Below are 93,552 nucleotides of genomic sequence, written 5' to 3'. Positions count from 1 at the left end.
GCAACGGTTTGACCTGGAGTGCGATCGGAGCCGTCAGCGGCAACGGTTTGACCTGGAGTGCGATCGGAGCCGTCAGCGGCAACGGTTTGACCTGGGGTGCGATCCGAACCGTCAGCGGCAACGGTTTGACCCGGGGTGCGATCGGAGCCGTCAGCGGCAACGGTTTGACCTGGGGTGCGATCCGAACCGTCAGCAGCAACAGTTTGACCTTGTTTGGTCTGATCGTAGCCATCTTCAGTGATCAGGCCTTTTTCTTTCAGGCGGTCATTACCACCTTCGGCCACGGTTTGGCTGAACACCGAATGGCTGTCTTTTACTTGCGGAGTAGCCTGGTCAGCGGCCGGCAGTGCGAAAGCAGTGCTGGCCAACATAGAGAGAGTAAGGCTGAGCAGTAATTGGCGTTTCATGTTCGGGTGCTCCGTAGGAGGGCAATAAATTGGGTACGAGTGCAATGCTACTCTCGATAAGTCGATATAAAAGTTCATAAACGCAATGTTAATAATCAACGGAATTGATTGTTCTCTGCAGGCCTTGTAAACCGGGCCTTTGCGCTGCACTGAGGTGGGTATTTTCGACTCACTTGTGTCGCACAAAAGTGCGGGGCGGTAACGGTAGATGAGCGAAAAGGTCAGCGCTCGACCGTTCGAGTGCGCCAAAATCGGCTTTTCGATTAAACCTGCGAGCCGTTTTCCAGTCGTAGATTCAATAGCGGGCCGGTTCCGGCCCTGCGTTTCTCATGGGTGTCGCGGTCGGGCGCTCAGTCGTATCAGGAGCCCTGTGCAATGACGCGCACTCGTAAAATTCTCGCCTGGACTGTCAGCAGCCTTGTTGTCCTGCTGGTTGTGTTGGTACTGATCATCGTGTTCTTCGATTGGAACCGGATCAAACCATCGCTTAATGCCAAGGTCTCCGAAGAGCTGCACCGTCCGTTTGCTATCAATGGCAACCTGTCGGTGGTCTGGCGGCGCGAGCTGGATGAGGGTGGTTGGCGGGCTTGGGTGCCGTGGCCGCATGTGGTGGCCGAAGACTTGAGCCTGGGCAACCCGGATTGGTCAAAGACGCCACAGATGGCCAGCCTCAAGCGTGTCGAGCTGCGCATTTCTCCCTTGGCCTTGTTGGCGCAACGCGTGGTCATCCCGCGCATCGACCTCACCGAGCCCAATGCCGGGTTGCAGCGCCTGGCCGACGGTCGTGCCAACTGGACCTTCACGTTCGACCCGAAGGATCCGAATGCCGAACCTTCACCGTGGGTGGTGGATATCGGCGCGATTGGCTTCGATAAAAGCCACGTCACCCTGGATGACCAGCACCTTAAAACGCAACTCGACGTATTGATTGATCCGTTGGGTAAACCTATTCCGTTCAGCGAGATCGTCGGCGATAAAGCCGCGAAAACTGCGCAAGAGAAGGGTGGGGCACCGCAGGACTACGCGTTTGGCTTGAAAGTCAAAGGCCAGTACCACGGCCAGAAACTGGCAGGCCAAGGCAAGATCGGTGGACTACTGGCCTTGCAGGATGCAGCCCGGCCATTTCCGCTGCAGGCTCAAGCGCAGATCGCCGACACCAGCGTCGAACTGGCCGGCACCCTGACGGATCCGATGAACCTCGGCGCCCTGGACCTGCGCCTGAAACTGGCCGGCAACAGCCTGGGCAATCTCTACCCGCTGACCGGCGTAACCCTGCCGGACACGCCGCCCTATGCCACCGACGGTCACCTGATCGCCAAGCTGCATGAGCCGGGAGGCGCGGTGTTTCACTATGAATCATTCAACGGCAAGATCGGCGCCAGCGACATCCATGGCAACTTGAGCTACGTCGCCAGCCAGCCGCGGCCGAAACTCAGCGGGTCATTGCTTTCCAATCAATTGCTGTTTGTCGACCTGGCCCCGTTGATCGGCGCTGACTCCAATGCCAAGCAAAAGGCCCGTGGCGGCGAGAGCAAGCAGCCGGCGGACAAGGTGCTGCCGGTCGAAGAGTTCAAGACCGAACGCTGGCGCGCGATGGACGCCGATGTCGAGTTCACCGGCAAACGCATCGTTCACAGCGAAAGATTGCCGTTCAACGATCTTTACACGCACCTGGTGCTCACCGATGGCGTGCTCAGCCTCGAACCGCTGCGCTTTGGCGTGGCGGGCGGCAAGCTGGATGCGCAGATTCGCCTGAACGGTCGCACAGAACCTTTGGAAGGCAACGCAAAACTGACCGCGCGGGGCTTCAAGCTTAAACAGTTGTTCCCGACCTTCGAGCCGATGAAAACCAGTTTCGGTGAACTCAATGGCGATGCCGACATCACGGGGCGCGGCAACTCGGTGGCCAGATTGCTGGGCAGCGCCAACGGCAACCTGAAAATGCTGATCAACGACGGGGCGATCAGTCGCGAATTGATGGAGCTGGCCGGGTTGAACGTCGGCAATTACGTGGTGGGCAAGATCTTTGGCGACAAGGAAGTGAAGATCAACTGCGCGGCTGCCGATTTCGGCATCAAGAGTGGTCTGGCGACCACGCGATTGTTCGTCTTCGATACCGAAAACGCGATCATCTATGTCGATGGCACGGCAAACATGGCAACCGAGCAACTGGACCTGACCATTACTCCGGAATCCAAAGGCTGGCGTTTGATTTCGCTGCGTTCGCCGCTGTACGTGCGGGGCAAGTTCATCAAGCCCGATGCCGGGGTGAAAGCTGTGCCGTTGATGTTGCGTGGGGCCGGGATGGTTGCATTGGGTGTGATTGCCGCGCCAGCGGCGGGATTGCTGGCGTTGGTGGCTCCCAGCGGCGGTGAGCCGAATCAGTGTGCGCCGTTGCTGGAGCAGATGAAGGCGGGCAAAGCGCCGAAGACGGTGAAGAACTGAAGGCCTGCGGCTGCCTCACATTGAAATTAAGGCAATGAATCGCGCCGCAGGGACATTCGCAAAGCAGAGTGCGTCAAATTCTAAGTATTGATGTGAAACAGGTGGGTTTGACATGTACTGCCGAGTTTGCTGAGAACCCTTTCTCTGATTTTGACGTATTTGTCTTCAAGTAAGCTAGCTGTCCACAAATTGGTTTTAACCTCGCCTACAATAAGCTGTTCTGAAATAACATGCTCAAGAAAGGTGATGTCTAGGGCGCGAGTTGTCTTGAGTAATACCTGCAGTGATAAAATCTTTTTATTTTCACAGACTATAGTCAGCAGAGTGTTCATGGTGAACGTGCCATCGTCATCATCGATGGGGGTATTTTGGCTCTGGAGCCTGTTTGTCAATGCCTTGCGTGCGTGAGAGTCATCGGGAAGCTGGGCGATAGCTGATAGCGATGTGCTAAGTTGCTGCAGTTGCTCTCTTTGTAAGATGTCAGTTAGTGCGGTGGAGGAAATATCTAACAGGCTTGCCGGCTTTTTTTTATGGAGACTTATCTTGATGTTGTTCAGGGCCCAATAAGTCCTACCCATTGCGTTTGTGTATGTCGAGAGCCAAGCGTCAGGCATTTCGTCTGCTAGCAATTGCCCTAGCAGGCTGGAATGCAAGATGTCCTCCTTGAACTGCGCTGAATGTGTTCCCAGGAAAAGCGTGATGTTACCGTTGAGAATGTAGAGGTCTGATATTAATGGTTTCATGGGGGCTCAATCAATTGTGAATTCTGACTTGAACCGAGATCATAGGTTTCTATAGATCTCGGTGGGTTGTTGACGGTAAGTAATTACTGGTAACCAGGGATGCTGTCGAGGAAGTCGTCAGCGGCATTGCCTAGTAATTGGAGGACTTTGTTGCGAACCAAGCCATAAACCTTTGTATTAAGATAAACCGGGGTCGCCTCCGATTTTACCGTGGTTGATCTTGTTGTCGACTTCCACCAAAGAATACCGCGAGAACTTTCCCTGATATCTACACTTGTGCAGCTAAGAATCATCATCGGACTGCCTTCCCGAGTTTGCCAGGCCGGCGAGATATCAAATGTCGCCTCATAGCCTTTTGAGGCATTACGATCGTAGATCTTGATCAGGCCGTCTTCACTCTTCACGCCTTCGACTGCTTTTCCGGTTAGCGCCGCCAATCGGGGGGCGTTTGTACCTACCAGACTTTGAAGTATGTCAAAGGCGACTGCGTCCATGGTCAGTCCGGTTTTTTGGATTATTTTGTTTTGGGAGTGGATCTGGTTAATTGTCCATCCAAGTTTGAATAAGCCATCAGTGTATTCTTTGTACCACTGATGCAGTTCCTTAACTTTATCGTATTTCTGTGATGCATAGTTTTGCATCAGCAGTTTGCAATTATCTACGTCTTCGCGGTTTTGTACGGATACGCCGGGTAAGTAAATGTTCATCATATCTGGACCGACTGTGCCACTTTCCTTGTCAGGGTCAATTGGCACTTGCGTATTTTTGGCGGTCGGCAACTCGGCGGAAAAGGCTCTTGTGGTTGGAGTCTTTAGGGGAGGCAGGCTATCCAGAAATTCCAATCGTTCTTCAATGTGCATGTCTAAGTCCTTTATTTGATTTTGCAGACGTCATGTCTGTTTTTTTAATATAAAGGAGTGGTTCTTTTTATCTAGGTCGTGTTTGTAACTGTATGCTGGTTTAGGTTTTGTTCAAGTTTTTGGTTTGGCAATCAATCCCGTTTCTTAGTTGTGTGAACTGGATTCTTGTTAATCTTTGAGGAAACTTCTTCAGTCAGCCAGGTGAAAAACGCCCGAACCGGTGGATGTCGCTCCCGTCCAGGCGCGCACAATGCGCTGTAACCCGCGCCATCCACCTGCACATCGCCCCGATAAGGCTGCAGCAAACCACTGGCGACGCTCTCGGACACCAGAATATTGCTTGCCAGCACCAGGCCTTGCCCGGCAATCGCCGCCTGCAGGGCGTAATGTTCTTCATCGTATTCGCGCACGGCTGGCTGGCCGGTCAGCCAGTTCTCGCCGGACTGTGCACACCAGGCTTCCCAGCCGTGGGCATAGAGTTTGGAGTTGTGCCAACGCACGCTGATCAGCGTCGGGGTGCGATTGGCGGCCAACGCCACTTGTTCCGGTGAGCCATAGACACCGAAGGTTTCGTCGAACAGGCACAGGCCGTACAGGTTCGGATACTCGTCGAGACTGTAGCGCACCACCAAATCGACACTGGCGTCCTGATGCAGATCGATGACCTCGCAATGGGTATCCAGACGCAGATTGATGTTCGGATGTCGGGCATAGAAGCGACCCAGGCGCGGCACCAGCCACAGGGCGGCGAAGGCAGCGGTGGTGGAGATTGTCAGGCTGGTGCCGCTGCGTTGCGGGCGCAGGGTGTCGACGCTTTGCGCCACTTCCAGAAACGCGCCGTGCAGGCTGTGGAACAGGCGTTCGCCACAGTCGGTCAGGCGCACCTGGCGTGGCAGACGCTCAAACAACGGCACGCCAAGCCAGGTTTCCAGCGAGCGGATCTGATGGGAGACCGCAGTTGGGGTGACCGACAGCTCTTCGGCGGCCGCCTTGAAGCTCAGCAGGCGCGAGGCGGATTCGAAGGCGCGCAGTGCGGTCAGGGGCAACGAGGCAAACATTGAAGACTCCATGAATGAAATGAATTCATCCGGACTGATTTTTGCTCAGTTGAATAGGGGCAGCTGCGAGCTTCAAGCTCAAAGCCACAAGCAGTTTGAGTTTAGTCCCAAGGAGATTCAGATGAGTACAATTCTTGCAGTTCATGCCAGTCCACGCGGTGAACGTTCGCACTCCCGGCGTTTGGCCGAAGTGTTTCTTTCGGCCTTTCAGGCACGTCATCCAAACACGCGCCTGACCCGCCGTGAGGTCGGACGGGCGCTGATCCCACCAGTCAACGAAGCCTTCGTGGCGGCCGCTTTCTACCCTGAACCCGATGCCCGGCCATTGTCGATGCAAGCCGATCTCGCGTTCAGCGATGAACTGGTCGGCGAGTTGCTGGGCCACGATTTGCTGGTGATCTCCACGCCGATGCACAACTTCAGCGTACCCAGCGGTTTGAAGGCCTGGATCGATCAGATCGTGCGACTCGGGCTGACGTTCAATCACACGCTGGATAACGGTGTGGCCCAATACGAGCCGCTGGTGCAGGGCAAAAAAGCGCTGATTGTCACCAGTCGCGGCGGATTTGGTTTTGGGCCGGGAGGCGAATTGGAAGCCATGAACCATGCCGATCCCTTGCTGCGAACGGCGTTGGGCTTTATCGGTATTACCGATGTCACGGTGGTCGCCGCCGAGGGTGAAGAATCCGAGGCGCGCACCTTCGCCGTCTCAGCCGCCGAGGCCGAACAGCGCTTGCTCGCGCTGGCCAGGGAGTTCTAGATGGCCTGGCTGTTTTTGCTGATCGCCGCCGGGTTCGAAGTCACCTTCGCCATGGGCATGAAGTACGCCGAGGGCTTCACCCGGCCCTGGCCCTCGCTGATCACTGTGGTGGCCGCGATGGGCGGGGTGTACTTCCTGACGCTCGCCATGCGCGAGTTGCCGGTGAGCATCGCCTACCCGATCTGGACCGCCATCGGGTCGCTGGGCACGGTATTTCTCGGGTTCGCGCTGCTGGGCGAAAGCCTGAGCGCGGTCAAGTTAGTGTCGGTGGGGCTGATCGTGGCGGGGGTGGCCGGGCTGAAATAGGCGCGCACGTGAATGGATGTCATAGACTGGTCGTCGAGTTGTCATGTTCGCTGAAGATGCTTGGCGGATGTCTTGCATTTCGCCTTGCTTCACCCCTCGATCACAAGGATGTCCGCTCATGTCGCAAGGTTCGGCCACGCGTTATCCGCTGGTGCTGGTCCCGGGAATGCTCGGGTTTGTCCGGCTGCTGCTCTATCCCTACTGGTACGGGATCATTTCGGCACTGCGCAAGGGCGGTGCGGTGGTGTTTGCGGTGCAAGTGTCACCGCTCAATTCCAACGAAGTGCGCGGTGAGCAGCTGCTGGCGCAAATCGAGGAGATTCTGCGCGAAACCGGGGCCGAGAAAGTCAACCTGATCGGTCACAGCCAGGGTTCGCTGACGGCCCGCTACGCTGCGGCCAAACGACCGGATCGGGTGGCGTCGGTGACGTCGGTGGCGGGGCCGAATCATGGCTCGGAGTTGGCGGATTACCTGCATACACATTATCCCCATGACAGCGTTCGGGGCCGACTGCTGAGCTTCCTGGTGCGTCTGACAGGCGCGTTGATGAGCTTGCTGGAAACCGGGTATCGCGGACCGAAACTGCCGGTGGACATCCACGCGTCCCACCATTCACTCACCACGGAAGGCGTGGCGCTGTTCAATCAACGTTATCCACAGGGGCTGCCTGAGACCTGGGGCGGGCAGGGGCCGGAAGAGGTGAATAGCGTGCGGTATTACTCCTGGTCCGGCACTTTGCAGCGGGGCAAGACTGACCGCGGGCGCAACCTGCTTGATGGCACCAACCGTACTTGCCGGCTGTTCGCCAAAACCTTTGTACGCGAGGCCGGGCATTGCGACGGGATGGTCGGACGCTACAGCTCGCATTTGGGGACGGTGATTGGCGATGAGTATCCGCTGGACCACTTTGACATCGTCAATCAGTCGCTGGGATTGGTGGGGAAGGGGGCGGAGCCGATTCGATTGTTTGTCGAGCATGCGGCGCGATTGACGGCGGCAGGGCTCTAAACCGAGTCATCGTTCTTCGCGAGCAGGCTCGCTCCCACATTTGAAGTGCATTCCCCTGTGGGAGCGAGCCCGCTCGCGAAGGCGTAAGGTCAGGCGACGCTGACCTTACGCCCCAACACCGTCGTCCACCGCTCTGAAACAAGCACCCCACCCAAGGTCAACATCCCGCCCACCAGGTGATACATCGCCAATTGCTCATGCAGCACCACCGCCGCAATCAGCGCCGTCATCACCGGCAGTAAATTGAAAAACAGCGTGGTCCGGCTCGGTCCCAAACGCACCACGGCCTGCATCCATGCCAATGGCGCCACCATCGAGGCCAACAGGCAGGCGTACAGCACCAGCGGAATGTTGTGCAGGGTCGGGCCGATTTTCGGGGAAGCAAGGAACAAGGGAAACAGCACCACCACCGCCACCAGCACCTGCAAATACAGCAACACCAGCGGCGGCAATTTCAGCTGCCATTTCTTCAGTAGCGTGCTGTAGACCGCGTAGGCCAGCGTGGCGACCAGCATCATCGCGTCGCCCAGGTTCACCCCGTGCTCCAGCAGCACGGCGAGGCTGCCGGACGACACTACGACCAAGACCCCGGCAAACGACAGCACCGCGCCAGCCAGCGCACCGGCGGTCAGGCGTTGGCCGAGGCTGATGATCGCCATGGCCAGGGACTTCAATGGCATCAGCGACAGGATGATGCCCATGTTGGTGGCCGAGGTCAGGGCTGCGGCGAAGTACGCCAGGCTTTGATAGACCGCCATACCGAGCACGCCGAGGATGAAAATCCTGCCCAGGTTCGGACGAATTGCCGGCCAATGGGCGATCACCGGTTTGAGCATAAAGGGGGTAAACAGCAGTCCGGCGAGCAGCCAGCGATAGAAACCGATCTCGGCGGGGAAGATCGCCCCGGCCGACATTTTTGTGATTACGGTGTTGCCGGCCCAAATAAAAATGGCCAGCAAGGGATAAGCGTATTGCATCGGGGAAAACCAGAACGTTAATGAGGGGCAATTATCCTCTGTCCGGATCAAAGCCTATACTTCGATCCAGACAACCCACCCTTGATTCCGGACAGCATGACCAGTCAACACATCGACCTGCTGGATTTCAGCGAACTGCCGGCCCCGGTGTACTTCCGCTACGCCGATTTTGACGCGCATCGCTTTGCCTCGGCGCACCGGCACCCGTGGGGCACGCTGGAGTACTCAGCCCACGGCGTGCTGCACATGGAGATTGGCGGCAGCCGCTTCATGTCACCACCGCAATACGCCGTGTGGGTACCGCCGGAAACCGAGCACAGTTTCTACAGCAACCAACCGATCAACTATCGCGCAGTCTGCCTCGCGCCGATCATATGCCGCGACTTGCCATCTCAAGCCTGCACCCTGGCCATCAGCGACATCCTCAAGGCCATCCTCAAGGATTTCGCCGCCCGTGACGTGAAAATTCCCGAGCGGGACGCGGATCAGCGTCTGGCCCAGGTATTGGTGGATCAGTTGCAACAGGCACCCGTGCATCAGCGCTATCTGCCTTACGCCAGCAGCGCCGGACTGCTAGGCATTCTTGAGGCCCTGCAAAACGACCCCGGGGATAACCGGCCGTTGGCGGATTGGGCGTCGCGCATCCATGTGAGTGAGCGCACCCTGGCACGGCAGTTTGTCCGCGAACTGGGCATGAGCTTCGGCGAGTGGCGCCAGCGCCTGCGGTTTCTCACGGCCATCGAAGCGCTGGACAGCCATCGCAGTGTTCAGGACGTCGCCTTCGACCTGGGGTACAGCACCGGCTCTGCGTTTATCGCGATGTTCCAGCGCCAGGCCGGGTGCACGCCGGAGCAGTATCGGCGTAGCCATCTGGAGAGCAGGAAGGTGTAACAGGCGTTGTCTACACTGCAAAACAAGGCCGTTCCCCTCGGTTCGGCAACAAGGAGAAAACTCCATGAAGATGTTGCGTGTCCCTTTGTTGATGATCGGTTTGCTGCTCTGCTCCCAAGGGTTCGCCGCCACTGAACAACAGAACAAGATGACCACCTGCAACGCCGACGCTACCGCCAAAAGCCTCAAGGGCGAAGAGCGCAAAGCCTTCATGAGCACTTGCCTCAAGGCGGCACCGGCCGCCAACGATGCCGGCAAAGCCTTGACCCCGCAGCAGGAAAAAATGAAAACCTGCAATGCCGACGCCGCGACCAAAGCCCTCAAGGGGGATGCGCGCAAGGCGTTCATGAGTGAGTGTCTGAAGAAAAAATAAAGACCGGAATCTGTGGTGAACGTGCTGGCCTCATCGCGGGCAAGCCCGCTCCCACAGTGGACCTGTGTTCGTAGGACAAATGTGGGAGCGAGCCTGCTCGCGAAGGGGCCGGCAAGGGCAGTGTAAAAAATGGCCTGAACCCCGACCAAGGTCGCCCCACACAATCCCTAGTGCTGGCACCGGAACGCTGGCAGACTGCCAATCCTTTTTACGCCGTTCGTTTTGAGGCTGTATGCCAACGTTTTCTCAACGTCAAGTTTTGCTGGTCATCAGCTGGGTCATCATTTTCGGTGGGCTGCTCCTGGTCATCCCGCTGCGGTTGTTGCCCAGTCTGCTGGCCGGGTTGCTGGTGTTCGAACTGGTCAACATGCTCACCCCGCAGTTGCAACGGCTGATCGAAGGTCGGCGTGCGCGCTGGCTCGCGGTGGCATTGTTAGGGACGTTGATTGTCAGCGTGCTGACGCTGATCTTTGCCGGCGCCATCAGTTTTCTGCTGCACGAAGCGGAAAATCCCGGGGCGTCCCTCGACAAGTTCATGGGGGTGGTCGACCGCGCTCGAGGTCAACTGCCGCCGTTTATCGATGCCTATCTGCCGGCCAGCGCTGCGGAGTTTCGCGTGGCGATTGGCGAGTGGATAAGCAAACACCTCAGCGACTTGCAACTGGTGGGCAAGGACGCGGCGCACATGTTCGTGACGTTGCTGATCGGCATGGTGCTCGGCGCGATCATCGCCTTGCAGCGCATACCGGACCTGACCAAGCGCAAGCCTTTGGCGGCTGCACTGTTCGATCGTCTGCACCTGCTGGTCCAGGCCTTTCGAAACATCGTCTTCGCGCAGATCAAGATTTCTCTGCTCAATACCTTCTTCACCGGGATCTTCCTGGCTGTCGTGCTGCCGATGTTCGGCATCAAGCTGCCGCTGACCAAGACCCTGATTGTGCTGACCTTCCTGCTCGGCCTGTTGCCGGTGATCGGCAACCTGATGTCGAACACCCTGATCACCATCGTCGGCCTGTCACTATCGATTTGGGTGGCCGTGGCCGCGCTGGGCTACCTGATCGTTATCCACAAGCTCGAATACTTCCTCAACGCGCGCATCGTCGGCGGGCAGATCAGTGCCAAGTCTTGGGAGTTGCTGTTGGCGATGCTGGTGTTCGAGGCCGCGTTCGGCCTGCCGGGGGTGGTGGCGGGGCCGATTTATTACGCGTATCTGAAGAGTGAGTTGAAGCAGGTGGGGATGGTTTGATCCAGCAGCTGTAGCGCCTGACAGGGCCTCTTCGCGAGCAGGCTCGCTCCCACAATTGTCCTGTATTCGCAGGTAAAATGTGGGAGCGAGCCTGCTCGCGAAAAGGACACTCGGTTTCGGATCAGTCCATCGTGCCGTAGCGCTTGGCCGCTTCAATGGCCAGGCCACTACCGATGCTGCCAAAGATATTACCTTCCACATGCCGCGCATTCGGCAGCATCGCCGAAACACTGTTGCGCAGGGCCGGGATCCCGCTGGAACCACCGGTGAAGAAGACGGTGTCCACCTCACCCACCTGCACGCCGGCATCGCTTAACAACTGGCTGACGCTGTTGCGCACACGCTCCAGCAAATTGTCGATGGCCGATTCGAACAGCGCCCGGCTCAGTTCCACGCTCAAACCGGCTTCGATGCGATCCAGCGGTACGATACGGCTATCGACGTGGGTCAGTTCGATCTTGGTTTCTTCCGTCAGCATCGCCAGCCAATGCCCGGCGCGCTGTTCGATCAGTTTGAACAGGCGATCGATGCCGCCGGTGTCCTCGATGTCGTAGCGCATGCTGCCCAGCGCCAGTTGAGACTTCTGTGAGTACACCGAGTTGATGGTGTGCCAGGTCGCCAGGTTCATGTGATGGCTGGTGGGCATGTAGGCGCCGCTCTTCATCCGGCTGCCGTAGCCGAACAGCGGCATCAGGCCTTGCAGGCTCAACTGCTTGTCGAAGTCGGTCCCGCCGATGTGCACGCCGCCGGTGGCCAGGATGTCTTCGTGACGGTTATCCACACCCCGACGCTCAGGGGACAGGCGTACCAGCGAGAAGTCCGATGTACCCCCGCCGATGTCCACAATCAGGACAAGCTCTTCTTTCTCGATGGTCGACTCGTAGTCGAACGCGGCGGCAATCGGTTCGAACTGGAACGAGACTTCCTTGAAGCCGATCTTGCGCGCGACATCCACCAGGGTGTCCTCGGCTTCTTTGTCGGCGACCGGGTCGTCGTCCACGAAAAACACCGGACGACCCAGCACCACTTCCTCGAATTCCCGACCGGCGGCGGCTTCGGCGCGGCTCTTGAGCTGGCCGATGAACAGCCCGAGCAGGTCCTTGAACGGCATCGCCGTGCCAAGGACGCTGGTGTCGTGCTTGATCAGCTTGGAACCCAGCAGGCTCTTGAGCGAGCGCATCAGGCGGCCTTCGTACCCTTCCAGGTACTCGTGCAGCGCCAGTCGACCGTACACCGGGCGGCGTTCTTCGAGGTTGAAGAAGACCACCGAGGGCAGGGTGATCTTGTCATCCTCCAGCGCAATCAGCGTTTCCATGCCGGGGCGCAGCCAACCGACGGTGGAGTTGGACGTGCCAAAGTCGATACCCACGGCACGGGCTGGAGATGCGTTTTTCATGTCTTTCGAGTTCCGGTTAAAAAACGGCCGCGCAGTGTATGCCAGTGCGGCACAGAATCGAAGGCCGGTTATCCGCTAAATCTTGCCGTTCACCGCTTGAAAGACGCGCCATCACCCCCAAACTACCCTGCATCAACCGGAGAGCCCCGGGGCGAGCACAAGTCGCCCCGCACGCTGCCGATAAACTTCTGATGCGCTGCCCGGTCACAACCTTGAGATCGGTCAACCTCTGCGCTGCAAACAGGCGCATGCTGTGGCAGGTGGCGCGAACTCGATAACGGATGGTGATTCCCGCGATGGACTTCAAAGACTATTACAAGATTCTCGGTGTGGAGCCGACAGCAGACGACAAGGCGATCAAGGCCGCCTATCGCAAGCTGGCGCGCAAATACCACCCTGACGTCAGCAAGGAAAAGGACGCCGAGGCCAAGTTCAAGGATGCCTCTGAAGCCTATGAAGCGTTGAAAAGCGCCGACAAACGCGCCGAATACGATGACCTGCGCCGCTATGGCCAGCATGGCCAACCGTTCCAGGGACCACCGGGCTGGCAGAGCCGTGGTGGTTTCGGTGGCGGTGGTCAGGACACCGGCGATTTCTCGGACTTCTTCAGTTCGATCTTCGGTAACCGTGGCCCCGGCTTTGGTGGCGGTGGCCAGTCGCGTCGCAGCACCGGACGTCGAGGGCAGGACGTGGAAATGGAACTGGGTGTTTTCCTTGAGGAAACCCTGTCCAACGAATCGAAGAAGGTCACCTTCCAGGTGCCGCAGTACAACGCGGCGGGCCAGCACGTCAGCAACACCCCTAAAAGCCTGAACGTGAAAATTCCCGCTGGCGTCAGCGACGGCGAACGCATCCGCCTCAAGGGCCAGGGTGCTCCGGGCGTGGGCGGCGGTGCCAACGGCGATCTGTACCTGACGATCCGTTTTGCGCCGCACCCGAAATTCGACGTCGAAGGCGAAAACCTGATCATCACGCTGCCGCTGGCACCTTGGGAGCTGGCGCTGGGCACCGAAGTCGCGGTACCGACCCTGACCGGCAAGATCAACCTCAAGGTCCCGGCCGGCAGCCAGAACGGCCAGCGCATGCGCGCCAAGGGCCACGGCTTGTTGAACAAGTCGGGTGAGCGCGGTTACCTGTTCGTGCAACTGAAGGCCGTCATGCCGAAAAAATCCGACGATGACATCAAGGCCTTGTGGCAGGAACTGGCGAAGAAAGCCGCGTTCGACCCCAGAGAAAACTTCTGATCCCAGACATGGAGTAGCCCGTCATGAGCAACCCCCTGATCGTTCAACTGGACCTGGCAGAATTCTGTGAGGCGACCGATTTGTCGGACGTCTACGTGATCGAAATCGTCGAGCACGGCATCCTCGAACCTCAGGGTGCCGTGCCCAAGGACTGGCGTTTTACCGATTACGAATTGGCCCTGGCCAAACGCGCCGCCAAGCTGCGCCATGACCTGGAGCTGGACTGGGAAGGCGTCGCCCTGGCGCTGGACCTGCTTGAAGAGGTCCAGCAGCTGCGGGCGGAGAACCGGATGTTGAAGCAGCGGTTGGGGCGGTTGGTGGTGGAGTAAGAACTCTTTGGATTGCTCCACCATACCTGTTACGAGCACGGCTGGTGATTCGATTGCCTGTACTCACTGCCCCCGCCTGATGAGGTCTAATAAATTGACCATTTCTCTACTGCTATGCGACCAGGTGCCATCGGGGTTCCGGCTCAAACTGTAGTGGCGTACCACGTGCTCAGATACCCTTCGTGGTGGAGGCAGAGGCGGTACGTTTGGATCTATTGAGTCGACTCGAAGGATTGTGATTTCTGCAGGTCGAGTTCTGTTTACTCTGGAGGAACCAGGATTCCGTGGCTCCACCATAAAGCCAGTGGCTGTCTGTGAAGTAGAACGCGTATGCGGTAACTGTGACACGGAAGGTGCAGGTCGATTAGGCAGAGCTGGCTCAATTCGTGTTTGCGCAGTTAGAGCCGTAACCTCGGAATATGAAGGCAGTTCCTCTAGCGTATAAGGAGGTGGCATTTGTGATTGTGAATAAGAGGGGGGAGGACGCAGTGCATCGCCAGCGGATAGCTCTCGGGCAACAGAGGGCGGTCTAGTCGGGGGCGCTACGTAAACATTAGCTCTAGCGGGTATCCTTGGAGGTGGTGGGGAAGGTGGAGGAGAAGCACGTCGTAGTAAGTTCAATGGATTTCTAAAGTGCCCCGTTGGATCCGTAAAGGTCCTCGGATCCCCCCCGCAATACCCATACGCATTAAACCCACCCTTCCCGAACGGACTCCAACTGTCCGGGCAATGAAAACGCATCAATATCGGGTTGTAGGCACGGTAGCCGTTGCCCAGTAAATACCAGCCGAAAATCCTCTCGCACAATTCACCGTTGAACCCAAAATGCGAGGCTCTTTCCTGCTGCGCGGCCTGCTGGCCATAAGGGGCATAAGCGATGGAATTACGCTGCCCCCCCGCGAGTTCGGCGTGTATCGAGTTTTTGTCGTCGGGTGCCAGCAGGATCGTGCGTGTCTGATTAGCAGAGGGCAGGTTGGGCATGGCGAAGCCTTCCTTGATAGGGGACTTGGAGCGATGCTCTCAGTCTGACTCGACCAGGAATGGCTGGGAACTAGCAGAACTGATAGTGAAAAGTTGCCCTGTTACCGGTCATGAATTTTTACATCGGCCCGCATGGCCCCTTCGCGAGCAGGCTCGCTCCCACAGGGGATTTGTGAACGACACCCATCAAATGTGGGAGCGAGCCTGCTCGCGAGGTGTCATGCCTTTCTCGGCAACACTACGGTAAACAACGTTCCGTCTGTTTCGTTCGAACTGACCTCAACCGTCCCGCCGTGCGCATCCACCACTTCCTTGACGATGAACAACCCCAAACCCAGGCTGGTGGACGGTTGGCCCAGTTCTTCATCGGCGCTGCGCACCAGCGGATCGAAGATGGTGCCGATGGACTCCTCGGCAATCGGTGCGCCGTAGTTGTGCACCGCGAGGTAAACAGTGTCGGGTTCGCCGGTGAGCGTCACCGTGACATCGCCTTCGGTCGAACCATGCTGCAAGGCGTTGCCGATAAGGTTTTGCAGCAACTGACTCAGCCGCGCGGCATCCCAGACGCCTTGCATATCCCCCACTACCTTCAGCGTTGGATCGCACTCGGGGTTTCCGGCGCAGGCCTGAGCAATCGCCTCGTGCGCCACGACAGCCAGGTCCATGGGGGCCGGGTCTATCGGCAGGCTTTTGCCCAGGCGGCTGCGCACCAGTTCCAGCAAATCATTGACCATCGTCGCCATGTGCCGCGTGCCGCGCTTGATGTTGTTGGCGCAGGTCAGTGCATCGCCTTCCAGCCGTGTTTTGCGCATCAGTAATTCGGTGGACATGCTCACCGCTTGCAAGGGCGCGCGCAGGTCATGGCCGAGAATCGCCAGGAAGATATCCCGCGAACGGTTGACCTGTTCGGCATAGGCGGCGGTGGATTCGGCGAGGGCTTCGTCGATGGCTTCGTTGAAACGGATCATGTCCTGGAAGTACGCCCTATCCGGTGACTCCAGGCTGTCGACCCACAGGCGAATCACACAGGCGCGAAGGTGACGGAATTCGCTGGTCATCTGCACCAGGTCGAATCCCACGGTATGCCGCAACTCGCCGTGGTTGGCACCGGCTTCATCGAGGCTTGGCGTTTTCTCCGGACCTTCACCCCTGGCTTTGGCCATCTGCTCGCCTTCGCTCTGGGGCTTGGCCATGTCCCGTGCGGCCGCCAGCAAAATGGCCTTGGCGTGGTCGCGAAGGGCCACTCGATCCAGGAATTCGGCGGCGGGGGTGATGGTTTTGGCGAATTGCTCCCACTCATCGACGATACGGTCCGCGTGTTGCCTGATGAAGTCGGGTAATCGCATGGGCGCAGTCCTGGAGCAGGTGGAGGCGAGGTGTGTCGAAATAGTAGCCCCTTTGGGCCGGGAGTAAACCTGCCGCAGGGCGGACGCACAATGAGCCGCTCCAGGGGTGGTACGGATGTATATCAATCCCTTTGCTTTTCGAATGTTGTGCCTGTTCATGGCGTTTGAACGGCCAACAATTCGAACTTTTTATTTGCCGGGGCATGAATAGTCTATTGGCTTCACTATTCATTCGAAGGTTTGAACCATGTCTGATTCGCAAGGAAGCAATCCGGCGACCATCCCCGCTCCGGTCAGCGTTAACCAGGGTATTCATGAGCAACGAGTGACTGAAGTCATTCCCGCCGCGATAAAAAATGCATCGCCCGCCGTGCTGGAATCGATGTTGTCGCTCAAGGCAAGGATGCCGGACTGGCACATCGCATTACCGGCGAGCCATCGACAGCGATTGAAAGCGCTGATTGACGAGCGCTGGCGCTTGCAGGGCGAACTCGATGAATTGCTGGTAGACCTGCAAAGCGATATCAATGCCTTTGCCAAACCGTTGCTGCAAACATCCTTGCAGGCGAACTACAACAGTTTTGAAGATCCCGAAACACTGTCACTGCACCTGTATGTTCCGGACAACCTCATCTTTGGCATTGATACCGGTGTCAGTCGCATACGTCGAAGTTCATTGCTCGCCGCGGCGTTGCATAATTTTGAAGAGGCGGAAACCCGACCTGGTGCGTTCCGAAGCGGGTCGGGTGTCTTTCGCGACGGTGTGCAGGGAAATCCACAACCGATTAGAGCCATGACGCCGGAAGGTTTCGCCAGCCTGTGTCGCAGGCTGGACATCGGTGGGCAGTATCAAACCCATATCAAAGCGAAGCTGGCACCCACCGACCCCACCGCACAGCACTTGTTGCAAGAGCGCTCGATTGCCAGCGAAAAAGCAGCCTTCAAATCATCGGCTTTTATAGCTCGCCTGAAAGGCGATATCAGCGTTGAGGCCTTGAACTGTCTTAACGCAGTCGCTGATGAGCAAACAGGTATCAGGTTCAATGGCTTGCCCCTGGGGTGCCATCGTTTGTCACTGATGGGCTTTCGCCTGACGTCCGTCGTGCTGTTCAGTGCCGTCAGCGAAGCTTCGGAAGTGAAAAAGGCAGTGGATGCCTTGACGCCGGAAAGCTTGAGATTCTGGGCAGACTGGTCTCGGCGAATTCCGTTTTTAACCGGCAACGCCTATGAGAACTTCAAGCTGATCCAGGCCTTCTTCGCCAATGGTCCCACGGGTATCAAGGACGAAATGTTGCGCAATGATGACCTCTATAAACAGAGTCGCCTTACTGGCCGATTGATCGCCTATGTCCCGGATGACCCCGACCATCCGCTGAAAGAATATGACTCCCTGACCGAGTTCATGAAGACCTTGATCGGCCAGCTGCGCGAGCCGGATTACCAGGCCTTTTTCAGCCGGTTCGTGGCGCAGAAAGACAAAGGCCATTTTTTCGCCAGGCTCAACGAACGCATCAAGACCATCAAGTGGCAGCAGCGACAACCGCTCGACATGGGACCGTGGTGGCGCGAGACCGCCGTCGAGAACCCCAACGCGGAGCCCATTACCAATCTGATCCTCGGTGACTTGTGGGTCGCCCTGTTTCAACAGCGGCGGGACAAGGTCATTGCCGATGCGCGCTGCATTGCCGTGCCGACCGGCGATGAAGATGCAACCAGTCGCTGGAAGCGATTGACCAGCTATCTGGACATCGGTTGGAACTTGTTCACCTTCGCGGCGATGCTGGTGCCCGGATTGAATGAGGTGGTGCTGGGCGTCATGGTTGCGCAGATGTTGGCGGAACTGGCCGAAGGTATTGAAGACTGGAGCAAGGGCGATAAAGAAGAGGCATCGGCCTACATCAACGGTTTCCTGATCAACTTTGCACAGTTTGCGTTGATGGGCGCGGGGCATGCCCTGCCCAGGGCGCCTGTCGCACTTTCGCCCTTCGTCGAAAATCTCAAACCCATCGAGATCAATGGCAAGGAACTTCTGTGGAACCCGGACCTGGCGCCCTACGAGCATCCGGTGGTCTTGCCGCAAGCCTCGCAGCCCAACGCGCTGGGCCTTTACCCGCATGGGGGCGAGGATGTGCTGCGACTCGGGGGCAAGCATTACGTGGTGGCACAGGATCCCGAAAGCGGGCTGCACACCCTCAAGCACCCTCGGCGGTCAGGCGCGTATCAACCTCTGGTAAGTCATAACGAGGCCGGCAGCTGGAAGACTGAAATCGATCGTCCCCTAGCGTGGGACAAAACCCATATGCTGAGGCGATTGGGCACCGCCACCGACACGCTGTCCGATGAGTCCCTTGAACAGATCCTCATCGTCAGTGGCGTCAGGGAAAACGCTTTGCGCAGGATGCACGTCGAGCACGAAGCACTCTCTGCGATGCTGACCGAGACCCTCGAACGCTTCAAGCTGTATGCGCAGGCCGGTGAGCTCGACAAGCAAATCCTCGCGGACAGGATTCCCGAAGCGTTGGAGGACTTGGTTCCCGCGTTCATGACCGAACTCCCGCGTTGGCCTGACACCCGGTCAATCGCGTTGTTCGACGGGCCAGGGCTGGACGGAACATTTGTCGATTTCGGCAACGTCGGGGGCGTGGCTGATCGCCAGATCAGACTGTCCCGCTTCGAGTTACGGGCAGGTCGTTTGCCGATTCGCGTGATCGAGAACTTCAGCGAAAAGGAAATCCATGAATTGCTCGGCCAGGGCATTTCCAGCGACAAACAAGTGCGCATCAACGAGTTGCAAAAACGTCTGGCCGAGCAGGCGGGCAAACAACGTAAACGTATCTTCGACGTCCTCTACAAACAAAGGAAGATCCCTGACAGTGCCGATGTGCGGTTGCTGCGGGACAACCACCCGACGTTACCCGCGACCATCGCTGAAGCGATACTGCGCGATGCCACCCCGGAGGAACGGCTGCACCTGACACAAAAACACAAAATCCCCCTGGGCCTTCGCGAAAAGGTGCGAGCCGCAGAGAGCCAGCTACGCTTGAGCCGCGCCTACGAGGGCCTGTATCTGGAAGCACTGGAAGACACGGACACCCGTCGGCTTGAACTGGCTTCGCTCGCGGCCATGCCCGGTTGGTCGGGTGGGGTACGCATCGAGGTGCGTGCCTTCTCGTACATCGGCGAATTACAGGCCAGTGTCGGGCCTGAAGATGCCTCGATTCGCAAAGTGCTGTTTGTCGATGAACAAGGCCTGTATCACACCAGGGACGAGCAGGGGCAGCAGCTGCACGGTGCCGATGACTTCTATGCCTCTGTGTTGCATGCATTGCCCGATAGCGAACGCAAGGCGCTTGGGTTCCAGATATATGAGGGGGCCAGGCTCAAGCAAGCGCTTCAGCGCACGCCGCTAAGCCATGAGCGTTTTGCCTCCGTGCTGGGACAGCATCCGATCCGTAAACCGGCCTACGATCCGCAAGTCATGCGCCTTCGAGGCGGCGGGCCAGAATATTCGCGCAAAGTGGGTGAAGAGACGATCCGTCAACGCCTTGGTTGGTTGTACCCGGGCTTCACCGAAGCGGAAATGGGTGAGTTGATCAATGGGTTCGGGAACTCGGCATCTGAGCGCCTGAAGGCATTGGAGGATGAATTCGACCAGCTGGAACAGTCGCTCAATCGCTGGATAAGGTCGCCTGCAGCCATACCGGGCAACCGTGCGGCGATGCGGGAAATCAGATCCAGGCAGGACATCGCTGCGCAGATCAAACAGTGTTGGCAACGGACCGGACCGGCGGGAATCGAGGTGCCCGGTATTGTTCGTCCCCAGGCGCTCGATCTGGATGGGCATTCAATGAGCTTGCACTTGGCGAGCATGCCGAAACTGACGGCCAATTTCGATCACGTCACCTATCTGAGCATGCGCCAGACCGGCATGCTGGCCGGTCAGGGGCACTTTCTGGAGTCGTTCCGACACCTGCGCTATCTGGATGCTACCGGCAATCGACTGAATCGTTTGCCGCCTGCCATTGGCGAAATGCCCTTTCTCGAGGACCTGCTTCTGAGCGGCAACAGCATCGAGCTGACTCCGCAAGCGGTGGCCCAATTGAGGGGGCTTACCCGTCTCAGATCCCTGGGTTTGAGAGACAACCCATTGAGGTGGGTGCCCGACATCGGCCGGATGCCGGACCTGCGCCTGCTGTTACTGGAAAATACCGGCGTCGACAGCTGGCCCACCGGGTTGTTCGCCAAGCCTCGTCCGCGCAATTTCTACCTGGACCTGCGACGCAATCCGATCAGTCAAATACCTGAAGTTGCTCCCGGTTCATTCCGTGCCGAGTTGCTGGCCCGTACCCTGTTGAGTCGAGAGACCGAATGGATCTCCCCGGAAAACCTGAACACCCTCAGGCGCTATACCGAATCGGTCGGACTCGACCCCGAGCGCCCTTATCCGCCCAGGGGAACCCTTGACAGCGTTCAATGGGCGCAGGGTATGTCTGGTCAATGGCAGACCAAGCAGGCCATTTGGGATGCGGTCGAGGATGAGTTCAACTCCGAGCACTTTTTCGACGAGATCAGGGGGCTGACCCAGTCAGCCGACTTCAAGGCCGGCGGTCTGTATCGACAAGAGCTGACGGCCAAGCTCTGGCGCATGCTCGAGGCCATGGAAAAGGACAGCGAATTGCGCGCGACGATTTTTGCCGAAGCGGTGGCGCGAACACAATGTGTGGACGGGGCAACGCAATTGTTCAACCTCATGGGCATGAAAGTGCTTGTCCACGAAGCCTATGCGTTGGCCAACCCCGCCTTGGTCGAAGCCGAGCTGGTCGAGTTGGCCAAGGGGGCATCGCGGCTGAACGAAATCGAGAGGATTGCCGAGCAGCACATCGCACAACGCATCAAGAAAGGGGAGGCGTTTCGCCGGGTGGGGGCCGACGGTGACGTGACCGGGACCATTGATGTGGTCGAGGTCCATCTGGCGTTCACCACCGCACTGGCGCAGCCCGAGTCGGAAGGTGGCCTGAACTTGCCCTGGCAGGCGCGCACCATGCAATTCAGCGGCATTGCCGGTGTCACCTTGCCGATGATTGAAAACGCCCGTCTCCGGGTCCTGGAGCTGGAAGAAGGCGATCTGCTGCGTGATTCGATCGCCGAACAGCCCTTCTGGAAATCCTATGTGGAAGAGAACAACCGATCGGGCTTCGCGCGCTTTGAACGGCGAATGAACGCGCTCTATGAGTTCCAGATGGCACTGGACGAGCGGGCCGCCGGTTCGAACCTGTCACCGGAAGACATGGATCGACTGACAGCCCGGATCCGAACGCTGGCCTTTGAACTGGGAAAACCGGAAAGCGAGTTTGCTCCGGGCAAAGTCCTGACGGCGGACGAATTTGAAGTGCAATACGGTGCGATAAAAGATGAGCAGGACGCCTATCTAAAGCAGTTGACGCAACAAGCGATGGATCGGGCGAAGCTGCAAAGGGCGGAAATACCCTTCACCGTTGAAGCGTCTGACTGAGTGCCTGATCGGGAAAGTAGCGATACCCGTGCGTGACAGGAGTGAATGAAACGAACCCGAATGCTGTTGAGCGCAACATTCGGGTTTTTTTTAGAACAAAAAGTACCGCTGCGCCATCGGCAGCGTTTCTGCCGGTTCACACCAAAGCAGTACGCCATCGGCCTTGACCTGATAGGTCTGTGGATCGACATCGATGCTCGGCAAATAGTCGTTGTGGATCAAGTCGGTTTTCTGCACCTCGCGACAACCCTTGACCACGGCAATTTTCTTCTTCAAACCCAATGCTTCCGGCAAGCCTGCCTCCTGCGCCGCCTGGCTGATAAAGGTCAGGCTGGTGGCGTGCAGCGAGCCGCCGTAACTGGCGAACATCGGGCGGTAGTGCACGGGTTGCGGCGTTGGAATCGAGGCATTGGCGTCGCCCATCAGGCTGGCGGCAATGGCGCCGCCCTTGAGAATCAGCGTCGGCTTGACCCCGAAAAACGCCGGTCGCCACAGCACCAGATCCGCCCACTTACCCACCTCCACCGAACCCACTTCATGGCTGATGCCATGGGTGATCGCCGGGTTGATGGTGTATTTGGCAATGTAGCGTTTGGCGCGGAAGTTATCGTTGCCTGTGCCATCACCGGGCAGTGGTCCGCGCTGCTTTTTCATCTTGTCGGCGGTCTGCCAGGTGCGGGTGATGACTTCGCCGACCCGCCCCATGGCCTGGCTGTCGGAACTGATCATCGAGAACGCGCCGAGGTCGTGCAGGATGTCTTCGGCGGCGATGGTTTCGCGGCGAATGCGGCTTTCGGCGAAGGCCACGTCTTCGGCAATGCTCGGGTCCAGGTGGTGGCAGACCATCAGCATGTCGAGGTGTTCGTCGATGGTGTTGCGGGTGAAGGGCCGGGTCGGGTTGGTGGAACTCGGCAGCACGTTGGCGAAGCCGCAGGCCTTGATGATGTCCGGAGCATGGCCGCCACCGGCACCTTCGGTGTGGTAGGTGTGGATGGTGCGACCCTTGAACGCGGCGAGGGTGGTTTCCACGAAGCCCGACTCGTTGAGGGTGTCAGTGTGGATCGCCACCTGTACGTCGTACTGATCGGCCACGCTCAGGCAGTTGTCGATGCTCGCCGGGGTGGTGCCCCAGTCTTCGTGCAACTTGAGGCCGATGGCACCGGCCTTGACCTGCTCGATCAATGGCTCCGGCAGGCTGGCGTTGCCCTTGCCGGTCAGGCCGATGTTCATCGGGAACGCATCGGCGGCCTGGAGCATGCGCGCCAGGTGCCACGGACCAGAGGTGCAGGTGGTCGCATTGGTGCCGGTCGCGGGGCCTGTGCCACCGCCGATCATGGTGGTGACGCCGCTCATCAGCGCTTCTTCGATCTGCTGCGGGCAGATGAAGTGGATATGGGTGTCGATGCCGCCAGCGGTGAGGATCATGCCTTCACCGGCGATGACTTCGGTGCTGGCGCCGACGGCGATGTTGACGTGGGGCTGAACGTCCGGGTTACCGGCCTTGCCGATGGCAGCGATTCGCCCGTCCTTGAGGCCGACGTCGGCCTTGACGATGCCCCAGTGATCGATGATCAACGCGTTGGTGATCAGGGTGTCGACGACGTCGGCGGCGAGTAGCTGGCTCTGGCCCTGGCCATCGCGGATCACTTTGCCGCCGCCGAATTTCACTTCTTCGCCGTAGGTGGTGAAGTCCTTCTCGACTTCGATCCACAACTCGGTATCGGCCAGGCGAACCTTGTCGCCAACGGTGGGGCCGTACATGTCGGCGTAGGCCTGACGGGAAATCTTCATTCGTTCGCCTTGGTATTCAATTGAATTTGAAATCGTTCGCTGCGCTCACTTTCGCGAGCAGGCTCGCTCCCACCGTTGATCGCATTCCCCTGTGGGAGCGAGCCTGCTCGCGAAGGCGCCGGTGAATGCACCCTGAAACCTACAGGTCACCCATGATCCTGCCGGCAAACCCGAACACCCGACGATGCCCGGCCAGATCCACCAGTTCCACCTCGCGACTCTGCCCCGGTTCGAAGCGCACGGCGGTGCCGGCGGGGATGTTCAGGCGCATACCGCGGCTGGCTCCACGGTCGAAGGTCAGGGCGTCGTTGGTTTCGAAAAAGTGGTAGTGCGAGCCGACCTGGATCGGCCGGTCGCCGCTGTTGGCCACCGTCAGACTGATCGTGCGGCGGCCGGCGTTGAGTTCGATGTCGCCGGGCTGGATCTGGTATTCACCGGGAATCATCAATGGGCTCCTTGGAGAATCTTGTAATAGAGGGCGGTCGGCTTGTAGCGGCCGCTCGGGTCGCAGGCGTAATCGGGGATTTCACCGGCGCGGGTGTAACCCAACGCCTTGTAGAAATCTTCGGCCGGGGAGCCGGCCTCGGTGTCGAGGTAGAGCATGCCGCGCCTGTGTTGCAGGGCGGCCTGTTCCAGCGCGGACATCAACTGCTGGCCCAGACCCCGTCGCCGCGCATGCTCGCGCACCAGCAGTTTCTGCACTTCGGCACGGTTCAGGCCATTGGCTTTCTGGCACAGGCCGAGTTGTACGCTGGCCTGCACCTGTTCGTCCTTGACCACCACCCACAGCAACACATGGCCCTTGTTCAGGTTCTCCTGAACCTCATCGAAATACGCACGGGCCTGGGTTGCATCAAGATTGGCCATGAAGCCGACACTGGCGCCATAACCCACGGCATCGAGCAGCAGATCAATCAGGCCCTGACGGTAGTGCGCAAAACTTTCAACATTGACGCGTCGCAGTTGGGCGGGGTTCATCGGCATCACTCCTTGCTGGCGCTCGGGGGTTGTGCGCCAGGATTCAGGGTCAATTGCATAAAGGTCAGGTCCAGCCAGCGACCGAACTTGGTGCCCACCTGGGGCATTTGCCCGGTGATCACGAAGCCGATGCGTTCATGCAAGCGAATCGAGGCGGCATTGCCGCTTTCGATGGCGGCGACCATCACGTGCTTGCCACAGTCCCTGGCACGCTCGATCAAGGCATCCATCAGTTTCGGGCCCAGGCCATTGCCGCGCTGATCGCTGCGCACGTAGACCGAGTGCTCGACGGTGTGGCGGAAACCATCGAACGGCCGCCAGTCGCCGAAGGAAGCGTAGCCCAGCACGTTGTTGTCGGCGCCGGTGATCACCAGGATCGGATAGCCCTGGGATTGCCGGGCGCTGAACCAGGCCTGGCGGTTGCCGAGGTCGACGGCCTGTTCGTTCCAGATTGCCGTGGTGTTGAGCACGGCGTCGTTGTAGATGTCGCGTATCGCCGGCAGGTCGGCGTGTACCGCATCGCGAATGGTGTAAGTCATGGGGCGGCCTCAGGCGATGGGTTGGTGGACGGTGACCAGTTTGGTGCCGTCGGGGAACGTCGCTTCGACCTGGATCTCCGGGATCATTTCCGGGATGCCTTCCATCACTTGTTCACGGCTGAGCAGGGTGGTGCCGAAGTGCATCAGTTGTGCGACGGTCTGGCCATCACGGGCGCCTTCGAGCAGCGCCGCCGAGATATAGGCCATGGCTTCCGGGTAATTGAGTTTCAAGCCGCGGGCCAGACGCCGCTCGGCCACGAGGCCGGCGGTGAAGATCAGCAGCTTGTCTTTTTCGCGTGGGGTCAGGTCCATCGTTGGAATCCATCAGGGCAGATTAAAAAGGTTTTCGGACCTGTAAACACAAATCCCTGTGGGCGCGAGCCTGCTCGCGAAGGCGGTTTCAGATTGAACATCTGTGTCGTCTGACATACCGCTTTCGCGAGCAGGCTCGCTCCCACATTTGGATTGCATTTCAGGTGCTCCATATTCTGGGTGGGACCGCTTCGCGGCCAAGCAACGCCGGCCTGAGCAATCGCCATAATTCAATCAACCAACCGCGCGCCAACAGCGCTTCGCTGGCCAGGCACCGGGCCACCAACAGCCCCGGCAACTGCGTCAAATCCCCGCGCACGTCATTGGGCAACGAGCGGCACTTCTCCAGCAGCTCGCTATCAATCTCGCCAGTCACCAACAGCGTGGCAAACACCGGTTGCCCGTCCAGGCCAATGGGCGAATCGAGCAAACCGTCATTCCCGGCAATGCGCTGCCGTTCGTGCCAGAGCAACTGGCCGTCACGGCGGATATCCAGGTGCGATTGAAAATGCCCGAGATCGAAGCGCTCGCCGCTGGCCGGACGACCCAGGGCCACCACGTCCCAGTAGAACAGCCGGGCATCGCCTTCGAGGTCGATGCAGGTGCTGAGTTCAGCCTGTGCCGCACTGAAAATGATCGTCTCCTGGGGCAACCATTCCAGTGTCGCGCCGTCCGCCACTTTCAAGTTCAGTTGCTGATAGGCGGGGCCGGCAGCGCGGTACCACTTGGCCGCGCCGGGGCTGGTGATCTGCGCCCAGGCATCGCGACCGACAGTGGCCGAGATGTCCAGGCGATCACCCCCGGCAATCCCGCCCGGGGGGTGGACGATGATGTGCTGGCAGACTTCCGGACCTTCGGCATACAAATGCTTCTGCACCCGCAGCGGACCCAGGTGTCGGCGCTGTACCGGACGCGTGCTGTCACCGAAACGGGCGTAGCCCAGTTCCAGTTCGGCGTGCCAGCTCGGGGTGAACAATGTGATGGGGGCAGGTGAATTCATGGTTTCTAATTATCGTTAGGTTGCTACAGATTAAATCGTAACCAGACCGCGCACACCCTCGGCTTCCATATTTTCGCCGCGTCCCTGCTGCACGATCTCGCCCCGGGACATCACCAGGTAGTGATCGGCCAGTTCGGCGGCGAAGTCGTAGAACTGCTCCACCAGCAGAATCGCCATATCGCCACGGGCCGCGAGCTTCTTGATCACCGCGCCGATCTCCTTGATCACCGACGGCTGGATGCCTTCAGTGGGTTCGTCGAGGATCAGCAAACGCGGACGGCTGGCCAGGGCTCGTCCGATGGCCAACTGTTGCTGCTGGCCGCCGGACAAATCACCACCACGCCGTTGCTTCATTTGCAGCAGCACCGGGAACAATTCGTAGATGAAGGCCGGAACCTCCTTCGCCTCGGCGCCTGGAAATCGCGAAAGACCCATCAGCAGGTTTTCTTCCACGGTCAGTCGCCCAAAAATCTCCCGGCCCTGGGGCACGTAAGCGATGCCGGCATGCACTCGCTGATGCGGCTTGTACGTGGTGATGGGTTTGCCTTCCCAGTTCACCGCGCCTTCCTTGGCAGGAAGCAGGCCCATCAGGCACTTGAGCAGGGTGGTCTTGCCCACCCCGTTGCGGCCGAGCAGGCAGGTGACTTCACCGACCTTCACGTCAAACGTCAGGCCACGCAGGATGTGGCTTCCGCCGTAGTACTGGTGCAGCTTGTCGACTTGCAGCATTCCAGATTCTCCCCCAGTCCCCTGTGGGAGCGAGCCTGCTCGCGAAGAGGGTGTATCAGTCACCAAATAGGTTGTCTGACCCAGCGCATTCGCGAGCAGGCTCGCTCCCACAGTTTGAAAAGTGTTTGCAGGTCTAGCGACCGAGGTACACCTCGATCACCCGCTCATTGTCCTGCACCTGCTCCAGCGACCCTTCCGCCAGCACGCTGCCCTGATGCAGCACGGTGACGTGGTCGGCAATCGAGCCGACGAAGCCCATGTCGTGCTCCACCACCATCAGCGAGTGCTTACCGGCCAGGCTCTTGAACAGCTCGGCGGTGAATTCGGTTTCGGCGTCGGTCATGCCCGCCACGGGTTCGTCGAGCAGCAGCAATTGAGGGTCCTGCATCAGCAACATGCCGATTTCCAGGAACTGCTTCTGGCCATGGGACAACAAGCCGGCCGGGCGATTGACCGAGGCAGTCAGGCGAATGGTGTGCAGCACCTCGGCAATGCGATCCTGCTGTTCACCATTGAGGCGCGCCCGCAGACTGGCCCACACCGACTTGTCGGTTTTCTGCGCCAGTTCCAGGTTCTCGAACACGCTCAGGGCTTCGAACACCGTTGGCTTCTGGAACTTGCGGCCGATGCCGGCCTGGGCGATCTGCACTTCACTCATTTGCGTCAGATCGAGGGTTTCGCCGAACCAGGCCTTGCCGTGACTCGGGCGGGTCTTGCCGGTGATCACGTCCATCAGCGTGGTCTTGCCCGCGCCGTTGGGGCCGATGATGCAGCGCAGTTCGCCGACGCCGATGTACAGGTTCAGATCGTTCAACGCCTTGAAGCCATCGAAACTGACGCTGATGTCCTCCAGGGTCAGGATGGTGCCGTGGCGGGTGTTCAGGCCCGGACTGACGCGCTGACCGAGGCCGATGGCATCACGGCTGCTGCCGGCGTCCTTGTTCGGCTCCAGTGGCGGGAAGAAGGCTGGTTCGAGCATGAATTCAGCGCTCGCAGTGACTCTCATTGTTCACCTCTCTTTTTCAGCAGACCGATCACGCCTTTGGGCAAATACAGGGTCACGACGATGAACAGCGCGCCGAGGAAGAACAGCCAATATTCGGGAAAGGCTACGGTGAACCAGCTCTTCATTCCGTTGACCACGCCGGCGCCGAGCAACGGGCCGATCAGTGTTCCACGACCGCCGAGGGCGACCCACACGGCGGCTTCGATGGAGTTGGTTGGCGACATCTCACTTGGGTTAATGATCCCGACTTGCGGCACATACAACGCTCCGGCCAGACCACACAACACCGCGCTCAACACCCAGACGAACAGCTTGAAACCCCGTGGGTCGTAGCCGCAGAACATCAAGCGATTCTCGGCATCGCGCAGGGCGGTCAACACGCGACCAAACTTGCTTTGCGCCAGTCGCCAGCCGATGAACAGGCTCGCCACCAGCAACACCACCGTGGCGAAAAACAGCACCGCACGCGTGCCCGGTTCAGTGATGCCAAAACCAAGGATGGTGCGGAAGTTGGTGAAGCCGTTGTTGCCGCCAAAACCGGTTTCGTTGCGGAAGAACAGCAGCATCCCGGCGAAGGTCAGGGCCTGGGTCATGATCGAGAAATACACGCCCTTGATCCGCGAACGGAAGGCGAAGAAGCCGAACACCAACGCCAGCAAACCCGGCGCCAGCACCACCAGGCACAGGGCCCAGAGGAAGCTGCTGGTGCCGGTCCAGTACCAGGGCAATTCGGTCCACGACAGGAAGGTCATGAATGCCGGCAAGCCATCGCCCGAAGCCTGGCGCATCAGGTACATGCCCATCGCATACCCGCCGAGGGCGAAGAACAGGCCGTGGCCCAGGGACAAGAGACCGGCGTAGCCCCAGACCAGATCCAGTGCCAGGGCGACGATGGCGTAGCAGAGGATTTTGCCCACCAGCGTCAGCGTGTAAGCCGACACATGCAACGTGCTGTCCGCTGGCAACAACGACAGCAGTGGCAACGCCAGCAGCAGTACGAGGATGACCGCACCGACGGCGATCGTGACTTTGGGGCCGGCCTTTTGGGTAGCCGTGACCATTAGTGGCTGGTTCATCAGTCGATCACCCGTCCCTTGAGTGCGAAGAGGCCTTGCGGACGTTTCTGGATGAACAGAATGATCAGCGCGAGGATGAGGATCTTGCCGAGCACGGCACCGATCTGCGGTTCGAGAATCTTGTTGGCGATGCCCAGGCCGAAGGCGGCGAACACGCTACCGGCCAGTTGCCCGACGCCGCCGAGCACCACTACCAGGAACGAGTCGATGATGTAGCTCTGGCCGAGGTCCGGACCGACGTTGCCGATCTGGCTTAGCGCCACGCCGCCGAGCCCGGCAATGCCCGAGCCGAGGCCGAAGGCGAGCATGTCGACCCGGCCGGTGGGCACGCCGCAGCAGGCGGCCATGTTGCGGTTCTGGGTGACCGCGCGAACGTTCAGGCCCAGGCGTGTCTTGTTCAGCAGCAGCCAGGTGAGGACGACCACAAAGAGCGCGAAGGCGATGATGACGATGCGGTTATACGGCAGCACCAGATTCGGCAGCACCTGAATCCCGCCCGACAACCACGCCGGGTTGGCCACTTCGACGTTCTGTGCGCCGAACACCAGGCGCACCAACTGGATCAACATCAGACTGATGCCCCAGGTGGCGAGCAGGGTTTCCAGCGGACGCCCGTAGAGGTGACGAATCACTGTGCGCTCAAGGGCCATGCCGATGGCGGCGGTGACGAAGAACGCCACCGGCAGTGCGATCAGTGGATAGAACTCGATGGCCTGCGGGGCGAAGCGCTGGAACATCAGTTGCACCACGTAGGTCGAGTAGGCGCCGAGCATCAGCATCTCGCCGTGGGCCATGTTGATCACGCCGAGCAGCCCGAAGGTGATCGCCAGGCCCAGCGCCGCCAGCAGCAGGATCGAACCGAGGGACATGCCACTGAAGGCCTGGCCGAGCAGTTCGCCCATCAGCAGTTTGCGTTTGACCTGGGTGAGGCTGGTCTCGGCGGCGGTGCGCACATTGGCGTCAGTTTCCACGCCCGGATCCAGGAGGCTTTCGAGGCGTGTGCGGGCCAGCGGGTCGCCGGTTTCGCCGAGCAGGCGCACGGCAGCGAGGCGCACGGCGGGATCGGTGTCCACCAGTTGCAGGTTCGCCAGGGCCAGGCTCAGGGCCGCGTGGACGCTTTCATCCTGTTCACCCGCCAGTTGTTGATCGAGGAATTTCAGCTGCGCGGGTTTAGCGCTTTTCTGCAATTGCTGCGCGGCGACCAGACGGATTTTGGCGTCGGCGGCGAGCAATTGGTGACTGGCCAGCGCGGTGTCGATCAGACCCCGCAGGCGGTTGTTCAGGCGCAGGGTTTTCGGCTGGCCATCGACCGTCAACTCGCCTTGTTGCAGGGCGTTGATCAGTTCGATGCGCGCCGGATCGGGCTGCGCGGCCCAGGTTTCGAGCAGCTTGGCTTGCTGCATGGGGTTGGCGGCGACGAAGTCTTCGGCGTCGCTGGCGAACGAGGCCATCGGCAGCAAAAGTGCGAGGGCAAGAATCAAGCGGTAAAGGGCAGTGGGCATAGAGAGTCGCCTTGCACGGACTAAATGTGGGAACAAGAATTTGTGGTGAGGGGATTTATCCCCGTTCGGCTGCGAAGCAGTCGTAAAACCTGCGCATGCGGTGTTCCTGAAAAACCGCATTCGCCGATTTGGGACCGCTTCGCAGTCCAACGGGGATAAATCCCCTCACCACAAAAGCTCGCTCCCACAGGGAATTGTGCCGGGCATGAGCAACCTGTTCACACCCGACATCCAGTGGCTCAGTTGCTCTTCACCGCATACTCAGGCTTCTTGTCGTTGCCCGGGATGAACGGGCTCCACGGTTGGGCGCGGATCGGGCCTTCGGTCTGCCACACGACGTTGAACTGACCATCAGCCTGGATCTCGCCGATCATCACTGGCTTGTGCAGGTGGTGATTGGTCTTGTCCATGGTCAGGGTGTAGCCGGACGGTGCGGCAAAGGTCTGGCCGCCAAGGGCTTCGCGGACTTTGTCGACGTCGGTGGACTTGGCTTTTTCAGCCGCTTGAGCCCACATGTGGATGCCGACGTAAGTGGCCTCCATCGGGTCGTTGGTCACGGCTTTGTCGGCACCCGGCAAGTTGTGTTTCTTGGCGTAGGCTTTCCAGTCGGCGACGAACTTCTTGTTGGCCGGGTTCTCGACCGACTCGAAGTAGTTCCACGCCGCGAGGTTGCCCACCAGCGGTTTGGTATCGATACCGCGCAGTTCTTCTTCGCCCACGGAGAACGCCACCACCGGAACATCGGTGGCCTTCAGGCCCTGGTTGGCCAGCTCTTTGTAGAACGGCACGTTGGAGTCGCCGTTGACCGTGGAGATGACCGCCGTCTTGCCGCCGGCCGAGAATTTTTTGATGTTGGCCACAATGGTCTGGTAATCGCTGTGGCCGAACGGGGTGTAGACCTCTTCGATGTCCTTGTCGGCCACGCCTTTGGAGTGCAGGAACGAACGCAGGATTTTGTTGGTGGTGCGCGGGTAGACGTAGTCGGTGCCGAGCAGGAAATAGCGCTTGGCGCTGCCGCCTTCTTCACTCATCAAGTACTCGACGGCGGGGATCGCTTGCTGGTTCGGCGCGGCGCCGGTGTAGAAGACGTTCGGCGACATCTCTTCGCCTTCGTACTGCACCGGATAGAACAGCAGGCCATTGAGTTCTTCGAACACCGGCAACACCGATTTACGCGACACGGAAGTCCAGCAACCGAACACCACCGCGACCTTGTCCTGGGTCAGCAACTGCCGGCCTTTTTCCGCGAACAACGGCCAGTTCGATGCCGGGTCCACCACCACCGGCTCCAGCATCTTGCCGTTCACGCCACCCTTGGCGTTGATCTCGTCGATGGTCATCAACGCCATGTCCTTGAGCGACGTTTCGGAGATCGCCATGGTGCCGGACAACGAATGCAGAATCCCGACCTTGATGGTCTCGGCGGCCTGGACAGTCCAGGTCATGCCCATCGCGGCAATGCTTGCCGAGAGTGTGAAAGCCTTGATCAAACTGCGACGCTTCATTGTGCGATCTCCATGAACGTATGAATTTTCTTGGTGGCAGATGCGGACTACTGAAGGGTCTTTAGCAAGGGCTGTGCCCAAGGCCGCGCCGCCTGTGTTTTAAAGAGAAATCGCAGCGTGGGTCGGGTGAGCGCGCACCATGGTGGCGCCGAATCTGGAGGGTGGTGCGCGTTGTGCGCCGATGTGGTGCCCGTTGTTTTTTGCTTGATGGTTTCCACGGCCGTGGATGGAGCGCTGCCGCCGGTGCATCAACACCTGTGGATACACAAACGATAACTATGTAGTGCGGGCCATCCAGACCGTACGGACAGACTCATTCGACAGCTAACTCTGTTCTTACTGAAAGGATGTCGATCATGAATGATGTGTCAGGCCGCGAGCCCCGCGCCGCGGTACCTCTCCCCAGCGCCGTTTTGCCAGGATTGAGTCCGGCGTTTGCAACCGAAGAAGACGCTGCGTGCTGGGTGCATGACAGGATCCCGGCCGCCGCGGACCGGGAATATGGCAGCGTAATTCTGCGTACGCCCAACGGAGATTTCGTCGCCACCGAGCCAAAGCCTGGCGAGATCAATCGATATGATTTCAGAACCATTCTGGCTATCGATGCCCACGGAAACTATCTCCATCCGCAAGGCTATACCTGTGTCGCGAATGTTCATTCACATCCGCCGGCACACGACAAAGTCCGCGAAGCCAATCCGGGCAAGGATGAAGCCGTTATCAGGCTGTTCATCAATTTTTTTTCCGACATGGATTTCATCGCCGATGTCTCGGAGCGCACTTTTTTTCGCAGCGCCTATCTCTCAGGCCCCGATGAAGTGCTGTTGAAATATTCACCCAGCGGTTCAAAAGAGGAGTTCAGCTATTACCTCTGGCTCAAGGCGGGTTCGCCGCCCGGTAACCCTGTAGGGGTCTTTGGCGTGGAGAACACCATCCGCAAAGTCGCTTCGGTCGGTGAGCTTAAAGTCATCGTGTCTAATGCGGACTGGGGCGGCTCCATCGGCAAAGTACCGTCGGACTGGCAGCCAGGCAAAGCTTTTGCCAAAGGGGTGATAAGCGAGTTGCCATTGATGACGAGCATTTGCGCCAATGCCGAATTGGCGGTGCTCGCGGCGTTGAAACCCAAGGGGGCGCTGACTTCGGGATTGGTTCTAAAAAAGAGAGCGGGTGATGAGTACGTCGCGACCCGGGCCCGGCCTGCAGGTAGATCCTCATGGGACCCGAGCCACTTTTTTCCACGCGGTGACGACAACCAGTTGAAGCTTCCGAGCGGCTATGTGCTGGAAGGTCTCTATTACGCTTCCCGTTCCGATCCTGCCCTGTACCCCTCAAGCCAGCCATGGCTTTACGAGAATTTCTTCACACCGGGTGAGATGGCGCTCGCCATTGCCTGTCAGGCCTTGAGCAAGCCGCTATTGGCTGCCGACAGGCCGTTATCGCTATACATGCAGGCCAAGGATTGCTCGATGCTGAAGTACAGCTTCAGCGGTTCTGAGGTTGAAACGGCCCTGAGCGTGGAAAACCCTGATGGCTCCATCAGCGACGGCGGCCTGCAAACCAGGATGCAGGCGGGAACGCTTCGCCCACGCGAATTTGTATCGGTGCTGGCACTGGCCGGTCGACTGGAAGTCTTGCGGGGAAGCCCTTTATGGGATCGACTCGGCCCGGTCGGGCTCGATTGGGTTCCCTATGCCGACTTCCAATGGCCGACGATGAGCCCGGCATTTTTGTCGGCCGATGACGCCGCCCGCTATGTCCATGCCCGGGTCGGCAGCCGACGTGACCGACAGTATGCCGGCTACATTTTCCAGCGCAGTGACAAACGCTTTACCGCGACCGAGCCACTTGAGGGCGGGATCGACTCGCTCAGCCTGGGCACGCTTTATCCCAGGGATAATGCGGGTCATCCCGTTTTGCCGGATGAGCATGTGGTGCAGGGGCGTTACGTTTCTCACCAGGCACTGTCGATGCTTGATCCCATGAAGGCGCAGCGGTTGAAATGGACTCGCCAGGAAGCGGCACTGAGCCTGCAGATGTTCAGCGTCGAAGAAGTCAGGCAGGTTTTTCTGGATGAGATGCCCTTGTACCTGTCCGGCGCGCAAAACAGTCTGATCAGGTTCGAACCCTCCACGACTGTGGCTGGGCAAGCGCTCGTGAAACGCCTGGGCACCGGAAAAAATCCGGGCCCATTGGTGGCGGAACTGGACGCCGGTGACCTGCTGCCCAGCGGCTTCATCCGGGAACAGGCGGCAGCTGGTCGTTTGACGGTGGTGATGAACAGTGAACTTTGGGGCCCGCGCGGGCGGGTCACCGCGACCTGGTCGGCTGCCTCTGGAGCCTGGGAATGGAAACGGCCCGAGCAGGTGGCGTTCGGTGCGATTTTCTCTTCGGCGGATGAGGCCGCCGAGGATCAATACAACCGTGACGTGCGCCTGCACGACCTGGAGAAAGCCTGGTTCGGGTTTATTCTCAAGCACAAGGATCGCGAAGAATATGTCGCCACCGAACTGGTTCCGAACAGCGACACAAGGAACGATGTGTTCAAGCCGCAAAACCTGTTCGGTGTGACCAAGGTGCCGCCCTATTTTCAGTATCCGGAAGGGTTTCAGCGGCATGCCTTTTTCTACTCGCGCCAGCGCTTGAAACATTCATCGGTCGAGGTGGGATCCTGGCTGACGCATTATTTCATCGTGCCGGACGATCTCTACAGTGCAGTGTATTACTCGCGACGACGCCCGGTCGTGGAGTCGCCCAACCCCATCCCGTTGTACATTTCCACCCAGGATGGCGCGCTGTTGAAATTCGACAATCGCAAGGGAAACAAGCTGTTCGACGACGATACGCCCGAGATGGGGCTGGGGGAGATCAAGGCAAACCTGTCCAGCGGAAAGTTGCAGCCTCAAGACTTTGTGCTATTGGTCGCCAATCATGGCGGACTGACAGTGATGCGAACCAGCGCGCTTTGGGACAGGCCCTGGCCGGTCGACAGGCATTGGCTTCCTTTCATGAATTTGCAACGCCAGGGGCTCAGCCCGCTGTTCCATAACCCGGACGATGCGGTCATTTATGCGCGAAGCCGTTTCCCCGCCGAGGAGGGCCGAATCTTCGGTGGGGTGATCCTGGTCCGGTCCGATGGCCTGTACCTGACCACCGACCCCATGGAAATCTCCCGAGAAGACTTCGATCTCAGCGAAGTTTTTCCGCAGGAAAATATTCAGTTTCTCCTGTCCAACGACTGCCGGGTGACGGGGCGATATCGAACCAGAGTGCCAAGAGAGCTTCCGGTTTTGCTTTCAGAGATCGAGAAGCAGACGTATCGCAACATGCTGTCGGTCGACACCCTCTACACGGCTTTCAAACGCCCCGAACAAGCGGGGCTCGATGAGTACCTGTTCGCCTCCGATGGCTCACTGATTCGCTATCGCACGGGGCTGCTGAGCCGCTTATGGGCCCTGCTTAACGCGACCTTCAATGACTACCAGAAATTGCCTGGCAACTACGACGGAAAAGTCATCAAGGAAAGAATTCATGACGGCACATTGAACCCCAGTGCGTGGGTCGATTCACTGGCCAAATCGGGCGATTTGCAGGTCGTCACCGGCGGTCGCTTTTGGGGAGGGCGCGGGACGGTGACAGGGTGGCCGCCGTCTCCTGCGGCGTTGCCTCAACTCATGGATGACACCAAGGCTGTGAACGAGCCGGCCTGCAGTCCGGTCTTTTCTCAAGAAAGCGCAGTCGCGCGCCATGTGCACGAGGCTGTGGGGGATCGGGCCGCGCAGGCATTCGGTTTCATTTTGCGCAGAACCCGCAACAGGTTTTTTTCCGCCAGCCTGCCGGTAGAGACCCGGCATTCGAGGATGGCGCTCGATCGAGTGTTTCCGCAAGGGACACTGCCTGATGGGCATGCAATGCAGGCGGTGTACATCAGTGCGCAATACCCCCGGGAAAACGACCCGGACGTCGGGCAGTTTTTTCTGCCCCCACTGGATGTTCATTACATTTGCGCGGCAGCGGACAGCCCTCAGGGATATAGGCCTGTCTACTTTTCCTGCGCCGATGGTGCGCTGTTGCGATACGAAATGAATGCCTTCGAGCCTGGCGAGTTTTATGACAAGTTCGGCGAGATTCAACTCAGGAAAAACACCTTCGCTTCCCTGGAGCAGGCAACGCGCGATGCAAGTGACGTTTCGCGAGGCAGGTTCGATCTCTCGAGCTATATCCAGCGCATGGCACGGGCGGGCAAACTCGAGGTCATCGTGACCAGCCAGTACTGGTCACGTCACGGGGTGGTCGACGAAAACTGGCAGCCGCGCAGGGCGGATGTCTCGGCTGTTGAACTCTGGGCTGCCAATCCGGAGCCGACACTGGGGCCCGTCTTCCATCATGCCGATGATGCCGCGCGCTATGTCCAGCAGCGAGCGAGTACCGGTGACGTCTTCGACAGTGGATTCGAAAGCGCGATCCTTTCTCGAACGTTATTGCTTATCGATGCCGCGCCTTGTTTCGTTCCGATTGAACCGTTGGCACGCTCTGCTTCGGGGGGTAATCCTATGGATCGAATCTTTCGCACCGCGAACGATCGTGTCGTGACGCGCCTTGATCCATTAACCATTTATCCCGCCGGTTTCAAAGTCGTGGCATCCCACCAGTTGTATCTTTCCGGCAACACGACCCTCGCTCCAGACATCGAGCAGGTCTACGCCAATTTCACCTCGCCGTTCCAGGTTCATGCGCATACCCACGCCCTCCTCAGCAAAGGATTCATGATCAAGGATTATTACTACTCAACCCCTCACGGTGTGTTGATCAGGTATACGCCTGCCAACACACTGGCCGAAAAAGGCTTGTTGTTGAAGAAGCAGGCCGTGTTCTCGGGGGGGAAGTGGGAGGCGGGCCTTTCCCCCGGTGAGTTCATCTCCCAACTGATCGATCTCGGGGATTTCAGGGTGCTGATAGCCGGGACCTACTGGAGGCAGGTCGGACGCATGGGCACCAAGTGGCGCGAGCGCCGACAACAGCCCCCCGCGACCGGCATTGTCAGGAATCGAGAGGAGTTGTAACAAACCGCCTGGCATGGGCGCAGCGACCGCAGGTGCAAGCTGACGGGATCATTTTTTGCGCATCAGCCCGATGAAGAACAATCCGCCGAGCGCCGCCGTGGCCACGCCGATCGGCAAGTCTTCGGGGGCGATCAGGGTTCGCGCAACGACGTCGACCCACACCAGGAACAGGCTGCCCAGCAACGCGCACACGGGCAACAAACGCCGGTGCTCGGCCCCGATCAGGCGCCTGGCAATATGCGGCACCATCAGCCCGACAAAGCCGATGGAGCCGCTGATCGACACCAGTATGCCGGTCATCAGCGACGCGATCACGAACACCCGCAAACGCACCACCCGGGCATTCAGGCCGAGGGTCACGGCCGTCTGCTCACCGGTCATCAACGCATTCAACGACCGCGCCATGCCCAGCAGCAAAACCAGGCCGAGCAGTACGCTGCAAGCAGGCAGCGCCAACAGCTCCCAACGCGCCAACCCGAGCCCGCCGAGCATCCAGAACATCACCGCGGAGCTGGCGCGGTGGTCGCCGAGAAACAGCAGCAGGTTAGCGATGGCCATCATCACGAACGACACCGCCACACCGCACAGCAACAGGCGATCACTGTCCAGGCGACCGTGGCGGGCAGCGATCATCAGCACTGCCAGCATGCTCAACAATGCGCCGATGAAGGCGGCGATGGGCAAGGTCAGCAGGCCGACGATTTCACCGACATGCAGTACCACGATCACCGCACCCAAGGTTGCGCCGGACGTCACCCCGAGCAAATGCGGATCGGCCAGCGGGTTGCGCGTCACCGCTTGCAATACCGCGCCGATCAGCGCGAGCCCGGCCCCCACCAGCGCACCTAGCAACATGCGCGGCACGCGGATCAGCCAGACGATGTGTTCCTGACCGGCGCTCCAGTCGGGCATGCCTGAACCGAACAGCTTGTGCAGCAGAATCCGCCACACCACATCCACCGCCACCCGCGCCGGGCCGAAACCCAGCGACACCACGCACGACACCAGCAACAGCGCGCCCAGCGCTATCAGCAACAACAGGTAGCGACGATTGATCATTCGCCGTGGAAACCCTTGGCCAGGGTGGCCACTGCCAGCACATTGTCGATGCCCGGCGTGGCCTGCACGTAGGGGATGACGATGAAGCGCTGATGCTTGATCGCATCCACGGATTGCAGTGCCTTGTTGTTCAGCAAGAACTGCACTTTTTGTTCGGCGGTGACCTCGCCGTAATCGACGATCACGATCACCTGCGGGTTGCGTTCGACCACGTTCTCCCAGTTGACCCGGGTCCAGCTCGCCTCGACATCGTCGAGCACGTTGCGCCCGCCCGCGGCATCGATCAGGGCTTGCGGCATGCCCAGGCGACCCGAGGTCATGGCCCGGTCTTCGCCGCTGTCATACAGGAACACCCTTGGTTTGTCGGCGGGCAGGTCTTTGCGAATCCCGGCGACTTGCGCCTGCATCTGGCTGATCAAGGCATTGGCGCGATCCTGCACGTCGAAAATTTTCCCGAGGTTGCGCAGGTCGTTGTACGTGTCCTCCAGCGTGGCCGGTGGACGCTTCATGACGAAGGCGCAGGACTCGGTCAGCTCATAGACGTTGATGCCCAGTGGCTGCAAGGTCTGCGGTGTAAGGTCTCCGCCCACGCGCATGCCGTAATCCCAACCGGCGAAGAAAAAGTCGACGTTGGCGTTGAGCAGGGTTTCCACCGACGGATACTTGGCCGCCAGTTCCGGCAAGCCATCGAGGATGCCCTGCATCTGGTGCGTCACCGCCTTCCAGCCAGACACGCCGCTGTACCCGGCCATCTGCGGCTTGAGGCCGAGGGCGAGCATCATCTGGGTCATGTTGATGTCGTGGCTGACCGCGTGTTTCGGCGCTTGCAGGAAGGTGACTTCGCGGTTGCAGCTTCGAATGGTCAACGGGTAGTGCGTGGCCTCGGCAAAGGCTTGGGCGTTACCCAGCAACAGGGAAACGTACAGCAGGGAACGCAAACTCATGGTTGGGTGATCCAGGTAATTCGTGGGTAGCCGTGCAAGGGGTGTTCATCGATCAGCGCTTCGACGCCAAACACGTTGCGCAACAGTGCGGCGGTCAGGACCTCTTTCGGTGTGCCGCTGGCGACGATGCGGCCGTGGTTGATCACATACAGCCGATCGCAGAAAGCCGCTGCGAGGTTGAGGTCGTGGATGCTGGCCAGGGTGCCGATCTTCAGGTGCTTGACCAACCGCAGTAACTCAAGTTGATAGCGCGGGTCGAGGTGGTTGGTCGGCTCGTCGAGGATCAGCAATTGCGGCTGCTGGGCCAGGGCGCGGGCAAGAATCACGCGTTGTTTCTCACCGCCGGACAGGGTGGAGAAAGCATGGTCTTCGAAGCCCTTGAGGCCGACGGATTCCAAGGCCTGGGTGGCGAGGTTTCGATCCTCCAGGGTATCGCCATCGAACAGGCCTTTGTGTGGCGTGCGGCCCATGGCGACCACCTCGTCGACGGTCAGGCCGAAAGCCTCGGGGAATTCCTGCAACACCACGGCAATGCGTTGCGCACACCAGCGTGAAGATTGTTGCCATACGTTGAGGTGATCGAGCCGGACCTCGCCGCTTTCCGGTTTGTTGAAGCGCCACGCGCAGCGCAACAGGCTGGTCTTGCCGCTGCCGTTGGGGCCGATCAACCCGACGAACTCACCGACGGCCACCTGCAGCGAGGCATCACGCAGCTGGAACTGGTGATGACAGTGGCCGTGGCCCAATGGGGACCAGGTGAGGTTTGTGAGGTTGAGCGAGGTCATGCTTTTACTCTGAAGTATTCGGTGTAGCGGATGCCGCTTTCGCGAGCAGGCTTGCTCCCACATTGAAATGCGATCAAATGTGGGAGCGAGCCTGCTCGCGAAGGCGGTCTGAAGGTCAGGAGAAAAGCCGGACGACAGAAATGCGCGGGAAGTTTACAGCGCCTTCAATCCCGCGCATCTCGCCTGTTTCATGATGAAGGTGAGGCGCTTTCAGTTTGTCGGGTGAAGCGCGACAGCAGCAGCCTGTCGAGCAGCCAGACCACCACCAGCGAAGCCCCCACCAATGGAAATGCCACCGCCAGGGCGAACATGATCACCATCGCGGTTTTCCATTTCGGCAGGTCATGACGCAGTGGCGGCACGCCGAGCTTGCCTTGCGGGCGACGCTTCCACCAAATCACTACGCCGCTGACGGCGCTGAGCAGGATCATCAGGCAGATCAGCAGCACGATGATCTGATTGAACACACCGAACATTTTGCCTTCATGCAGCATCACGCCGATTTCCGTGGCGCGGGCGACGGTGCCGTATTGCTCGTAGCGCACATCAGCCAGGACCTTGCCGCTGTACTGATCGATATGCAGGGTGGCGTCGTTGCGCGGGTCATCGGCGAATACCGCGATGGTGAACACGCCTGTCGCGGTTTTAGGCATGGTGATGCTGTAACCGGGTTCGACCTTGTTCTGTACGGCGATGTTTTGTACGTCTTGCAGGCTGATGGTTGGCGCAGCAGGGCCGGCTTGCGCACCATCGTGGGCCATGTGTTCGGCATGGTCTCCGGACATTGGCATCGGCGTGTTTTCCAGGGCCCATGGCACAGTCTGGCGATGAGCCTCGTTGAGACTGCGCGCTTCGACATCGGACTTCGGTACGTCATCCCACATCGCCGCCGGGAACACGTTCCACACGGCTGCGTATTGCTGGCCCCAGAAACCGGTCCAGGTCATGCCGCTGAGCAACATCACCAGCAGAAGCGAAGCCCCCCAGAATCCGGTCACGGCATGCAGGTCACGCCATAGCACCCGGCCGCGACTGCTCAGGCGTGGCCATAGGATGCCGGCGGCCTGACCGCGTGGCCACCACAGGAACACCCCCGACACCACCAGCACCACGCCCCAACCGGCGGCCAATTCCACCAGGCGGTCACCGACGGTGCCGATCATCAGTTCGCCGTGGATCGCCCGGGCGATGGCTTGCAGGTTTTTCTTGGCGTCTTGCTCGCCGAGGATGTCGCCGCGGTAAGGGTCGACGAATACGTTCAGCTCTTTGCCGCTATCGAGTACAACAAACTGGGCGCTGCGTTCGGCGTTGATCGGTGGCAGGTACTGCTTGATCGTGCCCTGTGGATAAGCGCCTTTCACACGGTCGAGCAGGTCGTCGGCCGCCATGCTGTGGTGGCCGACCGGAACATTGAGCCAGTGGCTGTACATCAGCGAGTCGAGCTGCGGTTTGAACAGGTAGAGGGTGCCGGTCAGGGCCAGCATCACCATGAAAGGCGCTACGAACAATCCGGCATAGAAATGCCAGCGCCAGGCCAGGTTGTAGAAATTCACTTTTGGCTGCTTCATCACGTGTGCTCCGCGTGCTTCGGATCTTTTAGTTATGGGGTGCGGGACTACACGTTAATGGGCGGGGCGCGGGTACGAGCGCCGGGAAAAATGGTCTGCCGGGCATGACCCAGGCGTGGCGACAGGGTGGTGAAATGACTGGCAGGCAGAGTGGCGGGCGCGTTGAGTGACGCACCGCCGGTGAGTGCCGGGCAATTGAACAACAGGCTGCAATAGCCGCATTTTTCCCAGATGGCGTGATGCCCGGCCTGCGGCGGACAGTGTTCGGCGTTGGTTTGCGCGCCGTGCTCGGCGTGGTCCAGTGCCGGCATATCCATGGACATGCTCATGGTCGCGCGCGAATCCATCGGCATCGACTGGGAAACCAGCGGGCCGACAAAGATCATCAACATGGCGAACAGGCTGATCCAGCTGCCGCGTGTCAGGCTTGATGGCTGACGACGGGGGCTGGATGACCTGGCGCTAAGCGGGCGCATGGGCGTTTTGAGCTCGGCCGATTACTGGACGTGCGCGTGCTTATGCCCGTCTTCAGGCGCCTGCTTCTGCACCACCACTTCAACCGTCACGTCGCCGGCTTTCTCGAAGTGCAGGGTCATGGGGAAGCGCTTGCCATCGCTCAGCAGGCTGCGGTCCTTAAGGTTCAGCAGCATCACGTGGTAGGCCATGGGGGCAAACGTGACTTCGCCACCGGCGGGGATTTCCACGCTCGGTACGTGTTGCATTTTCATCATGTCGTTTTGCATCACGTGCTCGTGCAATTGGGCCTCGCCCGAAATCGGCGAGTCGACGCTGAGCAACCGGTCGGGTGTTTTGCCTTCGTTGTGAATCACAAAATAGGCCGCCACGTTCGGCGCGCTGGGCGGCAACTCCTGCGACCAGGGGTGAGCGATGTCCAGCTCCCCGAGCTTGTACTCGTGAGCATTGGCAAAGCAGGCAGGCAGCAGCAACGCGGCCACAACGAAGAGTTTATTCAACATGATGGTTCTCCAGAACGATTCAAAACGCAGGTCAATTGCGAGAAGGAATCACACCAGAGGGGAGGCGCGGGGGTTGAGACTTGGCCATTGCTGGCGCGGTGTCGGGGTGTTGAATGAAGTGGGGGGCAGGTTTCGATTGGCCTCGAACTGCGTGAAATACAACTGCGGCTCATGTCCGGGCAGTGCCACCAATGGCGCGGAGCCTGAACAACACCAGCAATGCTGCATGTTGGAATGATCGTCGCTTTGAGAGACTTTTTTCTCGATTTCACCCAGCGATATCGCGACCATTTTGGTGCCGCTGGACGAGCAGAAACTGCCCCACAACAACTGTTCGGCAGGCGACTTAGCCGACTGCGCCATCGCTCCGGACATCGGCATGGCGAGCATGTTGAACAGCACTGCGAAGCAGGCTATCCAGGCAATTGCGAGCCGTTGTCGGGTCATGGGACAGATCCGGTTGAGTGGGCGATCAGGCGCGGCTATTTAGCCTGATCAATGCCGATAAGTAAAAAAGCGGCGTGCGGTGTGGTGTCGCAGCGCAATCAGATAGCAACAGCATGCAAACGCATACCCAAGGCTTTCATAACCTTCATGATAGTCGCGAATTCCGGATTGCCAGTGCTGCTCAGCGCTTTGTACAAACTCTCTCGACCTACACCAGCATCACGGGCTACTTGTGTCATACCCTGTGCGCGAGCTATGTCGTTGAGTGCTGCGCGTATCAGAACCCCGTCACCTGCATCTTCTTCAAAGCAGGCATCCAGATATGCGGCCATTTCTTCCGGAGAATTAAGGAATTCAGCGGCATCAAAGCGGGCGAATTGTTCGGTCATGATTCACTCCTCATTTCCGATGTTCTGCGCCATTTGAATGGCGCGTTTGATATCGCGTTTTTGAGTCGACTTGTCACCGCCTACCAGCAGCAGATACACCACTTCACTTCGGCGTGTGAAGTACACCCTGTAGCCGGGACCATGATGAACGCGCATTTCATAAACCGTCGCCCCTACGGACAAGCAATCACCAAAGTTTCCATGTTCGGCGGCCCGGAGTCTGGCGATGATGCGAGCCTTGCCGATCGTGTCTTTCAATGAGTTGAGCCAGTCGGCAAACACATGGGATCGTTCGAAGTCGATCATGTCAGGAATCGTATTCCTTGGGATACAAGTTGGCAAGAAGCCTTTCAGGGGATCTAACCGTCCCTTTCAATGGCGGGTCTATGTACTTGATCGGATTAAAGGAAAACGAATATAGAGTTGAAGCTATTGAGAGAAACAGCCAGCGTCTTCCTGGAAAGTTGTCAGCGAATTCATTTGCTTCTGCAGGTCTTAGGAATGGTCTGACATAAACAAAGCTTCCAGTAACTGCCCGACCGACCCAAACTCCCGCTCAACCCCCGGCAACACCGGCCGCTTCAACACCAACACCGGCACCCCACGCTCGCGCGCTACTTCCAGTTTCGGTTCGGTCGCGGTACTGCCACTGTTCTTGCTGATCAGCACGTCGATCTGCCGACGTTCGAACAGCTCGCGCTCATCGTCGATCAGGAACGGCCCGCGTGCGCCGATCACTTCGCAGCGTTCGTTGCCCGGGTACACGTCCAGCGCGCGCAAGGTCCAGAACTGATGCGCAGGGATTTCGTCCAGGTGCTGCAAGGGCTCGCGGCCCAGGGTGAACAGCGGTCGCTGAAAGGGTTTCAGGGCTTCGATCAGTTCGGCCCAGTCGCTGACTTCACGCCAGTCGTCCCCGGCCTGGGGCTGCCACGCCGGACGTCGCAGTGCCCAGCATGGAGTACCGCTCAAGCGCGACGCCTGTGCGGCGTTCTGGCTGATGGTTGCTGCGTAGGGATGGGTGGCATCCAGCAGCAGATCAATCCTTTCTTCGCGGATGAATTGCGCCAGGCCTTCGGCACCGCCATAGCCGCCGACGCGGACCTGGCAGGTCAGGTCCGTTGGCACCCGGCCGATGCCGGCCAGGCTGTAGATATGTTCCGGCCCGAGCGTGCGGGCGATGGCCAGGGCTTCGGTCACACCGCCCAGTAACAGGATGCGTTTCATTGAAAAACTCCAGCATGGCCAACAATCCCACCCTGGCGATCGATGGCAAACACCTCGACTTGCACCTGTGCCGGTACCACGCTGCGGGCAAAGTCCAGGGCGTGCCGGCACACCGCATCACCCAGGGCGATATTGGCGGCGCTGGCCATGGCCAAGGCTTGCTGGCTGGTATTGGCCTCGCGGATGCCTTGCTGCAGCGTCGCATCGGCGCCAATCGCAGCGGCCCAATCGGCCAGTTGCGGCAGGTCGATGCTGGAATGGCGACTGTGCAGGTCCATGTGCCCGGCTGCCAGTTTGCTGATCTTGCCGAAGCCGCCACAAATACTCAGTTTGTCCACTGGTACCTTGCGCAGATGTTTGAGCACCGCACCGACGAAGTCGCCCATCTCGATCAGGGCGATTTCCGGCAGGTTGTAGACCCGGCGCATGGTGTCTTCGCTGGCGTTGCCGGTGCACGCGGCGATGTGCAGGTAGCCGTTGGTTTTCGCCACGTCGATGCCTTGATGGATCGAGGCAATGTACGCGGCGCAGGAAAACGGCCTGACGATGCCGCTGGTACCGAGGATCGACAGGCCGCCGAGAATCCCCAGGCGTGGGTTCATGGTTTTCAGCGCCAGGGCCTCGCCGTTTTCGACGTTGACCGTGACCTCAAAGCCGCCCTGATAGCCGAGTTTTTCGGCCAGTCGGGTCAGGTGTTCGGTGATCATTTTGCGCGGCACCGGGTTGATCGCCGGTTCGCCGACGCCCAGCACCAGCCCTGGCCGGGTGACAGTGCCGACACCGCGTCCGGCATTGAACCCGACGCCCGGCTCTGCGCGCAGTCGCACCTGGGAGTAGAGCAAGGCACCGTGGGTCACGTCGGGATCATCGCCGGCATCCTTGATCGTGCCGGCCTCGGCACCGTCGTCGGTCAGCCGACAGAACTCCAGGCGCATCTGTACCTGTTTGCCCTTGGGCAAGACGATTTCCACTGCATCCGCGGTCGCGCCGGCGAGCAGAAGGCGAGCCGCCGCGAGGCTGGTTGCCGTGGCGCAACTGCCCGTGGTGAGGCCGCTACGCAGCGGCGCGGGTTGTTCGGCCGTTTCGTCACGCATCGAGAGGTTTCGTCAAATCCAGCAGGGTAATCGGCAAGGCCTGGCGCCAGGTGTCGAAGTCGCCCAGCGGTTGGGCCTGGGCGATATGAATGCGCGTCAGCTCGCCGCCCTGGCGTTCGCGCCAGGCCATCAGGGTCATTTCACTTTGCAGCGTGACGGCGTTGGCGATCAGTCGGCCGCCAGGTTTGAGGGCGGTCCAGCAGGTGTCCAGTATGCCTTCGCGAGTGACGCCGCCACCGATGAAAATGGCATCCGGACGTTCGAGCCCTCCGAGGGCTTGCGGCGCACGGCCACGAATCAGCTGCAGGCCGGGTACGCCCAGGGTATCGCGGTTGTGCTCGATCAACTGTTGTCGACCCTCATCGGCCTCGATGGCCAGCGCCCGGCAACTCGGGTGGGCGCGCATCCATTCAATACCGATCGAACCGCTGCCAGCACCGACATCCCACAAGAGTTCGCCGGGCACCGGGGCCAGGCGAGCGAGGGTGATCGCGCGCACGTCACGCTTGGTTAGTTGGCCGTCATGCTTGAACGCCGAGTCCGGCAGACCTGCGAGGCGCGACAGGCGTGGTGTGTTCGGTTCCGCGATGCAGTCGATGGCGATCAAGTTCAAGTCGGCAACGGTGGGGTCGGCCCAGTCGCTGGCAATACCGTCGATACGCCGTTCGGCCACGCCGCCCAGGTGCTCCAGTACGGTGAGGCGGCTCGGGCCGAACCCACGCTCACGCAACAGCGCGGCGACGGCGGCGGGGCTGCGACCGTCGTTGCTCAAGACCAGCAAGCGCACACCGCTGAACAACTGGGCGCTGAGCGCGGCGACGGGGCGAGCCACCACTGAAAGTGTGACCACATCCTGCAACGGCCAACCCATTCGGGCAGCGGCGAGCGAGCAGGAGGAGGGCGCAGGCAGAATCAGCATTTCATCGCTGGACAGTTGCCGGGCAAGGCTGGCGCCCACCCCGAAGAACATCGGATCACCGCTGGCGAGGACGCAGACGGAGTCGCCACGCCTGGCCAGAACCGGCTCAAGGGTAAAGGGGCTGGGCCACAACTGCCGCTCGCCACGAATGCAGGCCGGCAATAAATCCAGTTGCCGTTGCGCGCCGATGATCCGGGTAGCGTTCAGCAGAGCGTGCCGGGCGTTTTTGCCCAGGCCCTTGAAGCCGTCTTCACCGATTCCCACTACTGTCAGCCAGGGCGACATCTATATTCCTCAAACGCGCTGTTCCGACGGGCAGGCTTTTCATGCCGTCGAACAAAGCAGGCATAATACCGCGCCTTTGCTTGCGAAGTGCCTTTCCCTCATTCCCGGTCTCGCCCTTGAACGAACGCCCGATGTCCTCCGCTTTACGTCCCTCGGCCTGCCCGGGGTTGCTGCGTATCGTCCAGGCCCTGGACGGCGGTATTTGCCGGATCAAGTTGAATGGCGGTTCGATCACTGCGGTTCAGGCCGACATTGTGGCCAGTGCCGCAGAGCGTTTCGCCAGTGGAGTGATCGAGGCGACCAACCGCGCCAATCTGCAAATTCGTGGCATTGGCAGTACACACGGGCCCTTGATCGACAGTCTCATGGCCAGTGGATTGGGACCGACGACCGCCGCCGGAGACGATGTGCGCAATCTGATGCTCAGCCCTGGAGCCGGCATCGATCGAACAATGCTGTTCGACACCCGCCCGTTGGCCGAACGGATCCTGGACACGCTCCAGGGGAACGCGCGCTTTCACGACCTCAGTGCCAAGTTCGCCGTGCAACTCGATGGCGGTGAAAGCCTGGCAATGCTTGAGCATCCCCATGATCTGTGGCTCTCGGCTTTTGAGCAGGATGGTGAAAAACGATGGGCGTTCGGTCTGGCCGGGTGCCCCACGGATACATCCGCAGGCTCGGTAGCACTCAACGATGGTCATGCACTGGTGGTCGCGGTGCTTGATATGTTCCTTGAAGTGGCGCGTCCCGAGCAAACGCGGATGCGTCATTTGTTGGCCGAGCATTCGAGGGAAATCCTGCTCAATCGATTGGCCGAGCGCCTATCCATCCAGGCCATGACCGATTGGCGACGCACTTTGGATTCAAGGCCCCTGCACATTGGCGCTCACCCCCAGGCCGAGGCCGGTGTTGTGTATGTTGGGGCGGTGCCGCCTCTGGGACGACTTGACCCTGTGATGCTGAGGGGTGCTGCGCAACTGGCGGCCAGGTTCGGCGACGGGACTTTGCGCTTCACACCTTGGCAAAGCCTGTTGTTGCCCACCGTTCGCAACGAAGACGCCGCCGAGGTCATTCGAAGCCTGGAGCGAATGGGGTTGTTCTGCGATCCCGATCAGTCTCTGACCCGTATGATCGCCTGCACCGGTTCAAGCGGCTGTTCCAAAAGCCTGGCCGAGACCAAGGGCGATGCCCTGCAAATGGCCGCGCTATTAAAACGTCATGGTCAGGTGCTGAACGTGCACCTGAGTGGTTGCTCGCGTTCCTGTGCCGCCGCGCACATCGCCCCCGTCACATTGCTGGCGGTTGCCCCCGGACACTACGATCTCTATTTTCGCGATGCAGCGCAGCCCGGTTTCGGCGCGCTGCACGCACGCCACCTTACTATTGAAGCGGTCGCAGCCTTGCTCGATGCCCGCTCACGGAGCCCCCTTGATGCTTGATTACATCCGCGACGGTCAGGAGATCTATCGCAACTCCTTCGCGATCATTCGTGCCGAGGCCAACCTCGCGCGAATTCCGGCCGATCTGGAAAAACTCGCGGTTCGGGTGATTCACGCCTGCGGCATGGTCGAGGCTATCGACGGTTTGCAGTTTTCCCAAGGCGCGGGCAAGGCCGGGCGCGATGCGCTGGCCGCCGGTGCGCCGATTCTGTGCGATGCGCGGATGGTGTCCGAAGGCATCACCCGCGCACGTTTGCCAGCGAACAACCCGGTGATCTGCACCCTGCGCGATGAAAGCGTTCCCGAGCTGGCGCGCGAGTTGGGCAACACCCGCTCCGCCGCCGCCCTGGAACTGTGGCGTCCGCACCTGGAAGGCAGCGTGGTGGTGATCGGCAATGCCCCGACCGCACTGTTCTATCTGTTGGAAATGCTTGATGCCGGAGCCCCGAAACCGGCGCTGATCCTCGGCTTCCCGGTGGGTTTCGTCGGCGCAGCAGAATCCAAGGCGATGCTCGCGGCGGACAGCCGTGGCGTGCCTTTCGTCATCATGCAAGGTCGCCTGGGCGGTAGCGCCATGGCCGCCGCCGCTGTCAATGCCCTCGCCACGGAGATCGAATGATGCAGCAACCTGGACGCTTGATCGGCCTGGGCGTCGGCCCCGGTGACCCGGAACTGATTACCGTCAAAGCCTTGCGCCTGCTGCGTGAATCGCCGGTGGTGGCGTATTTCGTCGCCAAGGGGAAAAAGGGCAATGCGTTCGGCATCATCGAGGCGCATCTGCAAGACGCGCAGACGTTGCTGCCGCTGGTTTACCCGGTGACCACCGAGGCTCTGCCGGCGCCGCTGTCCTATGAACAAGTGATCAGCGATTTCTACGATGCCGCCGGCGAACAACTGGCCGTGCATCTGGATGCGGGTCGTGATGTGGCGGTGATCTGCGAGGGCGATCCGTTCTTCTACGGCTCCTACATGTACCTGCACGACCGGCTCGCCGAGCGTTATCAGGCCGAAGTCGTGCCGGGTGTCTGCTCCATGCTGGGTGGCGCTTCGGTGCTCGGTGCGCCGCTGGTGTATCGCAATCAGAGCCTGTCGGTGTTGTCCGGCGTGCTGCCCCATGACGAGCTCAAGCGTCGCCTGGCCGATGCCGATGCCGCGGTGATCATGAAACTGGGACGCAACTTTCCCAAGGTTCGCCAGGTACTGGAGGAACTCGGGTTGGCTGAGCGGGCGCTTTACGTCGAACGCGCGACCATGGCCAACCAGAAAATCGTGCCGCTGGACCAGGTCGAACCGATGTCCTCGCCATACTTCTCGCTGATCATCGTTCCCGGTGAAAGGTGGCAAGGCTGATGACTCATCCATTCCCGGCGATTGTCATTCTTGGCAATGGCAGCCTCGCCACCGCACGCGACATTCAAAAGCTCTACCCTGGAGCCTTGATCCATGGGCTGGCTGGGCGGGTCGATGGCGCGGACCGTGCCTATCACGAGTTCGGTACGACCCTGCGTGAGCTTTATCAGCAGGACACGCCGATCATCGCCCTGTGTGCGGCGGGGATCGTCATCCGCACTCTGGCACCGCTACTGCTGGAAAAGGGCGCCGAGCCACCGGTGCTGGTCGTGGCTGAAGACGGTAGCGCGGTGGTGCCGTTGCTCGGTGGTCTTGGCGGTGTGAACGTGATGGCGCGGGAAATCGGTGCACATCTCGCTGTTGCGCCGGCCATCACCACCAGTGGTGAGCTGCGTTTTGGCACTTGCCTGCTCAATCCGCCCAGCGGTTATGCCCTCGGTGATTTGGAACTGGGCAAGCGATTTGTCTCCGACCTGCTGGCCGGGGAAACGGTACGCATCGAGGGCTCGGCGCCATGGCTGGCGCAGGCGCAGTTGCCTCAAGATGCTCAGGCGCGCCTGGCGGTACATGTCAGCCATGCTGAACGTATCCCGGCGGCCAACGAATTGCTGATCTATCCGCGCAATGTTCTGGTGGCCGTCAGCGCCGGCGTCGCAGATTTGCCGAACGTGGTTCGCGAGGCCTTGCATCAGGCAAAAATCGCTGTGCAATCGGTGGCTTGTCTGTTGGCGGTCGATACCGAAATGGCCAATCCGGTGCTGCGTGAAGCGGCGCTTGAGTTGGGCGTGCCATTGCGATTTGCGCAGGCCGGTGCGGGTGTCGATGAGCTGGCCCGGCAGGCAATCGGGCAACCCGTTTGCATGCTGGGGGACAACAGCATTGCAATTGCGGTCGCGGAGCAGCCGCTGGATCTATTGCAGATCGGCCGTCCACGTGGGCGTTTGGCAGTCATTGGCCTGGGGCCGGGTGCCGCCGAGCTAATGGTGCCGGCGGTCAAGGCCGAACTGGCTCGGGCCAATGATGTGCTGGGTTATGAAACTTACGTGCGGATGGCGGGACCGTTCCGTGACGATCAGGTACTGCATTGCACCGACAACCGCGAAGAAATGCAGCGTGCCCGTCACGCCTTCGAACTGGCGGCACAAGGACGGTCGGTGGTGGTTGTGTCGTCTGGCGACCCGGGCGTGTTTGCGATGGCCGCCGCTGTGCTCGAAGCGCTACATGAGTCCACCGATGCAGCGTGGCACAGCGTCGATCTGGAGATCTTGCCCGGCGTCTCTGCGTCACTGGCTACGGCAGCTCAGGCCGGCGCACCCTTGGGTCATGACTTCTGCGTGTTATCGCTGTCGGACAACCTCAAGCCCTGGTCGATCATCGAGAAACGATTGGATCTGGCGGCTCAAGCTGACCTGGCCCTGGCGTTCTACAACCCGATCTCGCGTTCACGTCCCTGGCAACTTGGGCAGGCGCTTGAAATCGTTGCCCGTCATCGTGAGCCTCAGACACCGGTCGTGCTGGGACGGGACATTGGTCGTCCGGGGCAGACCTTGCGTGTAACCACGCTCGGTCAATTGACTCCGGATCAAGTCGACATGCGCACCATGGTGATCGTTGGCTCCTCCACTACTTGTGTATTTCCGCGTTTAGAAGGAGGCAACTGGGTCTACACGCCTCGCTGGTACGGCGAGCATCCCGACCTGAAGCCGCTTGGTTAACAGGGTCTTCCAGAAGCGATTTTCCTCAAGACAAATCGCTTCATGACCTGAGCAAGGAGCTTGTTCGCCATAAGCTCCCTTTTTGTGTCGAGAATGCCTCTGTTTAATTTGAGGAAGGCACTCTGCTGAATAAGTGTTGCTGATCGTTTCTCCCACGGCCAAAACAAAAAGCTGTTCCTGTCTGTCTCGGCAACCAGCTCAAGATTAAAAACGGCCATGTGAAGATTTCCGCTTGCGTCGCAGCGGGAAGGCACCACCTGGAAACGACGCCCTTTGAGGCTTTCTTCGTCCAGTGAAAACACAGCAGGCTTATCAGGTTTCAAGGCATCCAGCGTGTCGATCATGGCGTTCCCTTGTCTCGGGTCCTTCATGGTCTGCGCACGCTGAACAAGGTAATCGGCGATGCTCCCTGTAATGTCTGAGCGACTGCGTGTTGTGATGACGTCTTCATGAAGCGACCAACCCAAGAACATTAACGTGCGCACATATTCTTCCAGCCAGTGGTTTGAATTGGAAAATCGATCATGAGAGAGGTCGGCTGACCTGGTTGCGATACGTGTGCAGTCCGACAAGTTATCGAAGTCAGCCACAGCCAGTTCACCGATACACGATAAAAGGTTATGGCCTGTCACAATGCCGGAGGCGGTTTCATTAGTCATAACTATCCCTGTTAAAAATGGTTCTTAGGTGTTTCAAAAGTGTGGGTAAGTTAATATTTGGCTTGGGTTCTCGTCGGTGGCAAGCATTTGTGTTGAGTATTTAGTGTCTTGAAATTGAAGTTTGTTTTTTTAGAGCTGCCTTGAATTCTGCAGGGTGGCTTTCACATATATTGAATTCAAAATTGGTTGTTATTGGTGGGGCTGTGCGATAAGTTTTTTTGAGCCCGGGAGGGTGTAGATGAAATTAAAAGGAATTATGGAGTATTGAAGTAATGGAAAGTCTTGTCAGTGTTGATGAAAGTATTGCTTTGGTTAGGGCAAGGATCGATAAGCGCCAGTCGATGCAATCTGCTGCTTTTCGCGCAAGAGGATTCGCAGCCAAGGATTCTACAAGTCCCACCAAAGAATTGGATGCGGTAGTGTTGGCCGATACGCTTGTGGGCTATGGCGACAATATTTCCCTTGAAAATATGGCGATCATAGAAAACCTGATCAAGTTTGCGAAGCTGGAGGCAAGTTATGAAGTGCCAGGTAATGATCCTCAAGCCTGGTACCTGGCCTTCCTGCTGTGCCTGGATGAGGCGGGCTGTTTCGTTGCCGATGCCGGGTACACTGCGTATCAGAAGAGTTCTCGTCAGCTGACGATGGAGAACATCGTTACCGATATTGTTAAAGCCGGAGTCGATGCGGCAAAGGCGGCGATTCCGGGTGCATCGGTACTTAGTGCGATAGCAGACTCGACATTGGACGCTCTGAAGAAGGAACCTGAAGCGATAAATTTGTTTAGTCACGTAGTGACTAATAGTAATGGGGTAAGGCTGGCGATCATGCCATGTGACCAACTGGCGAATGGTATGATTCTCACTTCGCTCGCGTCTATTGACAGTGTTGGTGGTAGCAGCGAAACAGGGGTTGTTTTCTTCGACTGGAAAACATCTGGTCGAGATATTTTTCGTGGGAGCTCTTATATTACATTTAATCCGCTTCGTTATATGGCGCTGAAGGATGAGTTGGAAGAGTATTTGGGGAAATATTATAAGGCGGTATTGAGCAAGAGGTTTCAGCGGCGAAGAATTGCACAGATGTAAAGAGCTGGGCCAATGACTTAGTGTCATTGGCCTCATTTGGATCAAAGAAAGCCGCTTTCAATCCATTGATAATATTCACTCACGGAACCAGATATCCCTTAACACCGGTAAAGATAATCTGAGCCGCCAGCGCACACACGAACAACCCCATCAACCGGCTGAGAATCTGCAATCCCTGATCGCCAACAATGCGTTCGATACGGTTGGACAGGTACAGCACCACGCCAACTGTAAAGCTGGCCAGGGCAATACTCACGATAGCCATGAGCTTGTCGTCCCAGTGCGGCTGGCTCACACCCATTACCAGCAAGGCACCAATGGTGCCGGGGCCGACCGTCAACGGAATGGTGAGCGGGACGATGGTCACGTCTTGCTGGACGTTGTCGGTCTGTACCGCCGACTTGCCTTGGGCCATGCCCAGCGCCGAAATGAACAGCACGCTACCGGCACCAATTCGGAACGCGTCCACGGTGATGCCGAAGACGCTGAAAATCATCCGGCCAAACAGATACAACAAGACACTGGAGACCAGCGTGGCAATCGCCACCTTCCAGGCCAGTCGACGTTGTTCCTTGCGCGAGTAGCCGCGGGTCAGGCTGATGAAGCAGGACAACACGAAGAACGGGCTATAGAGCACCAGCATCTTCAGGTACACACTGAACAACACGTGGAGCATGGTGCAGGCTCACTGGCGAGGGAAGTCGTGGGGGAGTCTATCAGGCGTTGCGTCTGTCGGCTCAGGACGTTGATGTCGCCGTGCGGTTCTGTAGATCGCGCTGGGCCACCCAGTGCTCGATCAGTTCACGCAACTGTGAGAGTTCGACTGGTTTGGCCATATGCCCGTCCATGCCGGCCTGGCGTGCGCGCTCCTTATGTTCGGCCAGGATGTGCGCGGTCAATGCCACCACGGGAGTACGGGTTCGCTGGTTGCCCACTTCCCAGGCGCGCAGTTGCTGGGTCGCGGAGAAGCCGTCGAGGATCGGCATTTCGCAGTCCATCAGCACCAGGTCGTAACGCTGGGCCTTCATTGCCTGCAAGGCTTCTTCGCCATTGCTGGCGGTGTCAGGTTGCAGGTTGAGCTTGCCCAACATGCCGCGGATCACCTTGGTCGAGATGCTGTTGTCTTCGGCTACCAGAATGCGGAAGTCGCTGGGCACCTTGATCGGCAGTGTCGGGCCGGAAGGCAGTTGCTGCACGACCGCATGGCCCTTGTTTCGTTGGTTCAGCTCATCGGCCAGGGTCGTTTTGAGGGTGTAGCCGGCCACCGGCTTGGCGAGGATGCGTTTGATTCCCGAGTTGCGCGCGATGATTTTGCTCGGGGCATTGCTGATGCCAGTGAGCATGATCAGCAGGATGTCGTGGTTCAGGCTCGGGTCTTCCTTGATCTTGGCCGCCAGCTGCATGCCGGTCATGCCAGGCATGTTCTGGTCCAGCAGCACCACGTCGAAATAGTCACGCAAGTGTGCCTTGGTGCGCAGCAGCGCCAGCGCCTCCTTGCCGGATGGAACGGCGCTGACGTTCAGGCCCCAGGCGCTGCACTGCTGCACCAGGACCTTGCGACAGGTGTCGTTGTCGTCCACCACCAGTACCCGTGCGCCTTGCAGCGGGCCATCGAGGTCTGAGGTCGGGTGCTCGAGTCGATCAGGGTCCAATGGCAAGGTCAGCCATAAGGTGCTGCCTTGGTTGCTGCCACTCTTGATACCGAACTCGCCTTGCATCAGGCGAATCAGCTGGCGGGCGATCACCAGCCCCAGATTGCCCCCCAGGCGGTTGGCTGAGAGGAAGTGCTTGCTGTGGAGTTCGGCGTGCATCAGCGCATCGCGTTCCTCGGCATCCATCGGTTCGCCGCTGTCCTGTACAGCGATGCGCAGGCGCGGCTTTGCACTGCGCTCGTCGAGCGCGACGACGATCAGGATTTCGCCTTCGTCGGTTTTTTTCAGGGCGTTTTCAAGCAGGCTCAACAGGGTTTGGCGCAGGCGTGTCGGGTCACCGCTGATGACTCGCGGTACTTGCGGCTGGATGAAGCTGATCAGCTCGACGTTCTGTTGCTCGGCCTTGGCGCGGAAGATGCTGAGGCAATCTTCGATCAGCGCGTTGAGATCGAACTGCACATCGTCGAGTTCGATCTGTCCGGACTCGAGTTTGGAGATATCGAGGATTTCGTTGATCAGCGTCAGTAGTTCGTTGCCGGCGCTATGGATAGTCTGTACATAGTCGCGCTGTTTCACCGAGAGCGGTGTACCCAGCAACAGTTCGGTCATGCCCAGCACGCCATTCATCGGAGTGCGGATCTCGTGGCTGATCTTCGCCAGGAATTCGGCCTTGGCGTTGATCTCGGCGTTGCTGGCTGCCAGGTCACGGCTGATGCTGAAGCGATCTTCGGTGATGCGGCGCTGGCGCTCGCTCAGGGCGATGCTCATCAACAGGCCGCTGATGCAGATGAATGCCAACAGGGTGGTGATCAGGCCATGGGGTTCGATCAGGGTCAGCCCCAGCAGTGCGGGCAGGATAATCAGCGTTCCGAGGTTGAATGCCACCATGGCGGCCACAAAGAGCCGCGCCGGGCGATAGCCTTTCTGCCAGTGATAGGCGCTGATGAACAACATGCTCAGGCCTGCAAGGGCGACCAGGCCGTAAGTGATGATGTTCAGCGGCAGTGTATTGACGAACAGCAGCAACAGGCCGCAGATCGTGATGAGCAGGATTTCGCCCAGTAGCAGTTTATTCAGCGGGTGCGGGCCAAGCGGCGCGAAGAAACGATAGGCGAACATCAGGCCGCAAGGGGCTGTCAGTAACAAGGCGAGGTAGGCACCCGGCGTTTGCAAGGCTTGCCAATGCGGTAGCCAGGCCCCCGCCAGATTCAACAGCAGCACCAGGCTTAGCATCAGCAGCGCTTCGCAGGCTGCCAGCCAGAGACTGCTGCGCGAGCGGGTGTAGGCATAGCGGATGAGGTTGTGCAGGATCAGCATGCCGACGCAGCCCAGCAGGAGGCCGTAGATCAGCGACTGGTTCTGGCTGGCCGCGGTCATGACGGCAGACTGCAGGGTGATGTAGGGGCGCAACTGGTGTTCGGAGACCAGGCGCAGGTAAACGTCGAGTGGTTTGTCGCTTTGCGGTAACGGCAGCATGAAGTCGCTGCTGGGCAGTGGCCGCTCGGTCTGAGGCTGTTTGTTGCCGGTACTCGACTGATCGATCAGCTTGTCGCCGTTCAGCACATACATGTTGAGTTGCAGCAGGTCGGGTGCGAACACCCTCAGCAACTGTTCATGCTTGCCGGGTGCGAGGCGGAAACGCAGCCAGAGTGCGCCGTCGGGCTCGGCTGCGGTGATGCGCTCGAGATCGATAGGGCTGAATTGGTTGGTGTAACGGGCGGAGCGGATATCGCTCAGTTGCAGGTCGCCCTGTTCGTCGAGCAATACCGCCAAGCCACTGCCTTGCCCAGCCTGAGCCGGGACCATGCAGAGCAAGGTCAGCAGGGTGACGGTGAAACCTATGGCAATCCTGAGCCAGCGCACGGCGAAATCCCTTCGTAGGTTAATGCCAGAATATAACTATGCGCGGCGCCGGAATAGTCAGGCAAGGGCTCAAAGCCCCTGCCCGGCCGAATGGGTAGCTTATTCCTGATTTTCGCCACGCTCGCGGGCAATGGCACGGTAGCCAATGTCCTTGCGGTAGAAACAGCCTTCCCAATCAATATTGGCCGCCAGTTTGTATGCCTGCTGTTGAGCGGCATCGACGCTGGCGCCCATGGCGGTGGCGCAAAGCACCCGACCACCGGCCGTCACAACTTGACCGTCCTTGAGTGCGGTACCGGCGTGGAACACTTTGCCTTCCAGTGCCGCCGCTGCATCCAGGCCCTTGATGGCCGCGCCCTTGGCGTAGTCACCAGGATAGCCGCCCGCGGCCAGTACGATACCGACGCTCGGACGTGGATCCCATTGTGCCTCAACCTTGTCCAATGCCTGTGCCAGGGCCGCTTCGACCAGCAGTACCAGACTCGACTGCAAGCGCAGCATGACAGGTTGGGTCTCAGGGTCGCCGAAACGGCAGTTGAATTCGATAACTTTTGGGTTACCAGCCTTGTCGATCATCAGGCCCGCGTACAGGAAACCAGTGTAGACGTTTCCTTCTTCGGCCATGCCGCGAACCGTCGGCCAGATCACCAGGTCCATGACGCGCTTGTGAACTTCACTGGTGACTACCGGAGCAGGGGAGTAGGCACCCATGCCACCGGTGTTCGGGCCGGTGTCACCGTCGCCGACGCGCTTGTGGTCCTGACTGGTGGCCATCGGCAGGACATTCTTGCCGTCGACCATGACAATGAAGCTGGCTTCTTCGCCGTCCAGGAACTCTTCGATCACAACACGCGAACCGGCGTCGCCGAAGGCATTGCCCGCCAGCATGTCGCGCACGGCGTCTTCGGCTTCGGCCAGGGTCATGGCGACGATCACGCCTTTGCCGGCGGCCAGGCCATCGGCCTTGATCACGATCGGCGCACCTTTTTCACGCAGGTAAGCCAGGGCTGGCTCGATCTCGGTGAAGTTCTGGTAGTCGGCAGTCGGGATCTTGTGGCGCGCGAGGAAGTCCTTGGTGAACGCTTTCGAACCTTCCAGCTGTGCAGCGCCAGCGGTCGGACCGAAGCAGTCCAGGCCACGGGAACGGAACAGGTCAACGACGCCAGCGACGAGCGGTACTTCCGGGCCGACGATGGTCAGGGAAACGTTCTTCTCGGCGAAGTCGGCCAACTGTTCCAAGGCCAGGACGTCGATGGCAACGTTCTCGCATTTGGCTTCGATGGCGGTGCCGGCATTGCCCGGTGCCACGAACACTTTCTGCACGCGCGGATCCTGAGCCACTTTCCAGGCCAGGGCGTGTTCACGGCCACCGCTGCCAATGATCAAAACATTCATTTCAAAAACCTCGTGACGCTAATTCTGGAGGCAGCACTGAAGCTGCTTTTCCGTGGGAGCGAGCCTGCTCGCGAAAGCGGTGTATCAGTCACATCATTTTTGAATGTGCCGCCGTCTTCGCGAGCAGGCTCGCTCCCACAGTTGATCGGTGTATCAGTGACGGAAGTGGCGCATGCCGGTGAAAACCATTGCGATGCCGGCCTCGTCTGCCGCAGCAATCACTTCGTTATCACGCATCGAGCCGCCCGGCTGGATCACTGCAGTGATACCGACCTTGGCCGCGTTGTCGATACCGTCGCGGAACGGGAAGAACGCGTCGGATGCCATGACTGCACCCTGTACCTGCAAGCCAGCGTGTTCGGCCTTGATCGCGGCAATGCGCGCCGAGTTCACGCGGCTCATCTGGCCTGCGCCGACGCCGATGGTCTGACGATTCTTGGCGTAGACGATGGCGTTGGACTTGACGTACTTGGCCACTTTCCAGGCGAAGATCAGGTCGTGGACTTCTTGTTCGGTCGGTGCACGCTTGGTCACGATTTTCAGGTCATCGGCGCCGATCATGCCGATATCGCGGCTCTGCACCAGCAGGCCACCGTTGACGCGCTTGTAGTCCCAGGCAGCGGCGCGATCCGCCGACCACTCGCCGCAGGCCAGCAGGCGTACGTTGGCTTTTGCAGCCACGATGGCACGGGCTTCTTCACTGACGCTTGGAGCAATGATCACTTCGACGAACTGACGCTCGACGATGGCCTTGGCGGTTTCAGCATCCAGTTCGCGGTTGAAGGCGATGATGCCGCCGAATGCCGATTCGGTGTCGGTGGCGTAGGCCAGGTCGTAGGCCTTGCGGATACCGCCTTCGGCATCCGGGCTGACGGCCACGCCGCACGGATTGGCGTGCTTGACGATTACGCAGGCCGGCTTGACGAAGCTCTTCACGCATTCCAGCGCGGCATCGGTGTCGGCCACGTTGTTGTACGACAGTTCCTTGCCTTGCAGTTGGGTCGCGGTGGCGATACCGACTTCGGCAGGCTTGGCTTCCACGTAGAACGCCGCACTCTGGTGCGGGTTCTCGCCGTAGCGCATTTCCTGGGCCTTGATGAACTGGCTGTTGAAGGTGCGCGGGAATTCGCTGCGACCTTCTGTGCTGAGGGTGTCAGCGGCCTGGTTCACGGTGCCCATGTAGTTCGCGATCATGCCGTCGTAGGCGGCGGTGTGTTCGAACGCCTTGAGCATCAGGTCGAAACGCTGGGCGTAGGTCAGGCCGCCGGCCTTGAGGTTTTCCAGCACGTTGGCGTAGTCGCTGGCATTGACCACGATGGCCACGTCTTTGTGGTTCTTGGCAGCCGAACGGACCATGGTCGGGCCGCCGATGTCGATGTTCTCGATCGCGGTCGGCAGGTCGCAGCCTGGCTTGTTGATGGTGGCTTCGAACGGGTAGAGGTTGACCGCTACCAGGTCGATCGGCTTGATGCCGTGCTCATTCATGATGGCGTCGTCGATACCGCGACGACCGAGGATCCCACCGTGGATTTTCGGGTGCAGGGTTTTCACCCGACCGTCCATCATTTCCGCGAAGCCGGTGTAATCAGCGACTTCCACGGCGGCAACGCCATTGTCCCGCAGCAGCTTGAACGTTCCGCCGGTGGAGAGGATCTCGACGCCCAGGGCTTCGAGCTCTTTGGCGAATTCGAGGATCCCGGTCTTGTCGGAAACGCTGATCAAGGCGCGGCGGATCGGCAGGCGGGTAGTCTGGTCGGTCATCTCAATTTCCATCAAAAGCAAAGGAGTCAGCAAAAAAGGCGACCGGTTTTACGCGGGCGCCTTTCTGGTTTGATTGAATGCTTACAGCAAATCGTACTGCTTGAGTTTCTTGCGCAGCGTGCCTCGGTTCAGCCCGAGCATCTCGCTGGCCTTGGTCTGGTTGCCCTTGACGTAGTTCATCACGCACTCGAGCAGGGGGGCCTCGACTTCGGAGAGCACCAGGTTGTACACATCCGTGACGGCAGCGCCCTCAAGGTGGGCGAAATAATTGTGCAGCGCTTTCTCGACACTCCCGCGAAGGGTCTGACCCTCTTCGCTTGGGGTATTGAGGTGCTGTTTCAAATTTACGTTGTCGCTCACGGGTGTCGTTCCACTCACTAAAGTCTCGGTCATCATCGTCATGCGGCCACCCACTCTCCGTCCCCTGTCAGGCTCTTGTAACGTTCGGCGAAGAAGCCCTGAACGTTGGCGCATTGTGCTTCCGTATCTTCCAAACGATTGAAGTGGGCGCGAAACTCCCTGGCGCCCGGCAAGGTTGCGAGATACCAGCCCACATGCTTTCGAGCAATGCGTACGCCCATCACGTCTCCATAGAAGGCGTGCAGCGCAGCCAGATGCTCTAGCAGAATGCGTTCCACCTCGATCAGTTCCAGCGCCGGGAGCTTCTCGCCGGTACGCAGGAAATGGTCGATCTCACGAAAAATCCATGGCCGCCCCTGGGCGGCCCGGCCAATCAGCAGGCCGTCGGCACCGGTCGCGTCGAGCACGTATCGGGCCTTTTCCGGCGAGTCGATATCGCCGTTGGCGAAGACCGGCATCGACACTGCCTGCTTGATGGCGGCAATGGTGTCGTACTCGGCTTCACCGGTGTACAGGTCGGCACGGGTGCGGCCGTGGACCGCAAGCGCCGTAATGCCTGCCTGTTCGGCGATCTTCGCCACCGTCAGGCCATTCTTGTTGTCCCGGTCCCAGCCGGTACGGATCTTCAGGGTAACCGGCACATCGACCGCAGCCACGACAGCCTGCAGGATCTCGGTTACCAGTGCTTCATCCTTCAACAGTGCGGACCCGGCAGCCTTGTTACAGACCTTCTTTGCCGGACAGCCCATGTTGATATCAATAATCTGCGCGCCCAGTTCAACGTTGGCCCGGGCCGCATCCGCCAACATCTGCGCGTCGCCTCCGGCGATCTGTACCGAGCGTGGCTCGGGATCACCTTCGTGGATCATGCGCATCCGCGACTTGCGGGTGTTCCACAAACTCATGTCGCTGGTGACCATTTCCGAGACTACTAGCCCCGCGCCCAATCGTTTGCACAGCTGACGAAAGGGCTGGTCGGTGACGCCCGCCATGGGAGCGAGAATCAAGCTGTTATTTAATGTGTATGGACCGATGCGTACCGCCGACATAGGACTTCCCTGTTGTGGGGCCGGATCATGAGAGTTCGAAAAAGGGTTGGCATGATACCCGCTCTCGATGACTGGATAAAGGCTGAATTGAACAAAATCTGAACAGTTATTCTGTTATCGCCAGCGGTTTGGTCCAGGCGAGCGACGTCAGAAGGCCGTCGTCAATTGGCGATCAGTGAATCGTTTCACTCGGGCGAGTGGAAGCTCAGGCTGTAGTTCACCGCTTTGGCGCCCGGATCGAGAATGTCCAGCGCGATGTGGATCGGCGTTTGCGGAGGCATTTCCACCATGCCTTCGAGGTCGCCGTTGAGGTATTCGCCGGGCTTGAAGCGACGGCTGGCGATCAGGTGGCCGTTGAGGTCGGCAAAACGCAGCTCCAGCAGCGGGAAGGGCTGGGAGAAGGGCGCTCGGTTATAGATGATTGCATCGACCACCAGCGCGCCGCTGAACTCCGGGTGGCTGCGGACCACCAGGTTGCTGCTTTTGATTTTCGCAATGTCGACCTTGGATGGCACGGTGCAACCGATTTGCGGGCACAGTTGCTGGAACCAGGGGCGAAACTGGTCCTGGCGCGCCATTTCGTCAAAGTGGTAGGCGACATACTGGCCGACAAGCGCGCCGGCGCCGAGCAGGATCAGCAGCAGCCAGAAGAGTCGGCGACCCCATGGCGAACGGCGTTTTTGCCAGTCCAGTTGCAGCGGATCATCGGTCAGGTCCTGCAGTACGTCGGCGCGAACCCCTGGTTCGCTGCGTTCGCGTCGTTTGCGAAGCGGCTCGGCCGAAGGCAGGACCTCATCCATTTCGTCGGTTGGCGTCGCCGACAGGCGCTCGTGATGTAGCGGGGCGTCGAGCGGATCATGCAGGCGCAGTTGCGGTGGCTGCGGTTCGTCGTCCAGCTCCACCGGCTCCAGTGAGAGCGATGGTTCTGTGCGCGCGAGCAAACTGCCCGGTTCATCGACCGGTTCGGCAGTGTTTAAAGTTTCGAGAGCGTCGAGCGTATCGAGGTCGTCAAGGTCGTTGACGGCTTGCGCTCGGTCCGCCGCCGATTCGCTGAACAGGCTGTCGGAAGTCCAGGGCTCTTCGTCGATGTCGGCGCTGTCGCGGCGTGCACTGAGGGTGTCTTCCCGGTGCCGGCCGAACTCGGTGGTCGGCTGGATTTCACGCTGCTCGAGTCGGGCGAGTTCTTCGTCGAGATCGAGACTGTCCAGATCCAGCTCCTGAGCGGACCATTGTTTTTGGCTGATGGCCCGGGGCTCTGCGGGAGCCGGCGTCTCGACATTGGCCGGCGCGACAGGCGCGACGGGCTCTTTGCCGGCTTGTTCAAGCAATTGCTTGGCAGCGTTGAACACCTGCAGGCATGAGCCACAGCGAACGACACCGCGAGCCACGCTCAACTGAGCATGGCTGACGCGGAAGCTGGTTTGGCAATGCGGGCACTGGGTGACGAAGCTGTCGGTCATGCGGCGATCCGGTCTATGCAGGCGTTCATTCTAGCGCCGACGGCCTGTAATTCGCACCCAGCCATCGCGATTGGCGATCGGGTCCAGATCGAAGTCCTTGGCGTAGGCCGCTGCAACCTCGTCTCCTTGCTCGGCGAGGATGCCCGAGAGTGCCAGGCGACCGCCGGATTTGACCAGTCCGGACAGCTGCGGTGCCAGGGACACCAGCGGGCCAGCGAGGATGTTGGCCACCAGCACGTCGGCCTGAACCTGTGGCAGATCTTCCGGCAGGTATAGCGGGAACAGGTGTTCGGCAATATTGTTGCGCCCGGCGTTGTCGCGAGAGGCTTCCAGCGCCTGCACGTCGATGTCGGTGCCCACGGCGTGTTTGGCGCCGAGCAGCAGGGCGGCAATCGCGAGGATGCCCGAACCGCAGCCGAAGTCGAGGACGTTGCAGTCCTTGAGGTCCTGGCCGTCGAGCCATTCCAGGCACAGCGCGGTGGTCGGGTGAGTGCCGGTGCCGAACGCCAGGCCCGGATCCAGCAACAGATTCACGGCGTCAGGCTCGGGCGCGGCGTGCCAGCTCGGCACGATCCACAGGCGCTGACCGAAGCGCATTGGCTGGAAACCGTCCATCCAGCTGCGTTCCCAATCCTGGTCTTCGATCACTTCGCTGTGATGCTCGGGCAGCGGGCTGCCGGTCAGCAATTCCAGGTGGGCCAGTACCGGGCCGGGCTCGGTGCCTCCTTCGAACAGGGCCAGCAGATGGGTGTGTGACCACAGGGGGGTGGTATTGAGTTCCGGCTCGAAGATCGGCTGGTCTTCGGCGTCCATGAAGGTCACCGAGACAGCGCCCACTTCAAGAAAAGCGTCTTCGTAGGTTTCGGCTTGTTCTGGGCTGATGGCGAGACGGACTTGCAGCCAAGGCATGGCGGGCACCTTTGAAAAATATTGATTGCAGCCTAGCGGGCTGCGAGAAGCGCGCAAGTTTACGCGAGCGCGGAGGGTTTGTGGGAGTGGCTTGGCTTGCAGCTTCTGCACGGTCTCGGAATTGCAATTATCCCTGTGGGAGCGAGCCTGCTCGCGAAAGCGGTGTGTCAGTCACATCAATGCTGGGTGTGTCGCCGCCTTCGCGAGCAGGCTCGCTCCCACAGGAAGATAATGTTTGATGAAATACCCGGAAACAACAAAGCCGCCCGAAGGCGGCTTTGTCATGTGCCGGTTGAAGCTTAGTGCTTCTCGCCAGCCAGCTTGTGCTCGAGGTAGTGAATGTTCACGCCCCCTTCGCAGAAACCAGCATCACGGGTCAGGTCGCGGTGCAGCGGGATGTTGGTCTTGATCCCGTCGACCACGATCTCGTCCAGCGCATTGCGCATGCGCGCCATGGCTTCGTCACGGGTTGCGCCGTAGGTGATCAGCTTGCCGATCAACGAATCGTAGTTCGGCGGAACGGCATAACCACTGTACAGGTGCGAATCGACGCGAACGCCGTTGCCGCCTGGTGCGTGGAAGTGCTTGACCGTGCCTGGGCTCGGCATGAAGGTTTTCGGGTCTTCGGCGTTGATCCGGCATTCCAGCGCGTGACCGCGGATGACCACGTCATCCTGGGTGAACGACAGCTTGTTGCCGGCGGCGATGCTGAGCATCTCCTTGACGATGTCGATGCCGGTGACCATTTCCGAAACCGGGTGCTCTACCTGGACACGAGTGTTCATCTCGATGAAGTAGAAACGGCCGTTCTCGTACAGGAACTCGAAAGTGCCTGCGCCACGGTAACCGATGTCGATGCACGCCTTGACGCAGCGGGCGAAAACTTCCTGGCGAGCCTTCTCGTCGATGCCCGGTGCCGGCGCTTCTTCGAGAACTTTCTGGTGACGACGCTGCAGCGAGCAATCGCGGTCGCCCAGATGGATGGCGTTGCCCTGGCCGTCGGAAAGTACCTGGACTTCCACGTGACGCGGGTTGGTCAGGAATTTTTCCAGATAGACCATCGGGTTGCCGAACGCTGCGCCCGCTTCGGAGCGGGTCAGTTTCGCCGAGGAAATCAGGTCTTCTTCCTTGTGCACCACGCGCATGCCGCGACCACCGCCGCCGCCTGCGGCCTTGATGATCACCGGGTAGCCGACTTCGCGACCAATGCGCAGAGCGGTTTCTTCGTCTTCCGGCAGCGGGCCGTCGGAACCTGGAACAGTCGGTACGCCAGCGGCGATCATCGCGTGCTTGGCCGAAACCTTGTCGCCCATCAGGCGGATGGTTTCAGCTTTCGGGCCGATGAAGGCGAAGCCGGAGTTCTCGACCTGTTCGGCGAAGTCGGCGTTTTCCGCGAGGAAACCGTAGCCTGGGTGAATGGCGGTGGCGCCAGTCACTTCAGCCGCGGCGATGATGGCCGGGATGTGCAGGTAGGATTGCGCGGCAGAAGCCGGGCCGATGCAGACGGACTCGTCTGCCAGACCCAGGTGCATCAGCTCTTTGTCGGCCTTGGAGTAAACGGCGACGGTCTTGATGCCCATCTCTTTGCAGGCACGCAGAATCCGCAGGGCGATCTCACCGCGGTTAGCGATCAGAACTTTTTCCAACTTCGCAGTCATCAAAGGCTCTCCGCGGTTCAAACGATGGTGAACAGCGGTTGGTCGTACTCAACCGGCTGGCCGTCTTCGACGAGGATGGATTCGATCACACCGCTGGTTTCAGCTTCGATGTGGTTCATCATCTTCATGGCTTCAACGATGCACAGGGTGTCGCCTTTCTTCACGGTCTGGCCGACTTCAACGAAGGCTGGCGAGGTTGGCGAAGATTTGCGATAGAAAGTACCGACCATCGGCGAACGGGCAACGGTGCCGTTCAGCGCTGGTGCGGCGGCAGCAGGGGCGGCAGCGGCAGCCGGAGCGGCGGCAGCGGCAGGCGCGGCAGCCGGAGCAGGCATCGGAGCTGGCGCGTAGTACTGCTGAGCCGGGGTCTTGCTATGGCGGCTGATGCGTACGGACTCTTCGCCTTCCTTGATCTCGAGCTCGTCGATGCCGGACTCTTCCAGCAATTCGATCAGTTTCTTAACTTTACGGATATCCATGAATCATCAACTCCCAAGGGTCGGTCAGGGGCGTTTAGCCTGTTGTTCAAGCTGCTCTAGGGCGGCCTCCAGGGCCAGTCGATAACCGCTGGCGCCAAGGCCGCAGATCACTCCCACCGCTACGTCGGAGAAGTAAGAGTGATGGCGGAAAGGTTCGCGTTTGTGCACGTTAGACAAATGCACTTCGATGAATGGGATGCTCACCGCCAGCAGCGCGTCACGTAATGCGACACTTGTATGTGTAAAAGCTGCCGGGTTGATCAAAATGAAGTCCACGCCTTCGCTGCGAGCCGCGTGGATGCGGTCGATCAATTCGTACTCGGCGTTGCTTTGCAGGTGCAGCAAATGGTGGCCGGCTTCACGGGCGCGGCGTTCCAGGTCCTGGTTGATCTGCGCCAGTGTCGTGGCGCCGTAGGTGCCCGGTTCACGGGTGCCAAGCATGTTCAGGTTGGGTCCGTGCAGAACCAGTAGCGTCGCCATCGGCTGTTCCCTTGTTATCGGTGAGCAATTGTCAGAACCCGGCGACTATGCCGCAAAGCCTTTGTGACTGTCCAGTTCTCTGCAATAGCCAGCACGATGTCCGATGTTTGCGCGAAATATATGACTGCTTGATTAAATCCGGTCATTCGCTTTGGCGACACGTTCGGCGAAGTCCGTGGCATTGATCTCGCCGATCACCCGAACATCGGCGCGTTCGATCCCGTCCTTGCCGAAAAACATCAGCGCTGGAGGGCCAAACAGTTTGTAGCGGTCGAGCAGCGTCCGTTGTTCGGCGTTGCTGGCGGTGATGTCGAAGCGAATTAGACGATAGCCCTTGAGGCGTTCGACGACGGTGGCGTCGTTGAGCACTTCATGTTCGATAACTTTGCAGCTGATGCACCAGTCGGCGTACCAGTCGAGCAGCAGCGGGGTGCCGGACGAACGGGCTTCGGCGAGTGCGCGGTCGAGGTCCGCCGGGGTGCTGACGGTTTGCCAGGCGCTGGTGTTGGGCGCTTGTTCGGCCGTGGCCACTGTGCGGGACTGGCCGATGGGATTGAACGGATCGCTCTGGCCGCTGAACCCGCCATACCAGCAGGCCAGCGCATAAAACAGCAGGAACATGCCGAGCAATTGACCCAGGCGTTTTCTCGGCGGTTTGTAGACGAACTCCAGTGCGCCCATGAACAAACCGACGCCACCGGCCAGCAGGCCGATCAGCAATAGGGTGATCTGGCCCGGTAGCACCCGACTGAGCAAGCCTATGGCCAGCCCCAGCAACAACACACCAATGGCGTTTTTCACGTAGATCAGCCACGGCCCGCTTTTCGGCAGCCAGGCGGCACCGCCGGTGGCCACCAGCAGGAGCGGCGCGCCCATGCCGAGGCCGAGCATGAATAGTTTCAGGCCGCCGCCCAAGGCATCGCCGCTGGCGCTGATGTACAGCAACGCTCCAGCCAATGGTGCCGAAACGCACGGTGAAACCAGAAGGCTGGAGACCACCCCCAGCACCGCTGCTCCCCAGAGCGAACCCCCTTCGGTGCGACCGGCAATGCGATCCAGCCGACTGCTGATGGCATGGGGCAACTTGAGTTCGAAGACGCCAAACATCGCCAGGGCAAAGACCGCAAAAAACATCGCAAACGGCACTAGCACCCAGGCTGATTGCAACCGCGCCTGTAGATTAAGCTGCGCGCCGAACATGCCCATCAATGCACCGAGCAGGGCGAAGCAGGCGGCCATTGGCAGTACGTAGGCCAGCGACAGGTTGAACCCGCGCAAGCCGCCGACCTGGCCGCGCAAGACAACGCCGGAAAGGATCGGCAGCATGGGCAGCACGCAGGGAGTGAAGGTCAGGCCCAGGCCTGCAAGGAAGAACAGCGCCAATTCGCGCCAGCCCCGGTCATGGCCTGTCGATGCGCCATCGCCGTTGATGCTCAAGCGTTCCGTTTCGGGTGGATAACACAAGCCTTTGTCGGCGCAGCCCTGATAGGTCACGGCCAGGGTGAAGGCGCGTGGGTCGGTGCGCGGCAGTTCGACATCGAGAACACCGTGGTAGACCTCTACATCGCCAAAGTACTCGTCGTGTTTCTGTTCGCCCTTGGGCAATTGCGCCGGGCCGAGGGTGACATCGGCCGGATCGGCGCGGAACTGGAAGCGATGTCGGTAGAGGTAATAGCCCTCGGTGGCGACGAAGCGCAGTTTGATCGATTGCGGCGTACTTTCCACCAGGCTCAACTGAAAGGCTTCGCGCACCGGCAGGAAGTCGGCGCTGTTGTTGATCGAGCCCAGGGTGGAGCTGGGCCGACTGTCCAGCAACCCGGCGGCGGTGGCCGGCAGGGCGAGCACTAGGAGCAGCAGGCAGAGCAAACGGCGCATGACAATCTCGCGTATCGGAATTGGGGGCATGATAGCGGACAGTTGCCGGGTGTGCAGGACGGTGAGATTTGTGGTGATTGTTCTGACGCCTTCGCGAACAGGCTCGCTCCCACAGGGGATCTGCGTCGTGCACAAATCAAATGTGGGAGCGAGCCTGCTCGCGAAGGCAATCTATCAGACGCGGAAAGCCTGAACGGCCGTATGCAGTCGCCCGCCCAACACCAACAGATTCTCCCCCTGCTCACGCCCCTCACCGATGCGCAGCAAGTTATCCCCACCCAATTGATGGATGCGCTCACTGTGATCGCGGATTTCGCTGACGGCGCCGCTCTGCTGGGCCGTGACATCGGCGATGCGAACGGCGGTGTCGGAAATGGTCTGGATCGCCCCGACGATTTTATCCAGTGCGCCATCGGCGGCCTGGGCCTGATTCGCCGTGGCTTCGGCATGCTCGACCTGGGCGCGCATGCCCTCGACCGATTGCCGCGCCGCGGTTTGCAGGCCGGCGATCAAGGTCTGGATCTCGGCCGTGGCCCCGGCGGTGCGTTGCGCCAGCGAACGGACTTCTTCGGCCACCACGGCAAAACCGCGGCCCATTTCCCCGGCACGTGCCGCTTCAATGGCGGCGTTCAGCGCGAGTAGGTTGGTCTGGTCGGCGATCGAACGGATGACCGTCAATACACCGCCAATCGTTGCGGACTCTTCGGCCAGGTGTTCGATCATCTGCGCATTGCCTTGCACTTCACCCACCAGCGCATGCAGGCCGGTGAGGCTCAGGCCGATGACTTTTTGCCCGTGCTCCACGGCCAACCCGGCATGACGACTGGCGTCGGCGGCCTGGCTGGCATCGCCGGCGACTTGCTGAATGGTGGCTTCCAGTTCGCCGAGGGAATCGCGGATCAGCGCGGTATCGCCCGCCTGGTGTTCGGCACCGCTGTGGAGGTCGTTGCTCAGTTCGGCCAGGGTGCGGCTGCTGCCCGCGACTTGTTCCGCGTTGAGGCGAATGGTCCCCACCAGGTCCACCAGATAAGCGCGCAAGCGATTGAGCGACGCTTCAATGTCATGCAATTCGCGGTTGGTCTTGCCCAGTTGGATGTCCTGGCTGAAGTCGCCTTCGGCCCAGGTCGAGAGCGCGGGAGCGAGGTTGGTCAGGGTCCGGGCCAGACGCCGTTGCAGGGTGTCGATGAGCAAGGCGATCAGCAGAATCAGGCCGATCATCATCCCCTGCATCAGCCGAACCTCTCCCTGGATCTGCCCGTGCTGGGCGCGCACCACGGGTTCCAGGCCGGCAATAGCCTGTTGTACATCGGCTATTTTCAGGTGGGTCGCGGTGCTGAGTTCAGCGCGCTTCTGGATCTGGTCGCGGGTGCGCGCCAGTTCTGCCGGGTAGCGGTTGAGCAGGCTGTTCAGCTCACGCTTGAAACCGACGCCGGCATCTTCGGCAGCGGTTTTTTCGGTGTTCTCCAGGCCCATCATCGCGGCGAAATCATCGGTGTTCGATTCGCTGCTGGCGGTCACGCCAAGCAATGGCAGGGCATCCAGTTGCCCGGCCTGGCTACGGATATTGCTGACCTCGCGCTCGACGTCGGCGGCCAGTTCGCTGCGGCCGCTGCTGACCAGCTTGTCCCGGGCCAACGACAGTTTGCCCAGGTGCTGAGAGGCCGCCAGCAGCGGTGTCAGGTACGCCGCGTTACCGCTGGCGTACTGGCTGAGTTGATCAAGACTGGCGCCCAGTTCTCGTTCTGCCTGCAGCAACAGGGCCTGTGGATCGCCCGCCAGCTTGCCCGCGGCCAGCAAGTCGGTTTTGCTGAATTCGTTCAGGTTCGACAGGCTGGGGCGCAGGGTATCAGCCAATGTCGGTGGCAAATCTGCGAGCTCGCTTTGCAGGTTATCGATGGCCTGGCTGGCGCTGCTCAAGCGCAAGGCATCGCCACTGGCGAGGTAATCCTCGATGTTACGTGCGACTTCATTTTGAAATTGCTGGGACAAACCCAGGTAACGCTCCATTAATAGATAAGGGCGCTCAAGGGCTTTTTGCGACCACCACAGCGTGGCGCCAAGGGCCACGCATACGGCGACTAAAAGGAGGGTGTTGAGATTGGTCAGCAGCTTCAGGCGCATCGCGGGACTACCAACGGCAGAATGGTAAGTGCCTGAAGTTATTGCGTTTCTGTTACAGGGTTATGACGGATGGGGTCGATTGAGATGAAAAAGTGGCACTTTGCTTTGACGTCCGCGCGGCTTGAACGCGATTGCGCCCTGCGCCTTTGGCTCGATACAGCGCCTCGTCTGCCTGATTGGCCATCAGCAGGCCGTCGGACTCCTCGCACAGTTCGACCACGCCGGCGCTGAAGGTGCACCACAGATCCTGCGGTTGGGCCGGGTAGTGGATTTCCGCAAAGCGCTGGCGGATTTCGTCCAGCACCTTCCAGGCCGATTCGAGATCGGTGTCGGGCATGACGATGGCGAACTCTTCGCCGCCGTATCGGCCGATGAAGTCGGTCTTGCGCAACCGCTGCTTGAGGAACAGCGCCAGGCTCTTGATCACCCGGTCGCCCATGGGGTGGCCGTGGCTGTCGTTGACCCGTTTGAAGTGGTCGATGTCGAGCATGGCAAAACTCAGCGGCTTGCTCTCGCGGCGGGCGCGGAACGAGCAATCTTCGAGCAATTGCAGAATGTGGGTGTGGTTATACAGCCCGGTGAGGCTGTCGCGGACCATTCGCGCCTTCAGATTGCGCGCCCGCGCCGCACGGTTGCGCACGGTGGTGATCAGGTGCCGGGGCTTGATCGGCTTGGTCAGGAAGTCGTCGCCGCCCTCGCTCATGGCGTCGAGTTGCTTGTCCAGGTCATCTTCGGCCGACAGGTAAATGATCGGCACGCTGACATAACGGTCGTTGTGGCGGATCACCTTCGCCAGTTCCGTACCGGTGCAGGCTGGCATGTACATGTCGAGAATGATCAGGTCCGGTTGAAAGTCCGCCAACTCGGCCATGGCCTGGATCGGTTCGATCAAGGTCCGGGTCACGATCCCCGCGCTGTTGAGCAGGCGCTCGGTGTGCAAGGCCTGGGCGCGGGAATCGTCGATGATCAGCACTTTATAAGGTTCGTACTGGGCGACGCAGGTCAGGACTTCAATTTTCTCCAGCAGGCTCGACGCTTCGAGGGTGCCGGTGAGGAACTCCTGGCCACCGGCGCGCACAGCGGCCAGGCGGGTCGGGGTGTCGGTTTCGTGCAGGCTGAAGAACAGCAGCGGTAAACGATGGTCGAGGCCTTCCTGGGCTTCGGCGGCCAGTTTCAGGCCGATGCCCGGGCCACTGAAGTCCACGTCCATGACAATGGCGGCCGGCAAGCGCTCGACCATGGACGAGCGAAACGCCGCCACGCTGTCCAGGGCCTGGGCACTGAGCCCGAAGAATTCCAGTTGCTTGGCCAGGCGCTCGGCGCGGTCATGATCCTGCAACATCACGTAGATCGGCTTGCGCAGGGGCGGCAGGAACGTTTGGTCGAGTTGATCGCCATGGCGCAAACCGGTGCGCGACAGGCGCTGCATCAAGCGGTTGAGGTCGGTGATCAGACCGCTGCTCAGGCGCCCGCGATTGGCGTCGACAGCCTCCAGCGACTGGCCGATATGACGTGCCAGTTGCGTATGTTCAGGTTGTTCGAAGCGCTCGGCGAACCGCAACAGGCGCAGGTTGGCTTCGCTCAGCTCCGACAGGTCGTTGGTAGACCATTCGCTGCGCTGCAGGCGCTGCCATATCTCAAGTATCTGACGTGCCTGATGAATGACCCGCTGGGCAAAATGATGTTTGAGGCGCTCGCGGCTGGGATCTTCTGGCTCGGTCATATCCTGACTACTAGTTAGGGCGCACGCTGAGGTCGGAGTGGTGGCTCTATGCTAGCACCTCTTTTCGGTTGCATGAGAGTTGTACGTTAATAATCTGCAAAGCTGACGCATTCAGTTTGTGACTGACGGGTCTTGAGTTGGATGATGATTCTTGGTTGGTGCCCATAATTCGGGGCTTTCAGGGTTTTTCCTACATGGTATTCAGCTTTTTCAGATGGGGTTCTGAGTGGCGTCTGTCAGGGCGTTCTGGTTTTTTGTCGAGATGATTCAAGCGGTTTTTTCGGCTGATAGGGTTAGGGGATTCCCTTAGATGATGTCCGTCTGTCATGACCCAGTGTTTCAAGGAACACCCCAGCGATGAGCAGCGCCTGAACCACAACAGCACCCCGGTAGCTGACTGCGAGTGCGAAGAAGTTCGGCTGTATGGCAGCAAGACGCTCGTTACCGAGGTGCCGATCCTCACTTGCGCCTGCCTTTGGCGTACCTACCAACGTGAAGCCGAAAAGATTGTCGCGCCCGATGGGGTCTTGATCGCCGACCCGGTCGCGCATAACCGCGCAATAAATGCCGCTTATGCCCGTTTGTGGTTACACGATCCGCGTTTTCAGTGGGCCGGGCTGGCGGCGTTCGCCTCCAAACAGGTGGGTTGCGGATTACTGCATGCGGCAGACAGTGTCGAACGCATTCGCGAGGAGCGTGAGACCCGGCAGCAATTACGGGAAAGTCGCCGTGAGTACGGGCTATTGACGCCAGACAGGATGCCCGAACAGGCAAAAGCATTGCGTGACTATAAGGAGGCGGATGCGCGTAACCCGGTTCCCTCTGTGGATTTTCATCCGGCGGGGGAGGACCTGTCGTTGGTGCAACAGCAATTCCAGCATGTGCACGACATGATGGCGTTGGGGAATACCACGTTGTTTCTGGATGTTTATCCGTTGCATGAGTTCTATGCGAAGCGTGGGTTGAAGGAGTTGAAACAGTGTCTGGAGGTGCGCAAGGGTATTAATGGGCATCCGAAGTTTCCGGTGCTTTGGCCGGTGGGGCAGGAAACGCTCAAGTTTGGGGAGGGTTACACCGAAATTTTGCTGGCTTTTGAGGCTATAGAGACAGGGGACATAGCCAAGAGCGTGGTGTATCTGGCGTGGCATGAGCAGAACAATATCCTCCAGCCCACAATTTACCAAGACCGCCAATTGGTGGCTTTGCTGCGTGGTAATCATGCTTCCTATGTCACTGGTTTTCCTTCAGGTGTTGCTCAAGCTATCGAATTGACGCTTACCAGCCAATGCCAGCGCGTCGAGGACGGACGCACTATCGATTTTGGCAGTAACCCGTTGGCGGACTTGTCGGATATCAAACAGCGAATGGCATTCGTGTTCCAGGCGGCGGAACGCTTTGATCAGATGCTCAGCGATGACAACCGGAGCGCATTAGAACGGTCGATCAGTGAAATCGCATCGAGCGGCGGCAGGCTATGAATCTGTGGCCACGGGGGTTCGGTTGGCGTTGCGGCGCCTCCCTTGTGCTTCTGGCTGTCCTGACGTGGGCCGCCATCCATCAGTTGACGCAACCTCTCTGGGATGAGCCGGAGATCGTTCTGGAAATAGGTGGAAAGTATGAAGATCTACGCAGGAACTCTTCTGCTGCTTTTAGTCCACCAATACGAGGGCAGATCTGGTTCGGCATTCCCAAGGTTGATGCAAGATTGCGATTCGTCGACCCGCAGTTCGGGTTTATCACACCTGCGGCGCGCTATTTTGCCGTCGGCTTCAACAACAATGCTGTTTACAGCCTCCGCATGTCCCCTCAAATCGAGCCGTTGCTAATCGATGACGCGCTTAAAGTTGTTCTCGACCTACAGGAGCAATGGCGCGCCAAAGGCTGGGTGGCGAAGGGGCTGCGAAACAACCCCACTATCGCCGATACCCCTGAATGGCGAGCCTACCTCAGGAAAGGAATCCTGCACGGGCAATCCTATTGGCAGGCTGGCGAAAAATATCAGGTCAGGGTGTCACTGGGTCGCTTCAAGGATTACCGAAATCCCACCGAAGAGCGGTACCTCATCAGCCTCGCACTCGCCAAACCCTGGATTCCCTTCGACGAAATCGAAGACCGGTACGACGAACCCAGTCACTTCCCCGCCCCGCAACCCAAATAAAAAGGAGCCCCACCATGCCAACCCCCGCATTCATGACCCTCCATGGTGAACGACAAGGTCTGATCAGCAAGGGCGCCTTCACCGAGGCATCGGTGGGCAACGTCTACCAGCTCGGCCGTGAGGACCAGATCATGGTTCAAGCCCTGAGCCATGGGATTTTCGTTCCCCGGGGCACGGGCACGGGGCGGCGGATGCACAAGCCCTTGATCATCACCAAGACCCTCGACAAGGCATCGCCGCTGATCAATATCGCCTTGTGCTCCGGGGAGTTGCTCAGCAAGTGCCGCGTCGAGTGGTATCGCACCTCGGCCCAGGGAACGCAGGAACATTTCTACACCATGGAACTGGAAGACGCGTTGATCATCGGCGCCGAAGTGCTCATGCCGCACTGCCAGGATGCCGTCAGTGCGCACCTGACCCAGCTGGAAAAGATTCACTTCAGTTATCGACGCATTTACTGGCGGCACGAAATCAGCCGAACCATGGGTTCCGACGAGTGGAGTGGGGAGCATTCGGCATGAAGTTGGCCAGGGCGCTGTATCTGTCAGCGTGGGAGCGCCAACATGCTTATCCCGGTGAGCAAGCGCTGGAACACGTCCGTCAGGCATTGCAGGATCGCCAACCCCTCGAAGGCCTGGATGAGTTGCGCGCCGACCTGCTGTTCGATAGCGACATTGAAGTGCTGGAGCAGCTTGAACGTGGCGAGTGGTGCCTGATCAGGGCTGAAGCCGACTACGGCAACTGGGTGGTGCCGGCACCGGCGTTTGATCAACGGGTCATCGCATTGATGAATAATCCGCCAGTGCAGGCCTCTCGAACGCCCAGGCTTTTCCGTCTGGTGGACAGCATAACGGGCGAGCCCCTGGCGCAGCGGCACTATTTGGCTACCGTGGATGGGCAGACCAACGAGCGCCGGACCGACGGCGAGGGCATCGCGCATCTTTTTGCATCGGTCGAGGCACGGCAGATTTCAATGAAGGTCATCGGCGCTTAACGCTGGCGTGGGCACTGGACTCTTGGGATACAACCGCCTGGGCGGCAATTTTCGAGATAAACCCAACGGCGGGTGCCGGGCCAAGGCACGTTGTTGTATGGTTGTGGTCGAACCGATGAACCCAAGAGCTTGAAAGGATATCGCCATGCTGGACTGGAAGAACCGCGCCGGTAGCGCGCCTGAACGTGCCGCTGAACCGAAATCGGCTACCCGCAGTTACCTGGGCGGCCTGTTGTTCAGCCGGGCGCTGGCCACGCTGATCGGTCTCTACCTGTTGGTGGCGATCGCCCTGGGCTGGTACTGGAGCCAGGAGCCTGCGCTGTTTCCGGTGCAGCAGACGGCGCAAATGGCCGCGGAGAAAGAAGGCAAGCAGATGGTGGTTGGCTACACCACCGTGGAAACCCTCAAGACCGTTGCCGGCACCTTGCTGACCAAGCAGGGTGGCTACATTTCCAACGACCGCTTCCCGCCGGGCCTGTGGATGGACAACATGCCAAGCTGGGAGTACGGCGTGCTGGTGCAGGTGCGTGATTTGAGCCGGGCGCTGCGAAAAGACTTCGCCCGCTCGCAGTCGCAGTCCGCCGAAGACGCCGATCTGGCCAAGGCCGAACCGCGTTTCAACTTCGACAATAAGAGCTGGGTGCTGCCATCCAGTGAGTCTGAATATCAGGAAGGCATCAATTCCCTGAGCCGCTATCAGGCGCGCCTGTCCGATCCGAATCAGAAGAGCGCACTGTTCTATGCCCGTGCCGACAACCTGAATAACTGGCTGGGTGACGTCGGGACTCGTCTGGGCTCGCTCTCGCAACGCCTGTCGGCCAGCGTTGGCCGGGTCAAGCTCAACACGGCGTTGAAGACCGAGGTCGTGGCGCCGGGTGTGGCGCCGCAGGTCGACGAAGAAATCGTCGAGACCCCTTGGCTGCAGATCGACAACGTCTTCTATGAAGCCCGCGGACAGGCCTGGGCCTTGTCGCACCTGCTGCGCGCCATCGAAGTCGACTTCGCCGACGTGCTGGCCAAGAAGAACGCCACCGTCAGCGTGCGCCAGATCATTCGTGAGCTGGAAGCGTCGCAGGAAACACTGTGGAGCCCGATGATCCTCAACGGCAGCGGCTTCGGCGTGCTGGCCAACCACTCGCTGGTCATGGCCAATTACATTTCCCGGGCCAACGCGGCGGTGATCGATTTGCGTCAATTGCTGAATCAGGGCTGAGTCATGGTCGACAGTTCCATCGACAGCTCGCGTGAGGCCGCCCACCGGGCGGCTTCCGATGCCGAGCAAATCGCCTGGGTCGACGAGCATGACAACCTGCTCGGTGCTCTGGTCCGCTCCGATCTGCGCGAGCGTGGGCTGATCGGGCGCGGTACCTACATTATGTTGTTCAACTCCGCTGGCGAGCTTTGCGTGCACCGCCGCACCCTGAGCAAGGCGATCTATCCCGGATACTGGGACGTGGCGGCGGGCGGCATGGTGCTCGCCACCGAAACCTATGCCGAATCGGCGGCCCGGGAGCTGGAAGAGGAGCTGGGCGTGAGTGGCGTGGAATTGACGGCCCATGACCACTTTTTCTTCGAGGACACCGGTAATCGCCTCTGGTGTTCGGCGTTTTCGGCGGTGTGGGACGGCCCGTTGGTCCTGCAACCGGAAGAGGTGCTTGAAGCCCGCTTTTTGCCGATTGAAGAGGTGTTGCGGGAAATCGAGCAAAAGCCTTACTGCCCGGACTCTTTGGCGGCATTGAAACGCTATCTGAGGTCTCGCGGGCAAGACGTCGCAAAAGAGCTATAAATTGGCGCCGATTGGCTCTTAGCAATCGGCGTTTTTGCCGTTACACTGCGCGACCTTTTCAAACTGAACCGGTATTGCTGTTGTAGGAGCGAGCTTGCTCGCGATGGACGTTAACGATAACGCGGGCATCCAGAATGAACGCGTCACCTTTGTGTTCATCGCGAGCAAGCTCGCTCCTACAGAGATCCAACCGTTTCAGTAGCGCTGCCCCTGCCTGAGTGGGGCTTCGCGGTCGATGGCGCCTGCCCAGGTTGCCGCGACCAGTCTTTGTCCTCCCAAGAGGATTGCCGGTGGCCAAAAAAGCCGCATCCTTCGCCGCCCTTGGTGGCCTGGTATTTTCCACCGACGCAGGTCGTCATTGCCCGGAATGCAGTAAACCGGTGGATGCCTGCATCTGCAAACAGACCGTTATCCCGGCCGGCGACGGCATTGCCCGCGTGCGTCGCGAAAGCAAGGGCCGTGGCGGCAAGACGGTGACGACCATCACCGGCGTGCCGTTGGCCGAAGACGCGCTCAAGGAGCTGGCGACTACGCTGAAGAAGCGTTGTGGTACCGGCGGGGCGTTGAAAGACGGGGTCATTGAAATCCAGGGCGATCATGTCGAGCTACTCTTGGCCGAGTTGATCAAACACGGATTCAAGGCGAAGAAGTCCGGCGGCTAGCAGCCTCTGTGAAAACCACCTGCGGCTTGATCCAGTCCTGAATGTCTTCAAGACTGGCGTCGTCACCATGGTTTTCACAGAGCCTGTTCATGACCGGTTTCTAAACTCACTGCGGTCGGCGAGGTCTACCCCCTCGTTGACGAACCGTCATTTTCATTCTTTAGACTGCGCCGGCCTGAATCCAGGCGACGCACTATGACTTCTTTATAGGGGACTTCGATGTCCGTACGACGCACACGCAAAGACGATGGCAGCCAATGGACAGTTGCGGACAGCCGCAGTGTTTACGGGATTCGCCATTGGGGGGCCGGGTATTTCGCGATCAATGACGCCGGTCGCGTCGAAGTTCGTCCGAACGGCCCGAGCAGTTCGCCTATCGATCTGTTCGAGCAAGTCGACCAGCTGCGCGAGAGCGGCCTGTCGCTGCCGTTGCTGGTGCGTTTCCCGGATATTCTGCAAGACCGCGTGCGTCAGCTGACTGGCGCGTTCGATGCCAACATCGAGCGTCTGGAATACCAGAGCAAGTACACCGCGCTGTACCCGATCAAGGTGAACCAGCAGGAAGCGGTGATCGAAAACATCATCGCGACCCAGAACGTGTCCATCGGCCTGGAAGCCGGCTCCAAGCCTGAGCTGCTGGCGGTGCTGGCACTGGCGCCGAAGGGCGGCACCATCGTCTGCAACGGCTACAAGGACCGCGAGTTCATCCGCCTGGCGCTGATGGGCCAGAAACTCGGCCACAACGTGTTCATCGTGATCGAGAAAGAGTCCGAAGTCGGTCTGGTGATCGAAGAGGCCGCCTCGCTCAAGGTCAAGCCACAGGTTGGCCTGCGCGTACGTTTGTCGTCCCTGGCGTCGAGCAAGTGGGCCGACACCGGTGGCGAGAAATCCAAGTTCGGTCTGTCGGCGGCGCAACTGCTGTCGGTGGTCGAGCGTTTCCGCGCCGCTGGCCTGGACCAGGGCATTCGCCTGCTGCACTTCCACATGGGTTCGCAGATCGCCAACCTGGCGGACTACCAGCACGGCTTCAAGGAAGCGATCCGTTACTACGGCGAGTTGCGCAACCTCGGCCTGCCGGTGGACCACATCGACGTTGGTGGTGGCCTGGGCGTGGACTACGACGGTACGCACTCGCGTAACGCCAGTTCGATCAACTACGACATGGACGATTACGCCGGTGTCGTGGTCGGGATGCTCAAGGAATTCTGCGACGCGCAGAGCCTGCCGCACCCGAACATTTTCTCCGAAAGCGGCCGTTCCCTGACCGCGCACCACGCCATGCTGGTGATCCAGGTGACCGACGTCGAGAAACACAACGACGACGTGCCGCAGATCGAGAACAAGGAAGCGCTGCCGGAAACCGTGCAGTGGCTGGTGGACCTGCTGGGTCCGACCGACATCGAGATGGTCACCGAAACCTACTGGCGCGCCACGCACTACATGAGCGATGTCGCTGCCCAGTACGCCGATGGCAAGCTGACCCTCGCCGAAAAAGCCCTGGCCGAGCAATGCTACTTTGCCGTGTGCCGTCGCCTGCACAACTCGTTGAAGGCGCGTCAGCGTTCCCACCGCCAGGTGCTGGACGAACTCAACGACAAGCTGGCCGACAAGTACATCTGCAACTTCTCGGTGTTCCAGAGCCTGCCGGATACCTGGGCCATCGACCAGGTGCTGCCGATCATCCCGCTGCATCGCCTCGACGAAGAGCCGCTGCGTCGTGCGGTGCTGCAAGACCTGACCTGCGACTCCGACGGCAAGATCAACCAATACGTCGACGAGCAGAGCATCGAAACCAGCTTGCCGGTGCACGCGCTGAAAGACGGCGAAGACTACCTGCTGGGCGTGTTCCTGGTGGGTGCTTATCAGGAAATTCTCGGCGACATGCACAACCTGTTCGGTGACACCGATTCGGTGAACATCTATCAGAACGCCGACGGCAGTGTGTACCACGCTGGTATCGAAACCCACGACACCATCGAAGACATGCTGCGTTATGTGCACTTGTCGCCGGAAGAGCTGATGACCCACTACCGCGACAAGTGCGCCAGTGCCCGCATCAGCGCCAGTGAGCGCACCCAGTTCCTCGACGCCTTGCGCCTGGGCTTGACCCGTTCGTCTTACCTGTCTTCCTGAGGTAAGCCCCGCTCTCATCAGGTTGTCTGAAAATTTTCCACAAGGCTGCGGAAATTTCAGATGACCTGGTGCGACGACTCTCTTTTCCCTAGCGAAATGACCAGCCTTTCTGGCTTTTCAAGCCATTGGTCTTCTTTTCGCGTAGGTCATTTCCTAAGTTGTACTTCACCTCTCTACTCGGCCATGTCTCTCGGCGAGAATCCCCGGCCGCCCCTCCAGTAGAGAATCGCCGATGTTCGATCCCCTCAACGAACCTGAATTTCGTCTGGACGTAGCAGGTCTGTCCGATGCCTTCGAAGTTCTGGCCTTTACCGGTAGAGAAGCAATCAGCGAACCCTTTGTGTTCGACGTGGATTTGCTGATCGATGACCCCGCCCTTGACCTCGCCAGCCTGCTTTACCGACCGGCTTCCTTGCATTTCGGGCTGGTGGGAAACAGCGTCCACGGGCAATTGCACGAACTGGTCCAGCGCGACCATGGCTCGGATGTCAGGCTGTGTCATGTTCGCCTGGAGCCGAAACTGGCGTGCCTGGCCCGGCGTTTCAGCCAACGTATTTTCAGTGCCCGTTCGGTCCCGCAAATCCTCGACCAGGTGCTCAAGGAGCACGGGATTGTCGGCCAGGACCGGCGCTTCGAACTGAGCGGTGACTATCCGCCGCGGGATTTCTGCACGCAGTACCGTGAATCGGACCTGCAATTTCTCCAGCGTTTGTGTTCCCAGGAACGGCTTCACTACCACTTTGAGCATCGGGCACGGGGGCACTGCGTGGTGTTTGCCGATGGGCGGGGGCATTTCCCTGTGGGCGAAACGGTGATTTTCAGGCGCGAGGGCGAACGGGCGGCGGTGCGGCGTTTCGAGGTTCAGCGATCCGCCGACAATACGCAGCAGCGTGCTGAATGCCACACCGATCTGACGACCTTGCGCAGTGGTCAATTGATGCCACTGGCTGAACACCCGGTGATCGAGTGGAATCAGTTATGGCTGCTGACCCATGTCGAGCATCAGGGCAGCCAGGATCCATTCATCCCTTACAGCAACCGTGTGCGTGCAATGCCTTGGGACGCGACGTTCGAGTCACGCCGGGGGGCTGACAAACCCAGGATGCACAGCCTGCAACGGGCGTGGGTGGTGAGCGTTGATGAGTCTCAACCGGATCTGGCGCGACCGGTGGCCGTGCAGTTTGACTGGTCTTATCAGGGGGAGGGGGCGACGCCTGGCCATTGCTGGCTGCCGTTGGCGCCGCCGTTGCAATCGGCAACCGGCACAGGGTTGAACGAAGGCGCGGAGGTCGTGGTGAGCTTTATCGAGGGCGACCCGGATCAGCCGTTGATCACCGGAGTCCTTCACGTGCCAAAACCAACTGAAGAGGCCGATACGACCGGCCCGGCGATGACCGATCAAGCTCCGCCCGAGGGTGTACAGGATTGGCTGCATTCGGCGGAGCCTTTGTTGCTGTTGTGCCTGTTGCCCGGTGGGGGCAGTTTCAATCATTGCACGCAGGCGCTCTGTACCTGTCGAGCGGCGACGCGACTTGGCCAGAGCGGTGCAGCATGATCGCCGTGCACACGGCCGATACGATGCCGCAATGGTTGTTGCTGGATGTACCGGGTATGCCGCAGGCGGGGCTGACGTTGAAAAAGCAGTTCGCCCAGTCCCGATGGTTTTCGCTGTTCGAAGGCACCGAATGGCATGCACTGCACGAGCAAGGCCCGGCACTGATTCATTTGCGGAGCTGCCCGATGCTGGCCGAGCTGTGCCAGCGTGATACGCAGCATTGGCCTGGCTTACTGCTGATCAGCGAGGCGCCGGCGTCGACGTTGCTGGCGCATTTGCGGTGCATGCTCACTGTCAGTTTTGGCCTGCATCACCGGGCCTTGCTGAGTTACTACAACCCGTACACCGCCAGTTACTTTTTCGATGCCTGCGATGCCGGGGAACTGAGTCGCTGGCTGGGGCCGATCAGGCAGTTGCGTTGGTTTGGTGGCACTTGGGCCGATCGGGCGTTCGGCAGTCAGGGATGGCAAAAGCTGCTCAATCCGGGACTTGCCGTCGGCCCTTTGGCCGTTGAAGAAAACCTCAGTCCCCGGCAACGGGAAAAACTGCAAACCTGCCTGCTGGAACAGCACGCCTGGCACTGGAGCCAATCCACCTCGACCGATTACGCCCGCCTGTGGGCCTGGCTACAGGAAGGTCTGGCGCTGGGTTTCAGCGAGCGCCCGATTCTGGATGGCTGGCTATGGTTGCGCTTGCAGCATCCCGACGCTGTGCCCGTCTCACCTTTAGCAGGACGGACCCAACAGCAACGGCTAGACATCCTGCGCAACCATTGGCAGGGCGACCAACCCTGAGTGCCGAGCGGTCAGTGGGCGCGGACGAACCAGCCGTCGTTGCGACGCAGGCGCCAGGCAATGACGCCCAGGGTCAGGCTACGCAGCAACATGAACACCAGGAAGGTTATCCACAAGCCGTGGTTGCCCAAACCTTGCAGCGCCCAACCGAACGGCACCAGCAAGGCCACGGTCAGCAGCATGCCATTGCGCATTTCCCGCGCGCGGGTGGCACCGATGAACAGCCCGTCCAGCAGGTAGCTCCAGACCGCGATCAGTGGTAACGCAGCGAGGTAGGGCAAGTAGATGAACGCCGTGTCACGCACACTGGCAATGTCGGTCTGCATCTCGATGAACAGGTGCCCGGCCAACAGAAACAATACGGCAAACCCCAGGCTCGCCAGCAACGACCAGCCGCAGGCCACCACCAGGGAACGGCGCAGGGCATCCCGGTCGCGAGCGCCGATGGCATGTCCGCACAGGGCCTCCACGGCGTGGGCCAGACCATCGAGTGCGTGGGCGGTCAGCAGTAAGCCATTGAGCAGCAGCGCGTTGGCGGCAACGGTGGCATCGCCCAGTCGCGCGCCTTGCACGGTGATCAGAAAAAACACCGATTGCAGGGCCAGGCTACGGATGAAGATGTCGCGATTGACCGCCAGCAACGGACGCCAGCTCTGCCACAGCGCCAACGCTGCCCAAACGATGTGACCCGGGTAAGCGCGCAGGGCCTGGCGGGTCATCAGCAAGCCGATCAGGGCGCCCGTCCACTCGGCGATGACCGACGCCCTGGCCGCGCCGACCACGCCCCATTCCAGTCCGAGGACAAACCACAGGTTCAGGGCGATGTTGACCAGGTTGGTACTCAGCAGGATCACCAACGGCGCACGGGCGTTTTGCGTGCCGAGAAACCAGCCGACCAGCGCATAACTGGCCAGTGCCGCAGGCAGACCGAAGAGCCTTGTGTGGAAGAACTCGCGGGTCATCTGGTCCAGTTCTGCCGACGGCTGCATGAAGTGCAGGGCAACCCCGCTTAACGGAATGCCGGCGGCACCCAGCACGATGGCCAGTCCCATGGCCAACAACAGACCCTGCAACAAGATCTGACGCAACGCCGCGCCATCTCCACGGCCGGCGGCCTGGGCGGCGAACCCGGTGGAACCCATGCGCAGAAAACCCATGGCCCAGGCCAGAAAGGTATACAGGCTGGCCCCGACCGCGACGGCTCCGAGTTGATGGGCGTGGGGCAGGTGGCCGATGACGGTGCTGTCGACCAACGCCACCAGCGGTACGGAAATGTTCGAGAGAATCATCGGCGCCGCCAGCGCCCAGACCCGACGATGGGTGGGGCGGTCGCGCCAATCGGCAATCAGGTTGGACATGCAGGCTCCTTGGAGGAGCGGGCATTGTAGCGGTGACGCAATCTTCCAGACACCAGAGATCTGGTGTGGGAGCGGGCTTGCCCGCGAATGCGGTGTGCCAGTTTAGGCAATGCTGGATGTGCCGACGCTTTCGCGAGCAAGCCCGCTCCCACAGGTTTTGGTGGTGTCAGTGCATGATCCAACTGAGCAGCCACAACCCCAGCATCAACCAGATGAGCCCCATGATGAACGCCGCATTCATGAAGGCGCGGATGGCTGACCACAGCAGCACCAGGCCGAGGATCAGGACAACGATGCTGATGATCGAGGTGTCCATGCCCAATGCACGGGACAGGCCGTCGACAAAGTTGCTGCTGGCACGGCTTACCATCTGGAACAGGCCACTGAGGGCATCGACGATGAACCGGATGACTGTGCCGAGTGCCTGGCCGAGCCATTCGAAAAAACCTTCTACCTGCATGGAATGAGCGTCCTGATGAATTCGAGTGTTGGGCCATTGAGCACGGTGGCGAGTTCCCCACAGCATAGAGCGTTGCGCACAATCTGTGGGAGCGAGCCTGCTCGCGAAGGCGGTGGTGCAGGCAATATTGATGTGTCTGACCCACCATCTTCGCGAGCAGGCTCGCTCCCACAAAAACAGACGGGTCGTTCAACGGTTGTCACTTGCCTTCATTCGCCATCCCCCCGAAGCTATACGCCTTCAGGAGAGCCCGATGAACCTTGTTGAACTGACCGAACGCCTGCACGCCATCCGTGACCGCAATGACTGGCAGCCCTTTCACAGCCCGAAAAACCTGGCCATGGCCGCGAGTGTCGAGATGGCCGAACTGGTGGAGATTTTCCAGTGGCTGACCGAAGACCAGTCGCGGCAGTTGCCGGCGGACAAACTGGCCCATGCCGGGCAGGAGATCGGCGATATCGTCCTCTACCTGCTGTTGCTGTGCAGCGAGTTGGGCCTGGACATGAATGACGTGGTGCGCAGCAAGTTGGCCGACAGCGAACGGAGGTTCAGCTGATGAGCGACCGTCATTTCGATCAACTGGCAACGCGCTTCGCTGAAAAAATCTACGGTGGGGCCAAAGGCGCGATCCGCCTGGCGGTGCTGCAGGCCGACCTGGACGAAATCCTGCCGGACCGGCCGCTGCGGGTCCTGGATATCGGTGCCGGCCTCGGCCACATGTCGTTGTGGCTGGCCGAGCGCGGGCATCAGGTGACCTTGGCCGAACCGGCCGAGCCCATGCTCGAGGGCGCCCGTCAGCGTTTCGCCGAGGCCAGACAAACCGCAACCTTCATTCAGGCGCCGTGGCAGGAGCTGCTCGGTCAGCTCACCGAACCCTACGATCTGGTGCTGTGCCATGCCGTGCTGGAATGGTTGGCCGAACCCCACGCCATCCTGCCGGTACTGCATCAACTGACCAAGGCCGATGGCTGGCTGTCCCTGGCCTTCTACAACCGCGACGCGCTGATTTATCGCAACTTGCTCAAGGGGCATTTCCGCAAGATGCGCAAGAACGACATGGCCGGCGAGAAGCAGAGTCTGACCCCGCAACAGCCCCTGGATCCACGGGAGTTGGCGGCGCAACTTGAAGGCTTGTGGCAGGTCGAAACCCAGAGTGGCGTGCGGGTTTTTCACGATTACATGCCCGTGGAATTCCAGGCCCGCGCCGACTTGTCGGATTTGCTCGAAATGGAGCTGGCGCACCGCCGTCACCCAAGCTTTGCCGGGCTTGGGCGCTACTTGCACTGGATCTGCCGGCCTGTCTGATCGGAGCGTGAAATGAAAACTCGTTCAGGGTTGTTGGTGATCTGCCTGGGTTTGGCTGCCTGCCAGGGCACCAACCCGTATGTGGCGTCCTCCAACCCGATTCCCCCGGCGCCGCCACAGGCGGCCAACACCTTCGACCGCAGCGCCTACCCGGCACCGCCCCGTGACTACGGGCGCTACCGCAGTTGGGCCTGGCTCGACGGGCGCCTGCCACCGGGCACTTCGTGGGCCGACTCGGCGCAGGTCGCCGAGGCGGTCAGCAATGCGCTGGACCAACGCGGTTTGCGCCCCCTGCACGACAATCGCCCGGCGGACTTGTTCGTCAGCGCTGACCTGCGCCTGGAGACCCGCTTGCGTCAGGTTCAGGACGACTACGGCTATTACGGCGGTTACGGCGGCTACAACAGGTATGGGTATGGCCCGGGTTATGGCATGTACGGCAGCGTGCCCGTCGTGCGGACTTATCAGGAACAAGTGGTCGTGGTGCAGGTGGATATGTACGACGCACAGAGCGGCCAACCGGTGTGGAGTTCCAGCGCCGAAACCAGCAGGCGAAGCACTCAGAGCCAGCAAGCAGATGCCATTCGGGAAGCTGTAGAAAAGGCGATGTCGGCGTATCCTCCTAGTTAGCTTCTGTTGTTAAGAAGCATTTCACACAGGTTCATGTTCTCAATCGGAGAATCATCATGTTCCGCCGTTTCGCTTTACTGGCAGTGGCCGCGCTGCTCAGTGCCTGCGCCGCCAACCAGGTCAATCATGACTTCGACGCCAGCCGCGATTTCGCTTCCTATCACAGCTGGAGCTGGAAAGAACCCGCCCTGCAATACCGCCCGGACGACCCCCGGATCAAGAGCGACCTGACCGAGCAACGCGTGCGCCAATCGGTGGCCGATCAACTGGATCAGCGTGGGTTGCGTCCGGCGGCAGGCGGTGCCAAGGGTGATTTGAATGTGCAGACCTACCTGATTGTCGAAGAGCGCCAGCAACAAGTGACCACTAACTATGGTGGCGGTTGGGGTAACCCGTGGTACGGCTACTGGGGCGCACCGATGTACAACGAAACCCGCAACATCAGTTACAAGGTGGCGACCATCCAGATCGACCTGCTCGATGGCAAGGACGGCAAACTGGTATGGCGCGGCAGTGATGAACAGATACTCAGCCGCACACCGAATCCTTCGGACCGCAGCAATGCGATACGCGAAACGGTCACCCGGATATTGGCCAACTATCCACCCCGGTAATCACGTATTTCACTAACACCACCTATCCCTTGTGGGAGCGGGCTTGCTCGCGAAAGCAGTGTGTCAGTCGACATCAAACTGACTGATACACCGCTTTCGCGAGCAAGCCCGCTCCCACAGGGGTTTTTTGGTGACTGTATGGCGAGTTGCCAGCAGTGAGCTGAACCCTTGTCTACACTGCATCACACCAACGGAGGTAGCGCCCGGCAGAGCGCCGGCAAAGGAGTGCGCGATGTCGCCCCGCATGCAGTTTCGCGGTCCGGCCCGACAACGGGGGGCGATCGGTCTGATGGCGACCCTCACACTGGCATTGGCGCTGGTGTTCGCCTTGCTCGTCCTCGACAGCGGTCGTCTCTACCTGGAAAAACGCAGCCTGCAGCGCGTCGCCGACATGGCTGCTCTTGAAGCTGCCACCCGAGGCGGAGATTGTTCCGCGGGCTCAACAGCCGTTACCTATGCCACCGCCAGTGCGCAGCGCAATGGTTTCCCCCTGCCCAGCGACGGGCGCGGACTGGCCGTTGCCTGCGGTGTGCTGACGCTGGATGCCAACAACCTTCGCGTGTTCGGCGCCGACCCCGGCAAAAGCGAGGCCATCCGGGTCGTCGCCAGCCATGTCGTCACACAGAGCATTGCCGGCGGGATTGGCGCACTGTTCGGCGGCGCTCCGGCAGGTTCAAAACTCACCCTCAGCGCTACCGCTGTCGCAGCATTGCCGCCCCCGTTGGCGTCGCTGACCATCCGCAGTGCCGCGCTGAGCTTCGATACCAGCAAAGCCACCATCACCAATTCGTTGTTCGGCGGCTTGTTGGGCGGCAGCGTCAATATCAGCGCGGTGGGCTGGAACGGATTGGTCAATACCAATATCAGCCTGCTCGGTTACCTCAATCGATTGAAAATCGACCTGGGCCTGAGCGCGGCAGGCTACGACCAAGTGCTGGGCAACACGATCAACGTCAGCCAATTGATCCAGACGGCCATTAATGTGCTGGACCCCAATGGCACCCTGAGTGCGAGCGCAACGATTGTCAGCCTGCAAGCGTTGAAGGTGGCTTCCGGAGCAAACAGCGTGGTGCTGGGTAACCTGTTGCATGTTGAAAGTGGCACCGACATTTCAGCCCTGGCCGTGAACCTCAAGGCCTTCGACCTGATTGAAGGGGTTGTGCAGCTGGCCAACAAGAAAAACGGTCTGGTGGCGACCCTGCCGATCAACCTCGCGGGCGTGGCGCAAATCACCGCACGCATTCAGGTGATGGAACCGCCGCAACTGTCCGCCATCGGCAACCCGAAAAACGCGGCACTGGCGCCGTTGGGGCCCAATCGAATCTATGTGAAAACCGCCCAGGTCAAGACATTGCTGTCGATCAACCTGCCAGTGCTCGGGGCGATCACGCCGCTGGTCAATGCAGTCCTGGATCTGGTCGCACCGCTGGCAAACGTCCTCGAACCCTTGCTGCATCTGGACCTGGTGGGTGTCATCGATTCATTGACCTGTGCGCTGGGCGCGGCGTGTGACATCCCGGAAATCAAGCTGCTGCCACCGCCGATACGGATCGACGTTGCGCTGGAAGCGGCCGGTGCCTGGAGCTATGTCACCGCTTACAGTTGCGTGAGCGCGACCAGCAAAAGCCTGACGACCAACACCACCACCACGCTGATCGGCCTGAAAATCGGCCAGATCGATCCTTCAGATGTGTTTGGCTCTCCCACCGTTCCGCCGACCAATAACGTCAAGCCGTTGAAGGTCATCGATATCGGGGTGCAGACCTGCAACCGGCTGCTGTTCTTGCCACCCGTGTGCTACAACCATCGACCCGGCATCGGTGGCGGCATCGATATTCTGGTCAATACGCCGATCGCGCAGAACGCCAACATGCCACACGTTTATTCTGCACCGGCCGCCTCCAGCCTTCCGGAGATCAATCAGCCACCGTTCTTCTACGCCTTCACCACCCACAACATCGTCAACAGCCTGAGCACCACCGTGAGCAACCTGGGCGTGAACATGTATGGGCCGTCGGGCGGCATCGTGGCGGGGTTGGGGAGCATCTTGAACGACGTCACCACGGCGCTGGTCAATGCCATCAACACAGTGCTTAGCCCGCTGCTGGACACGTTGATCAATACGTTGCTGGCGAGCTTGGGTATCGACCTGAACAAAGTCGAAGTCGGCGCCAACCTCAGCTGTCACTCCGGACGAGCATCGCTGGTGATTTGATCGTCCAGGACGATGGGCAACTCGATGCAAAACCGCGCGCCCTGGACCGAGTTCCTGACGCTGAGCGTGCCGCCCATGTTCTCGATGATGCCGTAACTCACCGACAGCCCCAGACCGGTGCCGACACCCACCGGTTTGGTGGTGAAGAACGGCTCGAAAATCCGCTCCAGCAGGCGCGGATCGATGCCGCCGCCGTTGTCCTCGACCCACAGCCGCACCGACTGCTCATCCCGCTCGGCGTACAGCGAAATCCACGGCTTGAGGCTCGGATCGGTTTCGCGTTTGCCCAGCAATGCATCCCGGGCGTTGACCATCAGGTTGATCAGCACCTGTTCCAGCTGGTCGACATGGCCGTGCACCTGCACCTCGAATCCCGGTTCGCTGATGCGCAAATCAACGCCTTTGCCGCGCATGCCCTCGGCCAGCAGCGAGAGCGTGCCCTCGATGGCCTGGGCCGGGTTGAACGGATGCTGCTCGATCTCTGAACGCCGACCGAAGACCCGCATGTGATCCACCACCCGAGCGGCACGCTGCACCTGTGTATCGATGCGGGTGAGTTTGTCGGTCAGGTAGTCGATTGGCGCATCGCCTTTTTCCAGGCGTTTGAGCACGTTGACGATGGCCATGCGCATCACGTTCAGCGGTTGATTGATTTCATGGGCCAAGCCGGTGGCCATTTCGCCGAGGGTGGCCATTTTTGCACTTTGCATGAGTTGTTGCTGCGAACGCCGGACCTCAGTGTTGTCGCGGCCCACGGCCTGAATTTCCAACAACTGCCCTTGCTGATCGAACACCCCGCGATCCGACCACACCCACCAGGCGTGTTCCCGCCCCGGCAGTTGCAGATTGATCTCGGCGGTGCTGACCGGGAACTCGGGGCTCAACCGACTCAGGCGCTGGTTGAAGGCCTCACGCTGTTCCGTGGACATCCAGCTGCCCAGGTTGACCCCCGGCAATTGCTCCGGCGGGCACTCCAGATACGTCGCCAGCGGTTTGTTGCCGAACGTCAGGGTCAGGTCCGGGCGGTAGCGGCAGATCATCGCCGGCGAGTCTTCCACCAGAATCCGGTAACGCTCTTCGCTCTGCTTGACCTGTTCGGTGGCCAGGGTCGCCTCGGTGACATCCAGCCACAGGCCCACGGCTTCCACCGGCAGGCCCAGATCGTCGCGCAGCAATTTGGCTTCATCGAGCAACCAGTGGTAAGCGCCGCGGCTGTCGCGCAGCCGATAGCGGGCACTGACCGAACCTTCGCGCAACAGTTGGCGGGTGCGTTCGAAATAGCCGTTGCGGTCCTCGGGGTGAATCCGTTCGATCAACGCGGCACCGGCGCAATCGGCCAGAGTCCAGCCCAGCAACGGCAACAGGCTGTCGCTGAAAAAGGTCGGTTGCAACGCGCCTTCGACATACCGCTGCACGTAAATCACGGCAGGCGAATGGGCGATCAGATTGTCGAGTCGCGCATGGGCTGCCGCGGCATGTTGCTCCTGGTTTTTGATGTCGCTGATGTCGAGCATGAAACCCACCAGCCGCCGATGCTTGCCGATGCCCAGGGCCTGGCCTTGCAGGCGATACCAGTCTGGCGCCGAGCCGGTGTCGGGGCGATGTCGGCGCACGCAGGTCAGTAACGGCGTGGCGTCGTCCTGCAACGCTTGCAGGCGACTGCGCAGCTCTTCGCGGTCGGCGGGGTGGACTTGATCGATCCAGTCGGACAACGGTAGGCGCGTACTGGCAAGGTTCAGGGCCGCGGCCAGCGAGGGCGCCAATTGCACCTCGGCACTGTCGCTGAAGACCTCCCACCAGCCCGTACCGAGTAACGCTTGCAGCGATTCCATGCGCTCCAGTTGCAGGTGATGCCGGTGCTCGCGCAAACGCTCCAGCAAGGGGCTGGCGAGCGCGGCGGCGAATTGCAACCAGTCGCGCTCACCCACGTCCGGCGCCTGTTGCTGCACCGAATAGCAGCCGCAGAGCAGCCAGGCCGCCACCCCCTGGGCATCGTGATAAGGCACGACGAAGCCCTCGGTGTTGCCGAAGATGCTTTGCAGGCGTGGGTGCTCCATAAGATTCAGATGCTGCGGCGCGGAGCCGTTCAGGCTGTCGAGGCCCGTGCCCAGGCGCTGACCGTTTTGCCACAGCCGGGGGGCGTCGAATCCCGCGTAGTGGTGGTGAATCTGCCAGCCCTGTTCCTGCTCGTCGAGCAACGCCAATGCAATGCACGGGATGTGAAAACGCTGGGCCAGGCTTTGCAGTTGCTCACTCAGCACTTCCGGCAGGCGCGCCAGGCTGCACAGGCGCAATTGCTCGCCGATCTGCACCGCGAGCAACTGGCACTGCTCGCGCAGGCGCGATTGTCGGCGTTCGAGCAGCAGGTCGCCAATGTCCAGCAATTGCAGCAGCCAGCCATCGGCCAATGGCTGGACCCAGCCACGCAGGTGCAAGGGCTGACCACTCAGGCTGTAGAAATCCAGATCAAGCAGTTGGCCCTGCCAGTCGGCGGGTACGCCCTCGACGACGAGGCTGCAGTGGGGCAATAAAAAATCGAGCAGAGGCGGCACCTGTGCGCCGGGCAGCTGTTGCGCCAATTGATGCCGCAGCGGGCCGGTCAGGTGCAGCACCCGACCCTCGGTATCCAGATGCATTTGCAGACCGACACTGAGCAGGCTCGGTGGCTCCAGGGATGACTGCGGCGGCGAGGGGTGACGGTTGAGCAAGCGCCCGAAGAGTTTGTCCCCGGCACTCAAAATTGCAGGCTCGCACTGGCGGTGAGCGTTGCCGGTAGATTCGGCACCGAGCCGACTCCCGGCAGGTTCAGAAATGGCATCACCGCACTCAATTTGTGGGTGGGGTAGTTGATGCTGACCTTCAACACGCCGGCCGTGTAAGTGGTGGTGGCGTCGGTGTCGACATTGAATTTCAGCGCGGCGGGAATCCATTTCAGCTGACGTTTCAACTCATCCTTGACGATGGTTTTCAGCGCGGCTTCGTATCCGGGTGTGCTCGGATCCAGCGCCACACTACGGCGCACGGCTTCGGCGGTGGACTGATTGAATGATTGCATCAGCAACAGCGGCAGGCTGTACGCGACGATCGCGTAGAACACGGCGAAAAAGATGACGAACACCAAGGCAAATTCGATCGCGGCGGCGCCTTTTTGCTTGCGGGGGAGGTTGGTTTTCATGAGTGCGTCTACCCTGACCATCACTGCGTAATGTCAGCATAGAATCATTCAGCCAAAAGAGACGTTTTTTACCGAATGCAGAACTTTGTCCTACTGATCTGGCTGACGCTTTGCGCAGTGCAGGATGCTCGTGAGCGCCATATCGCCAATAGCCTGACCCTGGGTGTCGGCGCGCTGGCCTTGGGCTGGATGCTATGGAGCGGCACTACCTGGCTTGGCGCAACCGCCGAACAGGGTGGCTGGGCCGCATTGCTGGCGCTGGTCTTTACCCTGCCCGGTTATGCGCTGCGAAAGCTGGGAGCCGGGGATGTGAAACTCCTCACGGCCCTGGGGCTGGCGACCGACGGTCGGCATGTGCTGGGCGTGTTTATCGGTGCCGGGTTGGCCAGCGTGTGCTGGCTGCTGCTGGCGCCAAGAGTCTGGCTTCATATCGGTCAAGGGGTTAGAAGTCATGTGCGTTATCTGGAGCCTGGAATGTCAAAGAAACAACCCTTTGCTCCTTTCCTGCTGGTGGGGTTGCTGCTCACGTTTGCCTGGCTCGGCTAGGTGTACAGAGTCGGGAAGTGCGGCTACTTTCTTACAGTAGCTCTACGGCTACAGGCTGTGAGTACAGGAACGGTCAGCTTTTGACCAGGCAGGGAGTTGCACGTGAACAAGCGTACCTCGGCAGTAAAAGTCCTTGTGGTCGACGACCAGCCCTTGATCGTTGAAGAACTCTGCGAATTTCTTGAGCACAACGGTTACCGTTGTGTGCCTTGCGACTCAGGCCATCAGGCCATCGAGCGTTTTAACGAAGACACCGATATCGGTCTGGTGCTGTGCGATCTGCACATGCCCGGACTGGACGGCATTCAACTGGTCCAGGAGCTGCAACGCCTGTCCGGCAAACACCGTGCATTCGAAGCGATCATGCTCACCGGCCGCGCGGACAAGCAGGACGTGATCAAGGCGTTGCGCGCCGGGATTGCCGATTACTACCAGAAACCGATCGATCTGAATGAGTTGCTCGAAGGCCTGCAGCGTCAGGAAGTGGCCGTGCATGAGCGGCACAAGACCTTGCAACTGGGGCACCTGAATCAGAAGCTGCAGTACCTGTCCGAGTCGATCAATGACCTGTATCAAGACCTGGACAAGGTTCGGCGTGCGCCTGCCTCCGCCGCGACGGATTCGGCTGAGGGCGGTATCAGCGAGGTGGATCGGGTGGAAATCCCGGCGGTTTTCAATCAGCTGTCGCCACGGCAGCTGGATGTGGCGCGGTTGGTGGGCAAGGGGTTTACCAATTATCAGATTGCCTGTGAGTTGGGGATTACCGAGAACACGGTGAAGCTGTATGTGTCGCAGGTGTTGCGGTTGACGCATATGCATAATCGGACGCAGTTGGCGTTGGCGCTTTCGCCCAGTGGTTCCGGGTTGCGCCAGCGAGTCATTGCCCACTGATATTCCCTGGCCGTACCCCGATCAAACTGTGGGAGCGAGCCTGCTCGCGAAGGCGGCCTGACAGCCGACCTGTCTTTTGCTGGTGAACATATCCATTTCTGCGGTAACGGCCGCTTATGGTTTCGCCCTTACGGCGAGTCCCTTTTTCAAACGCCAAAAAGGAACCAA

General features: G+C 59.8%; 82 protein-coding genes and 1 pseudogene. 33 read left to right on the top strand and 50 right to left on the bottom strand.

The features are described 5' to 3' along the window. A partial coding sequence (locus tag HNQ83_RS03525) for a hypothetical protein (protein ID WP_256668845.1) occupies positions 1–407 on the bottom strand: 407 nt, incomplete at its 3' end. 375 nt (positions 408–782) lie between these two features. Between HNQ83_RS03525 and HNQ83_RS03520 the strand changes: the two genes are divergently transcribed. Next, complete coding sequence (locus HNQ83_RS03520; protein WP_175387693.1) at positions 783–2,852, top strand: AsmA family protein; 2,070 nt, start codon at positions 783–785, stop codon at positions 2,850–2,852. An 80-nt stretch (positions 2,853–2,932) separates the two neighbouring features. Here the strand turns inward: HNQ83_RS03520 and HNQ83_RS03515 are convergent, their stop codons facing one another. From HNQ83_RS03515 to HNQ83_RS03505, 3 genes are all read right to left on the bottom strand, one after another. Then, on the bottom strand, positions 2,933–3,595 hold the full coding sequence (locus HNQ83_RS03515) for a hypothetical protein (protein ID WP_175387692.1): 663 nt from the start codon (positions 3,593–3,595) through the stop codon (positions 2,933–2,935). 83 nt (positions 3,596–3,678) lie between these two features. Beyond that, positions 3,679–4,455, bottom strand: a complete 777-nt coding sequence (locus tag HNQ83_RS03510; RefSeq protein ID WP_175387691.1) for a hypothetical protein — start codon at positions 4,453–4,455, stop codon at positions 3,679–3,681. Between the two features lie 131 nt (positions 4,456–4,586). Beyond that, positions 4,587–5,525, bottom strand: coding sequence for a LysR substrate-binding domain-containing protein (locus tag HNQ83_RS03505; protein WP_256668844.1), 939 nt, complete (start codon positions 5,523–5,525; stop codon positions 4,587–4,589). 109 nt (positions 5,526–5,634) lie between these two features. Here HNQ83_RS03505 and HNQ83_RS03500 point away from each other — a divergent pair, with 109 nt between their 5' ends. The 3 genes from HNQ83_RS03500 (at position 5,635) to HNQ83_RS03490 (ending at position 7,588) form a co-directional block, all read left to right on the top strand. Next, a complete protein-coding gene (locus HNQ83_RS03500) occupies positions 5,635–6,273 on the top strand; it encodes an FMN-dependent NADH-azoreductase (protein WP_175387689.1) in 639 nt (212 codons plus the stop codon). Further along, positions 6,274–6,579 (top strand): multidrug efflux SMR transporter, encoded by a 306-nt coding sequence (locus HNQ83_RS03495; RefSeq protein WP_175387688.1) that lies wholly within the window; start codon positions 6,274–6,276, stop codon positions 6,577–6,579. A gap of 118 nt (positions 6,580–6,697) precedes the next feature. After that, positions 6,698–7,588 (top strand): triacylglycerol lipase, encoded by an 891-nt coding sequence (locus HNQ83_RS03490; RefSeq protein ID WP_175387687.1) that lies wholly within the window; start codon positions 6,698–6,700, stop codon positions 7,586–7,588. 89 nt (positions 7,589–7,677) lie between these two features. On the opposite strand, the gene HNQ83_RS03485 is transcribed toward HNQ83_RS03490, so the two are convergent. Continuing rightward, a complete protein-coding gene (locus HNQ83_RS03485) occupies positions 7,678–8,565 on the bottom strand; it encodes a DMT family transporter (RefSeq protein ID WP_175387686.1) in 888 nt (295 codons plus the stop codon). A 96-nt stretch (positions 8,566–8,661) separates the two neighbouring features. Here HNQ83_RS03485 and HNQ83_RS03480 point away from each other — a divergent pair, with 96 nt between their 5' ends. The 3 genes from HNQ83_RS03480 (at position 8,662) to HNQ83_RS03470 (ending at position 11,075) form a co-directional block, all read left to right on the top strand. Then, on the top strand, positions 8,662–9,456 hold the full coding sequence (locus HNQ83_RS03480; protein WP_175387685.1) for a helix-turn-helix transcriptional regulator: 795 nt from the start codon (positions 8,662–8,664) through the stop codon (positions 9,454–9,456). A gap of 64 nt (positions 9,457–9,520) precedes the next feature. After that, positions 9,521–9,829 (top strand): PsiF family protein, encoded by a 309-nt coding sequence (locus HNQ83_RS03475; RefSeq protein ID WP_175387684.1) that lies wholly within the window; start codon positions 9,521–9,523, stop codon positions 9,827–9,829. Between the two features lie 232 nt (positions 9,830–10,061). Then, complete coding sequence (locus HNQ83_RS03470) at positions 10,062–11,075, top strand: AI-2E family transporter (RefSeq protein ID WP_175387683.1); 1,014 nt, start codon at positions 10,062–10,064, stop codon at positions 11,073–11,075. A gap of 121 nt (positions 11,076–11,196) precedes the next feature. Here HNQ83_RS03470 and HNQ83_RS03465 read toward each other — a convergent pair whose 3' ends face one another. Continuing rightward, positions 11,197–12,471, bottom strand: a complete 1,275-nt coding sequence (locus tag HNQ83_RS03465; protein ID WP_175387682.1) for an Hsp70 family protein — start codon at positions 12,469–12,471, stop codon at positions 11,197–11,199. A gap of 296 nt (positions 12,472–12,767) precedes the next feature. Between HNQ83_RS03465 and HNQ83_RS03460 the strand changes: the two genes are divergently transcribed. Further along, on the top strand, positions 12,768–13,715 hold the full coding sequence (locus HNQ83_RS03460; RefSeq protein ID WP_175387681.1) for a DnaJ C-terminal domain-containing protein: 948 nt from the start codon (positions 12,768–12,770) through the stop codon (positions 13,713–13,715). Between the two features lie 23 nt (positions 13,716–13,738). Beyond that, positions 13,739–14,044 carry a chaperone modulator CbpM gene (locus tag HNQ83_RS03455; protein WP_175387680.1) on the top strand — a complete coding sequence of 102 codons (306 nt, stop codon included), beginning with the start codon at positions 13,739–13,741 and terminating at the stop codon, positions 14,042–14,044. A 63-nt stretch (positions 14,045–14,107) separates the two neighbouring features. Here the strand turns inward: HNQ83_RS03455 and HNQ83_RS31525 are convergent, their stop codons facing one another. Both HNQ83_RS31525 and HNQ83_RS03445 read right to left on the bottom strand, forming a co-directional pair. Continuing rightward, positions 14,108–15,025 carry an RHS repeat-associated core domain-containing protein gene (locus HNQ83_RS31525; protein WP_175387679.1) on the bottom strand — a complete coding sequence of 306 codons (918 nt, stop codon included), beginning with the start codon at positions 15,023–15,025 and terminating at the stop codon, positions 14,108–14,110. Positions 15,026–15,243: 218 nt separating this feature from the next. After that, positions 15,244–16,371 (bottom strand): sensor histidine kinase KdpD, encoded by a 1,128-nt coding sequence (locus HNQ83_RS03445; protein WP_175387678.1) that lies wholly within the window; start codon positions 16,369–16,371, stop codon positions 15,244–15,246. Positions 16,372–16,618: 247 nt separating this feature from the next. Here HNQ83_RS03445 and HNQ83_RS03440 point away from each other — a divergent pair, with 247 nt between their 5' ends. Further along, positions 16,619–21,883, top strand: coding sequence for a dermonecrotic toxin domain-containing protein (locus HNQ83_RS03440; protein WP_175387677.1), 5,265 nt, complete (start codon positions 16,619–16,621; stop codon positions 21,881–21,883). A gap of 90 nt (positions 21,884–21,973) precedes the next feature. On the opposite strand, the gene ureC is transcribed toward HNQ83_RS03440, so the two are convergent. The 11 genes from ureC to urtA form a co-directional block, all read right to left on the bottom strand. Next, positions 21,974–23,674: an urease subunit alpha gene (gene ureC / locus HNQ83_RS03435; RefSeq protein WP_175387676.1), complete on the bottom strand. Its 1,701-nt coding sequence runs from the start codon at positions 23,672–23,674 to the stop codon at positions 21,974–21,976. Between the two features lie 139 nt (positions 23,675–23,813). Beyond that, positions 23,814–24,119, bottom strand: coding sequence for an urease subunit beta (locus HNQ83_RS03430; RefSeq protein ID WP_175387675.1), 306 nt, complete (start codon positions 24,117–24,119; stop codon positions 23,814–23,816). Next, the gene (locus HNQ83_RS03425; RefSeq protein WP_175387674.1) at positions 24,119–24,652 is read right to left on the bottom strand and encodes a GNAT family N-acetyltransferase; all 534 of its coding nucleotides are present in this window, start codon (positions 24,650–24,652) and stop codon (positions 24,119–24,121) included. The genes HNQ83_RS03430 and HNQ83_RS03425 overlap by 1 nt, the downstream gene beginning before the upstream one ends. Before the next feature lie 5 nt (positions 24,653–24,657). Continuing rightward, positions 24,658–25,191, bottom strand: coding sequence for a GNAT family N-acetyltransferase (locus HNQ83_RS03420; RefSeq protein ID WP_175387673.1), 534 nt, complete (start codon positions 25,189–25,191; stop codon positions 24,658–24,660). A gap of 9 nt (positions 25,192–25,200) precedes the next feature. Further along, entirely contained in the window at positions 25,201–25,503 is a 303-nt protein-coding gene (locus HNQ83_RS03415; RefSeq protein WP_175387672.1) for an urease subunit gamma, read from the bottom strand. Between the two features lie 160 nt (positions 25,504–25,663). Then, a complete protein-coding gene (locus tag HNQ83_RS03410) occupies positions 25,664–26,503 on the bottom strand; it encodes an urease accessory protein UreD (protein ID WP_175387671.1) in 840 nt (279 codons plus the stop codon). 30 nt (positions 26,504–26,533) lie between these two features. Next, positions 26,534–27,232, bottom strand: coding sequence for an urea ABC transporter ATP-binding subunit UrtE (gene urtE, locus HNQ83_RS03405; protein WP_175387670.1), 699 nt, complete (start codon positions 27,230–27,232; stop codon positions 26,534–26,536). 133 nt (positions 27,233–27,365) lie between these two features. After that, positions 27,366–28,238, bottom strand: coding sequence for an urea ABC transporter ATP-binding protein UrtD (gene urtD / locus HNQ83_RS03400; RefSeq protein ID WP_175387669.1), 873 nt, complete (start codon positions 28,236–28,238; stop codon positions 27,366–27,368). Then, the gene (urtC, locus tag HNQ83_RS03395; RefSeq protein ID WP_175387668.1) at positions 28,235–29,314 is read right to left on the bottom strand and encodes an urea ABC transporter permease subunit UrtC; all 1,080 of its coding nucleotides are present in this window, start codon (positions 29,312–29,314) and stop codon (positions 28,235–28,237) included. Before urtC ends, urtD begins: the two co-directional genes overlap by 4 nt. Beyond that, positions 29,314–30,816: an urea ABC transporter permease subunit UrtB gene (urtB, locus tag HNQ83_RS03390; protein WP_175387667.1), complete on the bottom strand. Its 1,503-nt coding sequence runs from the start codon at positions 30,814–30,816 to the stop codon at positions 29,314–29,316. The genes urtC and urtB overlap by 1 nt, the downstream gene beginning before the upstream one ends. Before the next feature lie 239 nt (positions 30,817–31,055). Then, on the bottom strand, positions 31,056–32,321 hold the full coding sequence (gene urtA / locus HNQ83_RS03385; RefSeq protein WP_056852436.1) for an urea ABC transporter substrate-binding protein: 1,266 nt from the start codon (positions 32,319–32,321) through the stop codon (positions 31,056–31,058). Positions 32,322–32,677: 356 nt separating this feature from the next. Between urtA and HNQ83_RS03380 the strand changes: the two genes are divergently transcribed. After that, complete coding sequence (locus HNQ83_RS03380; RefSeq protein ID WP_175387666.1) at positions 32,678–37,381, top strand: DUF4329 domain-containing protein; 4,704 nt, start codon at positions 32,678–32,680, stop codon at positions 37,379–37,381. Between the two features lie 48 nt (positions 37,382–37,429). Here the strand turns inward: HNQ83_RS03380 and HNQ83_RS03375 are convergent, their stop codons facing one another. The 12 genes and pseudogenes from HNQ83_RS03375 to cbiE form a co-directional block, all read right to left on the bottom strand. Then, positions 37,430–38,440 carry an iron ABC transporter permease gene (locus HNQ83_RS03375; protein WP_175387665.1) on the bottom strand — a complete coding sequence of 337 codons (1,011 nt, stop codon included), beginning with the start codon at positions 38,438–38,440 and terminating at the stop codon, positions 37,430–37,432. Next, positions 38,437–39,384: an ABC transporter substrate-binding protein gene (locus HNQ83_RS03370; protein ID WP_175387664.1), complete on the bottom strand. Its 948-nt coding sequence runs from the start codon at positions 39,382–39,384 to the stop codon at positions 38,437–38,439. Before HNQ83_RS03370 ends, HNQ83_RS03375 begins: the two co-directional genes overlap by 4 nt. 248 nt (positions 39,385–39,632) lie before the next feature. Next, a pseudogene (locus HNQ83_RS03365) lies at positions 39,633–40,169 on the bottom strand (ABC transporter ATP-binding protein); the annotation flags it as partial. A gap of 188 nt (positions 40,170–40,357) precedes the next feature. Further along, entirely contained in the window at positions 40,358–41,737 is a 1,380-nt protein-coding gene (locus tag HNQ83_RS03360; RefSeq protein WP_175387662.1) for a PepSY domain-containing protein, read from the bottom strand. Between the two features lie 47 nt (positions 41,738–41,784). After that, on the bottom strand, positions 41,785–42,213 hold the full coding sequence (locus HNQ83_RS03355; RefSeq protein WP_175387661.1) for a DUF2946 domain-containing protein: 429 nt from the start codon (positions 42,211–42,213) through the stop codon (positions 41,785–41,787). A gap of 21 nt (positions 42,214–42,234) precedes the next feature. Then, the gene (locus tag HNQ83_RS03350) at positions 42,235–42,714 is read right to left on the bottom strand and encodes a copper chaperone PCu(A)C (protein ID WP_175387660.1); all 480 of its coding nucleotides are present in this window, start codon (positions 42,712–42,714) and stop codon (positions 42,235–42,237) included. Positions 42,715–42,762: 48 nt separating this feature from the next. Beyond that, on the bottom strand, positions 42,763–43,161 hold the full coding sequence (locus tag HNQ83_RS03345) for a DUF2946 domain-containing protein (protein WP_175387659.1): 399 nt from the start codon (positions 43,159–43,161) through the stop codon (positions 42,763–42,765). A gap of 98 nt (positions 43,162–43,259) precedes the next feature. Then, complete coding sequence (locus tag HNQ83_RS03340) at positions 43,260–43,550, bottom strand: addiction module antidote protein (RefSeq protein WP_175387658.1); 291 nt, start codon at positions 43,548–43,550, stop codon at positions 43,260–43,262. 3 nt (positions 43,551–43,553) lie between these two features. Then, on the bottom strand, positions 43,554–43,856 hold the full coding sequence (locus HNQ83_RS03335) for a type II toxin-antitoxin system RelE/ParE family toxin (protein ID WP_175387657.1): 303 nt from the start codon (positions 43,854–43,856) through the stop codon (positions 43,554–43,556). Positions 43,857–44,045: 189 nt separating this feature from the next. Next, entirely contained in the window at positions 44,046–44,774 is a 729-nt protein-coding gene (locus HNQ83_RS03330) for a cobalt-precorrin-6A reductase (protein WP_175387656.1), read from the bottom strand. Continuing rightward, positions 44,771–45,868: a cobalt-precorrin-5B (C(1))-methyltransferase gene (locus tag HNQ83_RS03325; protein ID WP_175387655.1), complete on the bottom strand. Its 1,098-nt coding sequence runs from the start codon at positions 45,866–45,868 to the stop codon at positions 44,771–44,773. Before HNQ83_RS03325 ends, HNQ83_RS03330 begins: the two co-directional genes overlap by 4 nt. Next, a complete protein-coding gene (cbiE, locus tag HNQ83_RS03320; protein ID WP_175387654.1) occupies positions 45,861–47,072 on the bottom strand; it encodes a precorrin-6y C5,15-methyltransferase (decarboxylating) subunit CbiE in 1,212 nt (403 codons plus the stop codon). The genes HNQ83_RS03325 and cbiE overlap by 8 nt, the downstream gene beginning before the upstream one ends. 131 nt (positions 47,073–47,203) lie before the next feature. Here cbiE and cobG point away from each other — a divergent pair, with 131 nt between their 5' ends. Genes cobG through cobJ form a run of 4 tightly spaced genes read left to right on the top strand, consistent with a single transcriptional unit; the run spans position 47,204 to position 51,576 of the window. Then, entirely contained in the window at positions 47,204–48,511 is a 1,308-nt protein-coding gene (gene cobG, locus HNQ83_RS03315; protein ID WP_306154584.1) for a precorrin-3B synthase, read from the top strand. After that, the gene (locus HNQ83_RS03310) at positions 48,504–49,130 is read left to right on the top strand and encodes a precorrin-8X methylmutase (protein WP_175387652.1); all 627 of its coding nucleotides are present in this window, start codon (positions 48,504–48,506) and stop codon (positions 49,128–49,130) included. The genes cobG and HNQ83_RS03310 overlap by 8 nt, the downstream gene beginning before the upstream one ends. After that, a complete protein-coding gene (locus HNQ83_RS03305; protein WP_175387824.1) occupies positions 49,130–49,861 on the top strand; it encodes a precorrin-2 C(20)-methyltransferase in 732 nt (243 codons plus the stop codon). Before HNQ83_RS03310 ends, HNQ83_RS03305 begins: the two co-directional genes overlap by 1 nt. After that, complete coding sequence (gene cobJ / locus HNQ83_RS03300; RefSeq protein WP_175387651.1) at positions 49,861–51,576, top strand: precorrin-3B C(17)-methyltransferase; 1,716 nt, start codon at positions 49,861–49,863, stop codon at positions 51,574–51,576. The genes HNQ83_RS03305 and cobJ overlap by 1 nt, the downstream gene beginning before the upstream one ends. Here cobJ and HNQ83_RS03295 read toward each other — a convergent pair. Beyond that, positions 51,573–52,235 (bottom strand): hypothetical protein, encoded by a 663-nt coding sequence (locus HNQ83_RS03295; protein WP_175387650.1) that lies wholly within the window; start codon positions 52,233–52,235, stop codon positions 51,573–51,575. The genes cobJ and HNQ83_RS03295 overlap by 4 nt on opposite strands. Before the next feature lie 272 nt (positions 52,236–52,507). Here HNQ83_RS03295 and HNQ83_RS03290 point away from each other — a divergent pair, with 272 nt between their 5' ends. Then, positions 52,508–53,323: a hypothetical protein gene (locus HNQ83_RS03290; protein WP_175387649.1), complete on the top strand. Its 816-nt coding sequence runs from the start codon at positions 52,508–52,510 to the stop codon at positions 53,321–53,323. Between the two features lie 79 nt (positions 53,324–53,402). Here HNQ83_RS03290 and HNQ83_RS03285 read toward each other — a convergent pair whose 3' ends face one another. The 14 genes from HNQ83_RS03285 to gcbA form a co-directional block, all read right to left on the bottom strand. Further along, a complete protein-coding gene (locus HNQ83_RS03285) occupies positions 53,403–53,999 on the bottom strand; it encodes a MarC family protein (RefSeq protein WP_175387648.1) in 597 nt (198 codons plus the stop codon). Positions 54,000–54,060: 61 nt separating this feature from the next. Next, positions 54,061–56,838, bottom strand: a complete 2,778-nt coding sequence (locus tag HNQ83_RS03280) for a response regulator (protein ID WP_175387647.1) — start codon at positions 56,836–56,838, stop codon at positions 54,061–54,063. Positions 56,839–56,937: 99 nt separating this feature from the next. After that, a complete protein-coding gene (gene purD / locus HNQ83_RS03275) occupies positions 56,938–58,233 on the bottom strand; it encodes a phosphoribosylamine--glycine ligase (RefSeq protein WP_175387646.1) in 1,296 nt (431 codons plus the stop codon). Positions 58,234–58,386: 153 nt separating this feature from the next. Further along, complete coding sequence (gene purH / locus HNQ83_RS03270) at positions 58,387–59,994, bottom strand: bifunctional phosphoribosylaminoimidazolecarboxamide formyltransferase/IMP cyclohydrolase (protein WP_175387645.1); 1,608 nt, start codon at positions 59,992–59,994, stop codon at positions 58,387–58,389. Between the two features lie 81 nt (positions 59,995–60,075). Further along, entirely contained in the window at positions 60,076–60,396 is a 321-nt protein-coding gene (fis, locus tag HNQ83_RS03265) for a DNA-binding transcriptional regulator Fis (RefSeq protein WP_015093301.1), read from the bottom strand. Next, a complete protein-coding gene (gene dusB / locus HNQ83_RS03260) occupies positions 60,393–61,403 on the bottom strand; it encodes a tRNA dihydrouridine synthase DusB (protein ID WP_175387644.1) in 1,011 nt (336 codons plus the stop codon). Before dusB ends, fis begins: the two co-directional genes overlap by 4 nt. Positions 61,404–61,588: 185 nt before the next feature. Beyond that, a complete protein-coding gene (locus tag HNQ83_RS03255; RefSeq protein WP_175387643.1) occupies positions 61,589–62,863 on the bottom strand; it encodes a DUF3426 domain-containing protein in 1,275 nt (424 codons plus the stop codon). 30 nt (positions 62,864–62,893) lie between these two features. Beyond that, positions 62,894–63,772, bottom strand: coding sequence for a 50S ribosomal protein L11 methyltransferase (gene prmA / locus HNQ83_RS03250; protein ID WP_175387642.1), 879 nt, complete (start codon positions 63,770–63,772; stop codon positions 62,894–62,896). 299 nt (positions 63,773–64,071) lie between these two features. Further along, a complete protein-coding gene (gene accC / locus HNQ83_RS03245; RefSeq protein WP_175387641.1) occupies positions 64,072–65,430 on the bottom strand; it encodes an acetyl-CoA carboxylase biotin carboxylase subunit in 1,359 nt (452 codons plus the stop codon). A gap of 17 nt (positions 65,431–65,447) precedes the next feature. Beyond that, positions 65,448–65,909, bottom strand: a complete 462-nt coding sequence (gene accB, locus HNQ83_RS03240; protein ID WP_175387640.1) for an acetyl-CoA carboxylase biotin carboxyl carrier protein — start codon at positions 65,907–65,909, stop codon at positions 65,448–65,450. A 24-nt stretch (positions 65,910–65,933) separates the two neighbouring features. Beyond that, positions 65,934–66,389, bottom strand: coding sequence for a type II 3-dehydroquinate dehydratase (gene aroQ / locus HNQ83_RS03235; protein ID WP_175387639.1), 456 nt, complete (start codon positions 66,387–66,389; stop codon positions 65,934–65,936). Positions 66,390–66,521: 132 nt separating this feature from the next. Then, positions 66,522–68,264, bottom strand: a complete 1,743-nt coding sequence (locus HNQ83_RS03230; protein WP_175387638.1) for a protein-disulfide reductase DsbD — start codon at positions 68,262–68,264, stop codon at positions 66,522–66,524. Positions 68,265–68,438: 174 nt separating this feature from the next. Next, positions 68,439–69,482 (bottom strand): methyl-accepting chemotaxis protein, encoded by a 1,044-nt coding sequence (locus HNQ83_RS31520; RefSeq protein WP_372241873.1) that lies wholly within the window; start codon positions 69,480–69,482, stop codon positions 68,439–68,441. 955 nt (positions 69,483–70,437) lie between these two features. Beyond that, positions 70,438–72,108 (bottom strand): diguanylate cyclase GcbA, encoded by a 1,671-nt coding sequence (gcbA, locus tag HNQ83_RS03220; RefSeq protein ID WP_175387636.1) that lies wholly within the window; start codon positions 72,106–72,108, stop codon positions 70,438–70,440. Positions 72,109–72,434: 326 nt separating this feature from the next. Here gcbA and HNQ83_RS03215 point away from each other — a divergent pair, with 326 nt between their 5' ends. The 10 genes from HNQ83_RS03215 to HNQ83_RS03170 all read left to right on the top strand — a co-directional run bounded on the left by HNQ83_RS03215 (position 72,435) and on the right by HNQ83_RS03170 (position 82,190). Beyond that, positions 72,435–73,586 (top strand): DUF2515 family protein, encoded by a 1,152-nt coding sequence (locus HNQ83_RS03215; RefSeq protein WP_175387635.1) that lies wholly within the window; start codon positions 72,435–72,437, stop codon positions 73,584–73,586. Further along, complete coding sequence (locus HNQ83_RS03210) at positions 73,583–74,266, top strand: hypothetical protein (RefSeq protein ID WP_175387634.1); 684 nt, start codon at positions 73,583–73,585, stop codon at positions 74,264–74,266. Before HNQ83_RS03215 ends, HNQ83_RS03210 begins: the two co-directional genes overlap by 4 nt. A gap of 14 nt (positions 74,267–74,280) precedes the next feature. Beyond that, positions 74,281–74,787 (top strand): Hcp family type VI secretion system effector, encoded by a 507-nt coding sequence (locus HNQ83_RS03205; RefSeq protein ID WP_175387633.1) that lies wholly within the window; start codon positions 74,281–74,283, stop codon positions 74,785–74,787. After that, complete coding sequence (locus HNQ83_RS03200) at positions 74,784–75,260, top strand: hypothetical protein (RefSeq protein ID WP_175387632.1); 477 nt, start codon at positions 74,784–74,786, stop codon at positions 75,258–75,260. Before HNQ83_RS03205 ends, HNQ83_RS03200 begins: the two co-directional genes overlap by 4 nt. 145 nt (positions 75,261–75,405) lie before the next feature. Next, entirely contained in the window at positions 75,406–76,473 is a 1,068-nt protein-coding gene (locus HNQ83_RS03195; protein WP_095192037.1) for a DUF2333 family protein, read from the top strand. A gap of 3 nt (positions 76,474–76,476) precedes the next feature. Continuing rightward, a complete protein-coding gene (locus HNQ83_RS03190; RefSeq protein ID WP_175387631.1) occupies positions 76,477–77,046 on the top strand; it encodes an NUDIX hydrolase in 570 nt (189 codons plus the stop codon). Positions 77,047–77,336: 290 nt separating this feature from the next. Continuing rightward, the gene (locus HNQ83_RS03185; protein WP_041068080.1) at positions 77,337–77,708 is read left to right on the top strand and encodes a translation initiation factor Sui1; all 372 of its coding nucleotides are present in this window, start codon (positions 77,337–77,339) and stop codon (positions 77,706–77,708) included. Positions 77,709–77,927: 219 nt separating this feature from the next. Beyond that, the gene (gene speA / locus HNQ83_RS03180) at positions 77,928–79,841 is read left to right on the top strand and encodes an arginine decarboxylase (RefSeq protein WP_175387630.1); all 1,914 of its coding nucleotides are present in this window, start codon (positions 77,928–77,930) and stop codon (positions 79,839–79,841) included. A 232-nt stretch (positions 79,842–80,073) separates the two neighbouring features. Then, on the top strand, positions 80,074–81,396 hold the full coding sequence (locus HNQ83_RS03175) for a type VI secretion system Vgr family protein (RefSeq protein ID WP_175387629.1): 1,323 nt from the start codon (positions 80,074–80,076) through the stop codon (positions 81,394–81,396). Further along, entirely contained in the window at positions 81,393–82,190 is a 798-nt protein-coding gene (locus HNQ83_RS03170) for a DUF4123 domain-containing protein (protein ID WP_175387628.1), read from the top strand. Before HNQ83_RS03175 ends, HNQ83_RS03170 begins: the two co-directional genes overlap by 4 nt. An 11-nt stretch (positions 82,191–82,201) precedes the next feature. Here HNQ83_RS03170 and HNQ83_RS03165 read toward each other — a convergent pair whose 3' ends face one another. Both HNQ83_RS03165 and HNQ83_RS03160 read right to left on the bottom strand, forming a co-directional pair. Continuing rightward, positions 82,202–83,548, bottom strand: a complete 1,347-nt coding sequence (locus tag HNQ83_RS03165; protein WP_175387627.1) for an MATE family efflux transporter — start codon at positions 83,546–83,548, stop codon at positions 82,202–82,204. Positions 83,549–83,714: 166 nt separating this feature from the next. After that, a complete protein-coding gene (locus HNQ83_RS03160) occupies positions 83,715–84,008 on the bottom strand; it encodes a hypothetical protein (protein ID WP_175387626.1) in 294 nt (97 codons plus the stop codon). 253 nt (positions 84,009–84,261) lie between these two features. On the opposite strand from HNQ83_RS03160, the gene HNQ83_RS03155 reads away from it, so the two are divergent. The 5 genes from HNQ83_RS03155 to HNQ83_RS03135 all read left to right on the top strand — a co-directional run bounded on the left by HNQ83_RS03155 (position 84,262) and on the right by HNQ83_RS03135 (position 88,772). Next, positions 84,262–84,564, top strand: a complete 303-nt coding sequence (locus HNQ83_RS03155) for a MazG-like family protein (protein ID WP_096513594.1) — start codon at positions 84,262–84,264, stop codon at positions 84,562–84,564. Continuing rightward, positions 84,564–85,313 (top strand): methyltransferase domain-containing protein, encoded by a 750-nt coding sequence (locus tag HNQ83_RS03150; RefSeq protein ID WP_175387625.1) that lies wholly within the window; start codon positions 84,564–84,566, stop codon positions 85,311–85,313. Before HNQ83_RS03155 ends, HNQ83_RS03150 begins: the two co-directional genes overlap by 1 nt. A gap of 12 nt (positions 85,314–85,325) precedes the next feature. Continuing rightward, positions 85,326–85,943 carry a DUF4136 domain-containing protein gene (locus HNQ83_RS03145; protein ID WP_175387624.1) on the top strand — a complete coding sequence of 206 codons (618 nt, stop codon included), beginning with the start codon at positions 85,326–85,328 and terminating at the stop codon, positions 85,941–85,943. A 56-nt stretch (positions 85,944–85,999) separates the two neighbouring features. After that, positions 86,000–86,557 carry a DUF4136 domain-containing protein gene (locus HNQ83_RS03140; RefSeq protein ID WP_175387623.1) on the top strand — a complete coding sequence of 186 codons (558 nt, stop codon included), beginning with the start codon at positions 86,000–86,002 and terminating at the stop codon, positions 86,555–86,557. A 232-nt stretch (positions 86,558–86,789) separates the two neighbouring features. Then, positions 86,790–88,772, top strand: coding sequence for a pilus assembly protein TadG-related protein (locus HNQ83_RS03135; RefSeq protein ID WP_175387622.1), 1,983 nt, complete (start codon positions 86,790–86,792; stop codon positions 88,770–88,772). Here HNQ83_RS03135 and HNQ83_RS03130 read toward each other — a convergent pair. Both HNQ83_RS03130 and HNQ83_RS03125 read right to left on the bottom strand, forming a co-directional pair. Continuing rightward, entirely contained in the window at positions 88,742–91,510 is a 2,769-nt protein-coding gene (locus tag HNQ83_RS03130) for a PAS domain-containing sensor histidine kinase (RefSeq protein ID WP_175387621.1), read from the bottom strand. The two genes, HNQ83_RS03135 and HNQ83_RS03130, sit on opposite strands and share 31 nt — an antisense overlap. Further along, positions 91,507–91,947 carry a TadE/TadG family type IV pilus assembly protein gene (locus HNQ83_RS03125; protein ID WP_175387620.1) on the bottom strand — a complete coding sequence of 147 codons (441 nt, stop codon included), beginning with the start codon at positions 91,945–91,947 and terminating at the stop codon, positions 91,507–91,509. The genes HNQ83_RS03130 and HNQ83_RS03125 overlap by 4 nt, the downstream gene beginning before the upstream one ends. Before the next feature lie 75 nt (positions 91,948–92,022). Here HNQ83_RS03125 and HNQ83_RS03120 point away from each other — a divergent pair, with 75 nt between their 5' ends. Further along, positions 92,023–92,493: a prepilin peptidase gene (locus tag HNQ83_RS03120; protein WP_175387619.1), complete on the top strand. Its 471-nt coding sequence runs from the start codon at positions 92,023–92,025 to the stop codon at positions 92,491–92,493. Positions 92,494–92,595: 102 nt separating this feature from the next. Continuing rightward, entirely contained in the window at positions 92,596–93,384 is a 789-nt protein-coding gene (locus HNQ83_RS03115; RefSeq protein ID WP_175387618.1) for a response regulator, read from the top strand. The last annotated feature ends 168 nt before the right edge of the window (positions 93,385–93,552 follow it).

It is taken from the genome of Pseudomonas sp. C2B4 (assembly GCF_013359695.1).
Taxonomy (GTDB): Bacteria; Pseudomonadota; Gammaproteobacteria; order Pseudomonadales; family Pseudomonadaceae; genus Aquipseudomonas.
Note: the sequence above shows the minus strand (reverse complement) of the source record. Positions and strands in the feature narration are given on the sequence as shown.

Bases quoted from the DNA above. Each gene is read 5' to 3' on its own strand.
- cobG (WP_306154584.1), top strand. From the start codon at position 47,204: ATGTCCTCCGCTTTACGTCCCTCGGCCTGCCCGGGGTTGCTGCGTATC.
- HNQ83_RS31525 (WP_175387679.1), bottom strand. From the start codon at position 15,025: ATGCCCAACCTGCCCTCTGCTAATCAGACACGCACGATCCTGCTGGCA.
- urtA (WP_056852436.1), bottom strand. From the start codon at position 32,321: ATGAAGCGTCGCAGTTTGATCAAGGCTTTCACACTCTCGGCAAGCATT.
- HNQ83_RS31520 (WP_372241873.1), bottom strand. From the start codon at position 69,482: ATGATCGGCCTGATTCTGCTGATCGCCTTGCTCATCGACACCCTGCAA.
- prmA (WP_175387642.1), bottom strand. From the start codon at position 63,772: ATGCCTTGGCTGCAAGTCCGTCTCGCCATCAGCCCAGAACAAGCCGAA.
- HNQ83_RS03210 (WP_175387634.1), top strand. From the start codon at position 73,583: ATGAATCTGTGGCCACGGGGGTTCGGTTGGCGTTGCGGCGCCTCCCTT.
- HNQ83_RS03285 (WP_175387648.1), bottom strand. From the start codon at position 53,999: ATGCTCCACGTGTTGTTCAGTGTGTACCTGAAGATGCTGGTGCTCTAT.
- HNQ83_RS03155 (WP_096513594.1), top strand. From the start codon at position 84,262: ATGAACCTTGTTGAACTGACCGAACGCCTGCACGCCATCCGTGACCGC.
- HNQ83_RS03215 (WP_175387635.1), top strand. From the start codon at position 72,435: ATGACCCAGTGTTTCAAGGAACACCCCAGCGATGAGCAGCGCCTGAAC.
- HNQ83_RS03425 (WP_175387674.1), bottom strand. From the start codon at position 24,652: ATGAACCCCGCCCAACTGCGACGCGTCAATGTTGAAAGTTTTGCGCAC.
- HNQ83_RS03475 (WP_175387684.1), top strand. From the start codon at position 9,521: ATGAAGATGTTGCGTGTCCCTTTGTTGATGATCGGTTTGCTGCTCTGC.
- fis (WP_015093301.1), bottom strand. From the start codon at position 60,396: ATGACGATGATGACCGAGACTTTAGTGAGTGGAACGACACCCGTGAGC.
- HNQ83_RS03355 (WP_175387661.1), bottom strand. From the start codon at position 42,213: ATGCGCCCGCTTAGCGCCAGGTCATCCAGCCCCCGTCGTCAGCCATCA.
- HNQ83_RS03515 (WP_175387692.1), bottom strand. From the start codon at position 3,595: ATGAAACCATTAATATCAGACCTCTACATTCTCAACGGTAACATCACG.
- ureC (WP_175387676.1), bottom strand. From the start codon at position 23,674: ATGAAGATTTCCCGTCAGGCCTACGCCGACATGTACGGCCCCACCGTT.
- HNQ83_RS03445 (WP_175387678.1), bottom strand. From the start codon at position 16,371: ATGCGATTACCCGACTTCATCAGGCAACACGCGGACCGTATCGTCGAT.
- HNQ83_RS03420 (WP_175387673.1), bottom strand. From the start codon at position 25,191: ATGACTTACACCATTCGCGATGCGGTACACGCCGACCTGCCGGCGATA.
- HNQ83_RS03345 (WP_175387659.1), bottom strand. From the start codon at position 43,161: ATGACCCGACAACGGCTCGCAATTGCCTGGATAGCCTGCTTCGCAGTG.
- HNQ83_RS03255 (WP_175387643.1), bottom strand. From the start codon at position 62,863: ATGACCGACAGCTTCGTCACCCAGTGCCCGCATTGCCAAACCAGCTTC.
- purH (WP_175387645.1), bottom strand. From the start codon at position 59,994: ATGACCGACCAGACTACCCGCCTGCCGATCCGCCGCGCCTTGATCAGC.
- HNQ83_RS03230 (WP_175387638.1), bottom strand. From the start codon at position 68,264: ATGCGCCGTTTGCTCTGCCTGCTGCTCCTAGTGCTCGCCCTGCCGGCC.
- HNQ83_RS03370 (WP_175387664.1), bottom strand. From the start codon at position 39,384: ATGAGTTTGCGTTCCCTGCTGTACGTTTCCCTGTTGCTGGGTAACGCC.
- HNQ83_RS03455 (WP_175387680.1), top strand. From the start codon at position 13,739: ATGAGCAACCCCCTGATCGTTCAACTGGACCTGGCAGAATTCTGTGAG.
- HNQ83_RS03520 (WP_175387693.1), top strand. From the start codon at position 783: ATGACGCGCACTCGTAAAATTCTCGCCTGGACTGTCAGCAGCCTTGTT.
- cbiE (WP_175387654.1), bottom strand. From the start codon at position 47,072: ATGTCGCCCTGGCTGACAGTAGTGGGAATCGGTGAAGACGGCTTCAAG.
- HNQ83_RS03505 (WP_256668844.1), bottom strand. From the start codon at position 5,525: ATGGAGTCTTCAATGTTTGCCTCGTTGCCCCTGACCGCACTGCGCGCC.
- HNQ83_RS03350 (WP_175387660.1), bottom strand. From the start codon at position 42,714: ATGTTGAATAAACTCTTCGTTGTGGCCGCGTTGCTGCTGCCTGCCTGC.
- HNQ83_RS03410 (WP_175387671.1), bottom strand. From the start codon at position 26,503: ATGAATTCACCTGCCCCCATCACATTGTTCACCCCGAGCTGGCACGCC.
- HNQ83_RS03480 (WP_175387685.1), top strand. From the start codon at position 8,662: ATGACCAGTCAACACATCGACCTGCTGGATTTCAGCGAACTGCCGGCC.
- HNQ83_RS03175 (WP_175387629.1), top strand. From the start codon at position 80,074: ATGTTCGATCCCCTCAACGAACCTGAATTTCGTCTGGACGTAGCAGGT.
- HNQ83_RS03490 (WP_175387687.1), top strand. From the start codon at position 6,698: ATGTCGCAAGGTTCGGCCACGCGTTATCCGCTGGTGCTGGTCCCGGGA.
- speA (WP_175387630.1), top strand. From the start codon at position 77,928: ATGTCCGTACGACGCACACGCAAAGACGATGGCAGCCAATGGACAGTT.
- dusB (WP_175387644.1), bottom strand. From the start codon at position 61,403: ATGTCGGCGGTACGCATCGGTCCATACACATTAAATAACAGCTTGATT.
- HNQ83_RS03120 (WP_175387619.1), top strand. From the start codon at position 92,023: ATGCAGAACTTTGTCCTACTGATCTGGCTGACGCTTTGCGCAGTGCAG.
- HNQ83_RS03190 (WP_175387631.1), top strand. From the start codon at position 76,477: ATGGTCGACAGTTCCATCGACAGCTCGCGTGAGGCCGCCCACCGGGCG.
- HNQ83_RS03415 (WP_175387672.1), bottom strand. From the start codon at position 25,503: ATGGACCTGACCCCACGCGAAAAAGACAAGCTGCTGATCTTCACCGCC.
- HNQ83_RS03485 (WP_175387686.1), bottom strand. From the start codon at position 8,565: ATGCAATACGCTTATCCCTTGCTGGCCATTTTTATTTGGGCCGGCAAC.
- HNQ83_RS03340 (WP_175387658.1), bottom strand. From the start codon at position 43,550: ATGACCGAACAATTCGCCCGCTTTGATGCCGCTGAATTCCTTAATTCT.
- gcbA (WP_175387636.1), bottom strand. From the start codon at position 72,108: ATGACCGAGCCAGAAGATCCCAGCCGCGAGCGCCTCAAACATCATTTT.
- purD (WP_175387646.1), bottom strand. From the start codon at position 58,233: ATGAATGTTTTGATCATTGGCAGCGGTGGCCGTGAACACGCCCTGGCC.
- HNQ83_RS03170 (WP_175387628.1), top strand. From the start codon at position 81,393: ATGATCGCCGTGCACACGGCCGATACGATGCCGCAATGGTTGTTGCTG.
- HNQ83_RS03140 (WP_175387623.1), top strand. From the start codon at position 86,000: ATGTTCCGCCGTTTCGCTTTACTGGCAGTGGCCGCGCTGCTCAGTGCC.
- HNQ83_RS03160 (WP_175387626.1), bottom strand. From the start codon at position 84,008: ATGCAGGTAGAAGGTTTTTTCGAATGGCTCGGCCAGGCACTCGGCACA.
- HNQ83_RS03290 (WP_175387649.1), top strand. From the start codon at position 52,508: ATGGAAAGTCTTGTCAGTGTTGATGAAAGTATTGCTTTGGTTAGGGCA.
- HNQ83_RS03200 (WP_175387632.1), top strand. From the start codon at position 74,784: ATGAAGTTGGCCAGGGCGCTGTATCTGTCAGCGTGGGAGCGCCAACAT.
- urtC (WP_175387668.1), bottom strand. From the start codon at position 29,314: ATGAACCAGCCACTAATGGTCACGGCTACCCAAAAGGCCGGCCCCAAA.
- HNQ83_RS03150 (WP_175387625.1), top strand. From the start codon at position 84,564: ATGAGCGACCGTCATTTCGATCAACTGGCAACGCGCTTCGCTGAAAAA.
- HNQ83_RS03325 (WP_175387655.1), bottom strand. From the start codon at position 45,868: ATGCGTGACGAAACGGCCGAACAACCCGCGCCGCTGCGTAGCGGCCTC.
- accB (WP_175387640.1), bottom strand. From the start codon at position 65,909: ATGGATATCCGTAAAGTTAAGAAACTGATCGAATTGCTGGAAGAGTCC.
- HNQ83_RS03165 (WP_175387627.1), bottom strand. From the start codon at position 83,548: ATGTCCAACCTGATTGCCGATTGGCGCGACCGCCCCACCCATCGTCGG.
- HNQ83_RS03295 (WP_175387650.1), bottom strand. From the start codon at position 52,235: ATGACTAATGAAACCGCCTCCGGCATTGTGACAGGCCATAACCTTTTA.
- HNQ83_RS03135 (WP_175387622.1), top strand. From the start codon at position 86,790: ATGTCGCCCCGCATGCAGTTTCGCGGTCCGGCCCGACAACGGGGGGCG.
- HNQ83_RS03145 (WP_175387624.1), top strand. From the start codon at position 85,326: ATGAAAACTCGTTCAGGGTTGTTGGTGATCTGCCTGGGTTTGGCTGCC.
- cobJ (WP_175387651.1), top strand. From the start codon at position 49,861: ATGACTCATCCATTCCCGGCGATTGTCATTCTTGGCAATGGCAGCCTC.
- HNQ83_RS03430 (WP_175387675.1), bottom strand. From the start codon at position 24,119: ATGATTCCCGGTGAATACCAGATCCAGCCCGGCGACATCGAACTCAAC.
- HNQ83_RS03460 (WP_175387681.1), top strand. From the start codon at position 12,768: ATGGACTTCAAAGACTATTACAAGATTCTCGGTGTGGAGCCGACAGCA.
- HNQ83_RS03470 (WP_175387683.1), top strand. From the start codon at position 10,062: ATGCCAACGTTTTCTCAACGTCAAGTTTTGCTGGTCATCAGCTGGGTC.
- urtD (WP_175387669.1), bottom strand. From the start codon at position 28,238: ATGAGAGTCACTGCGAGCGCTGAATTCATGCTCGAACCAGCCTTCTTC.
- HNQ83_RS03360 (WP_175387662.1), bottom strand. From the start codon at position 41,737: ATGAAGCAGCCAAAAGTGAATTTCTACAACCTGGCCTGGCGCTGGCAT.
- HNQ83_RS03335 (WP_175387657.1), bottom strand. From the start codon at position 43,856: ATGATCGACTTCGAACGATCCCATGTGTTTGCCGACTGGCTCAACTCA.
- HNQ83_RS03510 (WP_175387691.1), bottom strand. From the start codon at position 4,455: ATGCACATTGAAGAACGATTGGAATTTCTGGATAGCCTGCCTCCCCTA.
- HNQ83_RS03205 (WP_175387633.1), top strand. From the start codon at position 74,281: ATGCCAACCCCCGCATTCATGACCCTCCATGGTGAACGACAAGGTCTG.
- HNQ83_RS03440 (WP_175387677.1), top strand. From the start codon at position 16,619: ATGTCTGATTCGCAAGGAAGCAATCCGGCGACCATCCCCGCTCCGGTC.
- HNQ83_RS03125 (WP_175387620.1), bottom strand. From the start codon at position 91,947: ATGAAAACCAACCTCCCCCGCAAGCAAAAAGGCGCCGCCGCGATCGAA.
- HNQ83_RS03305 (WP_175387824.1), top strand. From the start codon at position 49,130: ATGCAGCAACCTGGACGCTTGATCGGCCTGGGCGTCGGCCCCGGTGAC.
- HNQ83_RS03330 (WP_175387656.1), bottom strand. From the start codon at position 44,774: ATGAAACGCATCCTGTTACTGGGCGGTGTGACCGAAGCCCTGGCCATC.
- HNQ83_RS03310 (WP_175387652.1), top strand. From the start codon at position 48,504: ATGCTTGATTACATCCGCGACGGTCAGGAGATCTATCGCAACTCCTTC.
- HNQ83_RS03465 (WP_175387682.1), bottom strand. From the start codon at position 12,471: ATGAAAAACGCATCTCCAGCCCGTGCCGTGGGTATCGACTTTGGCACG.
- aroQ (WP_175387639.1), bottom strand. From the start codon at position 66,389: ATGGCGACGCTACTGGTTCTGCACGGACCCAACCTGAACATGCTTGGC.
- HNQ83_RS03380 (WP_175387666.1), top strand. From the start codon at position 32,678: ATGAATGATGTGTCAGGCCGCGAGCCCCGCGCCGCGGTACCTCTCCCC.
- accC (WP_175387641.1), bottom strand. From the start codon at position 65,430: ATGACTGCGAAGTTGGAAAAAGTTCTGATCGCTAACCGCGGTGAGATC.
- urtE (WP_175387670.1), bottom strand. From the start codon at position 27,232: ATGCTGCAAGTCGACAAGCTGCACCAGTACTACGGCGGAAGCCACATC.
- HNQ83_RS03195 (WP_095192037.1), top strand. From the start codon at position 75,406: ATGCTGGACTGGAAGAACCGCGCCGGTAGCGCGCCTGAACGTGCCGCT.
- urtB (WP_175387667.1), bottom strand. From the start codon at position 30,816: ATGCCCACTGCCCTTTACCGCTTGATTCTTGCCCTCGCACTTTTGCTG.
- HNQ83_RS03500 (WP_175387689.1), top strand. From the start codon at position 5,635: ATGAGTACAATTCTTGCAGTTCATGCCAGTCCACGCGGTGAACGTTCG.
- HNQ83_RS03375 (WP_175387665.1), bottom strand. From the start codon at position 38,440: ATGATCAATCGTCGCTACCTGTTGTTGCTGATAGCGCTGGGCGCGCTG.
- HNQ83_RS03495 (WP_175387688.1), top strand. From the start codon at position 6,274: ATGGCCTGGCTGTTTTTGCTGATCGCCGCCGGGTTCGAAGTCACCTTC.